The sequence below is a fragment of the Oryzomonas japonica genome (assembly GCF_008802365.1).
Lineage (GTDB): Bacteria > Desulfobacterota > Desulfuromonadia > Geobacterales > Pseudopelobacteraceae > Oryzomonas > Oryzomonas japonica.
In genome coordinates this window covers 1-115,343 of the sequence record NZ_VZQZ01000011.1, presented here as the reverse complement: position 1 = coordinate 115,343, position 115,343 = coordinate 1, and the positions used below count along the sequence as shown (strand labels likewise).

Below are 115,343 nucleotides of genomic sequence, written 5' to 3'. Positions count from 1 at the left end.
TTGGTGGAGATGTTCGGGGAAGAGGTGGCCAAGCTGGTGGATGGGGTCACCAAGATCAGCAAGATCCACTTCAAGACCAAGCAGGAGAGCCAGGCCGAGAATTTTCGCAAGATGCTTCTGGCCATGGCTAACGATATCCGCGTCATCCTGGTCAAACTGGCCGACCGCCTGCACAATATGCGCACGCTGGAGTTCCAGCCCGAAACCAAACAGCGCACCATCGCCCAGGAGACGATGGATATCTACGCCCCCATCGCCAATCGTCTGGGCATATCCTGGGTTAAGGTGGAGTTGGAGGACTTGGCGTTCCGCTATCTTAACCCGGATCTTTACTTCGACCTGGCCCGCAAGGTGTCCATGAAGAAGAAGGAACGAGAGGCATACGTCGAGGAAGCAAAATCGATCATCTCCGACAAGCTGGCCTTCCAGGGAATCCCCGGCGAGGTTTCCGGCCGCAGCAAACACCTCTACTCCATCTATCGCAAGATGGAGAAGCGCAACGTTGAATTCGAGGAGATCTACGACCTCCTGGCCATCCGCATTCTGGTGGAAGACGTGCGGGAGTGCTATGAGGTGCTTGGTTTGATCCATTCGGCCTGGAAGCCGATTCCAGGGCGTTTCAAGGACTACATCGCCATGCCCAAGGGGAACATGTACCAGTCGTTGCACACGACGGTCATCGGCCCCCACGGCGACAGGATGGAGGTGCAGATCCGTACCCACGAGATGCACCGCGTGGCCGATGCCGGCATTGCCGCCCACTGGAAGTACAAGGAGGGCAAGGGGTACGACGAGAAGGAGGTCAAGCGTTTTGCCTGGCTGCGGCAACTGCTGGAGTGGCAGCAGGAACTCCAGGATTCCAAGGAGTTCATGGATTCGGTCAAGGTGGATCTCTTTCCCGAGGAGGTCTACGTCTTTACCCCCAAGGGGGATGTGAAGGGTTTTCCCAAGGGTTCCACACCGATCGATTTTGCCTACAGCGTGCATAGCGACGTGGGGCATCGCTGTGTGGGGGCCAAGGTCAACGGCAAGCTGGTGCCGCTCAAGTACGAACTGAAGAACGGCGATATCGTCGAGGTCATTACCTCACCCCACCATACCCCGAGCAAGGACTGGCTCAAGATCGTCCACAGCTCCCGGGCCCGCAACCGGATACGAGCCTGGATCAAGATCGAGGAGCGCAAGCGGAGCATCGTTCTGGGGCGCGAAATCTGTGAAAAGGATTTCCGCAGATACTCCATAAATCTGCAGAAAATTCAGAAGGCCGGGGATTTTAAAAGGATTGCCGGGGAGTTCGGTTTTGCCGGAGACGACGACCTGCTGGCGGCGGTGGGCTACGGCAAGATCTCCAGCGGCCAGATCATCGGGAAGCTCGTGCCCGCGGAAAAGCTGCAGGAACGGACCGAACGCAAGGAGTCGCGGCTCTCGGCGGTCATCAACAAGCTCAAGGGCAAGTCGTCCAGTGCGGTGGAGATCAGCGGCGTCGACGATGTGCTGGTCCGCTTCGCCAAGTGCTGCAATCCGGTGTCGGGAGACGAGATCATCGGCTTTATCACCCGCGGCAAGGGGGTCACGATCCACACCGCGGACTGCAAATTCGCCCTGGAGAGTGATCCCGAACGACAGATCGATGTGGCCTGGAACAAGATCAAAACCACCTCCCTTCCGGTCAAGATCAAGGTCATCTGTCATGACGTCAAGGGTATTCTGGCAAACATCACCATGGCCATTACCAACAGCGAGGCCAATATCGCCAGTGCCCATATTCAGAGCACCATTGACCAGCGTGGCGAAAATACCTTCGAGGTGAACGTCAGCGACTTGGCGCACCTGCGGAAGGTGATGAACGCTATTATGAAGATCAAGGGTGTCATCAAAGTGGAGAGGCTAAAACAATGACATGCGAAACAATTGCGACAGACAAGGCCCCTGCTGCTATCGGGCCGTATGCACAGGCCATCAGGGCCAATGGGCTGCTTTTCTGCTCCGGGCAGATAGCGCTTGACCCGACAACGGGCGAGTTTGTAACGGGGGGCGTGGCAGCGGAGACCGAACGGGTGATGGCGAATATTGCCGCCGTGCTGGCTGCTGCCGGCGTGGGGTTATCGCAGGTGGTCAAGACCACCATTTTCCTTGCCGATATGGGGGATTTTGCTGTAGTGAACGAGATCTACGGCCGTAGTTTCGGCGATCACAAACCTGCCCGTTCGACTGTGGCGGTCAAAGGTTTGCCCCGCGGCGCGCTGGTTGAGATCGAGGTCGTCGCTCTGGCGTGATAGCGGTGGGAGGGAGGCGTCAGCCTCCAGTGGGAACGATAAAAAGCCGTGGACAGCAGATGTGCCACGGCTTCAAATCGCAGACCGTTCAAGCGGCTGATGTACCGCCGCGATTAAAGCGCTTTGGTGATGAGACCGGAACGGATGCAGCGGGTGCAGACCTTGATGGTTGCAACCGTGCCGTTTTTAACGGTTTTGACCTTCTGGATGTTCGGATGCCAGACGGTACGGGTCTTGTTGTTGGCATGGCTTACGTTATTGCCGAAGCTGGGGCCTTTTCCGCAGATTTCACATTTTCTTGACATATGGTGGTAACCTCCATTAATTGCTGAAAAAAGATTTTTAGCAGATTAATTGGCCGGTTGCAAGGGAAAAATTGGACAACACATGAATATCATCAAGGCCTTCATAACGCTCGTAATTATCCTGTTTATCGTTGTGGCGGTACTGTTCATCGACTTTACCTACAAGACCTTTTCCTACCGGCAACGGCCGGTTAAGGCCGATGCCATCGTGGTGCTGGCCGGCGGCAAGGGGCGGGTGGAGGAGGGGGTGCGGCTGTACCGGGAACAACGGGGCAGCCATCTTTTCCTGATCGGAGTCGATCCCTCCGTCCGCAAGGGTGACCTCTATCGCCCCCAGACCGGCGACCCCTCGTCCGAAGGGGTAATATTGGAAAAAGCCTCCCGCAACACCCTGGAGAACGCCATCTATGGCCGTGACGTCATCATGCGTGCCGACGTCCGCTCCATCGTGCTCATCACTTCGCGCTATCACATGAAGCGGGCCGCGATCCTCTTCCGCAACGCACTGCCCAAGGATGTCGCCATCTACCCCTATCCGGTTGACAGCAAAAATCTCAAAGAGGCCTGGTGGAACCATGGCGGCAGCTTTCACCTCCTGTTCAGCGAATTCTACAAATACTGCATGTTTCGTTTTTTCTTCCTGCTTGTGCCAGGCGAGTTGCGCGAGAGCATCCTGCCCGGAGCTTCCGGCGGCTGAGACTCTTCCCTAATCGACGAATTTCTGCTAAATTCTTTTTTTGCTTCAGCCAAAGCCCGAAAGGAATCACAACATGCGTTACCTCAGTACGCGCGGTGGCATTCAGCCAATCCCCTTCAAGGATGCCGTCATGATGGGACTGGCCACCGATGGCGGTCTGCTCCTGCCTGAATCCTACCCCAGGATTACCCTGGAGCAGCTCAACGCCTGGCGGCGGCTCTCCTACCCGGAGTTGGCCTTCGAGATCATCTCCCGTTTTGTGGATGATATCCCCCCCGCCGACCTGAAGGGGGTGATCGACCGCTCCTACGCGACCTTTACCCACCCTGCGGTGACCCCGGTGGTCAGGGAAAACGGCGTCTACATCCTTGAGCTGTTCCACGGCCTGACCCTGGCCTTCAAGGACGTTGCCCTGCAGTTCCTGGGCAATATGTTCGAATATATCCTGGCCGAACGGGGGCAAAACCTGAATATCGTCGGCGCAACCTCGGGCGATACCGGCAGCGCCGCCATTCACGGGGTGCGGGGCAAGAAGGGGATCAACATCTTTATTCTCCATCCCGACGGTAAGACCTCGCCGGTGCAGGCCCTGCAGATGACTACCGTCACCGATGCCAATGTCCACAACATCGCCATCCGCGGCACCTTTGACGACTGTCAGGATATGGTCAAGGCGCTCTTCAACGACCTGGAGTTCAAGGAAAAGTATGCCCTCGGCGCCGTCAATTCCATCAACTGGGCGCGGGTGCTGGCCCAGGTGGTCTACTATGTCTATGCATGGCTGCGGGTAACGGAGGACGGCAAGGCGCCGGTCTCTTTCTCGGTCCCCACCGGCAATTTCGGCGATATCTTTGCCGGCTACGTGGCCAAACGTATGGGGCTGCCCATTGAAAAACTCCTGCTGGCAACCAACGAGAACAACATCCTGACCCGTTTTGTCAACCAGGGCGATTACTCCCTGGCCGGCGTGGTCTCCACCCTGTCCCCCTCCATGGATATCCAGGTGGCCTCCAACTTCGAGCGCTACCTGTTCCATCTCTATGGTGAAGACCCGGCCCGGGTGCGGGCTGCCTTTGCCGAACTGAAGGCAAAGGGGAGGATCACCTTCAGCAGCGAAGAGATGGCCCAGGTGCGTCGCGATTTCTGCTCGGCCTCGGTGGATCAGGAGCAAACCCTGGATACCATCGGCAGTTTCTACAAGGAAACCGGCTATCTGCTCGACCCCCATACCGCGGTCGGGGTGCGCGCCGCTCTGGAGCAGTTGCCCGGCGACTCCCTTCGCGTCTGCCTTGCCACGGCCCATCCGGCCAAGTTCGGCGATGCGGTGGAAAAGGCCACCGGTACACCGGCGCCGGTCCCGCCCGCCATCGCCGCTTTGGAGGGGCTGCCGACCCGTTGCAAGGTGATGGATGCCGACTTGGCTGCAGTCCGTGAATTCATTGTGGCCACCATCGGGTAGGCGTATTTTCGAAAAGAGGGCAAGACCGCAATTAAATTGTTGACAAAATGCCCATCTCTTGGCATTTATACAAGTCCATCGCGGGAATAACTCAGTGGTAGAGTGTCAGCTTCCCAAGCTGAAGGTCGCGGGTTCGAATCCCGTTTCCCGCTCCAACAAAATTAGTGGGTTAGCTCAAAGGCTAGCTCTTTTGGAGTGTCCAAAATCCTTCCTCTGGGCTCGCTGGATTCGAATCCTGTTTCCCGTTCCAAAGGGTACGTGGGAGTCGTCAATAATATCCTGTTCTCAGAACAGTCATTATTGGGGTGCCAAACAAAGCAAGGGCTTACAGAGATGATCTGTAAGCCCTTTTTGTTTGTGCCGCACCAACGCCACCGCACATCCCCCGGCGCCTAAAGGCTGGGGAACAAGGTTTGCATTTTCGTCTTCATTTCGGCGCTCAATTGCACGAACAACTCGGCATTGTACGAACCTGTGGGCATCGGGCGAATGCTCGGGTCCGTGCCGATCACGCTCTGGTCGGCGGGATTTATCAGCGGCGCCGAGGTCTGGACGATGTCCGGGGCGTTGACTATCTGCATCGCCGCAACGGCGTATTTGCGTGCGGTCGCGGCGGGCGTGCCCGCTTTGACGGCGGGATCGACGTTGGTCGCAACGATCGAGATGGAGTAGTCGCTGTTGAGTTTGATCTCAAACATGCGCAATTGCTGGGGGAAGTCGTGCAGCGACGAGGTTTCGACCTGCCAGAAGCCTCTCTCCGGCTTGGCGGCGTCATCGCTGGCAAACGCTTTGACGGCATTGACGTGGCGATGACCGGCCATCCACATCAGGAGGTTCGGATGGCTGTGCAGTTCGGCCAAGAGCCCCGGCAGATCCACCGCATTCTGCATGCTGGAAGGGTTTGCCGAGTTATCGAACCACTCCATGAACGAGTTCTTTACCTCGACGCCTATGGGGATGTGGGCGGCGATGATCATCAACTGCCCGGCGGCGTCACCGGCGGCCAGTTCGGCCTTCAGCCATTTCCAGCGGGCGCTGTCGAGAAAGCCGCGGCCGTGGATGCCGGTGGAACCGTCGTCTTCCCGCTGGGTATCGTCAAGCACGATAACCTTGAGGGGAACTGTTGCTTTCGGCACGAAGCTGTAGCAGGCAAAGCCCTTTTCCTGCCCGGGAGGAACCAGGTTGAAGCCGTGGCCGACCGGCGCGGTGGACGTCTTGAAAAATTCATTTACCCATTCCGGCTTAGTCAGCGAGCGGCGATCCGGGTCCGGGACCACCGTGGGAGGGGTGGCGAAGTCTCCCACCTTTCCGGCTTTTACGACATCGCCGTTCGGGGTGGAACCGTCGATGACCCCCATATAGTAGAGTTGGTGATTTCCGGTGTTGTAGATGTCGTTAGGGTAGGCGAGGGTGTTCGCCATGGCGACGACTTCGCTGCTGGTATAGCTGTCGCGCAGGCCGCCGGCGTCCAGCGGGATGGAGCCGATGCAGAAATGATCGTGGTTGCCGATGGCCTGATACCAGGGGATCGCCGGGTTGAGCCCCGCCGCCTTGAACTGTTTTTGATAATCGATCTTGTTGGCCCCCGCGTGGGCGCCGGAGCTGGGGGTAATGACCTTGCCGTCGATGACGTCGATATACCACCTGAGCTCGTTGTACTGGGTGCTGTTGCTGGCGTCCCCAAGCGAGATCCCGAAGTCGATGGGGGTTTGTTTGTGCAGGGCGTTCACGGTCTGGATGGCGGCGTCCAGCACCTGGGTCGTGTACAGCATGGTTGGGGAATAGGTAGAGGTCTCCTTGCCCATGAGCATTTCCAGGTAAATTACCTGGGAGGGGGATTCCTTGTCGATGATGTGGATATCGGTGATGGCGAAGAACCTCACCAGCACCTTCGACGCGCTGCTGTCCGCCGGATAGGTGTATGCCGTGGCCATGAGATCGTTGCGTTTCTCGGAAACGAGAGCGGCACCGTAGCTCCAGGCGCCGTACCCGTACGTGTCATAGCTGGCAATATTTTTGAGATTCGTGGCGGCAATTTGCGCCGGCGATATGGTGGTGTACTTGATCGTCCGCTGGAGTGTCGTGGAAACAGTGGAGTCAATCGGGTAGCCCGCGGTCTGGGCCGCGCTGGTGGTGCCGCAGCTAAACGTCAATGAACCCAACGAAATGCAGGCCATGGTCCCGGCCGAGACCTTGATGAAGTCCCGCCGGGTCATGCTGCTGTCCATTGCCGCGTCAATACTCTGTTCCGGGTCTTTGCTCACGATGATGCTCCTCCTTTTTGTGTGTCCGGCTGCGTGCGAAAGCACCTGCTCGATGGGTAGCTCCACCTCGTTCGTTAGGGCGATTGCGGGTCGCAACGTGAACGGTCGAGGCGTGTTCAAAATCTGAAATTATCCGGGAAGAGGTCCGTTCGGCGGGTGCTGGTGCCCCGAAGAACGGACCGCCGCATCAAAGGTTCGAGGAGCCGGGGGTCAACGAACGGGCCAGGTGTAGTATACGTTGGTCGCGGGGAAGTTGCCCCCGGTGCCGTTGGTCATGTAGGCCTCCCAGATATTGCCGTCGCCGAAGCTGTAGGACGACCAGTAAAAATCGCTCTGGATGTTGGTAAAAAGTCTCGGCGTGCTGGCCAATACCGGCTCCGTGCCGGTGAGCAATGCCGAAAGATCACCTATCGTCGGCAATCGCCAGTCACGGGCGTAGGAGCCGTCGCTCAGGCCGCAACTGCCGCTCGCGAGATAACTGCTCCAGGTCAGGGCGTCTGCCCACGTGGTGCCCGCCCCGGATGTCACCCCGCCGAGGGTGGCCGCGCAGTTGGCGTTCTTCAGCCAGAGCAGGCCGGTGGTCATGTCCCGGACCGTGCCGTCGTTGTTGTCGCACCAGCGGCCGAGCGGGCTCAGGGTTCCGCTGCAACTGTAGGTCGCCGTGATGATGTCGGTGAAGTCCCGGCCGGTGACATTGGCGTTGCTGACAGTCACGGCGCGGGAGGACGGCTGGAAGCTGTACCCGGACCGTGATGGGGTCACGGTATAGCTGCCGTTCTGCAGCCCGGCAAAGCTGTAATTGCCGTTGGCGTCGGTCAACACGGCGGCTGAGGCGGCTCCCGTCAGAGCGACGGCCACATTCTGAAGCCCCGCGCCGTTCAGCGATATGGTGCCGGAAATGCCGTAGGTGGGCGCGGGAGTTGCCGTGATGGTCACTATCGCGCCGCCCGCGTGCAGGCCGTCCACCACGTAGATGTTGAACGTGCCGGGGGATGCGGAGTTGAAGGTCGTCGAGGCGGTGTTGCCGGCAATAGTCACGTTAGCCGGGGTCGTCAGCAGGTTGCCGCCCGTTGCCGTGAAGGTGGCGGTTTTACCGTTTTCCGTACTGGGGAACGTGGCGGTGACGGTAATGGCGGTGGAGACGGCGGCGGTCAGGGCGCTTGCGCTCATGGCTACCGGGGTGGCGACCATGGCGCTGATCTGCGCCTGGAGGGTCGATATGGTGCTGTTGAGGGAAACGATGGTCGCGTCCCGCGTTGCGATGGTGTCGTTGGCGTTGGCGAGTTGCGTCTGCAACGTGGCTATCTGATTGGTCAGGGTGGTCACCTGGGCGTTGGCGGCGGCCAGTTGGCCGGACAGGGTGCTGTTAGTGCTTTCGCTTGCCGCCAGTTGTGCCGTCAGGCTGGTTACCTGGGCGTTGGCGGCGTTCAGTTGTGTCGTCAGACTGGCGATGCTCGCCTGTGCGTTGGCGTACGCGGCTGACAGGGCGGAGGTATCCGACGAGAGGCTGGCAGCCAGGGACTGGAGCACAAGGACCTGATTAGCGGCGGTCGTCAGGGGCGTGGCGTTGGAGTTTGCGGGCTGCCCGGCAAGCGTGGCCAACGCGCTTTCCGTTTGCTTCAGCGAGTTGATCGCGGTGGTGATCCCGGCGTTGTACACCGAGCCGTCCGCCTTTGCGCTGGACAATTGCGTCTGCACGGCGGATAGCTGGTTCTGCAGGACCGTTATCTGCGCCTGTTGCGATTGCGTCTGCGAGGGGGTGTCTCCGCTGCAGCCGGAGAGCGAGATTCCTGCCAATAACATAAGAGCCAGCACCAGCATATGTTTCATGTTCCAAGCCTCCTGAGATGGATTTACACTGTCAATGACAGATGGCCGATGGGCCGATATACATGACGCACTCATGGGCAGCCGCCGGTCCGGCACAGCCCCGGGTTCAGCCGCTCGGCGAGTTCGGAGATACGCTGGAATTCCAGGCTGCCGGACAACAACCGCAGCTCTCCCGGAGACAGGCGATACCCCGCCTGAATGCTGGCCGCCTCAAGGGATTCGGTCGCCAGACGGCGGAACTGCCCGTCCGTGATCAAACGCCCCAGCACCTTTTCGACCGCTTCCTGTGACATTGCCGCCTCCCGTCGCACATCTGTCCCCTGCGGGACAATTGCGCCCCGAGCAGAACTGCTGCATGAGGTAGGTCGCGAAATCCGTGCCGGATCTATTGGTCGTTGTAATTCGAACTGTTAGCGGAATAGGGCGGGATGATTCTGTCCGGCTGGGGACATGTTGTCCCGTTTGGGGCAATTGGTGGGAGGTGGCGGTCGAAAGGTCGGCGGACGGGCGCTTCCGGGGTCAGTAGAACAGCTTGCGGGAGGCTTTCAACAGGCGTGCGGCGGAGGATTTGTTGTTGTTGCTCCTGGCCAGGGCCCACTCGATAACCCGGCGCGTGACGGCGTCGAGAGAAAATTCGTCGGGGGAGAAGGTGAGGTTGAGGGAGATCCGGTCGTCGGACGCCTCCCCGGTTTGCGCCTGAAAATGCTCCTGCAGGCGCAGGTGCTCGGGCCGGATCAGGTCCCCGCCGGTGACGATGGTGGCATATTCCAGTTGGTTGCGCAGTTCGCGCACATTGCCGGGCCAGTCGTAGGTCATCATCAGGTCGAGCGCCATCCGGGAAAGGCCGGGAAGCTGTTTGCCCTGATGCTGCCGGAATTTTTTGAGGTAATGTTCCGCCAGGTGCGGGATATCCTCGCGTCTCTCCCGCAGGGGCGGGATGGTGATCGGGAAGATGTTGAGCCGGTGGAAGAGGTCCTGGCGGAAGGTCCCCCGGCCGCAGCATTCCTCCAGGTTACGGTGGGTGGCGACGATAACCCGGAAATCGGCGTTGATCTGGCGGTCGGAGCCGACCTTCTCGTAGGTCCGTTCTTCCAGCAGGCGCAGCAGTTTCGGCTGGAGCGACAGCGGCATGTCACCGATCTCGTCCAGAAACAGGGTGCCGCCGTGCGCCCGGCTGCATTTCCCCTCGCGTTCACGGTCGGCGCCGGTAAAGGCCCCCTTGACGTGGCCGAACAACTCGCTCTCCAGCAGGGTTTCCGGGATGGCGGCGCAGTTGACGGCTATGAAGCTGGCCATGTTCTGCCCGGATGCCACGTGGATGGCTCGGGCCATGACCTCTTTTCCCGCCCCGCTCTCGCCGTAGATGGCGACGGTGGTGCGGGGAGAGGCGGCCACCTGCCGGGCCGCGGCGAGCGCTCTGCCCATGATCGGCGAATGGCTGGTCATGCTCTGGAAGCTGAACTTTTCCCGCTCGAAATCCAGCATCCGGTCATAACTGTGGCGCACCCTGGCGTTTTCGAGCAGCCGTTCCACCACCACCAGCAACTCCTCCCGGTTGAGCGGCTTCAGCAGGTAGTCGCCGGCCCCTTCTTTCATAGCCGCCACGGCGCTGTCGACACTGCCGTGGGCGGTGACCAGCACGAAAGGCAGCTCCGGGCGGACCGCGCGCACCCGCCGCAACAACGCCACCCCGTCCATCCCCGGCATGACCATGTCGGACAGCATCAGGTCGAAGCGCCCCTCTTCCAGCTTCGCCAGGGCCTCGGCCCCGTCGGCGGCGCAGGCCGTCCGGTATCCGGCATCGTCCAGGTATCCCTTGACCATGAAGCGAAAGCTCTGCTTGTCGTCAACCACCAGTATCCGTGCGCCACTGTTCATGGATAGCCACCCTTCATCCGTTTCATGAGTTTCTCGACCACCGGCTGCAGTTGTTCGGGCCGGGCGGACGGGGCATGCCGCTGCAACCAGGCCGCAAGTTCGGCCGGCTCCCGGTTTGCCAGGTGTCCGCACAGACCTTTCAGGGTGTGGGCGGCCCGGACGAGTCCGCTGCGGTCGTCGCGTTCCAGGGCGGTTTGCAGACTCCGCAGCTCGCCGTCGATATCCTGCAGCAGCATCTCCCGGTACTGCCGGGCGCGCTCCGGGTTGCTGGCCAGGTCGTTCCGGGTCTGCGCGTCCAACTGCGGTTCCCCGCCGGGCGGCGGGGCGGCGGTTTCTCCCCCGAACGCGGCCATGGCCTGGGCTAGCTGCTCGGGGACCACCGGTTTTGCCAGTACCCCATTGATCCCCGCGGCATGACAGGCGTCGCGGGTGGTCGCATCGGCATCGGCCGTAATAGCGATGACCGGCACGGGGGTTTCGTCCCGCTCTTCTTCCCGGCGCCTGATGCGGCGGGCAACCTCGATGCCGTCGATATCCGGCATGCGGATATCCAGCAGGACCAGGTCGAAACGCCGCTGCTCCATGAACTGCAACGCCTGCAAGCCGTCTTCCGCCAGCGTAACCTCCTGGCCCCAGGAGTCCAGGATATCTCCCAACAGTCTGCGGTTGAATCCGTTGTCCTCCACCACCAGGACCGCACGGGGCGCCGGGGCCACGGCCGGTGCGAGACGGCCATCCGGCGCCGGTTCCGTTTCCCAGAGCGGCAGTTCGACGGCGAAGCAGCTTCCCGCTCCTATCCGGCTGTCGACGGTGAGACTTCCCTTCATCATCTCCGTCAGGTTGCGGACGATGGCCAGGCCGAGGCCGGTGCCGCCGAATTTGCGGGAAATCGTCGGGTCGAGTTGACGAAAGGGCTGGAAGAGCAGGGTGCGGCCGTTCTCAGGGATGCCGATGCCGGTATCCCGCACCTCGAAGCGGACCAGGGGCCGGCCCCCCTCCGCCGGTCGTCCGGCCTGGCTGACCGTGCAGGATACCGCGCCGCTTTCGGTGAACTTGACGGCATTGGCCAGCAGGTTGGCGAGGATCTGGCGCAGGCGGAGCGGGTCGCCGAGGACCCAGGTGGGCACATCTTCGGCTACGCCGACCTGGAAGGCCAGCATTTTCCGGTCCGCCAGGGGGCGATACTGCTCCTCCAGACCGGCGACGAGCTGCCGCAGATTGAACGGCACGGTCTCGAACTCCATCCGCCCCGCCTCGATCTTGCTCATGTCCAGGATATCGTTCACGAGTTCCATCAGGGAACGCGACGATTGTTCGAGGATGGCTAGGTACTGATCGATCCGGGCGGGGTCGGTTGCCGTGCGGGCCATGCCGCTGAATCCGACCAACGCGTTGAGTGGGGTGCGGATCTCGTGGCTGACCATGGCGAGAAACTCCGATTTCGCCTGCGACTCCAGGGCGGCCCGCTGTGCCTCCTGTTGCAGCCTGCGGGAACGCGTGTTCAAGATCATGGCGAATATGCTGCCGATGATCAGGCCGTTGATGATCAGCACCTGCCTGCCGTAGCTGGTGTTTCCCCGCAAGCTGGCGGGGGTGCTGCGGTTGGCAATCCAGAACAGGGTGAAAATGAAAGCGACGGCAACGAAGAAGAATCGCAGCGAACGGCGGCTCGGGGTGCTTTCACTCCGCAGAGTAAAGGTCGTGGCGACAAAATACCACCATGTCACCCTGACCAGCACCAGATTGGAAACCATGGCCAAAAAGATATGGCCGGAGACGATCGCCGCAAGCTGGAGGGGAAAGACGCACAGCAGGAGATCGAGCCCGCGCATCACCAGTTGTGGGGGCTGATAGGGCTTGAACAGTTCTCGGCAGAACAGCACGGTTGCGAAATTCGACCCGCAGTAGGCAACGACGATAATCCAATCCATCACGCCCGGAGGAAGGCCGGCAGGGATAAAGGGAGCCAAATAGCCGGTAATGGCCACGCCATACAGGGTATACATGGCTTGATGCAGGGCAAACAGGCCGACTACCGGCAGCCGGTCCAGCAGATAGCTGTGGAGGGCCCAGGACAGCAACAGCAGCATGGCGGTCACGAAAAACACCGCCATCAGGTCAAACTGGTCGTCCACGCGCTCGGCCTCGGCCGGCTCCAGGGCTTCCACCGTCAACTGCGACGAACTCCTGGTCTTGAGGCGAAGATAGTAGGTCGCCCCGGAGGGCGCCACGCTGACGACAAACCCCAGGGAATTCCTGGCGCGATCGCGTGCGCCGAAAGCATAGTGATTGCCGGTCACCCGTGTCTTCCAGCCCGACGGAGCCCCCGCATCCGCCTCGTAAAGACGAACCTCGTTGAGAAAAGGCTGGCGAATGAACAGTACCACCTCATTCCCCTTGGCGGGCGCCCGGACCCTCAGCCGCAGCCAGTGTACGGAGTCGGTCAGCCCCCGGGAAAGCGTAGGACCGATCAGGGTAAACTCGCGCCCGGCCACATCGGCGATCGTCAGGGTGCCGGCCGGGTCTTCCAGCGCGGCCCGCGAAACGATCAGATCACTCGCAACGGCCGGGGGAGCAAGGATGAACCCGGCGATCAGGATGAACATGCCGAAAATGTAGTTCATAGAAGAGTACTCGGTTACCGGGAGATAGGGGGATTGCGGTGCGTCTATTGGGATCACGTCCGGGACATCCCGGTTTGCACGATATTCGGACCATGACAGTTGTTTACTATCAAAACTGAAACGGACGTGTCCAGAGTTTTGTGCAAATTTTGTGTAAATGGCTTGTCGATTATCAGGAAGCCGGCGATCTTTGTTCGGGCATGCTCCGGAACCGATGCAAGGCCGGTTTCCAGTTTTCTGCCGGCATGGCCGGGGCCGGGGAGCCCCCTCTGTCTGTCTGTGGTGCCCTGATGTTAACCGGCATCCAATTTTGACCCACCTTGCCTCTATAACCTGGCGTTATTACGACGTGGTGGGTCAAGATCTGCGCCGATCACGGGTCAAAGTCCAAAGCCGGTTCACAATGAGATAATTTTTACTAAGATATCATAGGTGTCTTAGTTACTCATAATGCTGATAAAATGTAGTGAAGCCGGTCCCAATGCCTACAGTTTTACGCCTTCGTCCTGTGGGTCGGCTTCGAAGTTTGCCCCTCTTAACCAGCAAACTGCGGGGAATTGGCCCCGCAACGTTTGAACTTGAACCAATCTCGCCAAATCGTGTGCAGTAAATAACCACCCGTTGCGATGCAAGAATATATGCATTGCAGTTTTTTGCGCGAGCGATAAAATGTAAACACTATATAGGCCGAACCGGAACGGATGACCTGTTCTTAACGGCAGATGAGAGGTATGAGGAGAAACATGACAGGCAGGGGAGATGTCAGCCCCGTGAACGGCTGGGAAAGGGACATGACATGAGAATGAGAATGGTGGGTTTGTTGTGCGGGCTGGCAGGGGTGCTTGCGGCGATCCCTGGCTGGGCCCAGGGGATTCCGAATGGCATGGTGGTCTGGCCCGACTCGTCCGTGGAGCGTGACCAGGATGTCGGCCACCGGTCGCATACCAACCATCTCCTGCTGATGTATCCGCTGTCGGGAGGGATTTCCCCGGCAGGGATGAGCCCTGCCGCCATTAGGACGGCCTATAATCTTCCATCCTACACGCTGGGCCAGACGCAAGGGGCGCAGACAATTGTCATCGTTGACGCGTACGATTACCCGACGGCAGTAGCCGACTTCAACGCCTTCTCGGCCTCCTACGGGCTTCCCCAGGAGACGGGTAGCGGCAATGTCCTGCAGGTCGTCTACGCGAATGGGACCAAGCCAGCCTACAACTCCGGCTGGTCACAAGAGGCTGCGCTCGATATCCAGTGGGCCCATGCGATGGCACCCACGGCTAAGATCGTCCTGGTGGAGGCGGCATCAAACAGCAACAGCAACCTGCTCGCTGCAGTAGACGTGGCCGGCACGATATCCGGGGTCCAGGAAGTGTCCATGAGTTGGGGGTCGGGCGAATTCTCTAGTGAGACTGCCTACGACAGCCACTTCACCGCCCCCGGCGTGGTCTACTTTGCTGCGAGTGGCGATTCCGGCGGGAAGGTCATCTGGCCAAGCGCCTCGGCGAAAGTCGTTTCTGCCGGCGGGACCACGCTCAACATGAGTTCAACTGGTGTCTTCCTCGGCGAGACGGCCTGGAGCGGTAGTGGCGGCGGCACGAGCAAGTTCGTGCCCCGGCCGACGTATCAGGACGCTGTCCAGGGGATCGTAGGGAGCAAGCGGGGGACGCCGGACGTGTCGTTCGATGCCAACCCGAACACGGGCGTCTCGGTCTACTGGCAGGGGGGCTGGTATGTGTTCGGCGGGACCAGCGTCGCCTCACCGTCGCTGGCCGGCATCTTCAACCTCGCGGCTTCGACCAACGGCTTTGCCATCAGTTCTACCTCTGAATTAACCACTGTCTACGCGAATATGAATACCAGCTCAGCTAATCCCGGTGCATCGAACGATTTCCGCGACATAATCTCCGGCTCGGCGGGGAAGAACCGCTGCAAGACGGGGTATGATCTCGTGACCGGCATCGGCAGTATCTGGGGGCTGTACGGCAAATAGCTTGGCCCCGAACGGACTCAGTGTAGGAACAGAAGAGGGATGCTGAACAAGGTATCCCTCTTCGTTTTTGCCACCTTCGCTTTCGGTAAAAGGAGATGTCCGGCCCAGCCCCGGCGAAAAGAGGGGATGAGAGTGTAATGGCTGAACACCGTCGAGCTATTTCTGGACCACCCTTTAAAAACACAATGGAATCTTGAAGTAAATTATTTACCGAGCGATATAACACTTCCTTCTGGCAACACACCTGACGGATGATCTTTCCGACTTCTCCGTGAAGCCGTCCATAAAACACCTTCTTACGATACTTTGGGACGATTGCCACATGGTATTTGCACTTCCATTTTACATGGGATAAACTCTACCACTCTCGCATAACATTTCCTCCTGTTGAATACCCTTCCGTGTTTTCCTCATGAGGAAGTGCTGCTGGAACGGCAGAGCCTTTTCAAGTCTCACCGGCAGAGCCGGTGGTTTACTGAACTACATCATTTATTTGAGAACCCAGTATGCTAGTCACACGAAACTTAATCTCGCTACCCGATAAAATATCCTGATACATCACTGAAATGCTCCACCAAGGACATTGGATGATCCATTCTAGGTCGAAACAATTAATAGCCCAGCTTTTAACACTGGCATCCTTCCTTGGAGTCATTTTAACATCGATTGTTTGCAATGCTGATGATGCACGCACCAAGCAGCCACCTCAGATAATTGATTTCCAACTCCGCTGGAAACATCAGTTCCAATTTGCTGGTTATTATGCCGCTATCGAGAAGGGCTACTACAAAGAAGAAGGACTGGATGTACGTTTACATGAAGGGGCACCCGGCAAAACTCCTGTTCAGGAAGTCCTTGCCGGCCGTGCTCAATACGCAGAAGCCAACGCCGAACTTTTGCATGAGAGATTGCATGGGCAACCTCTTGTCGCATTGGCTGCAATATTTCAGCATTCTGCATCGGTGTTGCTAGCGAGAACTGATACGGGCATAAGCTCTCCTCATGATTTGATTGGTAAAAAAGTCATGCTCATGGATAAGCAAAATGACGCTGACTTTTATGCCATGTTCTTCAATGAAGGTATAAATCCCGAAAAGGTAAATATCCAACCGAGCAGTTTTGACATTAACGACCTGGCCACCGGCAAAGTTACAGCTTTCAATTCATACCTGACCAACGAACCATTCTTCCTGAAGCAGAAAGGCGTGGATTTCGTGGTCATCAATCCCATCAATTACGGTATAGACTTCTACAGCGACATCCTCTTCACCAGCGAGCAGGAGCTAAAACAGCATCCCAAGCGTGTCAAAGCATTCCGTAGTGCCACACTCCGCGGCTGGCAGTACGCTATGTCTCATCGTGATGAACTTATAGATCTGCTCATAACCAAATACAACGTAAAAAAAACGAGAGAACATCTACAATTCGAAGCTGATACCATGCGGCAACTCATATTACCTGATCTTGTAGAGATGGGTCACATGAATCCTGGGCGCTGGCAGCATATGGCGGATATTTTTGTTAAAGTCGGTATGGCTGATAATACGAATTTTCTTGAAGGTTTTATATATGATCCTTACCTAGGGAGCGAAGCACCCAAATTACGGAGAATTGTCGTTGTAGTCGGCAGTATCAGTTCGGTTTCACTGGTAATTATGCTCATATTATTTACTATTCAGCGCCGTTTGAGAAAAGAGGTTGGGGAACGAAAGACGGCGGAAAACGCGTTACGCTACAGTGAAACGTTACTGAAGGCGTCCCAGCATGTGGCCCATGTCGGCCACTACACCTTCGATTTAACAACAGGTCTGTGGACGAGCTCAGAAGAATTGGACGCTATTTTCGGCATAGATGAAAACTATGCACGGGATGTCAGCGGTTGGTTGAATCTCATATGCGAAGACCAACGAGAGGAGATGTCTTCATATCTGCAAACACGTATCCTTCAAAATCGTGAATACTTCGATAAGAAATATCAGATTGAACGGCATAGCGACAAAGCCAAACGCTGGGTTCATGGCCTTGGGCGATTGGAGTCTGATAACGATGGTCGAATATTACGGCTATTTGGGATAATTCAGGATATTACCGAGCAGCAGAAGACCAAAGAGGCGCTGGAAGCTAGCGAGCGGTTTTTAAAGACAATAATTGATTCTGAGCCAGAGTGCATCAAAATGCTTGATAACAGGGGCAACCTGCTCATGATGAACCGGGCCGGTCTCGATATGGTTGAGGCTGATTCTTTTGAACAGGTAAAAGGAAAATGTGCCTACTCATTGATTACCGATTCATACAGAAATGCCTTCATGGCTCTTACAGAGCAGGTTTTTCATGGAATCCCCGGAATACTCGAATTTGAGATCACCGGTCTCAAAGGCAGGCACGTCTGGCTGGAAACCCACGCAGTTCCATTTCGCAACGAACAGGGGGATATTATCTCTCTACTGGGAATAACCCGAGACATTACCGAACGCAGACATGCGGAAGAAGTTATTCGCACTGGAGAGTCACATTATCGTACCCTCTTCAACAATACACTGATTGGAGTGGCTATTACGGACGTGAATTTAAAATTCACTGAAGTAAACGAAGCTTTCAGCAATTTGGTAGGATATTCAGCAGAAGAACTTGTCGGAAGAATGAGTATTACCGATGTGAGTTATCCAGACGATGCCGAAAAATGTATTGAGATGGTCAATAAAATAATGAATCATGAAATTGACCATTACTCCCTTGAAAAAAGGTATCTCTCAAAGACCGGTAAAATAATTTCAGCACTGATTTACATTAACGCAATGTACAACCTTGATGGCGAATATGTAGGTGCAACCGGCTCAGTACTTGATATCACCGAACTCAGACAGGCTGAAGAAAGTCGCATAAATCTTGAGAAACAGCTCCTTCATTCTCAAAAACTGGAGAGCCTCGGGGTGCTAGCTGGAGGCATAGCTCACGATTTCAATAATATTTTGATGACAATAATGGGCAATGCAGACCTCGCATTGCTGAGACTGAATCCAGAATCACCCTCCATTGAAAACCTGCACAAAATCGAACAGGCATCAGCACGTGCTGCCGACCTTGCCAAACAAATGCTGGCATATTCTGGCAAAGGGAAGTTTGTAATTGAAAACCTAGATATGAACCGACTATTGGAAGAGATGCTTCATATGTTAGAGGTGTCAATATCCAAAAAAGCAGTGCTCCGTCTCAACCTTAGCCCGCATCTCCCTACTGTAGAGGCCGACGCTACCCAAATGCGGCAAATTGTCATGAATCTGGTCATTAACGCATCCGAAGCAATTGGCGAAAAAAGCGGAGTCATCGCCATTACCACAGGATGCATGGACTGCGATGAGAGCTATCTGGAAAAGGTTTGGCTGGAGGAAAACATCACAGAAGGCCTATACGTCTATATGGAAATTGCCGATACCGGCTGTGGTATGGATGATAAAACCCAGGCAAAGCTTTTTGACCCATTTTTCACTACAAAGTTTACTGGTAGAGGATTGGGCATGGCCGCTGTGCTCGGCATTGTAAGAGGACATAAAGGGGCAATAAAAGTCTACAGTGAATTGGGTAAAGGCACGTCATTTAAGATTCTCTTGCCCGCATCAAACAAACCGTCAGAGATATTCAATAACGACAATTACAAAGACGACTGGAAAAGCAAAGGGAAAGTTCTGCTGGTAGATGACGAAGAGACTATCAGAGGCATCGGCAAAGAAATGTTGCAGGAATTTGGTTTTACCACGATCACAGCTAATGATGGCAGAGAGGCTGTTGAAATATTCAAGCAAAACTCCGATATCGCCTTTGTCATTTTAGATCTAACCATGCCGCACATGGACGGAGAGCAATGTTTCCGGGAACTGAGACAGATCAAACAAGATGTGAAGGTGATTATGTCAAGCGGCTTCAGCGAACATGAAGTTACACAAAAATTCGCTGGTAAAGGCTTGGCGGGATTCATCCAGAAACCGTATAAGCTGTCAGTATTGAAAGAGGCAATACAGAAGATTCATTAGAACTAAATAAACCATTCCCGCCGAAATGACGATTTCGAATCCCCTTTCCCGCTCCATAATATAGCCGACTATCTCAAGTAGTTATCAGGATGCAGCCCCTGACTTTGACTAAAGCTTTGACCAAAAAACGATGGCTATGGCAGGGGCTTCCGCAATTTGGTGCGGTATCGTAAGCTTCCCTGTCAAGTAGACAGATTTAAAGCAGAGTTTCTGGTGCCGTTTCCCATGTATTCGGCTGGCGTCATGTCTCCCAGAGAATCATGCGGCCGCAGCTCATTGTAATCGTTCCGCCACCAGTAAGTCTCTTCCCGTACCTCGCTGAGATTGTTGAAAAGATACATTGAAAGCAGTTCTTCTCGATACGTGCGGTTGAATCGCTCGATATAGGCGTTCTGGTTCGGTTCTCCTGGCTGAATGTACTGAATAGCCATCCCATTCGTTTCAGCCCAGGCAACAAAGTCGCCGCTTAGGAACTCAGGGCCATTGTCCGCTCGCAGGACATTGGGAAGGCCCCGCTCAGGGCGTAGCCGCCCAAACACACGGACCAGTCTTGTGCCGGTAAGAGATGTATCGATTTCCACGGCCAGGCATTCACGGTTGAAATCATCACTGACGTTGAATGTTCTGAACCGCCTTCCGGCATAGAGTGCATCGCTCACAAAGTCTGCCGACCATGTCTGGTTCGGTTGCTGTGGCACGAGCAGGGGCTGTTTGATGCGCTGTGGCAACCTCTTCTTGGTCCTGCGCTTCTGGTTAAGCTGAAGGGTGCAATAAACGCGGTACACCCGTTTATGATTCCATAGCTGGCCAAGCCGCCGCAAGGCTTTGAAACATTTCCAGAAGCCCCAGCGAGGGTGGCGTTCAACAAGGGCATTAAGAGCCTTGATGACGTCATGATCCGTTTCAGAGGCGTAAACCGGAACTCGGTAGTAAGCCGCACGAGAGAGTCCGATACAACGGCAACTACGCTGCACGGACAGCCTGTGTTCAGCGACGAGATAGATTGCAGCATCTCGCTTCTCGGGCGGCCTCAGAGCTTTTTTTCGATCAGGTCTTCCGAAGCGTGATTCTCAAGGGCCATGTCAGCATGCATGCGTTTGAGACGGCTCAGTTCGGCTTCCATCTCCTTCATCCGCTTGAGATCGGAAGCAGACATACCGCCATACTTTGATTTCCAATTGTAGTAGGTCGCGTCGCCGATGCCATGCTTACGGCAGACATCCTTAACAAGCATTCCGGCTTCAGTTTCTCTGAGAATCGAAATGATCTGGGTTCCGGTAAATCGTGATCCTTTCATTTGAACCTCCTGGCTTCAATAATGCCAGAAAGCTCTACTTTGGGAATGTCTCAATTCAGGGGGAGTTTACGGGAGCATGCAAATTGAAAGCATGATTTGATAGAGGACTTCCAATGTTTGACAATATTTAAAAAACGGTCTAATAACATATTTGAATAATTTGATTTAAGTATGATTAAGCGATACGTGGCAACGCATCCTGATTACGCTGTTTGTGTGAGGATACATGAAAATCAAAACCAAGCTTTTTCTGAATGTTGCGATTGTTGCCGGTATTTCAATTGTGATATCAGTAGCCTGCTACGTTAGTATGACCTTTATAAAGGGGAAGCTGGCTTATCTTACGGAAAAAAGCACACCATACCAACTCAGGACAGTGGAATATGAACGATCTATCCAGGCAGCTACCGCCGACCTGGTAAAAGTGAGCACATCAAGGGGCAAAAAGGAACTTGATGATGCCAGGACGGAAGCATCAAAATCACTTGAAACCGTAAAAAGCTCTCAAACGACAATTGAGTCGATGTCCGGTGAGAAGTTTGAAACGTATTCGGAGTTGGAAGGTATTTTCAATCGGCTTGTCGAAACGGTAACGGCTAGCATCACATCCCAGGAAGAAGCCAACAACGCAGCAAAGACAACAACACAGCACCTGAATGAAGCCATCGCCAAACTCAAGGAACTTGACGGCCTGGTAAAGTCCCTGCAAGTTTCGCGTTCAGCCACATACGTAACATTCGTTGAAGGCAGAAACTCCTTGGCCGACAAGCTCACTAGCCTCGAAATGGCCAAGACACAGCTTAAAGATACCATGGTTCTCTGCTTTCAATCGCAACGAGGCAACGCTAAGGGCTACAAAGGAGAAGTGAAAGGACATATCGACCGTCTGCTACAAAATGGCAATGTGCGCGGAAATCCAAAACTTAAGGCCGCAATAGCAAACCTGTCCACAAAGTTGGACGAATATTTTGTATTGCGATTGGCAGGGAATAATAAAGCTGACGTGTTAATCGACGGTATTCTGGACAAAATGGATGGAATAATCGGTTCCCTTGATAATGAAATAGACAATATCAGCGAGAAAGTAGGAGATATAACAGGCAAAAACGGAAATTCGTTTGTGCAATCAAACATTACGGTGAGTGCACTTGCCAGTAATTCCGAGCTGCTGGCGTATGGGGCATCGGTCGATGGGCTTGTAACAAGGCTGTTTACTGCTGCCACGGGAAAAGAAATAGATGTGACTTTGACGACCATAACAGCGCAGTACGCCAAAATCCATAAGGCGGAGGCAGAGCTTCAAAAAAATTTAAAGAAGCTTAACGCTGCGAAAGAGCTCGCGGTGCTGAATAGAACGACGTCTGCATTGGATGGCGTCTACGCGAGTCTCACCACCAAAGACGGTATCGTCCCGAAGTTGAAAAACAGGCTGGCAATGCAGGAAGTAGCGTCTCAGGAATCGGCGAAGCTCCGAAATATTGTCATGCAGCAAGCTCTGAAAAGTAGACAAACATCGAGCGTGGCGCAGGGGGAACAGGAAAAATCGATCGCCGCCGTTAACTCCATGATCCGCAAGAGCCTTGGTTTGATCCTTACCATAGGTGTGCTTGCGGTCTTTTCTGGCATCATTTTCGGAATATGGATGTACCGGGCAATCGCCCATCCTCTTTCCAGGCTTATTACCACTACCCGTGAAATAGCTTCCGGTAATCTGAACTGTACCATATCTGCGGAAAACAATGACGAGATCGGTCAGGTCCAGAAAGAAATGGCCACCATGGCAGGCAGTCTCCAGAATATTGCCAAAAAGATCGGGGTGGCGACAGATGCCCTGGCAGGTAGCTCGGAGGAACTCTCATCCACGGCGCGTACACTTGAGAATAGCACGGGAAAACAGACCGAGCGTATCGAACAGTCTGCTGTTGCCATGACCGAGATGTCCCAGACCATCAACGATGTGTCCAATAATGCCAACGAAACGGCAGACACTGCAGCATCAATGCGAGAAGCCGCCAACCGTGGCCGAGACAGGATGCATACCGCAGTCAGTTATCTCCAACGATTTGCCGAGACAACTAAATCCTCGGCAAAAGAGGTGGAGACACTCGGAACTCGGTCGGAAAAAATTACCGGCATTGTCGCGCTTATCAATGACATTGCGGACCAGACCAATCTGCTGGCGCTGAACGCTGCAATTGAGGCCGCCAGGGCCGGAGAGCAGGGCCGCGGTTTTGCCGTGGTTGCCGATGAAGTGCGTAAACTTGCAGCCAGGACCTCTGAAGCGACGGACGAGATCGTGGAAAACGTATCATCCATGAACGCCGGTGTCGACACGGCTGTCAAACTCATTCGGGAAGAGAGTTCTTCAGTGGACCAGGTTGTAAATATCGTCAATGAATCGGTACAGTCCATAGACGAGATTGTTGAAAACATGGATAAGATTACCGGCATGGTCGGCAGGATCGCCGTTGCTGCCCAGCAGCAGTCCGCAACATCAGATGATATTTCGAGGGTGATGAATACAATATCTGATACCGCCAGACAGATTAAAAGTACTTTTGTTGACGTCAAGCAGTCATCTGAAAATCTTGCCGCCACAGCCTCTGATCTAAATGACACCGCCAAATGGTTTCGGCTGTAATGGCCACTGCCACTTTACTGACTACTCGACATTACACCATGGCGTAGCGGTGCTCATTATGCCTGCGACGGGCGCAGTTGTTCCTTGAATCGGTCATAATGCAGAATTGCGCCCGGCAATCACCCCTCCCTTGGTCCTGACGATCACCTTGACAAGCCGGTGATAGTTCCATCCGTTTTAGCACCCCCAAAATTACGGTGGAGTCATCAACAATGTCCAGTTCTCAGAACAGCCATTATTGGGAAGCCAGCGCGGACTCGAAATCATAATAACGACTGGCACAAAGACTTTGACTAAACTTTGACAAAAAGCTTGGCTTTTAATGCATTTTGCTGAACGCCTGCATACTAAAATCAGCCGAGAAATAAGGTTTAAGTAATTTATATATTTGATATATTGGTATTTTATCACAGGAACTGCTTGGGGGACGTCTGTCAAAAAGTGGCTTCCAATCCCGTGTCCCGCTCCATCTGACATCAAGGAATCCTCCGGGATTCCTTTCTTTTTGCCCCGGCTTTCGCAGGTAGTCGGGGGTCATCCTATCACCCTCGTTTGCAGACCATAGACGTAACAGCTTTCCGCTGCTACCACGTTAGGGCCGCGCGTCATCCCCGTGTGCGACGGATTGCCAACACGGACTCTTTGCCATTGCTAATGACACCGGAATCCCGTGAATACCTGGGATACAACCTGGAATTTCAGAAAAACCGGATCAGGTATGGCGTTCAGAACCTGGCGTGACAAGATAGTTGAAAGTACGGTGCCGGGTGGCTGTCCAACTTTACGTGCTTGTCGAAAAAATCCCATGCGCGGTAGACCATGTATCCACCTTCAGCCTCAAGCGTCAGGGTAGGGAGGACCTTCCACGCAAAGCCGGGACCCAGGTGTACATCGGTGTAATCGACCGTGGCGTTGTTGAGCGCAGGAATGCCATGGTTATCCCCGAAATGTTCTCCGACCACGAACGTTCCGGCCTTGACGCCCGCCCCCAGGTATGCCTGAAGATCGTCGTTCACGTCATACTCCAGTCGAGGCTTCGGTAATTGGAAGTTCAAGGTCCAGACATCGGTGAATTTCCAGCGGACACCAAGCGCGGGAAACACGGGGTATTGGCTCCGGAGATCAATGCGCAGACCGAAGAACCATTGCAGATCGGCGTCTTTCAGATAGACCGCCCCCATAAAGAGGGGCGCGTCAACGTTTCGCCAACCGATTTGAGCCAAACTACCGTAAATACCAGGCTGTATTTCAGTGCGCATGAGCCATTGGTCGGCCAGTTGGTAGTCAAAACCCACGACCGCACTGGCATGCTGTAAAATATCAGGCAGCGCACCGGTTGGAGAAGTGTCGAAGGCAAATCGCTCCCATTCCGCTCCAACCCGCAAGAGCAGGTTATCGGTGATTTGCGGCGAGATGACATATTTAACGTCAGTAGCAAGTTCGTCGATGGAGCCGACATGCCGGCCATCCTGAAGGGTTACGGCTCTACCCGCATATCCCAGTTCAAGATCAAGTTCATGAGATACGGCCATCGATGCACCGGCCATGGACCTGGGGGGCGCGGCCAGCATCACTACCAGCAGCGCGGGCAGTATGAAGGTGCTGCCGAAGACGCGTTGCATGGCCACCCGAACGTTTCCGAATTTCCGACTCATGGCTTGGTCCTTACATCATCCTGAAAGCAACGGATCTCCTTCTTGATCTCCTGGATCATGATGGCGCCGTATGCGATCCGTTCGATACCTTTCGTGTATCTCAGTGTCGGGGCGGCAAGAAAGTCGCCACGCCAGACGAGGGCGCCGGTTTTCTTCCCATCGTGGAACGGCCAGATCTCATAGAGAGTGGCGGCTGCGTAATAGGTACTGCTGGCATAGTAACTGATGTCCAAAAGTTGATAATGGTCTCCGACGGCCAGTTGATAAACCGCTCCGAGATTGAGAGTGGCATGGTGGTTGGCTTCGAAAAAACTCCAGTTGTACAGGGGCAGGAGAGAGGACGTTTTGGCACCATCGTTCAATATTCCGGTTTTATGCAGAATCGGGGCGAATTCCTGGGTAATCTTGGCCTGCTCCTGAAGCATTGTGCGAATTTGTACGGTAGGGGACAGAAATTCACCCTCGGCCTCGTACGGCAGGACGCCGCCAAGCCCATTGAGCTGGAAGGCAGCGGTACGCGCAAACAACAGTTTGGCCCAACAGGAGCCGATGGAAGCGGGGGAGCGATCCATTTTGACGCAGGCGGCAAGTTCATGCGCTTCGGAACGGGTCAGGTTCAGTTCCAGCTTGCCGGAAGCGGTCGTCAGGGTCTTTTCCAACAGCCACTTGACCGGATAGTTACCGGGGTCGAGACGAAGTTTTTTGAATTCACTGGGTTTGCAGGGATTGCTCAGCCCGCCTGACGCATATACCTTCAGGGGCGCACAGCGGGTCGGGTCCCAGGTCTGTTGCCGTCTGAACACCTCCTCCGGAGACATGGGGAGAAAAAAACATATCTGCGTCGAAATGCCGTTGGGAAAATCCATCAGAGGGCCGCGCTGGCTGAGTATTTCGCCCCCCAGCAAGCGCTTTACATCAATTTTTTGGAAATTGCTGAACTTTTTCAAATTGTCCAACGGATCTGAGGTCTGCGCCGGAGCCGTTGCCGCCACGGCGCAGCATAACAAAATGATAAAGAAGGTAGATAACGGCTTCATGTAGGGCCCTCTAAAGATTTCCGTTAAAATCAACCCAACGGCGGTTCTTGCCTCTCTTTAAAAACGTACCTCAGAATGTCGGATCTGCAAATCGGGAGACTAAAGTATGAATGCCGATTGTTGCCGCTCCTGTAGTCGTCATCCCTCGGCTTGAGCCATATCCTGCACCACGAACCTGCCGCAGATGAAACAGAAGAGGCCGGCCAGCACCATGACGCCCGGGGTGATCAGGAGGGCGCTGCGCAACCCCCACTGGTCGGACAGCCAGCCGAGGACGGAGGGAGAAACCGCATCGCCCAGGGCGTGGATGAAGAAGATATTGACCGCAAAGGCCATGGCGCGGATAGCCGGGTTGGTGACGTTGATGGTGACGGTATTGAGCGGCCCGGTATTGAGAAAGAGAAAAAACTCGGCGATGAAGATTGCGGTCATGCAGCCGGTCAGGCCGGGAGCGAGGATGGCCCAGGCGGCGAATGGGGCGCCGATGAGGAATCCCCAGCCAGAGATGAGCAGATATCCCTTGCCGCTCCTTTTTTGCCAGAAATCGCCGAGCCAGCCGCCGGCCATGGTGCCCAGTATCCCGGCCAGCACCGTGGTTGCTCCGAACAGCGTATTTCCCCGTGCCACGTCGAGGGAATGGGTGCGGTACAGGAACGAGGGGATCCACTGGGCAAGCCCCCCGATGGCGAAGGTCATGGCCGCCATGGCGAGGGTGTTGCAGACGAACGAGCGGTTTTTGTACAGGGCGGCGTAGCCTCCGGAGACCTTTCCGTGCGCGGCCCGCAGGGATGCGTCGTCGCCGCCGCGGGGCGGGGTGCGCAACAGTGCGATGGGAATGGCCAACAGCAGGCCCGGTATACCAACCAGCAAAAATGCGGTATGCCAGCCGTACCGCTGTCCCAAGACCCCGCCGAGGAGATAGCCCAACGCGCTGCCGACCGGAATGGCGACATAGAACCACGCCAGGACCCGGCCGCGGCGTTCCTTGGAGAAAAAATCGGCGATAAGCCCGGGCGATACCGTACCGAAACTCGCCTCACCGATCCCGACGGTGGCGCGGGCGCCCAGCAGGGTCCGGTAGCCGGGGGCAAAACCGGCCAGGGCCGTGGCCATGCTCCAGACAACCAGGCCTCCGGCGGCAAGTCTGGTCCGGCTCCAATGGTCGCCGAGCCAGCCGAAGAGCGGAGCGAAGAGCAGGTAGCTGAGCATGAAGGCGCTCCCGAGAAACCCCAACGCCGTATCGGAGAGGCGCAGATCGATCTTGATCAGGGGGAAGACCGCGAAGAGCACCTGACGGTCGATGTAGTTAAGCAGGTTCACCGCCAAAAGGAGCCCCAAGGCGTAGCGGCGATAGGTGAGCGAGATCGGCTGGGCGTCCATACGGCGTATCCTCTGAGAGAGCTGGCAACCCGGTGATTGTAAGCGCAAAATCAAAAATATCAACCACGGAGGACGCGGAGGTTCGCGGAGGAAACCCAAAACCAATATTTTACAGATTCGGGGGGTAAACCTGAATCCATTCGTTTTGTTCTCTCCGCTTTTCCTCTGTGCCCTCCGTGGCGAGCGCTTTTCAGTTTCTGCTTCAGAGGTCCATCACCGCTTGGCGCGTCATTTTCACGATGTCTGCCGGCTCCTCGTAGCGAAACCGCAGCGGCTCACCGAAGGTTACCGTCACCGCGCCCCGTTTGGGGAAACGCGCCTCGTGGGGAAGGACCTGATCGGTCCCGCTGATCTTTATGGGCACGACCGGAATCCCCAACTCCTTGACCATGATACCCAGCCCCATTTGGAAGTCATGCAGTTTACCGTCCCTGGAATGCTCCCCTTCGGGGAAGATCAGGATGTTGATGCCGGCATCTGCGAGCTTCCCCATATATCCGAGGGAGCCGCTGAATCCCTGGGATTGGGACAGGGGGAAGAGGTTGAACAGCACGGTGGCGTACTCGTAGCTCAAGCGCCTCCAGATTCGATCAAACCCATGGTAATCTCCGAAAAAAAATTCCGCCCAGGCGGCGGTGGCGCATTTCGGACGGATCTTCGGGGGAAGCGCGAACATGACGGCAGGCTGGTCCAGGTAGCTAAGGTGGTTGGCCACGAAAAACACCGGGCCATCCAGTTTTTCCAGCTTATCCCCGCCCCGCACCTCAAGGGTTGCGAAGCTTCGGAATAGGGGGTAGTGGACCAGGGCGTCCCATACCCTCCGCACCCCCTGAAAGAAGCTGGTATTCGTCCAGAGCCGGAAGTGGTCGTGCCGGGTCGTTTTTTCCCGTTTTGTAATGATCTGGCGCAGGTCCGAGACGCGCGTCTGCGGCCCGATCTGGGAGTCATCGATATCGAGGCGGTATTCCTGCTCCAGAAAACTGACCAATTCCAGCCGGTCGATGGAGGTAAGCCCCAGGTCGGTCACGAGCAGCGATTCTTCGCGGATTTGCGCGGTGCCGGTGCCGGTCACCTTGGCGAGCAGGTTGAGCAGGCTGTCCCGGCTGGCGGTTGCTTCGCCCCCCTCCACGCCCTTTTTGAGCGCCTCCTTCACCGCAAATTTTTTGATCTTGAGCGTCGTGGTTTTAGGGAATTCCGGTTCGTTCCAGATGGTGTAGCCGGTGATCCTCTGTAGCGTGTCCAGGCTCTTGTTGGCCTGGCCGATGATTGCTTCAGGGGCTTTGCCGCTTCCGTCCAGGAGCAGTACGGCGTGCACCTCTTCCCCGCCGCCCCTCTCGACACCGATGACGCACGACTCCTTCACCCCAGGGACCTTGTTCAGCACCGCTTCCAGCTCGTCGGGGTAGACGTTGACCCCCGAACCGGTGACGATGAGTTCCTTCTCCCTCCCCTTGATGACCAGCCAACCGTCCGGGCCGATCTCCCCGAGGTCGCCGGTCCGAAACCAGCCGTCGCTCGTGAAGGCGTCCCGGCTGGCCTGCTCGTTCTCATAGTAGCCGGGAAAGATGTTGTCCCCGCGCGCCAGGACCTCCTTCCCCTCGATCTTCACCTGGACACCCGGCAGAGGCGGCCCGACCGCACCCGCCACCTGGCGCTCCATGGTGTTGACGCAGAGCACGGGCGAGGTCTCGGTGAGGCCATACCCCTCAAGGACCGTGAACCCCATGTTGCTCCAGAACGTGAAGACCTCCGGCTCAAGGGGGGCGCCGCCGGAGACGAAGACGGTGAAATTACGGCCGAACTTCTTCTGCACCGGGAAGAAAAGGGTCCGGCGGACCTCCTTCGGAAAGCTTGCCGCGAGCCGCGCCAGGGACCGGAACAGCCCCAAGAGGTGTTTTTCCTCCAGTTCCCGTTCTATGGTCGTTTTGAGCAGTTGCATGAGGCGGGGGACGGACATGATGACGTAGATGTCTTCCTCCCCCAGCGCATCCATGATCGCTGAGGGTTTGAGGGTGCGCAGGTACACGATGGCCGCTCCGTGGTAGAGTGGCGTGAAGAGGCCGCCCATCTGCTCGAACATGTGGGATAAGGGGAGCAGGGAGAGGAAGGTGAACCGGGAGGTGATGATCGGCACCTGCGTGTTTATCTGGGTCAGGTTGGCGATCAGGTTTTTATGGCTGAGGATGACGCCTTTGGGGGTGCCGGTCGTACCTGACGTATAGATGAGTTGCGCCGTATCATCCGGTGCGGCGGAAGCGATCTCCCCTATCGGCTGAACGTCTTCCAGCAGGTACGGAAGGTCTTCCAGCAGTAGAGATGCGGCAGTGGTCATTCGTTCGGCCTTGAACCGGCTCTGCAGAACGATCGTGGCGTTCGTGAGGTTGCGGATGGAATCCGCACGTGCCGAATCGGACATGAAGTCCACCGGGACGGCGATTGCGCCGCGCACGACGATCCCCCAGTAGGCGACCGCCCACCAGGAGGAGTTGGGGCCCCAGATGAGCACCCGGTCCCCCGGGACCACGCCCTTTTGTGCCAGGAGGTTGGCCATCCTCAGGGCGAGGTCGTGGAATTCCCGGTAGGAAACCACGAGCCGCCGCACACCGGTGCGGTTCACGAAGGCGGTCTTATCGCCCAGGGCCCCGAACGTCCCGAACAGGTCGATCAATGTCCGCATAGATACTCCTTCGATCAATGACGCACCATTGGTATCTATTCAGACCCAACGAGAGAGCCCAAATACGTACTGCCGCCTCCCATTACTCCGTGGCAAGCGGCTTGCCGGCCTCGATTTCCCGTTTCTCATGGTAGAAGAAGCGAACCATGTAGTACTCGAAGGGATAGCCGCTCTCATAGTAGCGAAAACTCTGCTGATGTCGCGCATCGATCTCGTCCAGAGCCACGATACCGTAATCATAGATGAACCCGTCGTTGACGTTGCCGAACGGATCGATCGCCGTGTAGATCCCGTACGTGATGCCGGTGTCCACGGCGAGCCCTCCCGCGTCGCGCACGGACGACGGGCCGAAGATCGGCAGCACCAGGTAGGGCCCGGAATCCACCCCCCAGTAGCCAAGGGTCTTGCCGAAATCCTCGTCGTGCCGCTCCAGGCCGAACGAGGTGGCCGGATCGAACAGGCCGCCAAGCCCCAGGGTACTGTTGGTCACGAACCGGCCCAGCGTTGTCGCGGACTCGACCCCCTTGAGCTGGAACAGGCTGTTGGTGAGACTCTTGACCTCTCCGATGTTGTTGTAGAAGCTGGAGATCCGTTTCTGGAGAAAGGTGGGGGTGATGAACTCGTAGCCGGTAACCACCGGGAGGAACAGATATTTGTCGAAGTAGAAGTTGAAGCGGTACATGCTCCGGTTGAACCCTTCCCAGGGGTCACCGACCTCGGCGAAACGCTGGTCCTTGACTGCGTCGATAGAATGCATCGGCGGCACCTCGGCCCGGGTATTCGCCCCGGTTGCAGCACACCCGGCAAGAGACAGCGCAAGCACCAGGCTGGTGATTGCCCGGCATATCTGATATCGGATGACAGTCATCACAGCATCCCCCTTATCATTTGAAAAATGCGGTCATATAGGCCAGGTTATCTTTATATTCCAGGTTGCCCAGATGCCCGCCGCGCGGGTAGATCTTGGCCCGCTCGCCGAAGAGTTGCCGCAGGTAGCCAAGTTCCGCCTTGGTCAGGATGAAGTCGTTCTCGTTGGTCATCACGCCGAACTTGGCGGACGACGTCAGGTATCCCTCGATGCTCTTAAGGCTCAGGGAGTCGATGAGCGCTTGTTTGGTGAGCCCCGGCCGCTGTTTTTGGAAGTGGGGAAAGAAGTATTCGTTGAAATAGTCGAAGAAACTCAGATGGGTAGAGACAAGGAAATAGTCGAAAATGGAATCCGTGGGAGTCAGCACCCGGTTCTTGGGCACGACGTAGCCGCTGTTGGTCATCACGTCGGAGGAAAAGATCATGCCGGCCATGCCGATGCGGTAGGAAAGCCCGATCAGCCCGGCGGTTTCCGAGGTGGAGAACAGCTTCTCCGCGTAGATCGAGTAGAGAAAGTCTTCGTTGATGGCGATGAAATTGCCATAGCGATAGAACTGGCTGGACTTGGTCAACATCCTGTTGAAAAAGTAGCCTTGTTTCTTGGGGCCTCCGGGGATCTGCTTCAGCATATCCTCGATCCTGGTCACCGAATTGTAGAGGCTTACCGGGGGATTGATCATGAGCACCTTACGGAAATTGAAGACCAGGCGCTCCTCGTCCAGCTTGGCCACGAAGGCGGACTCGCTGGCCCCCAGGCTATAGCCGCACAGATTGAAAGAGGTGACCTCGACGTCCCCTTTGACCCGTTTCCAGGCGGTCTCCATCACCCGGTACAGATCGACCGCATCCTCGGTCAGATCTCCGGGAACGCTATTTTGGGAGGCGGAGATGATAAAATTCGCAAGGGTCGGCGATGGCAGGGTGATGACGTGGAAGCCGGCCTGGTAGAAAGCCTTCGCCATGGTCAAAAGCCTGGGGGTCTGTTCGTTGGCTCCGGCGCCGCCGATCAGAAAGATCAGCGGAGCCTTCTGTTTCTGGTAGGCGAAGATGCAGCGCAGCCCCTTGTCGTAAAAAAAGATCGGCGGCTTCTTCCGATCCGGGAAGACATCGAGTACGAGTTGCCTCACGTTCATCTTTGCGGGAAACTCGGGAATGAGGTTTGCCGGGGTGCCGATGATAGACGCCTCATAGGAGCCGGTGATCGGGTAGCCGTAGCCGTCGTCCGCAGCAAGGCCCGACACGGGCAACAGGACGAGGCAGACGATGAACAGCAGTCTCAGGTGCGTCATGCGGATGCCTCCAGTGCATTTTCAGCGGGAACGATGATTACCGTGATTCCGATCACGTTCATTTATGGTCTCCATGATGATTTCCTCACCAATGGGTGAGATGAGCGTATCCAGACCAGCAGGTAAACGCAAGGAGCCTGCCAAGAACCAAAAGAATCACAGGACTGGACTTGTCCTTTAATAACGGAATATTAGCCCATGAGAAGCGGACCAGGGATGTGCGGAATGCTGAGGTCAACCGCAACATTTGGCGGAACCGCCACATATGAAGGAATTCGTTGTAGGGGAACTCGACCATCTGACAGAGCGGCGTAGCATCCGGTCGGGCTATCCCAAGGGAATTGGGGGACGCTATCGGTTTTTTCGTGATCACCCGGCTTTAGCCGCTCCGCACTGATTTGTTGTTCATCTACCTTGTTGGTGCATTTAATGAAATAGCTGATATACTCACATATTATGAAAAAACAACCCAGCCCGGCAAAAAGCGTTAAGAAAACGGCCGTAACCGCTCCAACAGCCACCCCTTCCCAACAGGAACGCCCCCTGTTCCCCATCGTGGGCATCGGCGCTTCGGCCGGCGGGCTGGAGGCTTTGGAACAGTTCCTGGGGCGTGTTCCGGCAAACAGCGCCATGGCCTTCGTCATCATCCAACACCTGGACCCGACCCACAAGGGGATCATGCCCGAACTACTCCAGCGTGCCACCGGGATGGCGGTGTTCCAGGTCAGGGACCGGATGCGGGTCAAACCGAACTGCGTCTACGTGATCCCCCCCAACAGGGATATGTCCATTATGCACGGCACACTGTACCTGTTCGAGCCGACGGCTCCCCGGGGCCTGCGCCTCCCCATCGATTTTTTCCTCCGATCCCTGGCCGAAGACCGGCAGGAACAGAGCATCGGCGTGATTCTCTCCGGCATGGGTTCCGACGGCACGATGGGGCTGCGGGCCATCAAGGAAAAGGCGGGACTGGCGCTGGTGCAGGAGCCCTCCTCGGCAAAATTCGACAGCATGCCCAGGAGCGCCATCGATGCCGGGCTGGCCGATCTGGTGGCCCCGGCCGAGGAATTGCCCGGAAAGATCGACGACTATCTTCGCCATGTCCTCCTCATCTCCAAGGCCGAACTCCCGCTGGAGGAGAAGGACCAAAGCGCCCTGGAGAAGGTCCTGATACTGCTGCGGACCAAGACCGGCCATGACTTCTCGATGTACAAGAGGAGCACCGTCTACCGCCGCATCGAACGGCGCATGGGCATTCACCAGATCGACAGGATCGCCGCCTACGTCCGCTACCTTCAGGAGAACCCCCAGGAGGTGGAACTGCTCTTCAAGGAACTTCTGATCGGCGTGACCAGTTTTTTCCGCGACCCGGCGGCCTGGGAGCAGTTGCAGGGCGCGGTCCTTCCGGCGCTCCTGGCGGCCCGCCCTGCCAACGGGACGCTGCGGGCCTGGTCGGCTGGCTGCTCGACCGGCGAAGAGGCGTATTCCCTGGCCATTGCCTTCAAGGAAACACTGGAGCTGGTCGGACCCGCAGAGAACTTCAAACTGCAGATCTTTGCCACCGACCTGGACCGGGATGCCATCGACAAGGCCCGCCAGGGGTTCTATCCCGACAACATCGCCGCCGATGTCTCCCCTGAACGGTTGCGCCGCTTTTTCATCAAGGAGGGAAACGGTTACCGGGTCGGCAAGGAGATCTGCGAGATGGTCACCTTCGCCACCCAGAACCTCATCATGGACCCTCCCTTTACCAAGCTGGACATCCTCATCTGCCGCAACCTTCTCATCTACCTGACGCCGGAGCTGCAAAAGAGAGTCCTGCCGCTCTTCCACTACAGCCTGAACCCGGACGGGGTCCTGTTTTTGGGGAGCGCGGAAAGCATCAGCACCTACACCGACCTCTTCGCAGCGCTGAACATCAAGTCGAGACTCTTCCGGCGGCGCGAATCCGTCCTGCGCACCGAACCGCTCGCGTTTCCCGCCACATTCACGCACCTGGAACCGGGAGCGCACAAGGAACTAATGATGCCGAAACCCGCCGCCAATCTCCAATCCCTTGCCGACCAACTGCTCCTTCAGCACTTTTCCCCGCCTGCCGTGCTGACCAACGACAAGGGCGATATCCTTTATATCAGCGGCCGGACCGGCAAATATCTGGAGCCGGCGGCCGGCAAGGCCAACTGGAATATCTTCGCCATGGCCCGCGAAGGGCTCCGCTTCGATCTGGGCACCGCCTTCCAGAAGGCGCTGCGCCAAAAAGAGGCGATCGTTGTCGCGGGGCTCAAGGTCGAGGTGGGCGGCGGCTCCCAGAACGTCGATATCACGGTCCGGGCGATCGAAGAGCCCGAGGCGCTGCGGGGTATGGTGATGATCGTTTTCAACGACGTGGCGCCACCTCAGGAGAAAAAAACGCCGGGACGCTCCAGGGCCGCGACCGCCGGCAGTTCCCGGGTTGCGGAGTTGGAACAGGAACTTCAGCAACTGCGCGAAGCGCTCCAGACGACCCGCGAGGAGATGCAATCCTCCCAGGAAGAACTCAAATCCACCAATGAGGAGTTGCAATCCACCAACGAGGAGCTGCAATCCACCAACGAAGAGTTGACCACCTCCCGGGAAGAGATGCAGTCCCTGAACGAGGAGTTGCAGACGGTCAATGCCGAACAGCAGTCCAAAATGGACGATCTTGCGCGGGTGAACGACGACATGAGGAACCTGCTCAACAGCACGGAGATCGTCACCGTGTTCCTGGACGGCAAACTCCATGTCCGACGCTTCACCAGCGGCGCGGACAAGCTCTTCAAACTCCTCCCGGGCGATGTGGGGCGGCCGCTCAGCGACATCGCCAGCGACCTGTGCTATCCCGGCATGATGGATGAGGCGCAGGAGGTGCTGCGGACGCTGGTCTTTTCGGAGAAGCAGATCGCCGCCACCGACGGGCGCTGGTTTTCGGTGCGCATCATGCCCTACCGCACCATGGCGGACGTGATCGGCGGCGTGGTGATCACCTTTGCGGACATAACCGCTTTCAAGCGGTCCGAGACCGAACTGCGCGCCGAGAATGCGCGGCTCGCGGCTCTGCTAAAGGCGGGAGGCTGACGATGGCAACCACTAAGGACAAAAAAACGTCGACTGCCGCCGAACTGCGTCGCCATGCCGAAGAGCGGTTGCAGGCGAAACCGGATGGAGTGCATTCGCCACGGAGCGAGGTGGAGATGCAGAGGCGCGACCATGAGCTGGAGGTCCACCAGATCGAACTGGAGATGCAGAATGCCGAGTTACGCGGGGCCCAGGACGAGCTTGAGCTGTCGCGGGACAAGTATGCCGAACTCTATGACTATGCTCCTGTCGGCTATTTCACTTTCGACGCCTACGGGGTGATTCGGGAGGTAAACCTCACCGGAGCCAGACTGCTGGGGATGGAGAAGCGACAACTGGTCAATAAGCCGTTTATCAGTTTTATTGCCGATGCGGACGGAAGGGCGATTTTTTCCAATCACCTCCAATTGGTCATGCAACGGCAGGTGATGCTGCGCTGCGAGATCGGCCTTACGGGAAAAGACGGTGCGGTGATCCAGGGGCAACTTCAGAGCGTCGCCGTCGCCATTGAAAACAAGGCCGGTTGCATCCTTACCTCCATCGTTGACGGCACGGTCCGCAAACAACTGGAAGCGGAGCTGAAAAAGGCGCACGACAACCTGGAGGTCATCATAGGTGAGCGAACCGGTGAGTTGGTCAGGGCCAATGAACAGCTCACGGAGGAGATAGACGAACGCAAGAAGTCGGAAGCGTCGCTCCAGGATGCCTATGCGGAAATAAAACAGCTGAAGGACCGGCTCCAGGCCGAGAACATCTACCTGCAGCAGGAGGCATCCCAGGGCAATAATTTTGGCGATATCATCGGCCAAAGCGACGCCATATCGTATGTCTTCTTCCGGGTCGAACAGGTTGCACCCATGGACGCGACGGTGCTTCTCCTTGGCGAGACCGGCACCGGCAAGGGGGTGGTCGCCCGCACCATCCACAGCCACAGCGCCCGCAAGGACCGGGCGATGATAACGGTCAACTGCACGTCGCTGCCGGCGAACCTCATCGAAAGCGAACTCTTCGGGCGGGAGAAGGGCGCCTTTACCGGAGCCCACGCCCGGCAGATGGGGCGCTTCGAGCTGGCCGACGGCGGCACCATTTTCCTCGACGAAATTGGCGAGATGCCGCTGGAGTTGCAAAGCAAGCTGCTCCGGGTCATTCAGGAGGGGGAATTCGAGCGGTTGGGCAGCCCCCGCACCATCAAGACCAATGTCCGGATCATCGCGGCCAGCAACCGGAATCTGGAAGAAGAGATCAAGAACGGCAGGTTTCGGGAAGACCTGTTCTACCGGCTCAATGTGTTCCCCATCACCATCCCGCCGCTCCGGCAGCGCACGGAAGACATCCCGCTGCTCGTCAATCATTTCATTGCCAAATTCAACAAGAAGATGGGCAAAAGGATAGAGGCCGTATCAAAGGAGACCATGGCCGCCCTCCAGGGATACCACTGGCCCGGCAACGTGCGGGAGCTGGAAAATGTCATCGAACGTGCGGTAATCACCAGCCAGGGGAACGCACTCCAGGTGGTGGACCGCTTCGATACGTTTCGGAAACAAGGTGAGATACAAGGGCAGGAGATCAAAGCCCTCGCCGATCTGGAACACGACCACATCCTCCAGGTGCTCCAGAAAACCGGTTGGCGCATCGAGGGAAAGAACGGGGCGGCGACGCTCCTCGGCCTCAACGCCAGCACGCTTCGCGCCCGGATGAGGAAATTCGGCATCCTCAGGCAATAACGTAAGACTGCGTACTACCTGCCCCGGTCAGCCGCTAACGTGGTCCATCATATATGGCAGTTATGCTAAATATGATGGATGGCTCCGGCGTTCATCCTCCCATCCATCAGCCATCTCTCCACCCTCTACCATTCGAAATCAAGTACTTGCATGTCCCGTATCCAAATGTTTTCTCCGGCACGTTAGTTGCGATGTTCCTTCTGAGTCGATTATGAGCAATTTGCCCGATTCGTCTGTGGGCACATGCATACGCTCAAAAGGAGGCAACTTATGCCACTGATCCAAGTAGTAATTGTTTTGGTTGTCGTTGGGGTGATCCTGTGGGTGATCAACAGCTACATTCCGATGCAGGCTACCATAAAGAAAATTTTGAATGCCATCGTCGTCATTTGCGTGATTATATGGCTCTTGAGTGTCTTCGGACTCATAGGAAACCTCGCGGCGATTCGCATCGGAAAATGACGTGTCTGAAGATTCCCGCCCAATCGGGGGCAGGCATCTGGGGCAGGGTGAAAATGGTTCTGGTTGGCATGAGCCAACCAATTAACGAATGAAAAGGAGAAGAAGAAATGATCAAGGCAAAATTGTTGTTGTTCATGGTTCTGGCCACTATCTTGACCGTCTCGGTCGGATTCGCCGCAGACAAGAGTTTCCACGCCAAACTCACGGGGAAAGACGAGGTGCCGAGCATCAAGACAAAGGCAAAGGGCGAGATCACGTTCAAGCTGAACAGCGCCGACAAGGAACTGAGCTACAAGCTGAAGGTGAAAAACATTGAAAATCCCAATGCTGCACACATCCATCTTGGCATAAAAGGTGAGAGCGGCCCGCCGGTGGCAAACCTTTTCACCGGGCCGAAAAAGGAAGGGAAGTTCAGCGGCAACCTGTCAGAGGGAACCATTACGGCTGAAAACCTGACCGGCGACCTCATGGGCAAATCGCTCGATGACTTGGTGCAGCTTATCAAGTCGGGAAAGATCTACGTCAATGTCCATACCGACGCTCACCCTAATGGTGAGATCCGGGGACAAATCAAGTAAAACCTTAACATCATCAGGCCCCGGGATGTTCAAGGCGATTTCCTGCAATGCTACATGCCTCGACATGACGGCAACTATGCTGTCCGCCCCCTGCCGGGACAGCATAGTTGCATGCCTCGTATTGCCGTATTGTCCGATCTATTATCGTGCACCACGAGACGAGACGAGAAGGGATCGTGTATGAAAATCAATATATCGGGCGCCGAGGCTCATCTGGAAGGCGACTGGATAATTTTCGAAGTGACGCAAGGCACTCTTGATTCTTTGGCCGTTGCCCTACAGCAATTGGAAGTTCGCAGCGTGAAAAGGCTTCAAGTGGATTGCCGGCAGGTAAACGCTATTGATGCAACCGGTCAGCAAATCCTCTCGGTTTGGCTGCACTGTTTGAGATTACGGGGAACGGAACCGGTGCTGGTCAATTGCCCCGAAAATTTGCATGAATATTTAAAATCCGTTCTGTTTCGGGACGGAACTCCAGAGGGGGCTGCCGACATGCCAGAGCAGAATACCCGGGCTTGAACTGCAACAAAAGGAGTTACCAAAATACAAGTCGGCCGTTTTTTCATTTTCTCAGCTTTACCCCAAGAAAGGCGAAAACATCATGGCCTACACGGCAAAAGACTATTCAAAACTTATCGGAATGCCGGGTTTCAGCGAGGCACTGCTGAAAAACCACTTCACCCTCTATCAGGGGTATGTGACCAATACCAACAAGGTACTGGAAATCCTGGAACAGATGCTGAAAGAGGACAAGACCACCACCCCCGAGTTTGCAGAGGTGAAACGCCGATTCGGTTGGGAATTTAACGGCATGCGGCTCCACGAATATTACTTTGATGCACTGGGCGGCAATGGGGTAGTCGACATCAAAAACAGTCGACTTGCACGCAAGAAGATCGATGATTTTGGCAGTATCGAGGCATGGCAAAAGGATTTCAGGGCTGTGGGAGCCATGCGCGGGATTGGCTGGGCGGTCCTGTACCAGGATACTGTCAGCGGCAGGCTCTTAAACCTCTGGATCAACGAGCATGATGCGGGGCATCCGACGGGCTGCATGCCGATACTGGTCATGGATGTTTTTGAACATGCTTTCATGCTTGATTTTGGCTTGAAACGGGCCGATTATATCGAGGCGTTTTTCAATAACATCAACTGGGAATCGGTTGAGAAACGGTTTAAATAGACAGTTTTGAAGGGCTACGAGCAAAATCTGCATTTTTTAGAAAAAATATGGAGTCTTGATTATTTGTCAAGTGCGGGGTGGTGGAGGAAGGGGTATGGATAACGTTCTCGCGGCACGGGCCCTGATGGGCATTTCGCTTGGCTTCCACATCATCTATGCGACCATCGGGGTCGGACTGCCGCTCATGCTGATGATTGCCGAAGGCCTGTCCCTTCGCACCGGAGACGACCTCTACCACCGGCTTGCCCGTCGCTGGGTCCGCCCGGCAGGCCTGCTGTTCGCCATCGGCGCAATCTCCGGTACCGTCCTCTCCTTTGAACTGGGACTGCTGTGGCCCCGTTTCATGGCGTTCAGCGGCCCCCTCATCGGACTGCCCTTCTCTATGGAAGGGTTTGCGTTCTTTACGGAAGCGATCTTCCTCGCCCTGTACATCTACGGCGAGAAACGGCTCTCCCGCCGGATGCTCTTTTTCTGCACCATCCCCATTACCGTTGCCGCCGCCGCTTCGGCGGTATTCGTCATCAGCGCCAACGCCTGGATGAACACCCCCGCGGGTTTCCGCATCGAAAACGGCGTCCTTGGCGACGTGCAGCCTTTCCTGGCCCTTGCCAACCCGGCATGGGCGCATGAGGCGGTGCACGGCACCTTGGCCGCCTATGTCGCCACCGGCTTTGCAATGGCCGGCATCTATGCGTGGACCTTGTTGCGCGGTCACGAAAGCGACTACAGCAAACGCGCCCTGACGTTGAGCCTGGCCGTTGCCACCGTATCCCTCCCTCTCATGCTGATTTCCGGGGATTGGGCGGCCATGGCCGTTGCCGTGCAGCAAAAGCCCAAGCTGGCGGCGATGGAAGCCCTTTTCCCCACGACCAGGGGGGCGCCGCTCTTCATTGGCGGTTGGCCGGACCCCGCTTCCGGCGAGGTCCGGTACGGCATAAAGATCCCCAAACTCCTGAGCGTCCTCGCCCATCGCGATCCCGATGCCCTTGTCGAGGGGCTCGACGCCTTTCCCCCCGGAACCGCCCCGGACCCGCGGTTCGTCCACCCCTTCTTCGACCTGATGGTAGGCTCTTCTTTCATCATGCTGGCGCCGGCCGTTTGGTTCTGGTGGCTGCGCTGGCGCCGAAGGGAAGTGCCGCTGGGTAAATGGCCGCTCCGAGCGCTCCTCTGTGCCTCCCCGTTCGGGATGATCGCCCTGGAAAGCGGCTGGCTCGTCACCGAATTCGGCCGCCAGCCCTGGATCGCCCGAGGGCAAATGCGCGTGGCGGATGGGGTGACGCAGCAGACCGGCATCGGTCTTGTACTCCTCACGTTTCTCATCATCTACCTGGCGTTGACTGCCGGGTTGCTGAAGCTGCTGCTGCGGCCGGCACCGATTGGAGCGGGTGGGGGAACGACACAAGGGGGACGGCATGTGGACTCTTGAGAACCTGGCGGCCGGGGCCGTCTATCTGGGGCTTGTCATGTACGCAGTCTTCGGCGGCGCGGATTTCGGCGGCGGCGTCTGGACGGCCTTCGCCTCCGGCCCCCGGGCGCGGGAGCAGCGGAATAGCCTTTTCCATGCCATCGGACCGGTCTGGGAGACGAATCACGTCTGGCTTATCTTCGTGGTGGTGGCTCTCTTCACCGGTTTCCCGAAGGGATTTGCCGCTATGTTCACCGTCTTGCTGTTCCCTCTCGTGATCGCCCTGATCGGCATCAACTTCCGCGGGGCGGCCTTTGCCTTCCGCCACTTCGGCAGGCAGACGGGGGAGCACATCCCCTTCATGGTCAGCACCTTCGCAGTGTCGAGCATTCTGGCCCCCTTTGCCCTGGGGATGGCGGTGACCGCCACCGCCACCGGGAAAATAGTCATCGCAGACGGCCGGGTACAGGCCGAGCCCTGGTTCTGGATCGACCCGTTCACTCTGGTGGGGGGACTGGCGGCAGTAGCAATCTGCGCCTACCTGGCCCCGATCTACATGACGGTGCGCACCGAGGGAGCGTTGCGGAAAGATTTCAGACGGCAGGGAATAATCGCCGGGCTGGTGCTCGGCATCCTGACCGCTGCGGAAATTCCGGTCGCCATGGCCCATGCCCCCCTCTTTGCCAGCCGTCTGCTGGCTCCACGGGGAATCACCTTTGTCGCCCTATCCGTGATCGGGGGGATCACGACCCAGATTCTGCTCTGGAGGTGCCGGTTTCCGTGGGCGCAGATAGCGGCCGTGGGGACCGTAACCCTGACGATTTCCGGTTTCGCGGCGGCCATGTATCCGGACCTCCTTATGGGGCAGCTTTCCATCGTCGCAGCAGCGGCGCCTTCCGCCACGCTCCGGGCCTTTTTCCTGGTGCTTGTTATCGGCATTGTCATCCTCGCGCCGTCACTTCTGCTCCTGTACTGGACGTTTCGCGGCGAACCGAATCCAGAACTCCCCCAGTGATGGTATGACCAAAACCGGTAACGGAGAGTTGGCACTGTCGGACGTGGTGACAGGCTTGCCACGGCACGTAATAAAAATGAAAGAGAATAGGCGGGGGCAGCAATATGTCGAAGAAAACAGTGGCCAATTTGTTCGTTGACACCCTGGTTGCGGCAGGGGTGAAGAGGATTTACGGATTAGCCGGAGACTCTCTCAACGGGATTACCGAAACGATCCGTGCGCGAAACGACATTCAATGGATTCCGGTGCGACACGAAGAAACCGCAGCATTCGCGGCGGGAGCGGAGGCGCATCTCACCGGGTATTTGACGGTGTGCGCGGGTAGTTGCGGACCGGGGAACTTGCATCTGATAAACGGGCTTTACGACTGCCATCGCAGCCGTGTTCCGGTACTGGCCATTGCGGCCCAGATTCCGAGCAATGAGATCGGGAGCGGCTATTTTCAGGAAACCCATCCGGAACATCTCTTTGCCCAGTGCAGTCATTACTGCGAACAGGTTTCCCATCCCGAGCAGATGCCCCGCATCCTGGAAATTGCCATGCAAACCGCGATCTCGCGACGCGGCGTTGCGGTGATTGCCCTGCCGGGAGATATCGGCTTGCGCGATGCCGTTGAACGACAACCGCGCCTGCATTTTCCTGAACCGAAACCGGGTATGAGTCCATCAGATAGCGAGTTGACAGAGTTGGCGAAGGTTCTCACGACGTCGAAGAAGATAACCATACTTGCCGGAGCCGGCTGCGCCGAGGCTCACGAGGAATTGATCGAACTCGCGGGCAGGCTGAAAGCTCCGGTTGTGCATACGATGCGAGGAAAGGAGTTCGTCGAGCACGATAATCCCTTTGACGTGGGCATGACCGGCCTGCTCGGAACCTCCTCCGGCTATCAGGCAATGATGACGTGCGAACTCTTGCTTATGATCGGAACGGACTTTCCCTACCAGCAGTTTTACCCCAGGGATGCGACGATCGTACAGATCGACAGGCGCGGAGAGCAGCTCGGCCGGCGCACGAAGGTCGATTACGGCTTTGTGGGGGACGCGAAAACGACCTTGCTCGCCCTCTTGCCGAAACTGTCGGATACGATCGACGATGGGCATTTGAAGGCGTCGGTCGAACAGTACCGGAAGGCGCAGAAGGGCCTTGACGAGCTCACGGCGGAGAAACCGGGAGAAAAGCATATCCACCCGCAGTATGTCGCCAAAGTGCTTGACGAACTTGCCGACCAGGATGCCATCTTCACGTGCGATGTGGGCACCCCGACGATCTGGGCGGCACGCTACCTGTCGATGAACGGCACCCGGCGGCTACTCGGTTCGTTTATACACGGGTCCATGGCGAATGCCCTCCCGCAGGCGATCGGTGCGCAGGCCAGTCATCCCGGTCGCCAGGTCATCTCCTTTTCCGGAGACGGTGGTCTCGCCATGCTCATGGGCGATTTGCTGTCGCTCCGTCAAGCACAGTTGCCGGTCAAGGTGATTGTTTTCAAAAATGACGCTCTAGCCTTCGTCGAACTGGAAATGAAAGCGGCGGGCATCCTGGAGTTTGCCACGGACCTGCATAATCCCGATTTTGCAAAGATCGCCGAGGCCTCGGGAATTCTGGGGTTGACTGCAAAAACACCGGATCAGGTTCGAACGATGATTACCCGGGCTCTCGAACATGACGGGCCCGCTCTGGTCGAAGTCCTCGTCCACCGGCAGGAACTCTCCATGCCTCCCACGGTCAGTCTTGAGCAGATGACCGGTTTCGGTCTCTTCATGCTCAAAGCGGTCCTCAGCGGGCACGGCGACGAAATCGTCGATTTGGCGAAGATCAATCTATTTCGTTAGAATACGGCCTCTGGTCTGTACCTGTTAGCCGTCAGCGTAGTCCGTCATATGAAACAAGAACGGTTCTTTGAGTCTGATTGCGAGTGGCAGGGACAAGTTGGGTTTCTTGAAGGCAACGGTGGATATGGCGCTGAAGCGGGATGAGTTCAACATCGAATTCAGAGTAGATCTCAAACAGCGCCCGGAAGAATGACATGGGTGGGAAGCCGGCTCCGGACGGCCATGTTCCCGGCCCGCCCTCACCGACCACAAAAACAGGAGGACTAGGCCCTCCCGTTTCGCTTCTGATCCTATTTTACCGCCGCTGGTTGTTCCATGCCCGCCGGCATCGTTTTCGGTTGATCGTCCAGGGGGAGCGGCTTCGGCTGTTTCATCCCCGCTGGCGTTCCTTTCGGCTGATCCCCCAGCGGCAGCGGCTTCGGTTGCTTCATACCGGCCGGCGTTTCTTTCGGTTGCTCGTCCGGCGGCAGCGATGCCGGCTGTTTCATGCTCGGCGGCGTGGGGTCCGTTTGATCGCCCCCCAGGTGCCCCTTGATTTCCTGTTGACGTCCCGGTGCCTGCTCGCTTTCGGCTGTCGTGACGACCCGGGGCAGCGTGCATTCATCCTGGTGCGGCTTTTCAACCTCTTCCCGCAATTCCTGCAGAACCTTGGGATCGCGGCTGGTGACATCCTCCTCCTGGCCGTCGACCCATGTGTAGGTCCCCCCATCGGCCGCAGCCGTGTTGCACAAGAACAGCAACGGGAGTATCAAGGCTCTTTTCATCGTATGCCTCCGCTCATTTGGCCGTTTCCATCCTGAAGCGATGTTACCTGGTGTCGCGATCAACGGCGGCCGCCTTCTTCGCCGCCGCGATGTCCTTCATGATAACCGCCTTCTCTTCCCCCGCCGCCACGGCCACGGCCGCCACCGTCATCATACGGCCACCAGATACACCCGGACAGCGTCGAGATGGTAATTAGCATGATTGCCACTCTGGCCCAGATACGTTTTTTCATCTGCCACACCTCATTTCCCTGTTCCTGATACCTCTTTCCATTAATTATACCCCTATTTACGTAAGGAGGCCTCCAGCATTGTTGGTGGAGGCCGCCTCGTTTCATATCCCCATGGTCCTGTTATTTATGATGTTCCGTGATGGGGGCGTGCTGCTTCTGCTGATCTGTGGAGCAGGGAGCCTTTTCTTTGCCGGTCCCTTTGCAGGGGTCATTAGCTGCAATGTTCTCTTTGCTGGAGGCAGTCACCTTGTTCTGGTCTTTTGCGTGGTCCATTTTGTTTGTTCTCCCTGTACGTCAAATTTAATCTTTTCATCTAATAAATCATGTAGCAACGAACGAGCCAGATGAAACCTACGGAGGTTACAAACGCAACACGATGATCTCACAAACATAATTTGCATGAAACTCTTACAGGGACAGGGAAAGCCGTCACCGAAATCCGCCACGTTTAACATAAACGCCATATATGGCGGATTATGGTTTGGCGGGTATTAACGTGCGCGGCGGCCAGATCACTTTTGAAAATACTTAAATATAACCATTTAAATAAACTACATATTTCAATGATCTATAGTGGTGGACCCATCATATTTAGTAGTTTTGCCAAATATGGCGGCCATGATCGGCAGTTTTGCTTCCTCGTGCGCCGTTTGTTTTTACTTGTTTCAATATAATCAGGGTCTTGAACGCTCAAAATATACAGATCTTCTTTGGCGCATTAGTTGCCTTGTAATTGCTGAAAGATCAGTGGCTGTTTTATGGAGAGTTGAAGCATGAAACCCATTACCGAATGGTTCCAGAAAGCTACCAACATCCCAGCTGAACTGATTGGCTGGTGAATGTGGCAGGGTGTTTTTTCATTCGCTGGCGCGGTAATTGCTGATGTTCTCTCATCATTTGAACCGGTCTAGGGGAGAATGCCAATGCCTACAACGGACCGTAAACTGTGTCGCGAAGCGATACGAAAAACGCTGGTGCTCCGCGCCGGAGACACTCCCGATGCAAGCGCGGTCGCCGAAGCCGCCCTCGGCACGTGGCGCCTCGTGGCCATCCGGCTCACACCGGTGATCGGTACACTGGGCGTCGATGTTCTCTTCAAGCGCTCACTGCACCTGACGAGCACCGCCTTCCCGTGGCTTTCGAGTGCATGGGATCACGAGGAGAATGCAACTGTGCTCGCAAGCCTCAAGGCCCGTCTTGAGGCTTGCGAGAAGGATGCCGCCGCAGAGGCGAGCTATACCCTGCTTGTGACCTTCACCGAATTATTGGCAACCTTGATTGGAGAATCCTTGACCGAGCGCCTGTTGGGACCGGTTTGGGCGTCTTCGTCACCGGTGCCTGAACAGGAGAGTATCTCATGAACAAAAAAGTGACCATCCGACGGCTCGCCACTGGCGTACCGGGGCTCGATGAGATCCTGGGCGGCGGGCTTCCGGAATTTTCTTTCAATCTCGTTGTCGGTGCTCCCGGCTCCGGCAAGACGACGTTGGCCCACCAGATTATGTTTAACTTGGCGACTCCTGAGAGGCCGGCGCTGTTCTTTACGGTACTCGGTGAACCACCGTTGAAGATGTTACGCTATCAGCAGCAGTTTACGTTTTTCGACTTCAAGAAGATCGATGAGTCTATCCGTTTTGTAAATTTGAGCGACGATATTGCAATGGGCAATTTCGACCACGTGCTGGCGCGCATTACCCAGGAGTGCGAGGATTTCTCACCGGGGCTGGTTTTTGTCGATTCTTTCCGCTCTGTGATGATGGAGGCCCAATGTCAACCGAAGGGCGCGATCAGCCTGCAACAGTTTATCCAGCGGCTCGGTATACAGCTGAGCGGTTGGCAGGCCACTACCTTTCTGGTCGGGGAATATTTATCGGAGCGCGGCGCCCATCCGGTCTTTACGGTGGCCGATGGCCTGCTCTCGATGGAGCAAAGCGTCCAGCGCAACTCGATGGTACGCAGGCTGCAAATTATGAAAATGCGCGGCCAGGAGATCCGACCGGGGATGCATACATTCCGCATCTCCGACGTCGGGATCGAAATCTTTCCGGCGGCACTCGTACGGGATGATACCGGAGACGCGTCGGAAAGCGCCGGGCCGAAGCGCAACAAATCGCGGTTGACCATGGGCGTAGCTGGCCTTGACGAGATGCTGGGCGGCGGTTTGCCGTCGGGTTATTCATTGCTGGTCGCGGGGCCGTCGGGATCGGGTAAGACCATTTTGGCCACGGCCTTCCTGAGTGAAGGCGTGCGCCGGGGCGAAGCGGGCGTAATCGTCGCGTTTGAGCAAACGCCGAGTCAGTCGCGGACCAGCACGATCGACGACATGGTCCGCGCCGGGCACATCGGTTTGATCAATACCCGCTCGCTGGATCTATCCATCGACGAGATTGTTCAGCATCTGATCGAACTCATTCATCGGATGAAAGCCACCCGGGTAGTGATCGACTCGCTGTCCGGGTTCGAACTGGCGGTGGCGCCGAGCTTTCGCGATGACTTTCGCGAGTCGTTGTTTCGGATGGTTGCGGTGTTGTCGAACATCGGCGTGACGGTGTTGATGACGTCGGAACTTGAAGACCGCTATACCGATCTGCGGTTTAGCCCCTATGGGTCGGCATTTCTCACCGACGCAATCATAGTCCAGCGCTACATTGAAGTTGCGAGCCGCCTGAAGCGGGTCATGGCGGTCGTCAAGGTGCGCGGTAGCGCCCACAGCAATGAACTTCGACTGTTTGAGATCATCGACGGCACTATCGTCATCGGCGATCCGGTGCTCGATTACGAGGGAATCCTCGGCGGACAACCTATGCGGAAGAGTACGGCCGGTCCGGTTGTTAAAGGTAAATCATAATGGGCAAAAAGAACCCCACGCGTCTGATAGATGCGGCCGGGCAACCGCTTGAACCCACCAAAAGCGCGCTGGCTTTGGCCCCGGCCGAAGTTGAAACCTTCGTAAAACGCGAAACCGAGGTACTTGCCGACGAAGGGACCGTCCTTAGTTGCGAAGAGGACGCGAGCCAGCGTGAAGGTGTTGTGGACTTGCGCGAAAAGATCGTCGACCAGCGTGAGGAGATGGCCGGTCAGCGTGAGGAGATGGCTGGTCAACGTGAGGAGATGGCCGGCCAACGTGAGGAGATGGCCGGCCAACGTGAGAAGGCCATGCGCAGTCAAGTGGGGAAAGCACGGTTAAAGGCTGCTCTCATCAAGTCTACCGCGGCGCAATTGCGCGAAGCTAACGAACGACTGGTCGTCGCGACGGTTCGCGCCCAGACGATGGCCGATGCCGCCGAGCAGACCACTGTGCAGATGGCCTATATGGCCGAGCACGACTTTCTCACCGGTTTGCCGAACCGCGCATTGTTGTCCGACCGCTTGGCGCAGTCGATCACGCTCGCACGGCGTTATGGCAAGAAGGTCGCCCTGATGTATCTGGATATCGATCACTTCAAGCACATCAACGATTCGCTCGGACATGCGGTCGGCGATCGGCTACTTCAATCGGTCGCAAAGCGTTTGCAAGCGTGCATCCGCCTCTCGGACACCGTCAGCCGCCAGGGGGGGGACGAATTCGTGGTGTTACTGACAGAAGTCGAGGATGCCCAAAGCGCGATCCTCTCCGCCGAAAAGCTAATCGAAGCCATGGCCCATCCGTGTCTCGTCAATGGACATCGGCTTCACGCCACCCTGAGTATCGGTATCAGCCTCTACCCCGACGACGGCAAGGATGCCGAGGCGATAATCAGGAATGCCGATACCGCGATGTATCAGGCCAAGAAAAGCGGACGCAACAAATACATGATGTTCACACCGACTATGAATGACCGCGCGGTCACGCGGCAATCCATCGAACAGGCGCTGCACCGCGCGCTGGAAAAACAGGAGTTTGTATTGCATTACCAGCCGAAGGTTAGTCTCGATACCGGCACCATTACCGGTGCCGAGGCCCTAATCCGCTGGCAGCGGCCCCGTCATCGGCTCGTCTCTCCGAAGCAGTTCGTAAGTATCGCCGAAGAGTGCGGCCTCATTCTGCCGATTGGTAAATGGGTGCTGCATGAAGCCTGCCGACAGGCCCAAGATTGGTTGCAAGCTGGCCTCGACCTCGGTCAGATTGCGGTCAATGTCTCTCCGATGGAGTTCCATGGTAAAAATTTTCTCTCAGGCGTCCGCGAAATCCTCAATGACACCGGCCTGGACCCGCGCCACCTTGAGTTGGAGTTGACCGAAAGCGGGCTGATGCAGGACTCGGAACAGACGGCAGCGACCTTGCTCGCGCTCAAGCATCTTGGCGTGCAGATTGCCGTCGATGACTTCGGCACCGGCTATTCCAGCCTTAGCTATCTGCGGAATTTTCGCATCGACACGCTCAAGATCGACAAGTCGTTCGTGCAGGATATCGATGGCGATGCCGGGGAGGCCATTGTCCGTGCCATTATTGCAATGGGCATGAGTCTCAAACAACGGGTCGTGGCCGAGGGCATAGAAACGCAGCACCAACTTGCCTTCCTGCAATCCCATAATTGCAAAGAGGGCCAAGGGTATTATTGGGGCCGCCCCGTACCTGCCGAGGAATTTGCCACATTACTGGCAGGTAAGACGTTCAAATGTTAGTTTCTCTGTGGTCCATCATATTTGGCGGTTATGCCAAATATGATGGTTGCCGCTGACGGTTTTCCCCACTCCCGGCACGCCTCCTCTCTGTTTTGTGTCGCATAATCAGATGTTTGAGTCCTTTGCGCCTGCTGGTTTTCTCCGGCCCGTTAGTTGCTCTGTACCTAGCACATGGTCGCGACCGCTGAATATTACCTTGCCCCATGGCTGGAACGGGGAAAAACAGGATGAAGACGATGAAAACCGGTTCCTGTCGGTTGCGGGGCGCAGTGAAAAGGCTCTCACGCCATAACAATGATCCACAAACCGAAAGGAGAAAACATCATGGCAAAATCGCATCGCATGTTGAAATTGTTGGTCTGCTCCGTGCTGGTGGCCGCACCGCTGGCCCCACTCGCGGGGTATGCAGCCGAGGATAGGCACGAAACCACCGGCCAGTATGTGGATGACTCCGTCATCACCACCAAGGTAAAGGCCGCGATCTTTGGCGATAAAACGCTGAAAACGCTGCAGGTCACTGTCAAGACGTTCAAAGGGGTCGTCCAGTTGAGCGGCTTTGTCGATTCGGCCCAGAGTGCTGCAAGGGCTGGAGAGGTTGCCGGCAGCGTCGCAGGTGTCAAAGAGGTGAAAAACGACCTGGTTGTAAAATAACGGTATTCTATCAAGGGGGTTTGAAACCCGCTCCGGCGGGTTTTATTTATGGAATATGGGGGCGTCTCTTCGGTTAGCATGGCGAACCCTTTGGCTTCCAACCGCTTGGCGGCGACCAATACGAAAGAGAACTTATAAGGAGACAGATCATGAACAGAAAGATATATCAGGCAGCTTTCCCGGCCGCACTCATCGTTGCGATGGCGGCGTTTCTATCCGCTATTTTCTTCGCCGATGCAACCCCTTCTTTTGCCGCCTCCGGCAAAAAGAAACCAGCGGTGACGGCCAGGACCTCTGCTGTCGATTATACCGAAGCCAAAATAAAAGAGCTTCAGGGCGCTCTGAAGATTACCGGCGCCCAGGAGGGGTTGTGGAATAACCTCACCCTTGTGATGCGGGAAAATGCCAAGGACATGGACGCCATTACCAAGGACTATGGTGAAAAGACCAAAACCATGAATGCTGTCGAACGCATGAAATTCCACAGCCAGATCACCGAAGCCCATCTCAATCAGCAGAAGAAGCTGATCCCGCCCTTTGAGGCGCTCTATGCCAGCTTGTCCGATGACCAGAAAAAGACCACCGATACGATATTCCGAACCGGGAAACATGGAAAGCAGAGAATAAAATAATCGGGGCTGTTGATATCCAACGATTGACGCCAGTGTGGCGATTGGAATCGATCCAAACATGGAGCGACATTATGAAAATACCAGGTATAAGGAATTTCAGGTCCGTGGCGGGCAAGGTCATGATGGGGGTTGTTTTGGCCGTCATGGTCGGCAGTGTGAGCGTGACGCCGGCCAGGGGCGACGGTAATCGTGGCCGTGGGGAAAGGCATGACGACCGTCGTTACGAGAACAGAGGGCGGGGCTACGGCCGCGACCGCCACTATGTGCGAGGCGGGCGCGGGTATTATCGCCCCTATTATGGCTACCGGGAACGTGTCTATGTCGAGCCGCCGGTTGTCTATGCGCCGCCTCCGCCGCCGGGCATCCGCATTTTCCTCCCCCCCATCATCATTCGATAACCGTTAGGGGGCTCCAAGCCCGGTGCAACGCGGGAGAGCAGGACTATATGAAACGTATTGCCGTGCTGACCAGCGGGGGCGATGCCCCCGGCATGAACGCTGCCATACGGGCTGTCGTACGGACCGGACTCGCCAAAGGTTGGTGTATGTTTGGCGTCCGGCACGGGTACGCCGGCCTGATCGCCGGCGAGATCTTCACCTTGGGAGCACGGGATGTGGGCGGTATCATCCAACAGGGCGGCACCATGCTCGGCAGCGCTCGCTGCCCGGAATTCGAGACCGTTGAAGGGCGCATGAAAGCCCTGTCCCAACTGTGCCGGCATGAGATCGAAGCGTTGGTCGTTATCGGCGGCAATGGCTCCCAGGCAGGGGCGCACGCATTGTCCCTGCTCGGCTTCCCGGTGGTCGGGGTGGCTTCGACCATCGATAACGACCTCTATGGATCCGATGTCACCATCGGTGTGGATACGGCCCTGAACGTTTCGCTGGAGGCGATCGACCGGCTCAAGGTCACCGCTTCCTCCCACCACCGCGCATTCCTTGTCGAGGTGATGGGCCGCACCTGCGGCTACCTGGCCCTTATGGCCGCCATCGCCGGCGGGGCCGATGCGGTCATGATCCCCGAGAAAGAGACCGATCCGGAGGTCGTGGCCACTGAATTGCGTGTTGCTTACGACAACGGCAAGGCACACGCCATCGTGGTGGTTGCCGAAGGCGCCCGTTACAATGCCGAAGGAATGGCGCTCTACTTCCAGACTCACCGGGAGCGTTTGGGCTTCGAGTTGCGGATGACCCGGCTGGGACATGTGCAGCGGGGCGGCGCACCCGGTTCGTTTGACCGGCTGCTGGGCACCCTCCTCGGTGCGGCGGCAACGGAACGACTGGCCGACGGCAAACATGGGGAGTTGGTGGGACTGCTCAAGGGTGAAATCGCGGCCACCCCGCTTGCCGAAGTCGTCACCAACAGGAAAACGCTGGACCTGGGCCTGCTGAAACTTGCGCGGACATTGGCGCAATAGGGTGATAGAATAGAACAGTCTGTCGCTCTGGCGGAGATTCTTCCCTGACGCTGCAACGGACGAGAATCGCAGGACCCAAGGGGGAATAGAATGAAAATTGGCATTGTCGGAAGCGGTTTTGTCGGGGCGACGGCGGCGTACGCCATGGTGATGGAGGGCATCGGCCGGGAGATCGTGCTGGTGGACAAAAATGAAACCCGCAGCCGCGCCGAGGCCAACGATATCTACCACGCCGTCCCCTTTGCCCGGCCGCTGAAGGTGACCAGCGGCGCTTATGCCGACCTGAAGGGGAGCCGCGCCGTCATCATCGCTGCCGGCGTCAACCAGAAACCGGGGGAGAGCCGCTTGGAACTCCTGCAACGGAATTCCGCCGTGTTTCGTGCCGTTGTGCCGGAGGTCCTCGCCCATGCACCCGATGCCGTGCTGGTGATCGCCACCAACCCGGTGGATGTCATGACCCATCTGGCGGCGCGTTATGCGAAGGAGCACGGCGTTCCGTCAGGCAGGGTGCTCGGCTCCGGCACCATGCTCGATACCGCCCGCTTTCGCACCCTTTTGGGGAGTCACCTGGGGGTGGACCCGCACCATGTCCACGGCTACGTGCTGGGTGAGCATGGCGATTCCGAGGTTTTGACCTGGTCTCTCGTGACGGTTGGTGGGATACCGCTGGAAGAGTTTTGCCGCCTGCGGGGCGTCCGGTTTGATGCCGATCAGCGGCAGAGGATCGACCACGACGTGCGCAAGGCCGCCTACGCCATCATCGAAGGCAAGGGGGCCACCTATTACGGGATCGGCAGCGCCCTGGCGCGCATCGTCGATGCGATCCTCAGCGATCAACGGGCCATCCTCACCGTCTGCACCCCCCTGGCAGCGTCGTGGGGGGGAGGCGACGTGACCGTCTCGCTGCCGCATCTGGTGGGAGAGGCGGGCGTGCTGGCGACCTTTCCGCCGGTCCTGACACCTGGGGAGGAAGCTGCGCTCCAAGCCAGCGCCGGAGTGGTCCGCGGGGCAATCGAAGGGCTGGGTATGTCGCCCGCGGCATAGACGTCGCTATCATCAACGGGATACATCAACCTGAGGTAAGGAGCCGCGCCATGGGTAAACAGATCGAGATCAAATGGCTGCCGGAACCCGAGGAAAAAAACTACCCGGCGGCGGAGTCATACCTCACGCTCATCTATGACAAAATGACCGTTGAGGCGATCGTGAGCAAGCTGAAGTCAACCCCGGTCTCCCCGTTCAAGGCCAAGGACATATTCAGGGCGTCGGGGTTGTCGTTGCTGGGGATCAGCAATTCCCAGGTAGAGAAAGACCGCGGTAAAATCGAAGACGGAAAGTCGTTGTCGCCAATTCTGCTGGTAAGAGACGGTCGCAACGGCAAAGTCATTATTGCGGATGGTTACCACCGCATGTGTGCAGTCTATTCGTTCAACGAGGATGAATTGATCCCGTGCAAGATCGTCTGAATCGAGGCAGGCATGTCGAAGAGATACCGGGCAAACAATGAACGTATTGACGCCATCAATTCCTTCGGCAGATCCATCGGTAAACGGTCCGGGTTCAAGTGCGAATGGTGCGGGAGTACGGAAGATCTACGGGTATGGGATTACCAGCCCGGCCTGTCACCCAACATGGATACGCTCGCGATGCTCTGCCGCCATTGCCGGGAGCTAACCGGCGAGGCAAACAACGACCCCAACGAACTACGGTCGATCCGTAACGCTCTCTGGAGCAATATTCCGGCGGTGGCGGAAGGGGCCGCAACGGTATTGGCCCGGTGCAATGAAGCCTGGGCTCGGGATGCCATCAATCAGAGTTACCTGAAAAACGATATAATAGAAATGCTTTTGGGCAAATTCCACATAAGGAATAAGTGATGAAATCAAGACGCAAAGAGAAGGTGCTGCACGTTTTGCCAAGATGATGCCTTGAATCGTAATATGATATGCATCCAAAAGCCATCAGCGTGGTCCGCCATATAGTGCAGTTATGCCAAAGTTGAAGGGCTTTGTTGACGGTTTATTCTTTTACCTGCACGCCCTCTCTCAATTTATCCCTGTTCATTCAGCCTGTTGCATCCATGATGCCCTCTGGCCCACTTTGGCGTACTCGTTGCGATATACCTTTTAAGCCCGTGTGAGGGAGTACCGTTAAAAGGAGAATGTAATTATGAAAAAAATAACAGAACTACTGGCAGGGGGAGCGTTGATACTGGGGCTCAACACGGTGGCAAGCGCATATACTATCGATTACTCGCAGGCCGTACCCGAGCCCGGTACCATGGTACTACTCGGCATAGGCATGTTCGCGCTTGTCGTCTACAGTAAACGCCGCATGAACAATCTTGAAGCCTGACCCATACCGGCTGCAGTTTGGCGAATGAAGGCGCTGCGGATGCAACGCCTTCATTCGTTTTGGGCAGATATTACACTCATCGCACCGTCGGCCCGCAAGACTTACCCTGAACAGCCGTCAGCGTGGTCCGCCATATATGGCAATTATGCCAAATATGATGGATTTAGCTGTGGTTTTACCTCCAGCCCCACCCCGGTATTCCAAATTTATCCTTCATAATCAGCCTCTTGAACTCTCAAAACCCGCCGGAGGCCACTGGCATAGTAGTTGCGATTTCTCTTTTTGACAGCGCAAAAATACGATCGCGTCTTCCGTGAAAGCCTGGGCGAAAAGTTGCCTTCCAAAGGGCCGCCGCCGGACGATTGGTTAGCTTATACAAGGAGAAACACTATGCTAGGAACAGTTTTGATCGTCGTCGTGATTTTGATGGTGCTCGGTGCGCTGCCCACCTGGCCTCACAGCCGGCAGTGGGGGTACTACCCGAGCGGCGGGCTCGGCTTGATCCTTTTGATCTTGATCATTCTGTTGGTGCTTGGCCGGCTTTAGGCGTTCGAAACGTGCAGAAATTCGCAAAAGCGGTGTGGCGGGCATGGACCTGCCATTCTGCTAACCCAAAGACAGGAGGAACAACATGAAGAAGCTCATTTTTATGACAATGGCGATGGTTTCGGGGTTGGCGTTGTTTTCGGGCTGCGCCACCATGCACACATGGCCCGATTCGGAAAGAAATGCCGAGAACAAGATGGTTGTAATCCAGGAAAAGATTGGAGATGGTCTGAAAACCGGCGCGCTTTCCCCCGATCAATCCCAGATGTTTCTGAAGACGCTGAAGGGGATCCGGACAGATTACACGGAGTTGAGAGACAAAAAGGTCCCCGCGACCGAATGGAACAACCTCAATACAAGGCTTGATGTGCTTGGAGAAGAGATAAACAGGGCCTTTTCCCGTCCTGTGAAGATTGAGGAACCGATGAATGCGGACAGGATCGTCACACTCCAGAGGGGAATTGACGATGGAAGAACCAGCGGACGCTTGCCTCCGACAGAGGGAAGAGAGTATCAGGCCAGACTGGACTCCATTCGAAGAGAATATTTGCGGATGACGGAAGACGGCAGATTCGCTGCGTCCGGAGAGAGAGCAGACATTTCCCGGCGGCTTGATTCCCTGGAAAAGGATCTGAACAGGTACCGGTAGGTTCTCCCGAAACAAAGGCATATCAGAGAATGAAGGCAGGAATTAATGATATGCCGATAGCAATGTAAAGCTGTTATGGCTGTTGTGTTGTAAGCTTTCGTGGACCGTTGCTTACTCTTCATGCGATGTTTGGCAGCGAGTAAGCAACGGTTTTTAGAGGAGAGTTCTTGTTGTCTCGGAGGAGCTATGAAAAATGTACTCTCTATGACTGTTGTCGCGTCGTTCGCGGTTTTCATGCTTGCCGCGTGCATGCTGTCGCCAGGACCGGGGGGCTACGGCGTGGCCGTAACGCCCCTGGTGCCGCCTCTTCCGGCAATCGTCGAGTTGGATGCGGAACCGTACTACTACCAGAGCGGCTATCATTATTTCTACCAGAACAACCGCTGGCAGTATGCCACATCGCGGAACGGCCCCTGGACGGAGTTGCCCAGGTCCCACTGGCCACGAGAGATCCGATACCGGGGCAGAGGTGAACAGGGCGGGGAATTCAGACATGATCATGAGGGAAGATGACGCCCTGCGGGGGCATTGTCCTTGAATCGCAGAGACTTTCTGAAAACAGCGGCCCTTTCCGCAACAGGGCTGGCGACGGGCGGATGCGCAGCCAGCCTTCCGCTCAGATTGGACTCGGGCCTCGTCGCCAGCCTGAATCGCCTTCCCTACCACGGCCTGGCAGAGTCGCTTCCGATCAAACAGGACTACGAGGCCCGCATCGTCGGAAGAATACCTGACGATCTACGGGGGGCTCTCTACCGCAACGGCCCCGGTCTGTTCGAGCGAGCAGGTCTGCGCAAACGGACCATCCTTGACGGTGACGGTCTGATCCAGCACTTCCGCTTCCACGAGAACGGCGTCCACTACCGTTCGCGCTTCGTACAGACCGACAAATACAAGGCAGAGGCTGCGGCAGGGCGTTTTATCCACCCTTCCTGGAGCACCCAGGCGCCCGGTGGCTGGCCGGCCAATTTCTGGGTGACCGAGGGGCTCAAGAGCCAGGCAGGAATCACGATCTATCTGGTCAATGGAAAGCTCTACGCCTTTGACGAATCGTCGTACCCCTATGCGCTCGACCCGGCTACCCTTGAGACCATCGGTGAAACCTCCCTCGGCGTCCCTCCTGAGGACACCATCTATTCGGCCCATTCCAAGATCGATCCCCTGACCGGAGAATGGATGCATTTCGGTGTCCGGTACGGGGCCACCCCCGTGCTGCACATCACCGTATTCCTGCGCGACGGCCGGCTCAACTACCACCGCGCACTGGCAATGCCGCGCTTTGTCTATATCCACGACTGGTTCGCCTCCTCCCGTTATCTGATCATCAGCCTGCAGCCGGTGGAGATCGACTTCTGGCCGGCCCTGCTCGGTTTTCGCAGTATCTCCGACTCGCTGCGCTGGAGGCCTGAGAAGGGCAACCTGATCCTGGTGATCCCCCGCGACCCGGCACAGGCCCCCTTTCAGCTCGAAGCTCCAGCCTGCTTCATGTGGCACTCGATCAATGCCAGTGACGACAGGGTCGGGATCATCGCCGACTTCATCGGCTACGACAACCCGGACCATTTTGTCGGCAAAGACCCGGTCATCAGCGCCGTCATGCAGGGGCGCGAAGGGGAACACCGCTACCCGGGCCTCCTGCGGCGATATCGTATCGATATCGCTCGAAAACGGCTGACGATGGAACCCCTCTCCCCAGGGAGTTTCGAGTGGCCACGCATAGACCCGCGCCGCCTCTGCCATACCTACGGCCATGCCTGGATGGCCGAGGCCAGCACGGGCGCTTTTTTCTGGACCGGACTGGCCCGGCTCAGCATCCTGACCGGTCGCATTGACCGCATTGATTTCGGAGCAGGTACCTTTTGCAGCGAACCAATGTTTGTACCTCGACCGGGGGCGCTTCCCGAGGAAGGTTGGGTCCTGTCCGAATGTTACGACGGCGGAACCGGCAGAAGTTTTCTGGCGTTGCTGGATGCGGAACATATCCAGGACGGTCCGCTGGCATGCATCCATCTCCGGCACCACGTGCCGTTCAGCTATCACGGCTGGTGGCAGGCCGCCTGACCGGCGCCGGCACGCCCCCTGGATTGTGGATGCGAAAGGCTCTTCCCTCAACGGTATCCGTCATATATGGCAGCCATGTAAAATATGGCGGATTCCGCTGGCGGTTTCCCCATAGCCCAGTATGCGTTTTTCCTTTTAAAATAGGCCCATTAGGCTCGATGCTCCTGCAATTACTCTCTGGCTCGATTGTTGCGCTGTATCGTTCACAGAACACAATTTGATTGCAGGATCATTCGTGAAAATCAGACTTCACGTCAGTCTATAAATGAATAACGACGAAAGGTGTATTGCCATGGCTTACGGGAGTTCAGGCTGAGGCCGCAAGGTTTCCCTCGTCACTTCACATCATGCCACAAGGAAAAAATCCATGATCGATGCGACCATCACGATAACCGTGCCACCGGAAAAATGGAAAGAGGTCCTGCAAACCTTTACAGCGATACTCGGTCCGATTCGGCATGAGCAGGGGTGTATCAGCTGCAATTGCTACAGGGATGTCGAGGCTGAAAACGTTCTTTTCTTCAAGGAGGAGTGGAAGAGCAGCGAGGACCTGGGCACCCATCTGAGGTCCGCCCATTTCGGTGTTTTGATCGGTGCCATGAAGCTGCTCGACAAGGAGCCGGAGATCAGATTCAACACCATTTCCTCCTCGGCGGGGTTAGAGGCGATACAAACGGCACGGGCGTGTTGATAAGCGGCCAGTGGAGCCCATCGCACACCAGGGAAGAGATGTTGGAACGGTACGGTAAACTCCGTGCCGCCTTTTTTTGACAGATTCTAACAATCCGAACTTTTCCGATCCTTGGCATCGAATGGTAATTAGCCAGTTATCATGGACAGTGCCTCGTCAACGCAGACGAACCTTTTTCTTGCTTACCTGCTATCCCGGCACCGTCCGTCATATATGGCAGTTATGTTAAATATGATGGATGGCACTGACGGTTTCATCCGCCCCCAAAACCATCCCTTACCATTTACCACTGTACAATCGAATACTTGAATCCCCATAGCTCGCCGTTTTCCTCTGGCATGTTCGTTGCGATGTACCTTTCTTTGCAGAACATGAACAGGGTCGTACTTTCTGCAAGAGTTTGGTTGTTGTTATTCTAGGAGGTAGGCCATGAAAAAGCAGCACAGAGAACTTTACGAGTGGGAACTATTTGGCAGCGAAGAAACTTATCATCATGTCAGGGAGGCGCTAATGAAAACGACAAGTATTCTGTAACTGATTCTTGCCGTTGCCCGGATCGGCATCGCATCACCGACATCGGCGGCGGAGAAACCCGCAAACCACGTGGCGCTCAAGGTGGGAATTTATTCCCCCGGCCACTCTTTCGATCTTTGATAATTTCAACGGCGGCATCCAGAGGCGACCAGAAGCAACGCTCAAGCGCCTGCGGAAAGCAGGGCTTCGGCTAACGGATCAAGCGTCAAATCAAAAATAAGTGGGGAGGCATATCATGAAATCCAGCACGAAGGACAAAGCGCAAGGCGTGTTTCACCAAGTGGAAGGCAAGGTTAAGGAGATCGCCGGGAAAGTAAGCGATAATCCAAAGCTGGAAGCTGAAGGCACCAGCGAAAGGATAGCTGGCAAGGTCCAGGAAAAAATAGGACAAGTCAAGAAGGTTGTGGGGAAGTAGTGAGAACTGCATGCCCTGATGCCCGGACGGCACCTGCATAATACGCCACAAAACTCCGAAGGTCGTGAGCCTTCGGAGTAAAAGAGTTTAGAAATCGACCTGACACCAATGAAAAGGGGAACATACCATGAAAACACTCTATTCCATGTCTCTCGCGGCGGCAGTTGCAGCTTTGCTGGCACTCGGCGTTCCGGCACCGGCCTTTTCACAGATGATGGCTATGACCGCGAACGAGCATACTGCGATGCATGGACAGACGATGGAAATGGGCACTATGGACAAGATGGGCGACATGGTGGGCATGTGCGCCGAGCATGCCGACAAGATGGGACTTTCCGAAGATCAGACCATGAAGATGAAACCTCTCCATCGGGAAATGCAAAAGAAACAGGCAAGATTTAAGGCTGACCTGAAGATCGCAGAGATCGAGCTTATGGAAATCATGGACGTGAAGGATTTTGACCTGGAAAAGGCCGGCGCGGCGGTTAAAAAAATTGCCGACATAAAAACGGCCCATCATTTGGAAATGCTGAAAGGCATGAAAGAGATGAGGAGTATCCTGACGGACGAACAGTTTAAAAAAATGAATAAGATGATGTCCATGAAGATGGATGATAAAAAATCACCAAAGAAGAGAATGTTGAAGAAGTAACAATGAATCATTAAAGGAGGACTTGCCATGAATACACGCCATTCCATGTGTTAATGGTGAGGTGACACCATGAAAAAATTACTTTTGGGAACACTCATTTTTACGTTGGTTCAGGTAGTAACTCTTCCCGTGATGGCCGGGGTAGAGGTGGGCATCAGCATTTCCCTGCCCCCGCCCATAGTATTCGTCTCACCACCAGAGATGATAGTGATACCTGAAACCTATGTCTATGTCGTGCCTGACATAGATGCGGACATCTTTTTCTACAACGGCTGGTGGTGGCGTCCCTGGGACGGACGCTGGTATCGGTCACGGTTCTATGACTCGGGTTGGTCCTACTATCAGAGGACGCCATCCTTCTATACCGAAATACCGTCAGGTTGGAGGAATGACTACCGGAATCATCGCTGGGAAGGCCATCAATGGAACTACCGGCGCATACCCCACCAACAGGTCCAACGGAACTGGCGCAGCTGGGAAAAGAACAAGCATTGGGAGAAACAACAGACGTGGGGCGTCCAGGGTTTGAAACCCCGAGCGCGATCACAACAACCGTCTCAGACGGTCCAACCGAGATCCCAGGCACAACCGCAATCGCGAGAGGTCACCAGGCCTCAACAACAGCGGCCACAATCCCGGGAGGTCAGGCCGCAGCAATCCCGGCCGCAGTCCCAACCGGTAAAGCAGCAACCACGGGAGACGGCAAAACCGCAACAACAGAGACCGCAACCCCGAGCGGCGCAGCCGCAACAATTCCGGCCGCAATCTCAACCCGCAAGGCCACAATCACGGGAGGTGCAGCAGCCGCAACAACAGCGGCCGCAATCCCGGGAAGCTCAACCACAACACGTACAGCCGCAACGCCAGGAGACGCCACAACAATCCAGACCCCAGCAGGGAAAACCTGAAAGGGGCGGGGAAGAAAAACAGGACCGAAGGTAGGCAGATACCCTCTGAAAAGGAGAAAACAATGGACATGACAAAAGCATGGAGAATTTCTTCCTTCCTGATCGCGGCAACCTCCGCAGGCATGCTCTTCGGGTGTGCCAATTACGAGGTAAATACAAAGCGCGGCGATATACCTGGCCATTATATCCGTTACGAAATGCAGGAAGCGGATCGGGCGGTTGAGGCGGCGCGTCTGGCAGGAAAGGACAAGACCTGCCCTGCCGAATTCAAGGCCGCCGAGGATGCCAAGAACCACGCCTACGATGTATTCAGGGCATGCCACACCGAGGAGGGCGCCGCACTGGCAAAACAGGCTACCGCACTGGCTAATGCCCTCTGCCCTCCGCAAACAACCAGGGAAGTGACGCCCCAACCGGAGGAAGCCGCTATTCTCGCGGTCCCGGCCGCTGAACCGACCCCGGAGCGGATGAAATACTGCGTTTCCCTGGATATCGAGTTCGACATCAACAGGGCCGACATCCGTCCCCAGTATCACGATGAAGTCGCCAAGGTCGGCGAATTCATGAAAAGAAACCCGACGACCACCGCCACCATCGAGGGATATGCCGACGAAGTCGGCAGCGCCGATTACAACATGCAGCTTTCCCAGCGGCGCGCCGAGAGCGTGGTGAAGTCCCTGACGAATGATTTCGGCATCGATCCCTCCCGCCTCTCCGCCAAGGGGTACGGCAAAGCAAAACCGATCGCCGACAACGCGACCGACGCCGGGAAACAGAAAAATCGGCGTATCGAAGCCATCATCGACTGTGCTCTCGATGTCAAGGATCTCGCCCAGCCCGCCGAGAGGCTCTGCATGACCTTGAAGATGGAATTTGCTACGGATAGCGCAGAGATCAAACCCGGCTATTACGGCGAGATCGACGGGGTGGGCGAGTACATGAAGAAGTACCCGACGACCACCGCCGTGATCGAGGGGCATACCGACAACGTCGGAGCTCAGGATTACAACATGCAGCTCTCCCGGCAGCGGGCCGAAAACGTGGTGAACTACCTGGCGGATAAACATGGCATCGAACGCTCACGGCTTTCCGCCAAGGGATATGGCTCCACCCGTGCCATCGCCTATAACACCTCTCCCGAGGGGAGGCAGAAAAACCGTAGGATCAACGCCATCATCGACTGCGTGATCAAGAAGTAGTGCGAAGAGGCATCCGAAAAGGGCGTGCCGCGATACGCCCTTTCTCGCTTTTTGCCGCAAAGCGGTGCGGCATGGTAGTGGGTCGGAACTGCTTGGCAAGGTTACCGCTCAACAGAAAAGGAGAACATCATGGCTCAACTGCATCGCATCATGAAATTACTGGTTTGCATGGGGTTCATAACCGCTTTCCTGGGGTGCGCCGCCACGCAAAAGCATGAAAGCACCGGCCAGTATGTGGATGACTCGGTCATCACAACCAAGGTAAAGGCCGCCATATTTGACGAAGCAACGCTGAAAACGTTGCAGATCAATGTCAAGACATTCAAAGGGGTAGTACAGCTCAGCGGCTTTGTCGATTCGCAACAGAGCGTTACCAGGGCCGGTGAGGTCGCCGGCAAGGTTACTGGCGTCGAATCGGTGAAAAACGACCTGGTTGTGAAATAGCGGCACGATCCCAGATTTACGACCCGCTCCGGCGGGTTTTTTTCTGCACTGCCGGACGCCAAACAGGGGTAGTCAAAAACACCAAGAAACGGGGAGGATGCTATGCTGTGGACAATCTGTGTGATCCTGATCGTGTTATGGGTGCTGGGGATGGTTACGTCATATACCATGGGCGGCCTGATCCATATCCTGCTCGTAATTGCCATTGTCGTGGTGCTGGTGCGCATTATTCAAGGGCGAAAGGTCCTGTAGACCTCGAAAACCCAGGAACAAGGGAGCTTCTCAATGGCAATCGCCTCTGGCAAGAGCCTGACAACAACAGACGAGCTGCGCCGCCAGGCGGAAGAACGGTTGCGTGCGAAAGCGGCTGGAGTGGAGCCACCCCTGAGCGGGGAAGAGATGCAGAGGCTCGTTCACGAGCTTGAGGTCCACCAGATCGAGTTGGAGATGCAAAATGCGGAGTTGCGCCAGGCAAGGGACGAGATTGAAAAGGCCCTGGAACGGTATACCGACCTCTACGATTTTGCCCCGATCGGCTACTTCAACCTCGACGGCGCCGGGGTTATCCGCGCCGCGAACCTGGGCGGTGCCAGCCTTCTCGGGATAGAGCGCTCGCTGCTCATGGGCAGACGCTTCGACCAGTTCGTCGCCGGCGAAGCCCGTCCGCACTTTGCCGCATTCCTCCGCAAGGTGTTTGCGAGCCGGGTCAGGGAGTCCTGTGAGACGACGCTCGCGGCGGGGGATAATCCTCCAATCTTCGTGCAGATCGAGGCCGATGCCTTCGGGGTGGGGAGGGGGTGCCGCGCTGCGGTCATCGACATTACCGGGCGCAGACGTGCCGAAGAGGCGCTCGCCGAAAAACGACGGGAACTTGAAGAACTCAATCGCTCCCTGGAGATGCGCATCTCCGGGGCCGTGGACGATCTGCGCCAAAAGGACCAGATGCTGATCCTGCAGGACCGCCGGGCCGTTATGGGCGAGATGATCAACAATATCGCCCATCAATGGCGACAGCCGTTGAATACGCTCGGCCTCTACCTACAGGAGCTGCCGATCGTCTACGACACAGGCACATTCAGCAAGGAGTTTCTGGAAGAAAATGTTGCAAAGAGCATGGATGTAATCCTGCATATGTCCCGGACCATCGACGACTTCAGGAATTTTTTCAGGTCCGACAAGGAACCGTCCACCTTTGACGTTAATCAGGTGATCGTGCGCACGCTCTCCCTCATCGAAAAGAGCTTTCAGGATCAGCGGATAACTGTCGATTTTCAGGCGGGAGAAAATCCAATGGTCAGCGGCTATCCCAACGAATACGCCCAAGTGCTCCTGAATATCCTGATGAACGCTCGGGATGCGCTGGTCGGGCACAAGGTCAGCGACGCCCTGATTTCGATCCGCTCCCTTGCGGAAGGGGACGCATCGGTGGTCACCATAACTGATAACGGCGGCGGCATCGCCGACGAGATCATAAGCAGATTGTTTGAACCCTACTTTACCACCAAGTCGTCTGACAATGGAATCGGGATCGGCCTTTTCATGTCCAAGGCCATCATCGAGAAAAGTATGGGAGGACAGCTTACGGTACGCAATACCGGGAGCGGCGCGGAGTTCAGAATCCAGATTTGACGTGGCTGCCGTCCCATGGCTGACACGAATTTACGAGGTTGTGGCTATGCCGGAAAAAGGGAACGAACACCAGATCCTCCTCGCCAACGCCGAACTGAAGCGGCAAGTCGCCCTGCTGGAAAAAACGCTATTGGAAAAGGATAGTGCCCTGGCGACGCTGCAGGATTCCGAGAAGCGCTACCGGCGGCTCTTTGAATCAGCCAAGGATGGTATCCTGATCCTCGATGCCGATTCGGGCAAGGTGGTTGACGTCAATCCATTCCTGATACGGCTGCTCGGTTACTCGTACGAGGAAATATGCGGGAAATATATCTGGGAGGTCGGCAAATTCAAAGACATCGCTGCCTCTCGCGAGGCTTTCCGGGTACTACAGGACAACGAATACATCCGTTACGAGGATCTGCCCCTGAAAGCCTGCGATGGTAAGCCCATTTCCGTGGAGTTTGTCAGCAATGTTTACCTGGTGGACGGCGGCAAGGTGATTCAGTGCAACATCCGCGACATTACCGCGCGCAAGCGGGTCGAAAAGGCCTTGGCGGAGAGCGAGGCCAAGACGCGCAGCATCCTCGACAATATCGCCATCGGCGTAGCCCTCATCAATCCAGAGATGGAGCTCCTTGAGTTGAACCGCCAGATGCGCGAATGGTTCCCTGCCATCGACCTGGGGCAGCGCAGCATCTGCTACCATGCGTTCAACGAACCGCCCCTCGATGCCGTGTGTGACGACTGTCCAACCCAGAAGACACTACGGGACGGCCTGGTCCACGAGGGTACAACGAAAAAGCATCAAACACACAGAGGCGGCGTGCGTAACTATCGCATCGTTTCATCACCGATCCTCAGTTCGTCCGGCGAGGTGGAGGCGGTGATCGAACTGGTTGAGGACATCACCGAGAAACTTTCCCTGGAGTCCCAGTTCCGCCAGTCTCAGAAGATGGAGGCGGTCGGCCTTCTGGCTGGCGGCGTGGCCCACGATTACAACAATATGCTCAGCGTGATCCTCGGCCAGACGGAACTGGCCATGAACAAGGTGGACCCGGACCAACCGCTGCATGCCAACCTTGAGGAAATTTTCAAGGCGGCACAACGCTCCACGGATATCACCCGGCAATTGTTGGCGTTCGCCCGCAAGCAGACCATCATGCCCGTGGTGTTCGACCTGAACCAGAACGTGGAGAGCATGATCACCATGCTCAGGCGGCTCATGGGCGAGGACATCGACCTGGCCTGGCTGCCCGAGAAGGGGCTCTGCCCGGTCATGATGGACCCGGTGCAGGTCAACCAGATCCTGGCCAATCTTTGCGTCAATGCCCGGGATGCCATTGACGATGTCGGCAAGGTCACTATCGAAACGGAATACGCCTATTTTGACGAGGCATACTGCGCTCAACACGCCGGGTTCCTCGTAGGAGACTACGTGCTGCTAGCCGTCAGCGACGATGGGTACGGCATGGACAAGGAAACTCTCGGCCAAATCTTCGAACCGTTTTTCACGAGCAAGGAGTTGGGCCATGGGACCGGCCTGGGGCTATCGACGGTGTATGGTATCGTCAAGCAGAACAACGGATTCATCAATGTCTACAGCGAACCGGGCAAAGGAACGACCTTTAGAATCTACCTGCCCCGCTACGCCGACCAAGCTGTTGTTTCCCCTCGGGGGAAGAAGGCACAAATTCCCAGGGGCCATGGCGAGACGGTGCTGGTGGTGGAGGACGAACCGGCAATTTTGACGGTGGAAAAAATGATGCTGGAAGAATTGGGGTACCGGGTGTTGGTTGCGGGCGCGCCGGGAGAGGCCGTTGCGCTGTTTGAGGAACATGCTTGCGAGATACATCTCGTCATCACCGATGTCGTCATGCCGGATATGAATGGCCGGGACTTGGCGAAACGGCTGTTATCCCTGTACCCCGGCGTGAAGATCCTGTTCATGTCCGGCTATACGGCCGACGTGATCGCCCACCGGGGGGTGCTGGACGAGGGGGTAAACTTCATCCAGAAGCCTTTTTCCATGAAGGACCTGGCCGTCAAGGTGCAAGAGGCACTACTGGACAGGTGAGGGGAACAGGTCGCTGTCAGCGGTTAGTGGCGCGGAGTTGCGGATCTGATGTTTGGCCGGCTGGAGTCCCGCAACGGTTGCTGTGGTGGATCGAACCGAATCATGAACAGACGACGCGATGCATATCGGGCCATGGCCCGCCTCTTCGATTTCCTGCAACGGGTGACGCGCGGATTCATACATAACCAGGGCCTTTTGCTGTCCGGCGCTATCGCCTACTATACCCTGCTGTCGATCATCCCCCTGTCAATCCTTGCCCTTACCGTCCTGACCCATTTTATCGAAGAGCAGCAGTTGATCCATACCCTGTCGACGTATCTGGAAATGGTGATCCCCGGCTATGCGACAACATTGACCGAGCAGGTGCGGGCATTCCTTGAGCACCGCACGGTGGTCGGTATCATAGGTGGTATCGGCATGTTGTTTTTCGGTTCTACCGCCTTTTCCATGCTGGAAAATGCCATGATGGTAATTTTTTCCCAGCGGGCTAAGACCCAACGCCGTAACTTTTTTGTCTCCGCAATCATACCCTATGTGTACATCTTTTTGATCGGCCTGGGGGTCGTGCTGGTATCGTTTGTCGTGGGGGCAATCGAGACGCTGGAAAACAGGCCCGTGGCCATGTTCGGGGGGAGTCTGAACCTTGGGGGCGCCACCGGGGCGGCGCTCTATATCCTGGGGATAGGCGGCGAGGTGCTGATGCTCAGTTCCATCTATCTGGTGATGCCGGCTGAGCGGGTCAGGTTTCGTCACGCGCTCATCGGTGGAATAACCGCAACACTCCTCTGGGAGATTACCCGCCGGGTGCTGATCTGGTATTACTCTGTAGTGACCATGGTTAACGTTATTTACGGCACCATCGCCATCACGGTGGTTGCCCTTATCAGTATGCAGGCTGTAGCAATAATCGTGCTGTTGGGAGCCCAGGTTATTGCGGAACTGGAGAGCAGACCTGGAACATCGGCCGACGGCTAGTAATCGGGATTTCAGGAGGGTATCTTCATGAGCGACGAAACGAAGACCAGGGGCATGGGGGCGATACCTCATACAGGCGGGGTCGGATTCCGCGTGTGGGCGCCCCATGCACAATACGTATCCGTCATAGGGACGTTCAACGGGTGGGACGGTGACAAACATCCCCTGCAAGCCGAAGAAAACGGCTATTGGTACGCCGATGTGACCGAGGCCAATGTGGGCGATCAGTACAAGTTCCTGCTGACCACCGCAGCGGGCACGCTCAAACGCATCGACCCGTATGCCCGCGAGGTGACCAATTCGGTCGGCAACGCCATCGTTCACGACCCGAACTTCGATTGGCAGGGTGACGACTTCCGGGCTGCACCGTGGAACGAGCTCGTCATCTACGAACTGCATGTCGGCACGTTCAACGATCAGGAGGATAACGACCATCCGGGTAAGTTCGCATCGGTAACGGCGCGGCTGGAGCATTTGAAGAAGCTCGGCGTCAATGCGATCCAGATCATGCCGGTGAGCGAGTTTGCGGGAGAACGGTCATGGGGCTACAACCCCGCCCATATCTTTTCCGTTGAGCTCGCCTATGGAGGCCCCCTGGCATTTAAGCGGTTCATCAAACATGCCCACGAACAGGGCATCGCGGTGATCCTCGACGTCGTCTATAACCACCTGGGGCCGAGCGACCTCGATCTTTGGCAGTTCGACGGCTGGTCCGAGAACAACCTCGGCGGGATCTACTTCTTCAACGACGTCCGGGCGCACACACCGTGGGGGGATACCCGGCCCGACTACGGGCGTGACGAGGTGCGTGAATTCATCCGCGACAACGTCTTCATGTGGCTCGAAGAGTATCATGTCGACGGCATACGCTTCGACTGCACCCAGTTCATCCGCACCGTCGACGGTTCCTGCGACCATGACCTGCCCGAAGGGTGGAGCCTGCTCCAGTGGCTCAACGACCAGATCGATCAAAAATTCGCCGGCCTGATCACGATCGCGGAGGACTTGCAGAACAACAAATGGCTTACCAAGGATGTCGGGGCCGGGGGGGCCGGGTTCGCCGCCCAGTGGGATTCCAACTTCGTCCACCCGATCCGTCTGGCAGTAATCACTTCCCAGGACGAGCAACGCTCGCTCGACGCCATCCGCGACGCCATCTGTTTCCACTACAACGAGGATAGCTTTGACCGTGTCATCTACAGCGAATCCCACGACGAGGTAGCGAATGGCAAGGAGCGCATACCCCAAGAAATCAACCCGAACGACCCCAAGGGGTGGTACGCGCGGAAGCGTTCGACATTGGCGGCTGCCATGGTTTTTACGGCTCCCGGCATCCCCATGCTCTTCCAAGGGCAGGAGTTTCTCGAAGGAGAATGGTTCCGAGACACGGTCCCCCTGGACTGGGATCAGCGGGACGAGTTCCATGGCATCGTTCGGCTGTACCGCGACCTCATCCGACTGCGTCTCAATTGCGGCGGTTTTACCCGCGGCCTCTGCGGGCAGTTCACCCAGGTCTATCACCTGCACGACGAGCGCAAGGTCATCGCCTTTCACCGGTGGGACAAGGGGGGACCGGCGGACGACGTGGTGGTCGTTGCCAACTTTTTCCGCGAGCCGCAGGATGGCTACGTTATCGGCTTTCCGGCCGCAGGCACGTGGAAGCTCCGTTTCAACAGCGATTGGCAAGGCTACAGCGATGACTTTCAAAGTCATCCGAGTACCGATGTGGTTGCCGACCCGGGTGAGTGCGACGGGTTACCCTGCCATGCCGCTTTTTCTATTGGCCCTTATAGCGTGCTGATCTTTTCGCAATGAACAAAGGAGTAAACATATGAAGGTATGGATATTTTTAGTGACTGTTCTCCTGACGGCGACAACCGCCTTTGGCACCGGGCAGAGCGACATCCTCGGCACCTGGAAAACCGATGGGGGCGATTCGCTGCTGGAATTTTTCAAATGCGGGGATAAAATCTGCGGGAAAATTGTCTGGCTGAAAGCGCCGAGCTACATCGACAGGAAGGATGGGCCGGTCGGGACGATAAAGGTCGACAGGAAAAATCCCAACCCGGCGTTGAGGACGCGCCCTGTTCTCGGCTTGGAGGTAATGAAAGGGCTCACCCCCAAGGGCGCCAACCGGTGGGGAAACGGGGCCTGCTATGATCCTGAAACCGGTAAGAGCTACAAGTGCAAAATGTATCTGAAATCGCCGAAACGGATGGAACTGCGCGGCTATATCGGGATTTCCCTCATTGGCCGCACCTTTGCCCTGACCCGTTAGGAAATTTCGTATCCATTGCATTAACAGGTTTTGTGCGGGATACTCTCTTTGGATATTTTCCCACGCCAGAGAGGTGGCAATTAATGGACAAGAAGATATACTTGAGCATCATGGCCGCCTTTGTCACGGCAGCGGCAATCTGGCTGTTCGCCCTGCTGGCGGCCCCAATCGCCAAACCGCTGACATGGGCGCTGATCATCGGTATCGCGACCCTTCCCCATCACGACCGGCTGGTCAGGAGCTTTCCCGGCCACCCCGGACGCTCTGCCGGGTTGATGGTTCTCGCAATAACCGTTTGTTTTATCCTGCCGGTTGCGGGTCTGATCGTCTTGGTCGTGCAAAACGCCGCCGACTGGTATTCGGAAGGCGAGCGGCTCGTTCTGGCATTTTCGACGACCGGGGCGGGCGCACTCAGCCATTTTCCGTTCGCAAACGAGATAACGGCCATAGGAGAGCGGTTCGGCATCGATTTCTCCGGTTTCGCCGCAAAACTGGCTGCCGGCGCTTCGGGGTATCTCCTTGATGTGGCGACCAACACCGCAAAGAACATCGGAGAACTCCTCTTCACCCTGGCGGTGGCGCTGTTCATGCTCTTCTTCATCTACCGTGACGGCGACAGGATCGTGTCGGTTGCCATCGCCCGGTTGGCAACAAATCAGGACAATGTGCGCCGCTATTGTTCCGAAATTCGCGCCACCGTTACCGCCGTGACCGTCGGAACGATCTTTACCTGCCTGGTGCAGGGTGTAACCGCCGGCCTCGGGTATGTTGTCGCCGGGATTCCGGCCCCGGTTCTCTGCGGTGCGCTGACGGCCCTGGCGGCGCTCGTGCCGGTTGTCGGCACCGGCATTGTCTGGGTGCCGCTCGTTGCCCTTGCCGCCATCAACGGCGCTTATCTCAAGGCGGGACTCCTGGCGCTCTGGTGCGTGTTTTTCGTGGGTCTTGCCGATAATGCGATACGTCCCCTTGCCATTGGGGCAAAGAGCACAGTTCATATACCTATCCCGGCGGTTGTGCTCGGAGCGATCTGCGGGGTGTTTGCCCTGGGGATTCTCGGCCTTATCGTGGGTCCTGTCCTCTTTGCGATCCTCATCACCGTTTGGCGGGATGTCATGGGTATCGGATCGTTGCATGAGCAGGCTTGAATTCAACCATCTGGTTCCGAAGACCGCTACGTATGCCTGACTTCACATCACGATACGCACATAATTATGCTGTATTGCATCTCGGCGCGGCCCAGACAGTCCTTGCTTTCCTGGTACTCTGGCTCTGCCTCGCGCTGCCTCTGCATGCCGCCGAACCGGTGGAGATCGTCGTTACCGGCGTTGAAGGCGCAGCGCTGAAAAACGTGCAGGAAACGCTCGCTCTCCCGGCCGGACTGGTGCGCGAAGGAACGGTGGACCGCATCTGGCTCGACCGTTTTGCCCGGCAGGCGGGCGATAAGACCAGGACCGCGCTGGAGCCGTTCGGCTATTACCATGCGCTGGTCACGGTTACAGTCGAACCGGATGGAGGAGAACGCTATCGCCTGCTGGTCACGGTAGCGCCGGGAGAACCGGTGCGCCTGACCGGGGTAACCGTGACGATGGTCGGGCCGGGCAAGGAGGAAAAACGCTTGGCAAGGCTGGTTACGGCGTTCCCCCTGCACAAGGGAGATGTGCTGCTGCACCAGAAGTACGAGGAGGCCAAGACAGCGCTCACATCGCGGGCCCGGGATCTGGGCTACCTGGATGCCGAATTTTCCCGGCACGAGATCCGCGTTGCGCCGTCAGCCACAACCGCCACTATCGAGCTGGTCCTGGATACGGGCGAGAAATACTATTTTGGCGAAACGCGTATCCAAGGGGCGCCCGACTATCCGGACCGTTTTCTGCGCCGCCATCTGACCTATGCACCCGGCGAGGTCTTTTCCTATCCCCATCTCGGCGAAACCCAACGTAACTTTACCAACTCCGAGCGTTTCAAAGAGGTCGTCATCACGCCGGAAAAGCAGGATGCCGAGGCACACAGGGTGCCGATAGCCGTGCAGTTGACACCCGGGCCGCGCATAAGCGTGCGGCCGGGCATCGGCTACGGTACGGACACGGGAGCGCGGTTCACCGTCCGTTACCGCGACCTGAACATGTTTCACCAAGGGCATGAACTGTATTCGCAACTGTATGTTGCCGAGCGGCTCCAGGGGGTGGTGACGGGCTATGTCCTGCCCAGCCCTAAGGATGTCAGAAGCTCAACGACGTTGCAGCTGAACCTGCAACAGGAGAATATTACGACCTATTTCAGCCGCATAGCGGCCCTGGAGCTGGACCGCAACCGGAGTTTCGGCACAGGCAAGCTGGGCACCGCCTACATAAAGGCCCAGTACGAAGACTATACCGTAGGCGCCCAGAAATCCTTCGCGCGACTCCTGCTGCCCGGTCTGCGTTTTTCCGATGATCGATATGACAATCCCGTACGTCCCCGCCGCGGTTTTCGCTACACCCTTGACCTGCACGGCACCCATCAACTTCTCGGTTCGGACACGAAACTGGTCCAGATCCTGGCCGCGGGGAGTTATCTTCTGCCGCTCCCCTGGCGTCTTTCGCTGCATATGCGGGCCAATGCCGGGGCAACCTTGCTGAACGATCCCTTGACCGATATTCCACCTTCGCTGCGCTTCTTTACCGGCGGTGACCAGAGCGTGCGCGGCTATTCCTACAAATCCCTCGGCCCGCGCGACGCCACAGGCAAGGTCGTGGGGGGCAAACAGCTCCTGACCTCAAGCATTGAACTGGAACGGGCGCTCTTCAAGGATTGGGGCGTTTCCCTGTTTTACGATGCAGGCAACGCCTTTAATAACTTCTCCGCCATCAAGCTGTTCCAAGGGGCGGGCGTCGGCCTGCACTACTACACCTCGATAGGGGCCTTGAACCTTTCCGTGGCCCAGCCGCTGGGGGTGGACAAACAAGCGCTCCATTTCCACTTCACCGTGGGGTTCGAACTATGAAGCGGCCGTCTCGAAAAAGCCTCGTGGCGGCGGTGGCGATTGTCCTGGCTGGGGCCGCGCTTGCGGCCCTTGTCTGGATCGTTGCCACAACCCAGGGCGCCCGCTGGCTCTTGGGGGCGATCGACTCTCTGAGCAGGGGTAGCTTTTCCGTGCAAAAGGTCGAGGGAAGGGTTGCCGACCATCTGCTCCTCACCGGGCTGCGGCTCGGCCTGTCACAGCAAAAACTGGAATTTGGCAGCCTTGAACTTCGCTGGAAACCGCTCCTTCTCCTGTCGGGCACCATCGCAATCCAGGAGTTGATCGCCAACGGGGTGCGGATTCAGGACAATACCCCTCCCGACAACAAACCGCCGATTCTGGCCTGGCCGAGGGCGCCCCAGGTGGCGCAGCAGTTCGATGGGATCATCACACGATTGCAGGTGACCGATCTCAGCTATCGCCGTCGGCAGGAACAACCCGTACCGGTAACGTCGATCGCCGCTTCCGTCACCTGGCGCGACAGCCTCCTTGCCATCAGCGATCTCACTGCGGCAACACCTTCCGGCCGGATAAGCGGCGTTGTCTCGGCAGGCCTCAGACGGCCATCCCTCACGGCAGACCTGGCTATTGCCCCGGCGCACCCCCTGGCGGAGATGGACCGGTTTCTGTTGAAGATCGGGCGCAGCAACGGCACGGGCCCTGAGCCGTTTACCGGGACGGTCGCCATCACCGGCACGGCGGGCGCCCGGAAATTGCTGGAACTATCCGGCGATGTGGGTATGGCGCACAATGCCTTCAATCTGCGCCGGCTTCGCTTGACCAGATCGGGGCAAAAGGGGCTACTCACCGCCGATGGGTCGCTGACGTTCACAGCCCGTGAATCGACCTTGTCGTTGCAGATTGCGGCGGCCGGCCTCGATCTCGCCCCCCAACTGAAGGTGCCGACGAACCTCTCCGGCACCCTGCGGTTCGCGGGGACACTGGACAGGTATCGGGGCGATGTGACCCTGACCAACCGGGCGCACGGCTGGCGGGCGGCGTCCGTTTCGGCGACCTATCGCGGCACGCGTGACGGCATAAAACTGGCCCCGCTGAACGCCAGGTTTCTCGATGGTTCCCTGGCGGGCAACCTGGATATGAACTGGCGTGAGGGCTTTGCCATGCAAGGGGCGATCAACGGCCGGAATCTGAACCCTGCCAGGATTGCGCCTGACTGGAAGGGGGTAGCTAATTTCAACGCCACCGGCACACTGGCCTGGTCCAGGAAGGCGCCCCTCTTGGGGAATGTCAGCGGCGTCCTCCTGGAAAGCCGCCTGCACGGGCAGGCGCTGACCGGCAGGGCACAAGCTGATTTTGCCGAGAACAATCTTAACCTCTCCCGGCTGGCGCTACAGGGCAAAGGTTTTGACCTGCACGCCTCGGGGGAACTGAACCGGCGGCTGGCCGTAGCCGCACGGATCACCGACCTTTCCCGGCTGGTTCCGGGGGCGGCCGGGACGCTCCGGGCCGATGGGTGGGTGCGCTGGCGCGAGAGGCATCTCAGCGGCGCCGTCGCCGGTACGGGGAGTAAACTTGCCTGGCATGGAGCGCGGGCAGCAGCCGCCAATCTGACCGCCCGGCTTGAAGAAGGCGCGGGGTCTCCCCTGCATGGCGCCGCATCTCTGCGGGATGTGCTCTATGATGGTTATGCGCTGAGTGCGGTTACCCTGGCGGCAGACGGAACGCTGCCCCAGCACACGGTGAGCGCGACAGTGCATTCAAGGGGCAGCGAGGCGCGACTTAATCTGGCGGCAGGGTACAAGGCCGGTGTCTGGAAGGGAGAAATCACCCGCCTCGCGGGCAGGGACCGCTCCGGCCCGTGGAACCTGACGGCTCCTACCGCATTTGCCGTCAGCGCAGATAAATTCGCCCTGTCTCCCTTGTCCCTCACGGCCGGGACAGCTGAGCGTCTCGAAGTCGCTGCCGATCTGGCCTTTCATCCCCTAAACGGTCACGTCCTGGCCAAATGGGCCGGTCTGAACCTGTCCAGGGTCAATCCCTATCTGAAGGATATGCAGTTCACGGGAAGCAGCAGCGGCACGGTCCGGTTAGGCTTCCTGCCTGGGAAACGGCTCACCCTGGCAGGGAGCGCCTCCGGCAACGGGACCTTCGCCGGGCGGGGAACAAGCGCGACCATCCTGCGAAGCCAGGTTGCCTTTGACGGCAGCGAACAGGGCATGCGCGGTAGCATGGATCTCACTACGGCAAGCGGTGGCAGGTTGCAAGGGACATTCTTGTCATCCGCCCCGCTCCGTCTGGCCATGCCCGAGAAAGGGGACCTGACGGCGGAATTGAGCGGGATCGACCTGGCGCTGCTCAAACCATGGCTCCCCCGCGACACCGGACTTGAAGGGCGCATCACCGGACGGGCAAAGGGGAGCTTGCTGCCGGGACAACGGTTTGAGCTGGCCGGCACTGCCGCGCTTTCCGGGGGGGCGTTACATCAGACACGGCCCGACGGGGAGCTGAATCTCATATTCAAATCCGCAGAGGCTTCATGGAACTGGCGAGGGGCAACACTTGGCGGCACCCTTTTCCTCACCATGGCTGACCACGGCCAGGCCCGGGCAGACTTCCAACTGCCGGTTCCGGCGCGTTTCCCGGTGGCCGTCGATCCTAAGGGGCCTCTCCGGGCATTGCTCACCGGGCAATTCCAGGAAAAAGGCATTATCACCGCCCTGTTTCCGGGGCTGGTCCAGGAAAGTTCCGGTGAGCTTGCCGCCGAACTTGCCATCAACGGGACTTGGGCAACACCGCAGATAGGAGGCACGTTGAAGCTGGCCAAGGCTGGCGCGTACCTCCCTACCGCCGGCGTTCACCTCAAGGACGTCCAATTCGAGGCGCGCCTGGAGAAAAATCTCATCCGGATCGGCTCCTTCCGGGCTGTCTCCGGCTCCGGTCACTTGGAGGGGACGGCGCTTCTCACCCTGGCCGGTTGGCGGGTTGTCGGCTACCAGGGCACCATAACGGGTGAAAATTTTCAAACGGTCTACTTCCCCGAACTCCAGATCCTGAGCACGCCGAAGCTCACCTTTACCGGAACTCCGCAAAAAATCACGCTGCGTGGCGAACTGCGCCTGCCTGAACTGCGCATCGTCGGGGCGCCGTCCCGCACGGCCATCGCGCCGAGCAGCGATGTCATCATGGAGGGAAGGGCCATGCCGGTCACCAAGGCCTCGCCCCTGGTTTTGGACGTCCAGGTCCGGGTGCTGCTTGGGGATAAGGTTTTCGTCAAGGTCGCGGGCATCGACGCCCAGCTGGGCGGAGCCCTGGACCTGTCATTGACCCGCCTCGACAGCATTACCAGCAGAGGCGAGATCAAAGTGGTCAAAGGGCGGTACCGGACCTACGGCGTGAACCTGGAAATCGTCCGCGGGCGTCTGTTCTTTGCCGGCGGCCCGATTAATCGCCCCTCCCTTGATTTTCTGGCCCTGCGCACCATTGGGGACGTGCGGGCCGGCGTGACGGTTGCCGGCACCCTCCAGAAACCGGTCACCAAGCTCTACTCCGAGCCCGCCATGCCGGATGTGGATGTCCTGGCGTATATCGTCCTCGGCCACCCGCTCGGCAGCAACAGCCAACAGGCCAGTCTCGTGGCCCAGGCTGCCGGCGCCTTGCTCACGTCCAGCCAGGCAGGGACCCTCCAGGAGCAGATAAAGAATCACCTCGGCTTGAGCACCCTGGAGATACAGGGGGGTGTCGGGGGAACCGCCAGCCCCATGGGGTACAAGCCGCTCCAGGTGACCCCGCCCGGAGCCATACCGGCGACGCAGCAGCCCGGTGTCACCGAGACGATGCTCACCGTGGGCAAGTATCTGACCCCGCAAATCTACATCAGTTACGGCAAGTCGCTGTTTACCGGCAGCAACCTGTTCCTGCTACGGTACGATATTTTCAAGCAGTGGCAGATTGAAACCCAGACCGGCACTGAGAGCGGCGCCGACCTCTTCTACAAACTGGAGTTCAAATAGGGACGGCCTTTCCGGGAAATCCGGGCGATGGTCGTGGGTGCTTTACAGGGGAGGGGGGGCACTCATCCGTCCCTCATTTGATCTTCATGACGGCGTCGCGCAAGGTAGCACTAACCTCGCCCCACACGCGATCCACCCCGGTTTTGAGTTCTGTCCATTCATCACCATTGGCGGTCGATATCCCTTGCAGTTTTACCGCGGCCTCATCCCGTTTGCGTTGCAAGAGCTCGATTGCCTTGGAATAGTCGGCCCCCGACCCGGCTATGACGCTTTTTGCCTTGTCTTTGAGCAGGTCTATCTGCGCATCCCATTCGACCATCTGTGCAGAAAGTTTTTCAACGTACTCCGTTCGTTCGTCCATGATGGTAACCTCCACTCCGTATCACTATGGTCGGCAACGCAATTTGGTGCCCCCTGGTTTGTTCGGGCACTCTGTCGAGGACCATTTTTCATACTTAAAATTATACATCTTTTGAAGTTTATTTCCATTACAACAATAATTTATCTACTTGCCATAGCTTGAATATATAAATAATTTACAAATATAAATATTAACGCTCAATTTTTCGACTAAGAGAGATATATTCTCAGCAAAATATATTTTTATTGATAAAATATACGTATGACTATCATCAAACCTTACATTGCATTTTTTCTGCTCGCATCCATCCTCAGTATTGGCAATGGTTGTGCAACCTTGCCAGACGTCTCGGAAATCATGGATGAGACCCAAACAGCACAAAACGAAACTCAAATTGTTTCATCCAAGGGGCTGTTATCCCCGCAAAAAAGCAAGGCGATCATGGAACGGCTGAAGCGGTCCGTCCCCCCGACGGACATCCTGGAGCGCCACGCCGCCGTGACGGAATCGGTTACCGAAAGTCCGCTGACGAAGGGGAATAAAGTCACCCTGTTGGCCGATGGTCAGGTCGTCTATGCCGCCATGTTCAAAGCGATGCAGAAGGCCAAAGACCATATCAACCTTGAAAGCTATATCATTGAAAACGATGAAACAGGCCGCAAGTTTGGCGACCTTTTGCTGCAAAAACATGCGGAAGGCGTCCAGGTAAATATCATTTATGACAGCATGGGCAGCATGAATACCCCCGCTTCCTTTTTCCAGCGCTTGCGCGACAACGGGATTCAGGTCGTCGGGTTCAACCCCATAAATCCGCTGGATGCAGGAGAACAATGGAAACTGATACACCGGGACCACCGCAAGATTTTGATAGTCGACGGCAGTGTCGCCATTATCGGGGGCGTCAATATCAGCAAGGTCTATTCGAGTAATCCGTTCAAACGAAAAAAGAGCGAAAAGCCCCCCATTCACTGGCGTGACACGGATATTCAAGTTGAAGGACCGGCCGTGGCTGAATTCCAAAAGCTCTTCTTTGACAGCTGGTCGAAACAGAAAGGACCGAAACTCCCCGAACGGAACTTTTTCCCTGAGCAGAAAGAAAAGGGCAATGCCCTGGTGCGAGTGGTCGGCAGCACCCCGGGAGAGACCAACAGGATTCCCTTCATTGTGTATGTGTCGGCCATCACCTTTGCCGAGCATTCCATCCACATGACGAATTCCTATTTCATCCCCGACAAACAGATACTAAAGGCCCTTACCGACGCTGCCAAGCGTGGTGTCGATGTAAAGATCATTCTCCCGGGGATCACCGACTCCCAACTGACACTGCATGCGCAGCGACATCATTACGCCGAGCTTTTGAAAGCGGGAGTGAAGCTGTATGAGTGCAGCACGGTCCTTTTGCACGCTAAAAGTGCGGTGATAGACACAGTCTGGTCGACAGTCGGTTCCACCAACATGGACACATTGAGCATGTTAAACAATGACGAGGTGAATGCAATTGTCCTGAACCACGACTTTGCCGTCGAGATGGAGAAGATGTTTGTCAGGGATCTTGCCAATTCCAGGCAGATTCAATGGAGTGAGTGGCAAAAGAGACCGTTGTTGCCCAGGGTACGGGAATGGTTCGTGAATCTATTTGACCGATGGTTATAACGGATTTCAATGCTCGGTGAGGGTGGTTCGCGTGAATACGATGTCCCATTTCACAAAGTTTCTCGCATTTTTACTGTTCATGATCGCGGTTGCGCTTCTTTTTTCCGTCGTATTCGCTTCGGCCGGTGTAACCCCTCGGCAGGACGAAGGCCTCCTGCTCGACACCTATCAGAGGACCAAGGCCAAATTGGAGGCAAGCAGCTTCGGCTTTCCTCTTGTTGTGGAGTCTTCCGAGCGAGATGATCGCGTGCATGTGGATGTCTACGGAATCTTCGAGCACCCATTCACCAGCATCGTCAACATGCTTACGGTTCCGGCAAGCTGGTGCGATATCGTGTCCCTCCATCCCAATGTCAAGGGGTGCACCTACAGCAAACAGCTTTCTGATTGGCTCCTGACCTTTTACCTCGGCAGTAAAGCCTATCAACCTCTTGAAGACACGCGCAGCGTCATTTCCCATTACCGGAGCGTTGATCGGCAGGGGTATCTGGATATCGTCCTCAATGCAGCTGAAGGTCCTTACGGCACAAAGGAGCACAGGATGCGCTTCGAGGCCCTGCCCATTACTGGGGACAGGACGTTTGTCCACGTCAGTTATGCCTATAGCGACAGCGTTGCGCTTCGCCTCGTGGCAAAGATCTATTTTGCGACACTTGGCCGGAGCAAGGTCGGATTCACGGTCACAGGAATCGATGGAAGCGGCAAACCCATCTATATCGGCGGACCGCGCGGCGCGGTCGAGCGCAGTGCGGTCCGCTACTTTTTTGCGATCCAATCCTTTATGAATACGTTGCGCTACCCCGAAGAAAGCCGTTTCAGCATGAGGATCAACGAATGGTACGACCTCACTGTCCGCTACAGGAAACAACTCTTCGATCTGGACAGGAAGGAGTATCTGGCAGCAAAGACCAAAGAGCATGAGAACCAAGTGATACTCCAGCGGCGGATCGCGAGCGGCAATCGGTGAGTTCGAAATAAATCTGGGGCGACATTCCGCGGAAGCAGCTACTAAACACCCAACGGAGCCACCATGCTTACCAATCCGTTACTGCTTGTCTGTCTTGCCATCGGTTGCGGGGCGCTGCTTGGCCGTATTTCCATCAGGAAGGTGTCGCTGGGCATTGCCGGGGTGCTGTTCGCCGGCATCGTGTGGGGCTATATCGAGCCTGCGGTCAAGCCACCGGACGTCCTGGCGACCTTTGGTCTGGCGCTGTTCGTGTACGCGATCGGTCTGTCTTCGAGTGATTTTCTGTTCGAAGCATGGGCGCATGGCGGCTGGCGTTTTTTACTGATACCGCCCGTTGCCATTGGCGCTGCCTGCTGTGTCGACGTATTCGCTTCCCGGCTTCTGAATGTTCCGTCAAGCATCGCCTCGGGGGTATTTGCGGGCGCCCTGACCAATACCCCCGCCCTGGCCGCCGCAACGACCGTGCTCGGGCAAAGGGGGGCCGAGGCAACACTCGGCTATGCAATCGCCTATCCGCTGGGTGTTTTGATCCCCATCCTCATGCTTTCGTGGCCGTTCAGGCGCGAGACGCACGCTACGGGCGATAAACTGGTGAATGCCGCAATCATGATATGTCATGTTACGGAATCTGGCGAGGCCGTTGCCGGGCTGCTGGAGCGCTATTCCTTGTCGGTGCGTTTCGCGCGTTGTGTGCGTGGCGACGCGCAGTTCGCCCTTTCAGGATCTTCGGTCGTTAAAAACGGCGATATCGTGACGGTCATCGGATTGCCGGATGACGTGCGCGTCGCAACACAACTCCTTGGCGTTGACTACGATGGAGAGGTCTTACATGACAGAAGCCAACTCGATTACCGGCGGATATTCGTGTCAAATCCGGCCGTGTGCGGCAAAACACTGCGAGAGGTAGGGCTTTTTGGCAAATTCGAAGGGATCGTGACAAGAATCAGGCGTGGTGATCTTGATTTTATTCCCACAGCAGAAACCACCATCATGCCGGGCGACCGCCTACGGGTGATTGCACCGTGGAAAAATCTTTCGGCAATCTCGGAATTCATCGGCGACTCCTATCACGAGGTTAGCGAATTCAATATCCTCACCTTTGGACTGGGGCTCGCAATGGGTATTGCCCTCGGAACATTCGTCATCAGGCTGCCTCTGGGCATTGGAACGTTCGAGATCGGTCCGGTGGCGGGCTGTTTGATTGTAGCGATGATACTGGGAGCGCTCGGCAGAACCGGCCCATTGACCTGGTATCTGCCGTACGGCGCATCGATGTCGCTGCGGCAAATCGGCCTGGTCGTCTTTCTGGCATGTGCGGGAATTAAGGCCGGTGGCCTGTTGCACACGGCGCCGCTCAATATCTCCGCCATTGTGTTGGGAGTCTGCATCACAACCGCAACCTGCCTGGTGACAATGGCCATGGCCCGTATCATTGCCGGAAAATCGTGGCCATTTATCGGAGGTATCCTGGCGGGGATTCAGACGCAACCGGCTGTTCTCGGTTTCGCCGTGGATCGTTGCGGCAATGAACGGGTAGAAGCCGGTTACGCCGAGGCCTACCCGCTCAGCATGCTGTTGAAGATTGTTTTTATACAAATTTTTCTGCTGATTATGAAGCCGTGACCGCCGTGTGCCCGTCCTTCATTTCCTTCGTTTCCGGGATCGAATGCGCAATTCGTACAATTTCACGAGCAATCTCCTCCGGTGCAAGGACAAAATCGATGCACCCGCTTGCTATTGCGCTCTCGGGCATATCCGGTTGCCCGGCCGTGTCGAGTTTCTGCGCGATGGTAATGCCGCCCGCTTCTTTTATGCCGCACAACGCCGCTGCCCCATCGCCATCATAACCAGAGACAATCACCGCAACAAGTTTGCCGTCCCAGTGTTTAGTCAGGGAACGCAGAAAAACCGTGATAACGTCGGGCCACCCCCTTGGTTTTGATATTGGTTTCAAGCGAAACTCTCCTTAGTGACGATTACAACGGATAGATTCTTTTTCATGTGGAATAACCTCCATAATATTCTGCGTTCGCTATGTAGAGAACGCATAAAGTCTGCCAAAACCGGCGATGTTGGCACTATAGTCGTATTAAGCGTCGTCGCAGCCAACGAAGAAGACTTCTTGGTTTAGTATTGGAATAGCGCCTTAAACCACGTACATATTGTTAGCCGTCATATATGGTAGTAATATTAAACCTGACAGATTCCGCTGACGGTTCTTTCTGCCCACCGCATCCCCCTTTCCCTTTTCTTGCATACAATCATCCCCTTACGCCCTCAGAATCTTGTGGTATTCCCTGGCACGCTAGTTGCGATCTGGCTTTTTAGTAGAACATGCATACGGCTGTGGGTTCTGCAAAAGTTGTGCTGTTTTTCACAAGCAAACGAAAGTTGTCTCCCCGATTACCCAAAAGGGGGATACATGAATGAAAAAAATGATCTTGGTGGTGATGGCAGTGGGGTTGCTCGGCGCAATGCCGGTTCTGGCCGCCGATAATGGCGACACGACGATGAACAGCGAAGAAGGGCTACGGCAATGCGCCCTCCAAGCCGAATCGGAAAACCGTTTAAGGATGCCTACCTCAACGTTAACCGTCATATATGGCAGTTACGCGAAATATGGCGGTTACCGCTGTAGGCTTTGACTGCACTCATGTAGGCTTGTTATATTTTACCTTGTATAATCAACTTGTTACAGTTATTTCTCCGACAGACTCTCTCTGGCGCGTTAGTTGCGATGTGCCTCTCATGGCAGGAGACAGGCGTTGTCATGCTTGCTGCGTAAGGCGAGCCGGGAGGTATCCTACATGCGATATATTATTTGTGCGGTTATGCTTTTCATGCTCACTCTTCAGGCGCACCCGGCCCCTGCCGGGGAACTCAGCTTGCTCGGCGGTTATGGGGTGACAAATAACCCCACCGAGAAGGCCTTTGCCTGGCAAGTCCAGTACATGGAGGGGCTTGGCAATTATTTTGCGTACTCCCTGTCGTACCTGAACCAGGGACACTTCATCTCCCACCACCGTGACGGCAATGCCGCCAATCTCTGGGTCAGAACAAATCTGCTCGACCGGCAGCTTTCGTTAGGGGCCGGCGTCGGCGCCGTGTTCTATTACGACACCAAACTCTCTGCCAACGCCCCACCACGGGACTTGCACGGCTGGGGGGGCATGGCCAATGTGGCGGCAACCTGGTATACCAAGAGCCGTTGGTTTTACCAAATTCAGGGCTACTGGATCAAGGGCGACAAAAGCTTCGATTCCCTGTCGGCGCTCGCAGGCATCGGTTACCAACTCGATGCCCCACCAACAGAGGGTCCTGACGTAAAAGGTACCCATCTGTCCGAAAGAACCACGGATAACGAATTGACTGCGTTTGGCGGCGAAACGGTTGTGAACATCCCCGGCGACGGCCATTCACGCGCCATTGCTCTCGAATACCGGCGCGGCCTCTGGCGCTTTATTGAGTGGACGGCCGGGGCTCTTTACGAGGGGAGAAGTTCCTTGATCGACCGGTACGGTCTGACCACACAACTCTGGCTGGCAAAGCCCTTCTTGCATGACCGTATCGCCCTGGGCATCGGTCTCGGCCCCTATTTCGCCATTGACCGACGTGTCGATGCCAAGCAGGTGCGAGTCCCCTTTATCTTTTCAACAACGGGAAGCTACCGCATCAGCCAGGACTGGCTCATACGGGCGACCTGGGACCGGGTTATTACCAGGTACGACCGCGACACGGACATCTTCCTCGGCGGCATCGGTTACCGGTTTTGACGAGGGCCGTTACGGCGCATAAGCTTTGGCCGGGGGGATTCGCCTCCTTAATCCCCCGGTCTTTTTTTGATTTAGCCATAGATTTAGCAGGTTGTTTTTACGCGGCCAGTAAAGCGTGCTTTGGATTGGCAAACGAATTTCTTTAAAAATTTGGGTAATTGCAAAGTGCGATTATTGCAAAAGTTGAGCTTACATCTTTGCGTGCTCACAACAGCCAGCCAGTTCCAAACATGCGTTGGAGAGAATCCATCATGCCGGCACCATCCCTTACAAAGGATTCCCCCTTTTGGCAACTTCCCGCCACAGCGCTCTTGGAACAGTTGGCTGCAAGCCGTGACGGGCTGAGCAGCTCGGAGGCGGCTCTCCGGTTGGCCCGATTCGGCCCCAACCTGATCCATGAAGAGCATAAAAAGGCGTTGATCCTGCAATTCCTCGCCAAATTCAAGAACCCCCTGGTCATCATTCTCCTTACCGCAAGCGCCCTCTCCGCTTTCACCGGCGACGCCACCAGTTTCTTCATCATCGGCGCCATTGTACTCATCAGCGTAACCCTCGATTTCATTCAGGAATATCGGGCCGGGGAGGCGGCGGAACGTCTGCGCCAGTCGGTGGCGGTGCGTGGGCAGGTGCTAAGGGACGGCAAGCCCTTGGAGATAGTACTCGCAGAGATGGTGCCGGGTGATGTGGCACTCCTTGCCGCCGGCGACCTGATTCCTTGTGACGGTCGGGTGCTTGAAGCGAAGGACTTTTTCGTCAATCAGGCCCTCCTGACCGGAGAAGCCTTTCCGGTGGAAAAATCACCGGTCGAATTACCCGAAGAGTCCGACATTCTGTCTGCCGGCAACACCGTACTCCTGGGGACATCGGTTATCAGCGGCACGGCCAGGGTATTGATGTGTCGCACCGGACAGGATACTGAACTGGGCGAGATTGCCGACACCCTTCTTGCCAAGGCACCGCCAACCGCTTTTGAAGAGGGTACCCACCATTTCGGGCTTCTCATCATGCGCATGACGGTCCTCCTCGTCCTGTTCGTTCTGCTGGTCAATGCCTTCTTCCACCGCCCCTGGCTCGAATCGTTCCTGTTTGCCGTGGCCCTGGCCGTCGGACTAACCCCCGAACTCCTCCCCATGGTGGTCTCCGTGACCCTGTCGCGGGGCGCGCTCCGGATGGCGGCCAAGAAGGTGATCGTAAAAAGGCTCGCCGCGATCCACAACCTGGGGAGCATGGATGTCTTCTGCACCGACAAGACCGGCACCCTGACCGAGGCCCGCATCCATCTGGAACGCCACCTGGATCCCTTGGGGAGGGATAGCCAGCGGGTCTTGGAGTTGGCCTATTACAACAGTTTTTTTGAAACGGGTCTGAAGAGCACCCTGGATGGCGCCATCCTGGAGCACACGGAGATCGATGCAAGCGCCTGGAAGAAGATCGATGAAGTGCCGTTCGACTTCGAGCGGCGCCGGATTTCGGTGCTCCTTGACAACGGTGCGAGCAGGCTGCTGGTGGTCAAAGGGGCTCCCGAAGATATTCTGCGGCTGTCTGCCAGTTACGAGGCGGATGGGGAGACGGAGTTGCGCCCCCTGGATGAAACGGCGCGCGGGAGTATCAACGGGCAATTTGAGGCCCTGAGTCGCGAAGGTTTCCGGGTACTGGGGATAGCTTCGCGACCGGTGGGGATGGACCATCCCCATGCCGTGGTCGGCGACGAATCGGAACTGGTCTTTACGGGTTTTGCCGCTTTCCTCGATCCCCCCAAGGAGAGCGCCAAGACGGCCTTGGCCGGGCTCGCCGCCGACCGGGTCGTGGTCAAGATCATCACCGGCGACAACGAACTGGTAACCCAGCACGTCTTCGCGCAACTCGGCCTTCCCGTTACCGGCGTGCTGACCGGCGCCGAGATTCAACAACTGGACGATTCGGCGCTCGCCGCGCGGGCAGAGCAGGTCAACCTCTTCTGTCGCGTGGCGCCTGCCCAGAAAAACCGCGTCATTCTCGCCCTCAAACGGCGTGGTCATGTGGTGGGGTATCTTGGCGACGGCATCAATGACGCGCCATCGCTCCATTCGGCCGATGTGGGTATTTCGGTGGACAGCGCCGTGGACGTGGCGAAAGCTGCGGCGGACATGATCATGATGGAGCAGGACCTGGGAGTTCTCCATGCCGGGGTCCTGGAAGGGCGGCGCACCTTCGGCAATATCATGAAATACATCATGATGGGCACCAGCTCCAACTTCGGCAACATGTTCAGCATGGCCGGGGCCTCGCTCTTTCTCCCCTTTCTCCCCATGCTGCCGGTGCAGATCCTGCTCAACAACCTCCTCTACGACGTATCCGAACTGCCCATTCCTCTGGACCGTGTGGATGACGATTACCTGAGCCACCCCCGGCACTGGGATATGAAATTCATCCGCAACTTCATGCTGGTTATCGGCCCGGTCAGTTCGGTCTTCGATTTCCTCACCTTTTACATCATGCTGGCGGTCTTCCATGCCGGGGAGGCGCTGTTTCATACCGGTTGGTTCATAGAGTCCATGGCCACGCAAGTACTGGTCATCTTCATCATCCGCACCCGTGGAAACCCCTTTAAGAGCCGCCCCAATCCGTGGCTCATCGCCTGCTCGCTGACGGTAGTGGTGGTGGCCGTGTTGCTGCCATTCACGCCTGCCGGTGTGCATCTCGGTTTTGTGGCGCCGCCGGCGTTCTTTTTTCTGATCCTGGCCACCATGCTGCTCGCCTACCTGCTGGCGGTGGAAGGGATGAAGAGGTGGTTTTTCCGCCGCTTTGCCGCGGAGTGAAGGGATTCATCTCCTGTGGCACGGTTTCAGGGGGGAGCTAAATCCACATGCTCTTTCACCCTCTCAAACCACAGAGGTAAATAGCACATGAAGACGGCAAACCTTTTCATAGTGGTGGCGTTAACACCGTTCATGCTGTACGGCTGCACCGCTTTTCTCCCCACCTCGAAGGAAATCGTCCGGGTTCCCTGGGATAGTTATCAGGACGTCCAGGCGGCCTATGAAAAAGTCGCCCGTAACCAAACCACTGTTCATCAGCTCAAGAAGGTCGGCTTCGATATCTATTCCACCCCCAACGTAAAGATTCTTAACTATATCGATATCGCCGCAACCATACAGAACATAAAATATGAGGACTTAAGCGGTGGATTGGCGCAGTGCATCAAGGTAAGGGAAAACTGCCGTGGTTACCAAATTGAGCCTAAGGTCATGGTCAACGAGCGTCATGGAAACTTCTGGCTCGACATTTTCAACTTCAAGAGAAAAACCAAGGGGACCGGGTGGCGGTTCAAGGCAATATTCCTCGTTATCAACGACGTTATCGTCGATAAGTTTTGGGACGGCGATCCGAAGATCATCGAGGACCGAGAAACGAAAAACCCGTTGGGCCCCCTCCAGGAAGCCGGGGGGTTGATATTGCGACTCGTCCCGTAAGGCGGTTGCCCATCGCCCCCATGATCGCTCACCTATAGCCGCAGATATAGTTCTAGAGCATAAAAGCTCTTTCCTGCATAAAACGCATTATCGGAGCATTCATATGAAGATTCTCCTCGTTTACCCCCACTATCCCGACACCTTTTGGAGCTTCCGACACGCCTTGAAATTTATCGGCAGAAAGGCGAGTTTCCCGCCACTGGGGCTTCTGACGGTGGCCGCCATGTTACCCGGCGAGTGGGAAAAGAGGCTCGTGGATATGAACGTCCGCCCACTCGCCGATGCAGACCTGGAGTGGGCGGATTACGTCTTCATCAGCGCCATGACCATTCAGAGGGAATCGGCGCAGGAGGTCATCGAGCGTTGCGGGCAGCAAGGGGTGAAAACCGTTGCCGGCGGTCCCCTCTTTACCGCCTGTTACGTGGATTTCCCCGGGGTGGACCACCTGGTGCTGGGGGAAGCGGAACTCACTCTCCCTCCGTTCCTGGCTGACCTGGACGCAGGCAGGGCAGGGCATATCTATACCGACGACCGTTGGGCAGACCTGACGACTACCCCAACCCCGCTCTGGGATCTGATAGAGGTCAGGAACTATGCCGCCATGAATATCCAGTATTGCCGGGGATGCCCCTTCGACTGCGAGTTCTGCGACATCACCGCGCTGTTCGGGAGAAGACCGAGGAGCAAGACGCGGGAGCAGTTGATCGCTGAACTGGACAGTCTGTATCTTCGGGGGTGGCGCGGGGCGGTCTTCTTTGTCGACGACAACTTCATTGGCGACAAGGGCAAGCTGAAAAAGGAGATCCTTCCCGCCATGATCGCCTGGATGGAGCGTAAGGAATACCCCTTCTATTTCTATACCGAGGCGTCCATCGATCTGTCCGACGATCCCCAACTCATGAAGCTCATGGTCAGGGCCGGGTTCGAGGAGGTCTTTATTGGCATCGAAACCCCTTGTGAGGAGAGCAACGCCGAGAGCGGCAAGGTGCAAAACAGGAACCGCGACCTGCTGGGATCGGTCAAGTGCATCCAGCGGGCCGGCCTCCAGGTGCACGGAGGGTTTATCGTCGGCTTTGACAGCGATCCGCCCTCGATCTTCGACAAACAGATACTTTTTATCCAGGAAAGCGGCATCGTCACCGCCATGGTTGGTCTGCTTTCCGCCATCCGCGGAACCAAGCTTCACCGGCGCATGTCACGGGAGGGGAGACTTCTGGGAGAAGGTACCGGCAGCAATACCGTCATCGACCTCAATTTTATCCCGCGGATGAATACCGATACGCTCATAGGCGGGTATCAAACCATCCTTGACACGATCTACTCACCCCAAAACTACTATCCGCGGGTGATCAGGCTCCTGAGGGAGTACCGCCCCCTGCATCTGGGGAAGTTCCATCTCCAGCGGGGGTATGTCGGGGCACTGTTCAAATCGATCCTGTTCCTCGGGATTATCGGTAGGGAGCGACACCACTTCTGGAAACTCTTCTTCTGGTGCCTCATCAGAAAGCCGCGGCTCTTCCCGCTGGCCATAACCTATGCCATTTACGGGTTTCATTTCAGAAAGGTCGCAGAAGCGACCAGGGAGAACGGGATGTTCGCCGGTAAAGGCGCATTACGTAAAGATGACGGCTGTGCTTGAATATGCGGCACTTTTGCGAGAACATATTGCAAAAAAAAATGATATACTGATCCGCTGGCGGAAAGAGTTATTCCCGGAATCATACCTTCGGAAATAATAAGGGAATGGCAACAAACAGAAATGCCGTCTAACGTCGACTTTAACGTGTACTATCAGAGCCTGGTCGAAACATACGAAGAGGGGGATATGCCTACTCGTGAGGTTACCCCTGTCAACTACAGTAATTGAGGGGATGGAACGCATGACTACAACCGGCTCCGAATACCGCCTTGACGGCATTTATAAACAACGTCAGGAAGGTTTTTACCTGCAACGTGTCAAGCTTCCGGCCGGGGTCATCTCCTCCAGTCAGGCCCGGGCCGTCGCGGCAGTTTCCTCACGCTTCGGCCAGGGCGCCATCCACCTCACCACCCGCGGCAGCATGGAGATCCACTGGCTGAAGGAAAGCGATCTGCCCATTGTCAAGCGTGACCTGGCCAAAGTCGGTCTGACCGCGCGCGGTGCCTGCGGTGGTGCCGTTCGCGGCATTACCTGCGGCAGCCAGGCTGCCCAGGAATTTCCGGCGCTGGAATCCATTGCCCGTCGTCTCCATCGACAATTTACCGGTAACCCCCGCTTCGAACGTTTACCCAAAAAGTTCAAGATCGGCATCGAAGCCAGTGTGGTCAGCGGCCGGCACCTGATCCAGGACGTTGGCTTGGTGCTGGCGGGGAACGAAGATGGTCGCGACCTCTACGACGTATGGATCGCCGGCGGCTTGGGGCGCGAACCCCGCCCCGGCTTCCTGTTTAAACACCGGCTCCCCGAAGAACGCATCATTCCGGTTATAGAGGCGATCGTCAAGGTCTACGCTACTCATGCGCCGCCCCCCAAGCGTCTCAAGTTCCTGGCCAGGGAGTTCGGCGAAGCGAAATTATGCCGACTGATTGAGGAAGAAGTCGTGTATCGTGAGGAGATCCCCCGTACCAGCGGGCTACCGGAACAGTTGGTGCCGTCCTCCGACGGGCGCCAGCGTCTGGAGCTGCAATTGTTCGCCGGCAAGCTGACCGCTGGACAGCTCGAGCAGATCGCCGATACCGCCGACAGGTACGCCGATGGCGTGCTGATGATTACCGCCAACCAGGATATCGCTCTGCTCTTGTCACACGGGGGCGAAGCTGCCCCAATTCTGGATGCATTGCAGCAATCGACCAGCTTAGACTTTGCCGTAACTGCACCAGCCATGCGAATCTGCCCCGGCAGCCACGAGTGCCTTATGGGCCTGGCGTCAACCCGTGACGTGGCCCGTGAACTGTTGAAACTCATCGGAGAACAGGGCCGAACCCAAAGTTGGGCCATTTCCGGTTGCCCCAACTCCTGCACTCAGCCGCAGTTGGCCGATGTGGGTATTGTGTGCTCTGCACTGCACAAGGATGAAAACGGCAAGCGCACTCCGCGCTTCGACATCTATCGGCGTACTGATGCCGGGCTCGGCGCGCTCTCGGCCAATGATCTCACTGCGGATGAACTGTTCGGCAAGGTGAAAGATATCGGCTGATGAATGTCGGAATAGGCATGGTTTGCTCTGCCTGTGCGCCCCCCAAAAAAGATGACACCACGGCTGACTCCTGGTGAGCCGTGACGGCTGCACCCCACCACACCTGGCTTGTGTGGTTCACTACCTTCTCACCCACTTCATCTGATAACCCCTCCACTATTTCATCGCTCAATTACCCGTGATTTATAAATCGGAAAAGTGCGTTTTATGTATCATGCCCTCGCTGCAGGGCGCGAACTTGCTCTGAATGCTTTTTGTGATAGGTTTAAGTGAGCGTCCCCTTGCATATGAGGTTTAAATTACCGCCATGGTGCGAGTTGAGGGGCTTTGCATAATGTACTTCGCTCCAGATGCAGGGATCTGCATGAGCCTTTTTCACTAGACGGCACCAGAAACGGAGAGGAAATCAACGAATATCACTAACTAATTTCTGCTGAACCTCTAGGGAGGCCATTCATGACCAAAAAAATTGCTTTTTGGATTTTTCTGCTGGGCACACTCTCCTCTGCTGTTCTGTTTCTCGGCTTGACGGTGGACACCCATAGACAGGTGGCAGCCCTGTCCCACGCTGACAAGCTGTCGGAGAACGTGGTCGCCGGAAAACGGGCTTTTGAAAAATACAACTGCAACGACTGCCACACCATCCTCGGTTTTGGCGGCTACTACGCGCCCGACCTGACCAAGGTGGTGCAAAGAGTCGGCGAGGATGGCATCCGCTACCGGGTCAAACATCCGGAGTTGGCCTTCGCCAATTCAGTCCGGAAAATGCCGCAGCAGCATGTGTCCGAAGTGGAAATCGAAAGTCTTGTCGCATTCTTCAACTGGGTCGGCGAGATCGATAATGGCGACTGGCCACCACAAGACAGCAAAAAACGCCTGTCCCGCAGTGAACAGCGCCTGTCGCTGGGGGCAACGGTTTCTCCGGGAGCCGCGGTTTTCCAGACAAAAGGGTGCATGAACTGCCATTCGCTGCATGGTGTTGGCGGCACGTTCGGCCCGGTATTGGATACCATCGGTCGCACGCTGACATCCGAGCAGATCGAACAGTACATCCTCAATCCCAAAAGCGTGAACCCCAATGCCAAGATGCCGCCGCAGAATGGGCTCTCCGACCGTGAACGGGACGAGGTGGCAAAATTCCTGGGAAACCTGAAATAGGAGGCCATCATGGTGTATACATCGCAGAAAATTGCTAATTGGTATTTCTCTATCGCCCTGTTCCTCTTTGTCCTTCAGGTGATCATGGGGCTTTGGCTGATATCCAACTACGTCTTCACCATACCGCAAGAGGTCGTCAACGTATTTCCGTTCGCCACCGCGCGGGCCATGCATACCAACCTCCTGGTACTCTGGATGCTGCTTGCTTTCATGGGGGGGACCTATTTCATCGTCCCGATGGAAACCGAGAGCGAAATCTGGTCACCAAATCTCGCATGGTTTCAGTTGATCGCCCTCGTTGTAACTGGTGTTGTTGCACTGGTCGGCTTTGCTTTTGGCTGGACCAAGGGCAGGCCACTCCTGGAGATTCCTCCACCTCTTAACTACATGGTGGTGGTCGGTGCACTGGTCTTTCTCTTTAATGTCGGGATGACCATGTTCAAGGCCAGACGCTGGACCGTCATCCAGGGTACTTTGCTTGGCGGCCTGGTTTTTCTGGCACTCCTCTATCTGGCAGGCATCCCTTTTTATCGCAATGAGGTGATTGACTGGTACTACTGGTGGTGGGTCATCCATCTCTGGGTTGAAGGGGCGTGGGAACTGGTCACCGGCGCCATCATGGCCTTCATCCTGATGCGGCTGACAGGCGTGGACCGGCAGGTGGTGGAAAAGTGGCTCTACGTTGAGATCGGCCTGTTCATGTTTACCGGCATCGCCGGAACCGGACATCATTACTACTGGATTGGCGCTCCGAAATACTGGCTCTGGGTCGGAGGTATCTTCTCGGCCCTGGAACCGCTTCCCATCCTGCTGATGGTCATTGATACCATGAACCACGTCCGTCATCGGCATGCCCAAATCGTCAATCCCCACACCTGGACCATTGCCATGGGGTGCGCCGTGTTCCACATGATCGGAGCCGGTGTCTGGGGTTTCGCCCATACCCTGCCACAGGTCAACTATTATACCCATGGTTCCCAGGTCACCGTCTCCCATGGCCATCTTGCCTTCTTCGGCGCCTATGCACTCCTAAACCTGTTGGTTTTCTATTTTGCCATGCCCCAGCTGAAAGGGATCGAGATCTACAAGCCGACCCGTGCCAAACTGGGTTTTTGGACCATGTGCAGTGCCATGATGCTGATGGGGCTCACCTTCGGCATTGCGGGTGTCCTGCAAAGCTACTTGGAAAGAGTCCTCGGCATGGGGTACATGACCGCCCAATCCTACATGCGGCTATGGATGGGAGTCACGCTGGTACTGGGGGTGTTTTTCCTGGGTGGCGTGCTGATTACCGTGTGTGATCTGTTGTCGCCAAAAGCTGCAACAGAGAGGCTGGATTGACAATAGTTCAATATCGATGCGGGCGGTGAATGGCTTTTATTACATCCCCACTCACCACAAAACAGGAGAAGACCATGCAAAAATCAAAATCGGGGAACAAAACCATCGGCGAGATTGTCGCAACCGATTACCGGACTGCCACAGTCTTTGAAAGCCACGGCATCGATTTCTGCTGTGGCGGCAAGGTCGCTCTCGCGGCAACCTGCACAGAGAAAGGACTCGATCTTGCCACGATTACAAGCGAACTTGAGGCGGTGCAGCATGAACCGCTCGAACGGAACCAGAATTATTCGTCCTGGCCGCTGCCGTTTCTTGCCGACTATATCGTCAATACCCACCACGTTTATCTCAAGGAGAATGATGAGCAGATTGCCACCTATGCACGGAAGATCGCCGGTGTCCATGGGGCTCACCACCCCGAAGTTATCCGGATCGCCGCCATCTTTGAAAAGATCGCAACCGACATGGCTGGGCACCTGAAGGAGGAGGAAGAGGTGTTCTTCCCGGCTCTCAAGCGGGCCGATACGGCCAGAACAGCCGCCAGTGCGCCTGATGCCAAGGACCGGGAAACTATTCGTGTATCCCTCCTCAGGCTCCAGCGCGAGCACGAAGAAATCGGCGATGCAATCCACGAAATCCGCCACATCTCGAAGGAGTATTCAATCCCTGACGATGTCTGCAGCACCTTCATGCTCACTTACCAGAAGCTCAGAGAGTTCGAGGATGATCTCCACAAACATGTTCACCTTGAGAACAACATCCTTTTCCCGAAGGCGGCACAGCTCTAGCTTGGGGTAGGGGACAAATATTATTATATTTCGAATAAAATAATCAATCTACTGAATACAATTGCCGGTATTTACCTTAAAAATAGATATATGTTAAAATTATTTGGTATATATACTGGTAGTTCGTTTAATAAATAGCAAAAAATATAAACAACAACTTGATCAACCGGTTGCTAACTGCCGTAGGTTCGTAATATCCCGTAATGGTGGGGCGCCAAACAACCGGTTGTATTCACGGCTGAACTGGGAAGGGCTCTCGTAGCCTACCTGAAATGCTGCAGTCGCGGCATCCAGGTGTTCTGCCAGCATTAAACGCCTGGCTTCCTGTAAGCGTAACTGTTTCTGGTACTGTAAAGGGCTTAAGGCGGTCATCGACCTGAAGTGGTGATGGAACGTTGAAATGCTCATGCGGACTTGGGCTGCGAGGTCATTGATACTCAGCGGCTGTGTGAAATTAGCCTTCAACCAATCGATTGCCCGCGCTATCTGATGGCTCTGGCTCCCCGCCGATGCTATCTGGCGCAGGCGCTCGCCTTGATCGCCCACAAGTAAACGGTAGATGATTTCCCGCTGGATGATCGGCGCAAGGATCGGTATGTCCTGCTCCTCGGCAAGCAAGTCGATCAACCGTTGAAAGGCGGTGAGCAGTGGCAACGTCACCTCGCCGGTCGCCATGCCGCGGCTTGATTGCTGCGCACGGGGTGCGGGAAGATTGCTGTCCACCATTAGTTGTGAGATTTCACGCTGATCAAGTTTCAGTCTGAGCCCCAGGTATGGCTTCTCCGGGCTCGCTTCGATAATCTGCACGACCGTGGGGAGATGTATGGACGTGATCAGATAATGATGCGCGTCATACACATACGCGTCATCGCCGAGCAGCACGCGCTTTGCTCCTTGCGTGACCAGGCAAATGCTCGGTTCGTACATGCCGGTGACCGGCTCGGTCGGCTCGGTCCGCCGGAAAAGCGACAGGCCCGGGACTGCGGTTGTGTGTTGTTCGCCTTTTTCGGTCCATTGAGCAAGGCTGGCTCTCAAAGCTTCGAGCGAAATTTCCAAGTTGTTATTCTCGATCTCCCGCATAACTGCCTCGTTTCGAATGAATTTATCCTTACTGAATAGTACTTAACCCCACATTGCGTTACAACCATTATCCAGCATTTCGTACCATTAGGCAATAATTGAACAGGATTGGTCTATCTGTCGTTGCTGCTCCTGGAGTACGGTATAATCATCAATAGGGTCGTCTTGAATAGGTGAAAGGAGAGCACAATGCAAAAACGCAGATTAGGAAATAGCGGCCTGGAAGTCTCGGCCCTCGGGCTGGGGTGCATGAGCATGAGTTTCGGCTACGGTCCGGCCGGAGATAAACAGGATATGATCGCGCTGATTCGCTCGGCCGTGGAACAGGGTGTCACGTTCTTCGACACTGCCGAGATCTATGGCCCGTTCACGAACGAGGAACTCGTGGGCGAAGCCCTCGCACCGTTCCGCGATCAGGTAGCCATCGCCACCAAGTTCGGCTTCGATTGTGACAGCGGCAAGCCGGGCGACCTGAACAGTCGGCCGGAGCACATCAAACAGGTCGTCGAGGCATCACTTAAACGGCTCAAGACGGACACGATTGACTTGCTCTATCAGCATCGAGTTGACCCGAACGTGCCAATCGAAGATGTGGCCGGGACAGTGAAAGAGCTGATTCTGCAAGGCAAGGTCAAGCACTTCGGACTGTCGGAAGCCGGGGCACAAACCATCCGTCGCGCGCACGCCGTCCAGCCGGTCACTGCGCTCCAAAGCGAATACTCGCTCTGGTGGAGAGAGCCGGAAGCAGAAGTGTTGCCGACCCTGGAAGAACTCGGAATCGGATTCGTTCCTTTCAGTCCCTTGGGTAAAGGCTTTCTCACGGGACAGATCAACGAGGAAACGAAATTTGACAGCACCGATTTCCGCAATCAGGTTCCCCGTTTTAGCGAGGAGAATCGAAAGGCAAATCAGGTGCTGGTCGATCTGATCGGTCGATTTGCGGAACAGAAAAAAATAACCCCCGCCCAGGTCGCGCTGGCCTGGCTCCTGGCCCAAAAGCCATGGATTGTTCCGATTCCCGGCACCACGAAGCCGCATCGCTTGCGCGAGAACATCGGAGGCGCTTCAGTTCAACTTGCGCCGGAAGACCTGCGCGAGCTCGAAAGCGCCGCATCAAAAATAACGGTGCAAGGTGCACGCTACCCGGAAAACCTACAGAAACGGGTTGGACGCTGAAGCCGGAGAACGGTGCAAACAAACAGCCATTACGGCAAAATGAAACTGGCAGAGAACTAAAAAAATAACGGGAGTGATTATGAGCACAAACGATCTGAGCAAGAGTGTGATTTTTCCCATCGGAGAAAAACTTGAGAGCAGTAATTTTGACGGAACGGTCTGGCTCAACATGCTGACGCCTTTCGGCTCAGCCCTTCCCATCGGGAATGTGACCTTTGAGCCGGGATGCCGCAACAGTTGGCACACGCACGCGGGGGGACAGATTCTGCTGGTGACGGGCGGCAGGGGCTATTATCAGGAATGGGGCAAGCCGGCGCAGGAACTTCACCCCGGCGATGTCGTCAATATCCCTGCCGATGTGAAGCACTGGCATGGCGCTGCCAAGGATAGCTGGTTTGTCCACCTTGCCATCGAGGTCCATCCCGAAAAGGGTCCGGCAACCTGGCTGGAGCCGGTGTCGGAAGACGATTACAACACATTGAAATAACAGGGCCGTAGACCGTGACCGAGAAAATAACAAAAAAACAGCCTGAAGATGTCGGGCATCAATGGGATTCTGATGCGTCCGGCACATCAGGGGCTTCAATGCCTACTCCGCATCATCCAAAAGCCCAAAAGGGTGGCGGCGCTTCGGCGTCGGCCACCCCAGGGTGGCGCGTACTCGCTGTCCTCAGCATGTTGATGGGCTTTGCGTCGATTTCGACCGATCTTTATCTGCCCGCCATGCCCATGATGAGCCATTCTCTTCACGCAAATGAGGGGTTGGTCGACCTGACGATCTCCGCCTATCTCATCGGCTTCAGTTTGGGGCAGCTTCTGTGGGGACCGATCAGCGACCGGTATGGGCGCCGGTCCTCGGTGGCGATCGGACTGGTTCTGTTCGTGATCGGCTCGGCCGGTTGCGCTCTTTCGGGAAGCGCGCTGGCTATGATCGGCTGGCGTGTGGTACAGGCCCTTGGCGCCTGCGCCAGTGTGGCATTGTCACGGGCCATGGTGAGAGATCTCTATGAAGGTGCCCGTGCGGCGCAGATGTTGTCGATACTGATAACGGTGATGGGGATTGCTCCTCTCGTCGGGCCGCTGGTGGGTGGACAGATCGTCGCCCTTGCCGGATGGCGCGCCATTTTCTGGACGCTGGTCGGCATTGGTATTGCGACACTCGCGGCGTTGTTCACTATTCCCGAAACGTTGCCCGTTACGCGGCGCAACGAGGAATCGCTTGGCCGCGCAATGGCCCGTTACGGCCAGCTTTTGCGTGACCGCCGGCTTCTGGGTTATGCGGGCACAGGTGGTTTCTTCTACGCCGGCATGTTCGCTTATATCGCGGGTACGCCGTTTGCCTACATCACCTACTATCATGTGCCGGAACAGCTTTACGGCCTGCTGTTCGGTCTTGGCATCATCGGCATCATGGGCTCTAACCTTTTGAATTCCTACCTGGTTTCACGGTTCGGCTATGACCGGATGCTTCTGGCCGGCACCATCATCGCCGCGTTCTCCGCTATCATGGTGGCGCTGCTTGCCCGCACCGGCTGGGGCGGACTTTGGGGGTTGGTCGTTCCTCTGCTCGTGTTTGTCTCCGCGACCGGTTTCATTGTCGCTAACTCGATCACCGGTGCATTGGACAACTTCCCGGAACGCGCCGGTGCCGTGTCCGCGCTGATCGGTGCGATTCAGTACGGCAGCGGCATCATTGGTTCCGGTTTGGTCGGCATCTTCGCCAACGGCACGCCGTGGCCAATGGGGTGGGTGATTGCGCTTTGCGGGATCGGAAGCTTGCTTTCCATGCGGCTGCTCTTCCCGGTGTCCGGGCTTTCCGGAGTAAGGTACATGCCGGCGCGCCTTATCTGCAATGAAGAAGGCAAAACAGAGGCGTGTGGATCACTTTAAAAGAACAAAGTCAGGAAGGATATTCGGTGTGCCTGAATGAGTGTAGCTGATAACGCGGGCAAGCAGCGGCTTTGGCCGCCACATCACCGAGCAACATCTGGCTGCAGAGATCGCCATCAAACCAAGGCTGCTTAAAACTAAAATCAAAACAAGGAGAAAACCTATGTTCAAAGCAAAAGCATATTCCGCCGCCAGTGCCACATCGCCGCTGGTTTCCAGCACAATCCCGCGACGCGATACGACGGAACGCGACGTGCAGATTGAAATCCTCTTCTGCGGCGTCTGCCACTCCGATCTTCACCATGCCCGCGACGAGTGGCACAGCATCATGCCCACGGTCTACCCCTGCGTGCCGGGGCACGAGATCGTCGGCCGGGTCACCAAGGTCGGTTCCGCGGTCACGAAATTCAAGCCGGGCGACCTTGCGGGCGTCGGCTGCCTGGTCGATTCAGACCACACCTGCCCCAATTGCCAGGATGGCCTGGAACAACTGTGCCCGAACCAGACCCTCACCTACGGTTCCCCGGACAAACACCTGGGCGGGGTTACCTATGGCGGCTACTCCGACAGCATCGTTGTCGATGAACGCTTCGTTCTGCGCGTTCCCGCCAACCTCGACCTTGCCGGGGTCGCACCGCTGCTCTGCGCCGGGATCACGACGTACTCGCCCATGCGCCGCTGGGGCGACCTCGCGGGCAAGAAGGTCGGCGTGGTCGGCCTTGGCGGGCTGGGTCACATGGGTGTCAAGTTTGCCCATGCCTTCGGAGCCCACGTCGTGGTCTTCACCACCTCACCCAACAAAAAAGAGGATGCGCTCCGTTTGGGCGCGGATGAGGTCATCATCTCCACCAGTGCCGAAGACATGAAGAAACACGCAGGTACGTTCAACTTTATCCTCGACACCATTGCCGCCGATCACGACATCAACGCCTATATCACCATGCTCGGCCGTGACGGCAACATCACCCTCGTCGGCGCGCCGGAGAAACCGCTCTCCGTCTCCGCCTTTGCGCTGCTGTTCGGACGCCGCAGCCTCTCCGGGTCCATCATCGGCGGCATCGCCGAGACTCAGGAGATGCTCGACTTCTGTGGCTCGCACAACATCGTCTCTGATGTGGAAGTCATCCCCATCCAGAGGATCAACGAAGCGTACGAAAGGCTGCTCAAGTCCGATGTGAAATACCGCTTCTCCATCGATATGGCTTCTTTGAAATCGGAATGACCGCCGGACGATGCGGGAGCGCCATCCGGCTGGCGCCGCAGCCGGATCACGGCAGAAGGGAAGGTGGGAGCATATGACGAAGAAACTTGGTTTTGGCTGCATGAGGTTACCGCTTCTGGACAGTGATGATCAGGCGTCCGTGGACAGGGAGACATTCAACAGGCTCGTGGATACCTTTCTGGAAAAGGGGTTCAATTATTTCGATACGGCGCTGTCCTATCACGGCTTCAAGAGCGAAGAATTCGTCAGAGAGGCGCTGGTCAAGCGGCACCGGAGGGATGAATTCCTCCTGGCCACGAAGCTGCCGCCCAGAATGTTGCAGGAAAAGGAGGATCACGAGCGGATTTTCAGCGAGCAACTGGCAAAATGCGGCGTCGAATTCTTCGACTACTACCTGCTGCACAACATCGGCGTCAGCGCCTACCAACTGGCCTGCCGGTACGACTCCTTCGGTTTTGTCCAGAGGAAAAAAGAGGAGGGGCGCATCGGGAAGGTGGGCATCTCCTTCCATGACACGCCTGAACTGCTTGATGAAATACTGACGGCACACCCGGAACTGGATTTCGTCCAACTGCAGATCAACTACATTGACTGGGAGAACCCCGGCATCCAGTCCCGCAGGTGCTATGAGGTCGCCCGCAAGCACCGTATGCCGATCATCGTCATGGAGCCCTGCAAGGGAGGGAACCTCGCCGTGGTTCCCGCACCGGCGGAAGAGCTGATGAAATCGTACAACCCGGACGCCTCCCTCCCGTCATGGGCCATTCGGTTTGCGGCAAGCCTGGAAGGCGTGATTATGGTGCTCAGCGGCATGGGCACCATGGAGCAGTTGCTCGACAATACGTCGTACATGACAGACTTCAAGCCGCTTTGCGCAGACGAGTACCGGATCATTGACCAGGTGACCGGCATCATCAACGCAGACACGGCCGTTCCCTGTACAACCTGCCAGTACTGCGTCGACAAATGCCCGAAAAACATACCGATCCCGAGTTACTTCGCGCTCTACAACAGCTCGAAACGCGCCGTGACCGACAACATTTCAAGCCAGTTCGTCTATTACCTGAATCTGGCATCGAACCACGGCAGGGCCGGCGACTGCACCGGCTGCCGGAAATGCGAAGAGACCTGTCCGCAGCATATCGAGATTTCAAAACTCATGAAGGCAGTGTCGGAGACATTCGACAACGGGCCGGGGCTGCCGACCAAGTGATCGTGCCGGCACCCCCGGATATAAACATACATTAAGAAGGATTGCACATGCCAGAGGATAAGAAATACCGGAGCCTGCTCCGGGATCTACAACAGATGGGCAAAGCCGTTGTGGCCTTCTCGGGCGGCGTTGACAGCACCTTCCTGCTTCATGCCGCCCGCGAGGCTTTGGGAGCGAATGTTTTGGCCGTGACCCTGGCAACCCCGTACATCCCCCAGAGCGAGCTTGCAGAAGCCAAGGCCCTGGCGGATTCCCTCGGGGTTCGCCACCGGGTGGTCGTCGAACCGTTCCCGGAGGCGATCCGGAACAATCCGCCGGATCACTGCTATCTCTGCAAGCGCCACCTCTTTTCGACTCTGCTGGCGATGGCGGCCGAGGAGAGGATCGACCATGTCCTGGAGGGGACCAATTCCGACGACCTGCAGGACTTTCGACCCGGTCTCCGGGCTCTTCGGGAGCTCGGGGTCGAGAGCCCGCTCTTGAAGGCCGGCCTGGCCAAGGACGATATCCGCCGGCTGTCCAGAAGTCTCGGACTTTCGGTATGGGACAAACCGGCCAAGGCCTGCCTCCTGTCGAGGATTCCCGTGGGCACATGGGTGGAGGAGGCGGAGTTGCGCCGCATCGAGGAAGGGGAAGAGTTCCTGGCCCGGATCGGGTTCCCCGCGGTCCGGCTCCGGAGTCATGGCGAGATCGCCCGGATCGAAGTGCCCTTGGAGGAAATCCCCGCCCTGATTGCCGCCGCCCGGCAGCACGGCGTCGACGACAGGCTGAAAGGTCTGGGATACCGCCATGTGACCGTCGATCTGGCCGGTTATCGCAGGGGAAGCCTGAACCGGAATCAGGACGCGGCAAGCTGACAAGCCCATGCCCGGTTGTCTGCGACCTTCTCCTGCAAAACCGGACGATCGGGCAAGAAATCGATAGAGTTAGGCTATCAGCCTTCGCTCTTTCAAGAGTAGTATCGGCTACGGTTAGTGTCGTGTCACATCCGACATATGTCGGCAGCGCAAATTGAAAACCGGGTATCAAGAAAGCATTCAATCCCCAAGGAGGCGTTACATGGCAAACAACATTTCACGTCGAAATTTCCTGCAGACAGGCGCCGTTGCACTGGGAACCGTAGCCGTAAGCCGATTTGGCGGCATAAGCAACGTTTTTGCCGCGCAGCAGGAAAAGTCCCAGGTCTTTTTCACAACAGACATCAGTGCCGCCGGGCTGCTGCAGATCTATTCCAAGATCAATCAGGGCATAACCGGCAAAGTCGGGATCAAGGTACATACCGGCGAGCCGCACGGCCCCAACATACTGCCGCGGGACATGGTGAAGGCCCTGCAGCAACGTATTGCCAACAGTAACCTGGTGGAGACAAATACCCTGTACAAGGGCAAAAGGCAGACTACGGCGGATCATCGCGAAACCATCAGGATCAATGGCTGGGATTTCTGCCCGGTGGACATCATGGACGAGGACGGGGCAGTGATGATCCCCGTTAAAGGCGGGAAGCATTTCAAGGAGATGTCGGTCGGCAAACACATGCTTGCCTACGACTCGATGGTCGTGCTGACCCATTTCAAAGGGCACGCCATGGGCGGCTTCGGCGGTTCGTTGAAGAATATCGCCATAGGCTGCGCCGACGGGCCCATCGGCAAGAAAATGGTCCACGCCGCCCCGGATAATGAAAATTACGCGGCCTGGCTTCAGGGAGAACCCTTCCAGGAAAACATGGTGGAGTCGGCCAAAGCCACCATAGACCACTTCGGGAAGAGGATCGTCTACATAAATGTGCTGCGCAATATGTCCGTGGACTGCGACTGCGCCGGCACCAAGGCAGCTCCGGTCAAGGCGCGCAATCTGGGCATCCTGGCTTCCACCGATCTTTTGGCCGTAGACCAGGCTTCCATCGACATGGTGTATAAGCTGCCCGAAGCGGAACTTCACGACCTTAAGGAACGCATTGAATCCCGCAAGGGCCTGCGCCAGCTGTCGTACATGAAAGAGATGAAAATGGGCAATGATCGGTACGAATTGATTACGCTGTAAGGACAAGAGGCGATATGGACCACGGTATTCTTTTTGACCATTCCCGCACCGCGCGAATCGGTCTGCCGGAAACGGTTTTCTGCGAAGGAAAGCCTTTTGCGGCGTTAGTAGAACTGCTTTCCCGCTTCGGCAACGGCTCCGGGCATCCGATCCTGTTCACGCGGCTTGCCCCGGAGGTCTTCGCTCAAGCGCCCGAAGCGATCCGTACGGGCTATGACTATCATCCTCTATCCCGCACGGCGTTCGGGGACACGCTTCCGCCAAAGGCCACGGGGAGGGTTGCCGTAGTCTCCGCAGGAACGGCGGACAGCTTTGTGGCCTGGGAAGCGGCACGCACGTTGGCCTATCTGGGCATTGAATACAAAATTTTCGAGGATTGCGGCGTCGCCGGACTATGGCGGCTTGCGGAGCGTTTGGAAGAAATCAATACCTTTGATGCGCTCATTGTGGTGGCCGGGCTGGACGCCGCCCTGACGAGCGTCATGGGTGGCCTCACACCCAAGCCGATTTTCGGCGTCCCGACCTCCGTGGGGTACGGCGTGGCCCACGGAGGCAAGGCCGCGCTGGCGAGCATGCTCTCCAGTTGCGCTCCCGGCGTCGCAATCATGAATATCGACAATGGCTATGGTGCCGCTTGCGCCGCAGCGAGGGTGGTCAACGGATTATGAACGGCACGAAAGAAGAAAGCATACCTGAAAGGCACGACCATCATCATGGTCACGCACACCCCCATGAGCACGTGCCGTGCGAAAACGTAAAACAGAATGATCTGGTTCTGACCATACGGGCCCATTCGGGCCTGTCTGGAGATATCTTGCTCGCCGGACTATTGCGTATGACGGAAACCGGCGCGGCGGAAACGGACCGGCTGCTCTCCGCCATACTTCCCGAACTGTCCGGGACCGTGCGTCTGACCAAGCGGCAGGTGAACCACATCGGCAGCTGGTTCGCGGAGGTCACGCTGCCGCATCAGCACGAACACCGGACACTTGCAGACATCGCCGCACTCATTGCCGCGAGTGGCATGGGCGACGCGGCGAAACGCCTCGCCACGGATACCTTCACCCTGCTTGCAACGGCTGAGGCTGCCGTGCATGAGAAAAAACCGGAAGATATCCATTTCCACGAGGTCGGCGCCTTGGACAGCATTTTGGATATCTGCATGTCGTGCGAACTGTTTACCCGTCTTGCCCCTGCGCGCTTCGTGGTCAGTCCGCTGCCGCTGGCGGACGGAGGCGTCACCTGCGCTCATGGCATCATCCCCGTTCCGGCTCCTGCCGTACTGGAACTCCTCGAAGGCATCCCCGTGCGTCCCTTTCCGGATGTTGGCGAGACAATAACGCCGACGGCCGTGGCGCTGCTCCGCTGCCTCGGTGCGACCTTCGGGCCGTGGCCCGCCATGCGGGTGGAGAGGCGGGCTCTGGTCTATGGCACGCGGGTTTTTGCCAACGCGCCCAATGGGGCAATCTTCGCCTGTGGTCCGAGGGACGATGGTTGACGCTCGTCACCTGCGTTTTCGGAACGTGGAAATGGAAAACCACGAGACAAAACAGTTGAATTTATCGACATATGAAAAGGTGACTTACAAAATGAATAAAAAAATATTAGTGTTGTCCTCCAGTCCGCGGAGAGGCGGAAATTCGGATCTGTTGTGTGACCAGTTCACCAGGGGAGCACAGGAGGCTGGGCATCACGCCGAAAAGATTTTTGTAAAAGATAAAAAAATCAATTACTGCACGGGATGTGGCACCTGTCTCAACGGGAAAAAAGCATGTCCACAGAAAGATGACATGGCTGAAGTCCTGGAGAAAATGATTGCAGCCGATGTGATCGTGATGGCAACCCCTGTTTACTTCTATACGATGTGTGGACAAATGAAAACCCTGATTGACAGGACCTGTTCCCGTTATACCGAGATCAACAACAAAAATTTTTATTTCATCGTCGCAGCTGCCGACGACAGCACGCAGGCAATGGAAAGAACCCTGGAAGGATTCAGAGGATTTACCTCGTGCCTTAACGGAGCAAAAGAAAAGGGCATCATCTACGGCGTTGGCGCCTGGAATATTGGAGACATTACAGAAAGCCCGGCTATGAAACAGGCCTATGAAATGGGGAAAAACGGGTAAATAGGATCGCCGTATTGTCTGGCTTACCTTTGCCATCTCCATCTACGGCGCCGTGGGCATGAGCTCCACAAGTAGCCCGCGCTTTTTTCACGCAGATTCTGCCTCTGAGCATAGCCCGGGATGTGCCGCCGTTTTTTTCGCAAAATCAAAATTTTCTTCATGGCGTGCCTCCAATACCATCGTTATCCACATCCCAGGGATGGAGCATCTGCAGCGGTTGCCCTAGCTGTACGTTACGCGGACAACGGTCTTGACATTTAAACCGCCTTGTGCCAAGCCTAGCAAGGCAGTAGAGCCATAAACGTCTGCTCGTATCTGCTACATCAAAAGCAAAACGGTCAAAAGGAAACGTCGAACCATGAAAATTGCGGTTGTCGGGGCCGGGGCGGTCGGTCTCTATTACGGAAGTCTCTTGCAACGTGCCGGGCATGAGGTGCGTTTTTTACTGCGGCGGGATTATGACGCCATTACCAGGTCCGGCCTGACCGTCACGTCCCCGCGCGGTGATTTTCACCTTGAAGGGGTCCAGGGATTTCGCGATTCCTGCGACATGGGAACCGTCGATCTGGTCCTGATTGCGCTCAAGGCCTTTGCCAACCAGCATCTGGTGGAGATGGTGCGGCCATTGCTGGGGAGCGCCACTGCGCTGCTCACCGTTCAGAACGGCCTCGGCAACGAAGAACTGCTGGCAGACGCTTTTGGCGGCGATCGCGTGCTGGGCGGGGTGGCAATGATCGGCGTTACCCGCGGCGAACCGGGGGTGGTGAACCACATGGCGCTCGGCTCCATCCGGCTGGGGGAATTCAGCGGCGGACGTTCGGTGCGGAGTGAACAAGTAGCAGCCATGTTCGGCGCTGCCGGCGTTACCTGCGAGGCGGTAGCCGACCTCCGGAAGATCCGCTGGGAAAAACTGGTGTGGAATATCCCTTTCAACGGCCTGTGCGCCTTGACCAACCAGACCCCCGGCACGTTGTTGGCCAATCCTGCCACCCGTTGTCTGGTCGCGGAGATCATGGACGAGGTCATCGCCGGAGGCAACGCCCAGGGGTTGTCCGAACCGATCTCCCGGGAGTACCGGGAGGAGATGTTGACCAGCACGGTCCAGCATACCAGCGACTACCGGCCCAGTATGATGGTCGACCGGCTTGAGGGGCGCCCCCTGGAACTGGAGGCGATCTACCGGATTCCCCTGCGTTATGCGGCGCAGCAGGGGGTGCCGATGGTCCGGGTCGGGATGCTCAATGCTTTGCTGGACCTTGGCGAGCCGGTTCACCCCTGACGCTTCGATCTTTTCCTTGACAGCGACGACCAGTAAGGATAGAAATCTATATAGTTAGTAGTTAAATTCGGGAGCCTGCACGGGAACCGGCCGGAAAACCGAGGCCAGGGGTGGCGGCCCCCGGCTTTTTTTTACCCTATGACATGGCAAAGAGGTAGCAATATGATCAGGAAAACAGCCCGATGAAACAGACCATTACATCATTATTTCCCGCTGAAGAGCAAATTCCTGAACCATACCGCATCGAAACGCCGATCCGGCAGGACTATTACCTGATCGACGGCGAATTGCGCCGTTGGGATGGCCCCTTGCAGGAGGTCCTTTCGCCGGTCCGGGTTGCGGCAGAGGGAGGGCTTGTCCCGAAGCGGGTAGGGGAGTCTCCCCTGCTTAGTGAAGGGGCGGTCCTGGAGATTCTTCAGGTGGCGGTGCGGGCCTATGACAACGGGCGGGGAACCTGGCCGACCATGTCGGTGGGGGAGCGTATTCTGTGTGTGCAGCGTTTTACGGACACCATGCTGGGGAAACGGGAGGAGATCGTCAAGCTCCTCATGTGGGAGATCGGAAAGTCCCTGCAAGAGGCGAAGCGCGAGTTCGAACGGGCCGTCGCCTATATCCACGACACCATTGAGGCGCTGAAGGAGTTAGACAGGGTTTCGTCCCGTTTTATCATCCAGCAGGGGATCATCGGTCAGATTCGCCGCGCCCCCCTGGGGGTCGTGCTCTGCATGGGGCCATACAATTTTCCGCTCTATGAGACCTTTACGACCCTCATCCCCGCATTGATCATGGGAAATACCATCCTGCTCAAACCGCCCCGCTTCGGCATCCTGCTTTTTCAGCCGCTGCTGGAGGCCATTCGCGATTCGTTTCCGCCGGGGGTCGTCAACACGGTCTACGGTGACGGCGAGGTGGTCGTGCCCCCTCTGCTTGCTTCGGGCAAGGTGGATGTGCTCGGTTTCATCGGAACCCACCGGGTTGCCGACGCGCTCCGCGCGATCCATCCCCGTCCCCATCGGCTGCGCTGCGTGCTCGGGCTGGACGCAAAGAACCCGGCGATCATCCTGCCGGATGCCGATCTGGATCTTACGGTGGCCGAGTGCCTGCGGGGAAGTCTCACCTATAATGGCCAGCGCTGCACCGCACTGAAGATCATGTTTGTGCACCGTTCCATTGCCGATGCCTTTGTGAAGCGCATGTCCGCAGGGATTGACGCCCTGAAGTGCGGCATGCCGTGGGATGAAGGGGTGACTATCACGCCGCTTCCGGAGCCGGAAAAACCGGGCTACCTGGAAGGGCTGGTGCGGGACGCTCAAGGCTTCGGCGCACGGGTAGTGAACAGGGATGGCGGCATCAACGACGCTTCGTTCTTCTATCCTGCGCTGCTCTACCCGGTTGGCCCGGCCATGCGGGTCTATGACGAGGAACAGTTCGGCCCGGTCATCCCGGTCGTCCCCTACGACGATATCCGGGAACCGATCGACTATGTGGTCGCTTCGGATTACGGCCAGCAGGCCAGTATCTTCGGGCGTGATAGCGACCTGCTGGCCCAACTGGTGGACGCTCTGGTCAACCAGGTCTGCCGCATCAACATCAACAGCCAATGCCAGCGGAGCCCCGACTGCTTCCCCTTCAACGGCCGGAAAAACTCCGCCGAGGGAACCCAATCCGTGGCCGACGCCCTGCGCATATTTTCCATCAGGATCGTGGTCGCGGCACGGGAGTCCGAGGACAACCGGGAGATCATCTCCGACATCGTCAAGGGGCGAAAATCCCACTTTCTCTCCACGGACTTCATGCTGTAAGGGGGCGATTGGGTAGTGATGGGGGAGGGGTAATCAGGGAATGCTCGTGGCCCCTTGCCCGGAAGGGGCACGCAAACACCTCTGTGAATCGTTTTACTACGTCACGCTGTCGATCTTCAACAGTACGGTTTCATTTATCTTTTCGGTTGATATCAATAGCCCGATTCGCGTCGGCTGCCCCGAACGCTCGCACTTGAGGTAGGCCGGCATCTCCCGGTGGCTGCTGCCGGAGTGAAAGGTGTCCCTGACCGCGATCCTGATGGCGCACCCGCTGCAATGTATCGTCTTGCCACACCCTTCCGGCGTCGCCGCATAGATGCATTCGAAAACGTCTCCACCGTGGCTGTCCTCGATTTCGGGCAGTTCCTTTTGGACAAAGGAGAGCGCCAGGGCATTCGCGCCGATCACCCTGACATCGTTATCGACCAGCAAAACGGGGATGTTCAGTGCGTCAAGGAAGGCCGTCAGATGTACTCCCTGGTCTGCAAGAAAAAGGTTGGCGCATTCCGGGCATATGCCGTAGCTGACCGTAGGGCGCCGCTCATCGAAAGGGGCCGTTAGTCCAATCTCGCCATAACACCATGCGCATATCTTTTTCATGCCCTCAAGTGTACCAGATAGTGCAAAAATATCATGAGTCAAAATTCAATTTTTCCAACAAACGACACGGCATCGTTGCTCCTGAAAACCAGCCGTGCGGTAGTGAGGGATGTCGATTTCAAGCGTACTGCGTTCAGGCGCGGTTTAAAGTTACATCCACAGAGAGGACTGGGTCACACATGATTTCGAAAAAATGGATCGTATCACCGGTTGTGCTGTTACTGCTCGCACTATCCCTGAGCTCCTGCGCGGGCGTAAAGACGCTCACGGCCGAACGGCCGCGCGATGAAGCCTTTCGCACGGTGCTGAGAAGGGATGTTTCCACGCTCAACGTACCGGTAGAGGCGACAGCGGAGGAACTCGCCCGAGTTTTGAACCAGACGGTTCATAAAGAGCTGTACAAGGGGGCAACCGGGACGAGTGGGCTGACTGCAGATGTGAGGCGCAACGGTCTGATCTCTGTCAGCGCAGCCAATAACTACCTGTACGTCACCCTGCCGGTCGCCATGTCGCTCAACTACGGTATGTTCGGAACCCCTGCCATTCCCGTCACTTTGAAATTCAAGGCCACTGCCGGCATTACCCCCGACTGGCGACTGCATGCGGAGATCTACTACCAGGGGCTGAGCGATTTGGTGACCGAGGAGGTCGGCATCGGCCCCCTCTCGTTCAAGCCGCGCAGCATCGTGGAGGGGATTACCCAACCACTGCAGCGGGTAGTATCCGATCTGGTCAACAAAAAGATCAATGACCTGATTCCTGTGAAAGCCCTGGTTGCCAAGGTCTGGAACAGCGCCCGGCAGCCGGTTCTGCTGGATAAAAGCCGCAGTGTCTGGCTGAAACTGACCCCCCGCGAGATCGTTCTGTGCCCGTTGTCTGCCCGGAACAATAAGGTCAGATTGAGTGTGGGCATCAGCACGTTTGCCGAACTGGTGGTGGGTCCCGAACCGGCGACGCAGCCCCTGCCGCCCCTGCCCAACCTCAAGCTGGTCAACACGTTCGACAGGACGTTCCGCATCGCCCTGAATACCGATCTCTTCTACAAGGACCTGCGTGCCATCGCCGTGCCCCTGCTGCGCAACAAGCAATTCGATTCCGACGGCAAAAGTATCGTCATCAAGGATTTCGACCTGTATGGCAACGGGGACAAACTCGTCATCAAGCTGGAGACCCAGGGATCGCTGGACGGGGTCTTCTATCTGACCGCCAAGCCGGTCTATGATCCAAAGACCAACGTATTCTCCGTGGAGGATGTGGACTTTGACATGCAGACCCAAAGCCTGCTGCTCCAGTCGGCCGACTGGTTCCTGCACGGCACCATCAGGGGTGTGATTCAGGATAAGCTCAATATGAATCTGAACCGGCAGTTGGAACAATCACGCCAAATGGCCGTAAAAGCGCTTGCTCGGGTGCCGTTGATGGATCACGTATTTTTGACGGGTGACGTAAAGGATCTGAAGTTTGGCGATGTGATTATGCAAAAGGACAGAATATCTCTCCAGGTGTACACCGAGGGAGAATCTGCCATTCTTTTTCAATAGCCCATCGCCAGGGACGACGGTTCGATAGCCTCCGCATCCCTCAGGAGAGCAGACGCGTCAGTGCATCCGGATGAAGGTGAAGCCCCAAGAGTCCGGCCAGCCCCATGACACCTCCGAACCCGGCGAAGAGCAGCGACATGAAGAGCAACTTGCGCTTTCCGGTCAAGGCGGTAATGGCCAACATGGCCAGGGAGATGGAGAGGGCCGCATCGGACAGGTCGAACTGGTCGTCCTTGAAGTTCAGGTCATCGTACTCCTTCTCGAACGCTTTCGATTTCTTCATCAGGGCATCTTCCTCGGCCTGGTAGCGTGCAATCGACTCCTGATAGTGCCTCTGCTGTGTCATCAACACCACGTTTCCCTTCCCCGCCGCCATGGCCTGAAGCGCGATGGTCTGGCTCAACCCAAGCTCGGCCACGTGATGCTTGATCTTCTTCGATTGGTACTCGTTCCAGCTATCCACGGCATTTGATTTGGCCTGGAGCATGGCCTGGACGATGTTGTCGTCTTTAACCTTGGTGATGCCCATGAAGACGGAGACCAGGGCCACGCTCACCGCCACCCAATTGTTGAGCCGATTCTTTGTCTCTGCCGCATCGAGGCTTTGCCGCATGTTATTCAATTCGGTCACGGGATCTTCCTCCTGACAAGATATAGGGTCATGCCGTAACAGTATCCATTCCTGCCATCGGCTGTCAATTACGATATCATCGGGGGAACACCTAAGGGCGGATTGTAAGCTGAACGACGGAAAAATGCCCCATACGGTGGAATCTTTGGCACCGATGCCGCCAATGCCGTCAGAAAGGGGTAATTGACAACGGGCGTATATAAACTACAGTTTTTATAGCAAGCCATTCCATGCCTTTAAGCAGAGGAGCCGCGTCATGATGGTTGTTATCATGACTCTCTCGGTTGCGTTTCAGTTCCTGGCGGCGTTCCTGGCGCTCCGGCTGATACGGGTCAGCGGAGAAAAGGCCGCCTGGATGCTTGTCGCGAGCGGACTGATCATCATGGGTGTTCGCCGTGCGGTCATGTTTGCCCATATCCTTGCCGGCTCTTCACGGTGGGATGTGACCGTAGAGATGCTGGGACTTGTCATCTCCATCCTGATGACCTGCGGGATCATCCTCATCAAGCCGCTGTTCCTGCGCTATAACCAGGTGCAGGGGGAATTGCAGCAGCAACGGATGGAACTGGAACGTATGAACAAAAACCAGGAGGAGCGCATTGCCGCTACGATTGCCGAATTGCGCAGGAAGGACGAGGTGCTCATCCGGCAGAACCGTTTTGCCGCCATGGGAGAAATGATTACCAATATCGCCCATCAATGGCGCCAACCGCTCAACAATATCGGGCTCATTGTCCAGAACCTCAATCTTGGTTATCTGTCCGGCACATTGTCCCCGGGACAGTTTCAGGAAGATGTGGACAATGCCATGGCCACGATTGAGCGCATGTCGCTGAAGATAGACGACCTGCGCAATTTTTTCCTCAAAGACACGGTGAAACGGGAATTTCATGTGGATAAGGTGATTGCCCAGACCACAGGACTCCTGGACGCCTCGCTCCAGCATGCCCACATCCGTGTGGATGTACAGGCTGAAGCGGGTGTGACGCTTGTAGGCTATAAGAACGAATATGCCCGCGCCGTGCTGAATATTATCAATAATGCCAGAGATGTCTTACAGGAGCGTGAGGTGGAGGCGCCGTGCATTACCATCCGGATCTTCCGGGAAAGTGATCGGTGTGTGGTTACCGTGCATGACAATGGGGGCGGCATCGACGAAGCGATCATCCCCAGGATATTCGACCCGTATTTCACCACCAAGGAACCCCATAAAGGTACCGGCATCGGATTGTACATGTCGAAGGTGATCATCGAAAACAGCATGGGGGGGAGCATCTCCGCCCGAAACATCGACGGCGGCGCCGAGTTCAGGATAGCTGTCTAGTTTTCCCCCATGCGACGTCTACCTCAACGGTGCAGCAGCGCCATCTCCATCCGTCTGAGGGCTTCGCGCAGAAGTTCTCGCTGGCAGCCGAAGTTGAGCCGGATAAACCCCGGGGCGCCAAAATCGCTGCCGTCCGAAAGTCCTACCCCCGCCTCCTCAAAAAAATACCCCGGTTGGTCGATGCCGGTCCCGCGGGCATCGATCCAGGCCAGATACGTGGCCTCGACCGGGGTCATGGCCAGGCCCGGCATGCGGGAGATCTCTCTGGTCAGCAGGTCGCGGTTGCCGCGCAGATAGGCAATCAACTCCCGCCGCCACGGCTCTCCGTCGCGATAGGCTGCCAAGGCTGCGGTGTAACCAAGGAGGTTGACGTGCGGTACGATACGCCCCATTGCCTTTTGGAAATTTCTGCGCAACCCAATATCGGAGATGACGGCAAATGAGCAGCCCAGGCCGGGGATGTTGTAGGTCTTGCTGGGGGCCAGCAGGGTGATGGTGCGGCTGGCTATTTCCGGGGAAAGGGCCGCAATGGGGATATGGCGCTTCTCCGCATCGAGTACGAGCCCGGCATGGATTTCGTCGGAGCCGATCACCAGATCGTGGCGTTCGGCAAGTTCGGCAAATTGTAATAATTCTTCCCGCGACCAGGAACGGCCCACCGGATTATGGGGACTACACAGCAGCAGGAGTTTGGTCCGCGGGGTGATGGCGCGTTCCAGCGCCGCCATGTCTGCCACCCAACGCCCCTCCTGCAACTGCAGCGGTGCCGTGATCAGGGTGCGCTGGGACAGGGGTGGGGCAGACAGAAAAGGGGGATAGACCGGCAGGAAGGTTGCAACCGCGTCACCTGCGTTGCCCACGGCCCGACAGAGCACGTTCAGCCCGCACACCAAGCCGGGCAGCCAGACGATCCAGTCCGGTTCCGCCCGCCAGCAGAAATCCCGCTCAAGATGGTCCAGAACCGCTGCCGCCAACTCATGCGACGGGTGGGTATAACCGAAAACACCGTGGCTGACCCGCTCGTGGAGCGCTTCGATGATAGCCGGGGGGGAGCGGAAGTCCATGTCCGCGACCCACAGGGGGATGATGTCACGTTCCCCGTACCGGTCCCATTTTTCGCTGCCGCTGTTCCTGCGGTCGATGGGGGCATCAAAGTCGAATCGAGCGCCGGCGGTCATGGGGTGGCTCCCTGAGGTGGGCAGAGTCCATTGGTAACTTCCAGCACGGCGTCCGCCCGATTGAGGGTGTACAGGTGCACGCCCGGAGCACCGCCTGCCAGCAACTCCTCCGTCTGTCTGCGGGCATGGGCCACCCCCAGCTTCTGCACCTCGGCCGCGCCGCCGCGCCGGTCCGCCTCTTCAAGCTGCGCCATAAAATCCGGCGGCATAACAGTGCCGCACAACGACACGATACGTTTGATCACCTTCAGGCTGACTACCGGCAGGATGCCGGGAATGATCGGCTTGGTGATGCCGTGATCGCGGGCGTTGCGAACAAAATCGAAGTAGATGCGGTTGTCGAAGAAGAGTTGGGTGATGGCAAAATCGGCGCCATGGTCCAGCTTGAGCTTGAGGTAGGCCAGGTCTGCCGCGGTGCTCGCGGCCTCGGGGTGAACCTCCGGGTAGGCGGCCACTCCCAGGCCTACGTGGGGGTGGGAATCGCGGATGAGAGCTACCAGGTCCGAGGCGTGCGCCAAGGGGCGGTGGGGCGATGATTTGGGCGTGCTGTCCTGGGGCAGGTCGCCGCGCAGTGCCAGAACATTATCCCCCCCGGCCCGTGTCAGTTGGTCCAGAAACGTGCGTACATCGTCCTCATGGGCCCCGACGCAGGTCAGGTGGGCCATGGTTTCCAGACCATGCTCCTGCTTGAGGCGGCCGACGATCTCCAGGCTGTCTCCATGAGTGCTCCCCCCTGCACCGTAGGTTACCGAGCAAAAGAGCGGATTTACCTCCTTCAGACGGTCGACGGTGTGGAAAAAGGCAGGCCATTCAGAGCGTTCTTTTGGGGGGAAGAATTCCAGGGAGAGAAACGGTTTGTCCGGTATTATGATATCGATGATCTTCATGTGTAAGTATGTGTTCCTGTCGTAATGTGGTTACAGAGTCGTTTAATCAACGGCGCAACTGTTGCGCCGGGGTGAAATAGCGGCGGTATCCCTGCATCAGAAGCAGGAAGGCGGTGGCCGCCACCCCCCCGGATACGGCGCACATGATGGCGATCTGGTAGCGGACCGCAACCGCCGGTTCCGTACCGGACAGAATCTGGCCGGTCATCATGCCGGGCAGAGAAACGATCCCCATGGCCGCCATGGTGTTGAGGGTCGGGATAAGGGCGGCGGAAAAGGCATTGCGCAGGGCCGTCTCAACCGCTTGGCGGGGAGTCGCTCCCAGGCAGAGCGCCGTCTCGATCTCCTCGCGACGTTCCCCGATCTCGGCCTCCAGCCGCTCGGCCGCCAAGCTGGCTCCCTGCATGGAGTTACCGAGGATCATGCCGAACAGGGGGATCAGGTAGCGGGGTTCATACCAAGGAGAGTATCCCACCACCAAGGCGCAGAAGAAAAAGGTCACCCCTCCGCACCCGGCCAGGATCGAACTCCCCATCACCCGGTAGAATCCGGGCATCTTCCGTTTGGCCTGGGAGCCGGCCACCTGCAGGGAAAAGCCGGCCATGACGACCAGGATGGACGTCACCAAGAGTGGGGTCTTGACTGAGAATACCAGGTGGAGGAGATAGCCGATAGCCAGAAGCTGTACGACCATCCTCAGGGCGGCCCAGCCGATTTTCCGCGCCTGTCCCAGCCGCTGGAAACGGGACAGGGCCATGGCGAACAGGATCAGGGCGAATGCCAACAGGAGGTTGGAAAGCTCCAGGTTCACGAGTCCGCGGTTATCCATGTTTCCCCCCCTTTTCCGGCTCTGCCAAAAACCGTATCAATTCGGCGCTTGCAGGCTCTGCCAGGACGTGCGCCGCCGGACCCGCCTCCCTGATCCGCCCCGCCTCCAGATAGATCAGATCGTCGGCGATCTTACCGGCCAACCGCAGGTCGTGGGTCACCAGGATGACCGCCATGCCCTGGTGCCGGCAGATATCCTGGAGGGCCGCGGCCAACTGGTCGCCAGTCGGCCGGTCCAGGGCGCTGGTCGGTTCGTCCAGCAACAGGACCGGAGGGGAGGTTATCACGGCCCGGGCCAGGCTGGCCCGCTGCTGTTGGCCGATGGAGAGGCTTCGGGCATCCCGTTCCAGCAGGTCGGGAGCCAGACGGGCCAGTTCCAGGGTGCGTCTGACCTCCACGCTGCCGGCATCCGGCATGGCTTCTCTACGGTAGGCCAGGGGGCGTTGCAGATTGTGGAGCAGCGTGCCGGGAAACATGAACGGCCGTTGCAGCACCATGGCGACCCTTCGTCGCAGCAGCAGCGGGTCCATGCCGGCAATATCCTCGCCACCCAGCAGGATGCAACCTGTGGTCGGGTCGTCAAGGCGGTTGATCAACCGGATCAGGGAGCTTTTGCCTCCCCCGGAAGGCCCCACGATGGCGGTTATCCGCCCCTTGGCGGCCGAGAACGTTACTTCGCTCAGGATAACGGCTTCCCGCCCCTGCCCGTCGGCCCGCGTCAGGCCGACCCCTTCCACCTGCACCATTGGCTGGCCGTTAGGCGGTACAATTTCTGCCATCCCCGTCACTGTGTCTTTCCTCGTCTCCTGCCTGAGGCGTCTCCGGCAGTTCCCACGTATTCCTGCTCCTCATGTCGAGGCTGCCACTGAAACCTGCCCAGCGGGATCCGGCCGTGCCCGTCAAAGCTCACCCCTTCGCTTTCAAGGCGAAGCCGTTGCACCACATCCGCCGGGCTGCCGCCGGAACGCGGGCTGATCTGCCCCCTGGCATTCACGACCCGGTGCCACGGGACGGGAACCTGGTCGTGGAGGGAACTCAGGGCGTAGCCCACGAGCCGTGCGTGGCCGGGCATACCTGCCAGACGGGCGACTTGCCCGTAGGTCGCCACACGCCCCTCGGGGATGAGCGACACAACAGAATAAATCTTTTGGTATGCGGTTATGGGGGTCGGCATGAGAGTGCCCCGTTTGCGCCGGCCGCAGACGGGCCAGCTAAAACATCATTCAACTACAAAACCGTTATGGCAAGCAACTCAAAAAAATATCAATTTCTTTTCTCACATCTTCACGCAAAACACAAACACCTGACGCCGTCCCGGCTGTTTCCCTCAAGTAAAAACCCTCTTTCAAGATGCCCGGCAATCATGGCATTTTAAACCACATTTCACCGTCGTACCTTGTGCCGTCTGTCCCGACGCGAATAGCTCCGGCCGAACGCGTTGGAATAGGGGCGCTTTTTATTTTGTTTTTTTGTGCGTTTGTGGCTATATTTGCTGCAGTAGAGACAAAACCTCGATATAGAGTTCACTTTGAAATGATAGGCGACGGAAGGGGAGGTGTCTTTTGAAAAAAGTGTGCGCATGTGCGGCCGTATCCCTGGTATTGGCATTCTCCGGAACGGTGTTCGGGGCTGTATCGGAGGGGCAGTTCTCGGTTTCCCCCATGATCGGCGGCTATACCTATGATGGGGGGCAGCATCTCAG

95 protein-coding genes, 1 tRNA gene and 2 pseudogenes (1 of these 98 running past the window's edge) are annotated in these 115,343 nt (G+C 56.8%); 73 read left to right on the top strand and 25 right to left on the bottom strand.

All coding sequences use genetic code 11. The annotated features are described in order from the left end of the window. Together F6V25_RS15540 and F6V25_RS15535 are read left to right on the top strand one after the other, a co-directional pair. On the top strand, positions 1-1,899 hold the 3' portion of the coding sequence (locus F6V25_RS15540) for a RelA/SpoT family protein (protein ID WP_151129532.1). Its footprint begins 252 nt before the window's first position; the window shows 1,899 of its 2,151 coding nt (coding positions 253-2,151); its start codon lies off the left edge, out of view; the stop codon is at positions 1,897-1,899. Beyond that, positions 1,896-2,276: a Rid family detoxifying hydrolase gene (locus F6V25_RS15535; RefSeq protein ID WP_151129531.1), complete on the top strand. Its 381-nt coding sequence runs from the start codon at positions 1,896-1,898 to the stop codon at positions 2,274-2,276. Before F6V25_RS15540 ends, F6V25_RS15535 begins: the two co-directional genes overlap by 4 nt. A 113-nt stretch (positions 2,277-2,389) precedes the next feature. Here F6V25_RS15535 and rpmB read toward each other — a convergent pair whose 3' ends face one another. After that, positions 2,390-2,581 (bottom strand): 50S ribosomal protein L28, encoded by a 192-nt coding sequence (gene rpmB / locus F6V25_RS15530; protein WP_149309415.1) that lies wholly within the window; start codon positions 2,579-2,581, stop codon positions 2,390-2,392. Between the two features lie 82 nt (positions 2,582-2,663). Between rpmB and F6V25_RS15525 the strand changes: the two genes are divergently transcribed. From F6V25_RS15525 to F6V25_RS15515, 3 genes are all read left to right on the top strand, one after another. Beyond that, on the top strand, positions 2,664-3,278 hold the full coding sequence (locus tag F6V25_RS15525) for a YdcF family protein (RefSeq protein ID WP_149309417.1): 615 nt from the start codon (positions 2,664-2,666) through the stop codon (positions 3,276-3,278). A 73-nt stretch (positions 3,279-3,351) separates the two neighbouring features. Beyond that, entirely contained in the window at positions 3,352-4,737 is a 1,386-nt protein-coding gene (thrC, locus tag F6V25_RS15520; protein WP_151129530.1) for a threonine synthase, read from the top strand. Positions 4,738-4,817: 80 nt separating this feature from the next. Next, a tRNA-Gly gene (locus F6V25_RS15515) sits at positions 4,818-4,892 on the top strand. Positions 4,893-5,129: 237 nt separating this feature from the next. Here F6V25_RS15515 and F6V25_RS15510 read toward each other — a convergent pair. The 5 genes from F6V25_RS15510 to F6V25_RS15490 form a co-directional block, all read right to left on the bottom strand. Next, positions 5,130-7,001 (bottom strand): TIGR03768 family metallophosphoesterase, encoded by a 1,872-nt coding sequence (locus tag F6V25_RS15510; protein WP_218043562.1) that lies wholly within the window; start codon positions 6,999-7,001, stop codon positions 5,130-5,132. 210 nt (positions 7,002-7,211) lie between these two features. Further along, positions 7,212-8,831: an Lcl domain-containing protein gene (locus F6V25_RS15505; RefSeq protein WP_191966229.1), complete on the bottom strand. Its 1,620-nt coding sequence runs from the start codon at positions 8,829-8,831 to the stop codon at positions 7,212-7,214. A 71-nt stretch (positions 8,832-8,902) separates the two neighbouring features. Then, positions 8,903-9,124 (bottom strand): Os1348 family NHLP clan protein, encoded by a 222-nt coding sequence (locus tag F6V25_RS15500; RefSeq protein WP_151129528.1) that lies wholly within the window; start codon positions 9,122-9,124, stop codon positions 8,903-8,905. Positions 9,125-9,350: 226 nt separating this feature from the next. Beyond that, on the bottom strand, positions 9,351-10,709 hold the full coding sequence (locus F6V25_RS15495) for a sigma-54-dependent transcriptional regulator (protein WP_151129527.1): 1,359 nt from the start codon (positions 10,707-10,709) through the stop codon (positions 9,351-9,353). Then, the gene (locus tag F6V25_RS15490) at positions 10,706-13,333 is read right to left on the bottom strand and encodes a response regulator (RefSeq protein WP_151129526.1); all 2,628 of its coding nucleotides are present in this window, start codon (positions 13,331-13,333) and stop codon (positions 10,706-10,708) included. Before F6V25_RS15490 ends, F6V25_RS15495 begins: the two co-directional genes overlap by 4 nt. 796 nt (positions 13,334-14,129) lie before the next feature. Here F6V25_RS15490 and F6V25_RS17335 point away from each other — a divergent pair. Beyond that, entirely contained in the window at positions 14,130-15,323 is a 1,194-nt protein-coding gene (locus tag F6V25_RS17335) for a S53 family peptidase (RefSeq protein WP_246167070.1), read from the top strand. Between the two features lie 235 nt (positions 15,324-15,558). Here F6V25_RS17335 and F6V25_RS17330 read toward each other — a convergent pair. Further along, a pseudogene (locus F6V25_RS17330) lies at positions 15,559-15,654 on the bottom strand (transposase); the annotation flags it as partial. Between the two features lie 256 nt (positions 15,655-15,910). Between F6V25_RS17330 and F6V25_RS17190 the strand changes: the two are divergent. Further along, a complete protein-coding gene (locus tag F6V25_RS17190; RefSeq protein WP_151129524.1) occupies positions 15,911-19,351 on the top strand; it encodes an ABC transporter substrate-binding protein in 3,441 nt (1,146 codons plus the stop codon). Between the two features lie 182 nt (positions 19,352-19,533). Here the strand turns inward: F6V25_RS17190 and F6V25_RS15475 are convergent. Continuing rightward, a protein-coding gene (locus F6V25_RS15475; protein ID WP_151129523.1) for an IS3 family transposase occupies positions 19,534-20,648 on the bottom strand; the annotation gives its coding sequence in 2 pieces (ribosomal slippage) (positions 19,534-20,387 and positions 20,387-20,648; 1,116 coding nt in all). 226 nt (positions 20,649-20,874) lie between these two features. On the opposite strand from F6V25_RS15475, the gene F6V25_RS15470 reads away from it, so the two are divergent. Then, positions 20,875-23,289 (top strand): methyl-accepting chemotaxis protein, encoded by a 2,415-nt coding sequence (locus tag F6V25_RS15470; RefSeq protein ID WP_151129522.1) that lies wholly within the window; start codon positions 20,875-20,877, stop codon positions 23,287-23,289. 725 nt (positions 23,290-24,014) lie between these two features. On the opposite strand, the gene F6V25_RS15465 is transcribed toward F6V25_RS15470, so the two are convergent. From F6V25_RS15465 to F6V25_RS15440, 6 genes are all read right to left on the bottom strand, one after another. Further along, positions 24,015-24,944, bottom strand: a complete 930-nt coding sequence (locus F6V25_RS15465) for a DUF6268 family outer membrane beta-barrel protein (protein WP_151129521.1) — start codon at positions 24,942-24,944, stop codon at positions 24,015-24,017. Further along, on the bottom strand, positions 24,941-25,981 hold the full coding sequence (locus F6V25_RS15460) for a hypothetical protein (RefSeq protein WP_151129520.1): 1,041 nt from the start codon (positions 25,979-25,981) through the stop codon (positions 24,941-24,943). The genes F6V25_RS15465 and F6V25_RS15460 overlap by 4 nt, the downstream gene beginning before the upstream one ends. A gap of 138 nt (positions 25,982-26,119) precedes the next feature. Then, positions 26,120-27,361, bottom strand: coding sequence for a spinster family MFS transporter (locus tag F6V25_RS15455; protein WP_151129519.1), 1,242 nt, complete (start codon positions 27,359-27,361; stop codon positions 26,120-26,122). A 202-nt stretch (positions 27,362-27,563) separates the two neighbouring features. Continuing rightward, the gene (locus F6V25_RS15450; protein WP_151129518.1) at positions 27,564-30,038 is read right to left on the bottom strand and encodes an AMP-binding protein; all 2,475 of its coding nucleotides are present in this window, start codon (positions 30,036-30,038) and stop codon (positions 27,564-27,566) included. 82 nt (positions 30,039-30,120) lie between these two features. Next, the gene (locus F6V25_RS15445; protein WP_151129517.1) at positions 30,121-30,906 is read right to left on the bottom strand and encodes an MlaA family lipoprotein; all 786 of its coding nucleotides are present in this window, start codon (positions 30,904-30,906) and stop codon (positions 30,121-30,123) included. Between the two features lie 16 nt (positions 30,907-30,922). Further along, complete coding sequence (locus tag F6V25_RS15440) at positions 30,923-32,194, bottom strand: alpha/beta hydrolase (RefSeq protein ID WP_218043561.1); 1,272 nt, start codon at positions 32,192-32,194, stop codon at positions 30,923-30,925. A 456-nt stretch (positions 32,195-32,650) separates the two neighbouring features. On the opposite strand from F6V25_RS15440, the gene F6V25_RS15435 reads away from it, so the two are divergent. The 10 genes and pseudogenes from F6V25_RS15435 to F6V25_RS17465 form a co-directional block, all read left to right on the top strand. Continuing rightward, complete coding sequence (locus tag F6V25_RS15435) at positions 32,651-35,290, top strand: chemotaxis protein CheB (protein ID WP_151129516.1); 2,640 nt, start codon at positions 32,651-32,653, stop codon at positions 35,288-35,290. A gap of 2 nt (positions 35,291-35,292) precedes the next feature. Beyond that, positions 35,293-37,014, top strand: coding sequence for a sigma-54 interaction domain-containing protein (locus tag F6V25_RS15430; protein WP_151129515.1), 1,722 nt, complete (start codon positions 35,293-35,295; stop codon positions 37,012-37,014). A 270-nt stretch (positions 37,015-37,284) separates the two neighbouring features. Then, on the top strand, positions 37,285-37,476 hold the full coding sequence (locus F6V25_RS15425; protein WP_151129514.1) for a Thivi_2564 family membrane protein: 192 nt from the start codon (positions 37,285-37,287) through the stop codon (positions 37,474-37,476). A gap of 107 nt (positions 37,477-37,583) precedes the next feature. Further along, a complete protein-coding gene (locus tag F6V25_RS15420) occupies positions 37,584-38,054 on the top strand; it encodes a CHRD domain-containing protein (protein ID WP_151129513.1) in 471 nt (156 codons plus the stop codon). Between the two features lie 180 nt (positions 38,055-38,234). After that, on the top strand, positions 38,235-38,573 hold the full coding sequence (locus F6V25_RS15415) for an STAS domain-containing protein (RefSeq protein ID WP_191966228.1): 339 nt from the start codon (positions 38,235-38,237) through the stop codon (positions 38,571-38,573). A gap of 82 nt (positions 38,574-38,655) precedes the next feature. Beyond that, the gene (locus F6V25_RS15410) at positions 38,656-39,237 is read left to right on the top strand and encodes a superoxide dismutase (RefSeq protein ID WP_151129511.1); all 582 of its coding nucleotides are present in this window, start codon (positions 38,656-38,658) and stop codon (positions 39,235-39,237) included. Positions 39,238-39,331: 94 nt separating this feature from the next. Beyond that, complete coding sequence (locus F6V25_RS15405; RefSeq protein ID WP_151129510.1) at positions 39,332-40,663, top strand: cytochrome ubiquinol oxidase subunit I; 1,332 nt, start codon at positions 39,332-39,334, stop codon at positions 40,661-40,663. Next, positions 40,650-41,657, top strand: a complete 1,008-nt coding sequence (locus tag F6V25_RS15400; protein ID WP_151129509.1) for a cytochrome d ubiquinol oxidase subunit II — start codon at positions 40,650-40,652, stop codon at positions 41,655-41,657. The genes F6V25_RS15405 and F6V25_RS15400 overlap by 14 nt, the downstream gene beginning before the upstream one ends. Positions 41,658-41,761: 104 nt before the next feature. Continuing rightward, on the top strand, positions 41,762-43,489 hold the full coding sequence (gene poxB, locus F6V25_RS15395; RefSeq protein ID WP_151129508.1) for a ubiquinone-dependent pyruvate dehydrogenase: 1,728 nt from the start codon (positions 41,762-41,764) through the stop codon (positions 43,487-43,489). A 91-nt stretch (positions 43,490-43,580) separates the two neighbouring features. Then, positions 43,581-43,682 (top strand): annotated as a pseudogene (locus tag F6V25_RS17465) (UTP--glucose-1-phosphate uridylyltransferase); the annotation flags it as partial. 97 nt (positions 43,683-43,779) lie between these two features. On the opposite strand, the gene F6V25_RS15385 reads toward F6V25_RS17465, so the two are convergent. Further along, positions 43,780-44,253, bottom strand: coding sequence for a hypothetical protein (locus F6V25_RS15385; protein WP_151129507.1), 474 nt, complete (start codon positions 44,251-44,253; stop codon positions 43,780-43,782). Positions 44,254-45,409: 1,156 nt separating this feature from the next. Here F6V25_RS15385 and F6V25_RS15380 point away from each other — a divergent pair. The 29 genes from F6V25_RS15380 (at position 45,410) to F6V25_RS15240 (ending at position 76,152) form a co-directional block, all read left to right on the top strand. Next, positions 45,410-45,847: a hypothetical protein gene (locus F6V25_RS15380; RefSeq protein WP_151129506.1), complete on the top strand. Its 438-nt coding sequence runs from the start codon at positions 45,410-45,412 to the stop codon at positions 45,845-45,847. Continuing rightward, a complete protein-coding gene (locus F6V25_RS15375) occupies positions 45,844-47,334 on the top strand; it encodes an ATPase domain-containing protein (RefSeq protein ID WP_151129505.1) in 1,491 nt (496 codons plus the stop codon). Before F6V25_RS15380 ends, F6V25_RS15375 begins: the two co-directional genes overlap by 4 nt. Next, entirely contained in the window at positions 47,334-49,091 is a 1,758-nt protein-coding gene (locus F6V25_RS15370) for a putative bifunctional diguanylate cyclase/phosphodiesterase (RefSeq protein ID WP_246167069.1), read from the top strand. Before F6V25_RS15375 ends, F6V25_RS15370 begins: the two co-directional genes overlap by 1 nt. Before the next feature lie 324 nt (positions 49,092-49,415). After that, the gene (locus F6V25_RS15365) at positions 49,416-49,742 is read left to right on the top strand and encodes a BON domain-containing protein (RefSeq protein WP_151129504.1); all 327 of its coding nucleotides are present in this window, start codon (positions 49,416-49,418) and stop codon (positions 49,740-49,742) included. Positions 49,743-49,891: 149 nt separating this feature from the next. Beyond that, entirely contained in the window at positions 49,892-50,374 is a 483-nt protein-coding gene (locus F6V25_RS15360; protein WP_151129503.1) for a Spy/CpxP family protein refolding chaperone, read from the top strand. A 71-nt stretch (positions 50,375-50,445) separates the two neighbouring features. Further along, entirely contained in the window at positions 50,446-50,772 is a 327-nt protein-coding gene (locus tag F6V25_RS15355; RefSeq protein WP_151129502.1) for a hypothetical protein, read from the top strand. A 47-nt stretch (positions 50,773-50,819) separates the two neighbouring features. Next, positions 50,820-51,791: an ATP-dependent 6-phosphofructokinase gene (locus F6V25_RS15350; RefSeq protein ID WP_151129501.1), complete on the top strand. Its 972-nt coding sequence runs from the start codon at positions 50,820-50,822 to the stop codon at positions 51,789-51,791. 90 nt (positions 51,792-51,881) lie between these two features. Next, positions 51,882-52,835, top strand: coding sequence for an L-lactate dehydrogenase (locus F6V25_RS15345; RefSeq protein WP_151129500.1), 954 nt, complete (start codon positions 51,882-51,884; stop codon positions 52,833-52,835). Positions 52,836-52,885: 50 nt separating this feature from the next. Further along, positions 52,886-53,257: a hypothetical protein gene (locus F6V25_RS15340; protein ID WP_151129499.1), complete on the top strand. Its 372-nt coding sequence runs from the start codon at positions 52,886-52,888 to the stop codon at positions 53,255-53,257. Between the two features lie 12 nt (positions 53,258-53,269). Then, positions 53,270-53,668: a hypothetical protein gene (locus tag F6V25_RS15335; protein ID WP_151129498.1), complete on the top strand. Its 399-nt coding sequence runs from the start codon at positions 53,270-53,272 to the stop codon at positions 53,666-53,668. 292 nt (positions 53,669-53,960) lie between these two features. After that, a complete protein-coding gene (locus F6V25_RS15330) occupies positions 53,961-54,146 on the top strand; it encodes a PEP-CTERM sorting domain-containing protein (RefSeq protein WP_151129497.1) in 186 nt (61 codons plus the stop codon). 390 nt (positions 54,147-54,536) lie between these two features. After that, complete coding sequence (locus tag F6V25_RS15325; protein ID WP_151129496.1) at positions 54,537-54,692, top strand: DUF3309 family protein; 156 nt, start codon at positions 54,537-54,539, stop codon at positions 54,690-54,692. A gap of 85 nt (positions 54,693-54,777) precedes the next feature. Continuing rightward, positions 54,778-55,341: a hypothetical protein gene (locus F6V25_RS15320; protein WP_151129495.1), complete on the top strand. Its 564-nt coding sequence runs from the start codon at positions 54,778-54,780 to the stop codon at positions 55,339-55,341. 186 nt (positions 55,342-55,527) lie between these two features. Then, positions 55,528-55,854 carry a hypothetical protein gene (locus F6V25_RS15315; protein ID WP_151129494.1) on the top strand — a complete coding sequence of 109 codons (327 nt, stop codon included), beginning with the start codon at positions 55,528-55,530 and terminating at the stop codon, positions 55,852-55,854. A gap of 21 nt (positions 55,855-55,875) precedes the next feature. Next, positions 55,876-57,399, top strand: coding sequence for a carotenoid oxygenase family protein (locus F6V25_RS15310; RefSeq protein ID WP_151129493.1), 1,524 nt, complete (start codon positions 55,876-55,878; stop codon positions 57,397-57,399). Positions 57,400-57,766: 367 nt separating this feature from the next. After that, a complete protein-coding gene (locus F6V25_RS15305; RefSeq protein ID WP_151129492.1) occupies positions 57,767-58,090 on the top strand; it encodes a putative quinol monooxygenase in 324 nt (107 codons plus the stop codon). Between the two features lie 769 nt (positions 58,091-58,859). Continuing rightward, complete coding sequence (locus tag F6V25_RS15300) at positions 58,860-59,039, top strand: CsbD family protein (protein ID WP_151129491.1); 180 nt, start codon at positions 58,860-58,862, stop codon at positions 59,037-59,039. A gap of 127 nt (positions 59,040-59,166) precedes the next feature. Then, entirely contained in the window at positions 59,167-59,691 is a 525-nt protein-coding gene (locus tag F6V25_RS15295; RefSeq protein ID WP_151129490.1) for a Spy/CpxP family protein refolding chaperone, read from the top strand. 976 nt (positions 59,692-60,667) lie between these two features. After that, complete coding sequence (locus F6V25_RS15290; protein ID WP_246167068.1) at positions 60,668-61,798, top strand: OmpA family protein; 1,131 nt, start codon at positions 60,668-60,670, stop codon at positions 61,796-61,798. A gap of 129 nt (positions 61,799-61,927) precedes the next feature. After that, on the top strand, positions 61,928-62,242 hold the full coding sequence (locus tag F6V25_RS15285; protein WP_151129488.1) for a BON domain-containing protein: 315 nt from the start codon (positions 61,928-61,930) through the stop codon (positions 62,240-62,242). A gap of 102 nt (positions 62,243-62,344) precedes the next feature. Beyond that, on the top strand, positions 62,345-62,494 hold the full coding sequence (locus F6V25_RS15280) for a lmo0937 family membrane protein (protein ID WP_151129487.1): 150 nt from the start codon (positions 62,345-62,347) through the stop codon (positions 62,492-62,494). A 33-nt stretch (positions 62,495-62,527) separates the two neighbouring features. Next, positions 62,528-63,871 carry a sensor histidine kinase gene (locus F6V25_RS15275; protein ID WP_151129486.1) on the top strand — a complete coding sequence of 448 codons (1,344 nt, stop codon included), beginning with the start codon at positions 62,528-62,530 and terminating at the stop codon, positions 63,869-63,871. 46 nt (positions 63,872-63,917) lie between these two features. Next, the gene (locus tag F6V25_RS15270) at positions 63,918-65,927 is read left to right on the top strand and encodes a hybrid sensor histidine kinase/response regulator (RefSeq protein ID WP_191966227.1); all 2,010 of its coding nucleotides are present in this window, start codon (positions 63,918-63,920) and stop codon (positions 65,925-65,927) included. Positions 65,928-66,029: 102 nt separating this feature from the next. Beyond that, positions 66,030-66,902, top strand: a complete 873-nt coding sequence (locus tag F6V25_RS15265; protein ID WP_151129484.1) for a YihY/virulence factor BrkB family protein — start codon at positions 66,030-66,032, stop codon at positions 66,900-66,902. A gap of 27 nt (positions 66,903-66,929) precedes the next feature. Next, positions 66,930-68,717 carry an alpha-amylase family glycosyl hydrolase gene (locus F6V25_RS15260; RefSeq protein ID WP_218043560.1) on the top strand — a complete coding sequence of 596 codons (1,788 nt, stop codon included), beginning with the start codon at positions 66,930-66,932 and terminating at the stop codon, positions 68,715-68,717. Positions 68,718-68,733: 16 nt separating this feature from the next. Next, on the top strand, positions 68,734-69,180 hold the full coding sequence (locus F6V25_RS15255) for a DUF2147 domain-containing protein (RefSeq protein WP_151129483.1): 447 nt from the start codon (positions 68,734-68,736) through the stop codon (positions 69,178-69,180). A gap of 83 nt (positions 69,181-69,263) precedes the next feature. Then, complete coding sequence (locus tag F6V25_RS15250; RefSeq protein ID WP_151129482.1) at positions 69,264-70,325, top strand: AI-2E family transporter; 1,062 nt, start codon at positions 69,264-69,266, stop codon at positions 70,323-70,325. A gap of 32 nt (positions 70,326-70,357) precedes the next feature. Continuing rightward, positions 70,358-72,163, top strand: coding sequence for an autotransporter assembly complex protein TamA (locus tag F6V25_RS15245; protein WP_151129481.1), 1,806 nt, complete (start codon positions 70,358-70,360; stop codon positions 72,161-72,163). Further along, positions 72,160-76,152 (top strand): translocation/assembly module TamB domain-containing protein, encoded by a 3,993-nt coding sequence (locus tag F6V25_RS15240; protein WP_151129480.1) that lies wholly within the window; start codon positions 72,160-72,162, stop codon positions 76,150-76,152. Before F6V25_RS15245 ends, F6V25_RS15240 begins: the two co-directional genes overlap by 4 nt. Positions 76,153-76,225: 73 nt before the next feature. Here F6V25_RS15240 and F6V25_RS15235 read toward each other — a convergent pair whose 3' ends face one another. Then, positions 76,226-76,513, bottom strand: coding sequence for a sll1863 family stress response protein (locus F6V25_RS15235; RefSeq protein WP_151129479.1), 288 nt, complete (start codon positions 76,511-76,513; stop codon positions 76,226-76,228). Between the two features lie 261 nt (positions 76,514-76,774). On the opposite strand from F6V25_RS15235, the gene cls reads away from it, so the two are divergent. The 3 genes from cls (at position 76,775) to F6V25_RS15220 (ending at position 80,756) form a co-directional block, all read left to right on the top strand. Next, complete coding sequence (gene cls, locus F6V25_RS15230; RefSeq protein ID WP_151129478.1) at positions 76,775-78,166, top strand: cardiolipin synthase; 1,392 nt, start codon at positions 76,775-76,777, stop codon at positions 78,164-78,166. A gap of 31 nt (positions 78,167-78,197) precedes the next feature. Then, positions 78,198-79,133: a hypothetical protein gene (locus F6V25_RS15225; protein ID WP_191966225.1), complete on the top strand. Its 936-nt coding sequence runs from the start codon at positions 78,198-78,200 to the stop codon at positions 79,131-79,133. A gap of 63 nt (positions 79,134-79,196) precedes the next feature. Continuing rightward, a complete protein-coding gene (locus tag F6V25_RS15220) occupies positions 79,197-80,756 on the top strand; it encodes an aspartate:alanine exchanger family transporter (protein WP_151129476.1) in 1,560 nt (519 codons plus the stop codon). On the opposite strand, the gene F6V25_RS15215 is transcribed toward F6V25_RS15220, so the two are convergent. Then, entirely contained in the window at positions 80,743-81,087 is a 345-nt protein-coding gene (locus F6V25_RS15215) for a chemotaxis protein CheB (RefSeq protein WP_218043559.1), read from the bottom strand. The two genes, F6V25_RS15220 and F6V25_RS15215, sit on opposite strands and share 14 nt — an antisense overlap. Before the next feature lie 472 nt (positions 81,088-81,559). On the opposite strand from F6V25_RS15215, the gene F6V25_RS15210 reads away from it, so the two are divergent. The 9 genes from F6V25_RS15210 to ric all read left to right on the top strand — a co-directional run bounded on the left by F6V25_RS15210 (position 81,560) and on the right by ric (position 92,821). Further along, positions 81,560-81,778, top strand: a complete 219-nt coding sequence (locus tag F6V25_RS15210) for a hypothetical protein (RefSeq protein WP_151129475.1) — start codon at positions 81,560-81,562, stop codon at positions 81,776-81,778. A gap of 162 nt (positions 81,779-81,940) precedes the next feature. Next, positions 81,941-82,906, top strand: coding sequence for a hypothetical protein (locus tag F6V25_RS15205; RefSeq protein WP_151129474.1), 966 nt, complete (start codon positions 81,941-81,943; stop codon positions 82,904-82,906). A gap of 251 nt (positions 82,907-83,157) precedes the next feature. Next, positions 83,158-85,704 carry a magnesium-translocating P-type ATPase gene (mgtA, locus tag F6V25_RS15200; protein WP_151129473.1) on the top strand — a complete coding sequence of 849 codons (2,547 nt, stop codon included), beginning with the start codon at positions 83,158-83,160 and terminating at the stop codon, positions 85,702-85,704. 87 nt (positions 85,705-85,791) lie between these two features. Continuing rightward, entirely contained in the window at positions 85,792-86,358 is a 567-nt protein-coding gene (locus tag F6V25_RS15195; RefSeq protein ID WP_151129472.1) for a hypothetical protein, read from the top strand. 103 nt (positions 86,359-86,461) lie between these two features. After that, entirely contained in the window at positions 86,462-87,997 is a 1,536-nt protein-coding gene (locus F6V25_RS15190) for a B12-binding domain-containing radical SAM protein (protein ID WP_151129471.1), read from the top strand. A 241-nt stretch (positions 87,998-88,238) separates the two neighbouring features. After that, entirely contained in the window at positions 88,239-89,534 is a 1,296-nt protein-coding gene (locus tag F6V25_RS15185) for a nitrite/sulfite reductase (RefSeq protein ID WP_191966224.1), read from the top strand. A gap of 456 nt (positions 89,535-89,990) precedes the next feature. Next, positions 89,991-90,692, top strand: a complete 702-nt coding sequence (locus tag F6V25_RS15180) for a c-type cytochrome (RefSeq protein ID WP_151129469.1) — start codon at positions 89,991-89,993, stop codon at positions 90,690-90,692. A gap of 9 nt (positions 90,693-90,701) precedes the next feature. Further along, complete coding sequence (locus F6V25_RS15175; protein ID WP_151129468.1) at positions 90,702-92,033, top strand: cbb3-type cytochrome c oxidase subunit I; 1,332 nt, start codon at positions 90,702-90,704, stop codon at positions 92,031-92,033. A gap of 74 nt (positions 92,034-92,107) precedes the next feature. Then, positions 92,108-92,821, top strand: coding sequence for an iron-sulfur cluster repair di-iron protein (ric, locus tag F6V25_RS15170; protein WP_151129467.1), 714 nt, complete (start codon positions 92,108-92,110; stop codon positions 92,819-92,821). A gap of 162 nt (positions 92,822-92,983) precedes the next feature. Here the strand turns inward: ric and F6V25_RS15165 are convergent, their stop codons facing one another. Then, on the bottom strand, positions 92,984-93,901 hold the full coding sequence (locus F6V25_RS15165; RefSeq protein WP_151129466.1) for an AraC family transcriptional regulator: 918 nt from the start codon (positions 93,899-93,901) through the stop codon (positions 92,984-92,986). Positions 93,902-94,090: 189 nt separating this feature from the next. On the opposite strand from F6V25_RS15165, the gene F6V25_RS15160 reads away from it, so the two are divergent. From F6V25_RS15160 to F6V25_RS15105, 12 genes are all read left to right on the top strand, one after another. Beyond that, a complete protein-coding gene (locus F6V25_RS15160; protein WP_151129465.1) occupies positions 94,091-95,077 on the top strand; it encodes an aldo/keto reductase in 987 nt (328 codons plus the stop codon). A 79-nt stretch (positions 95,078-95,156) separates the two neighbouring features. Beyond that, entirely contained in the window at positions 95,157-95,564 is a 408-nt protein-coding gene (locus tag F6V25_RS15155; RefSeq protein WP_151129464.1) for a cupin domain-containing protein, read from the top strand. Positions 95,565-95,578: 14 nt separating this feature from the next. Further along, positions 95,579-96,967 (top strand): multidrug effflux MFS transporter, encoded by a 1,389-nt coding sequence (locus tag F6V25_RS15150; RefSeq protein WP_246167067.1) that lies wholly within the window; start codon positions 95,579-95,581, stop codon positions 96,965-96,967. Positions 96,968-97,130: 163 nt separating this feature from the next. Then, on the top strand, positions 97,131-98,189 hold the full coding sequence (locus tag F6V25_RS15145; RefSeq protein ID WP_151129463.1) for an NAD(P)-dependent alcohol dehydrogenase: 1,059 nt from the start codon (positions 97,131-97,133) through the stop codon (positions 98,187-98,189). A gap of 73 nt (positions 98,190-98,262) precedes the next feature. Further along, on the top strand, positions 98,263-99,402 hold the full coding sequence (locus F6V25_RS15140) for an aldo/keto reductase (RefSeq protein ID WP_151129462.1): 1,140 nt from the start codon (positions 98,263-98,265) through the stop codon (positions 99,400-99,402). Between the two features lie 47 nt (positions 99,403-99,449). Continuing rightward, a complete protein-coding gene (gene larE / locus F6V25_RS15135; RefSeq protein ID WP_151129461.1) occupies positions 99,450-100,259 on the top strand; it encodes an ATP-dependent sacrificial sulfur transferase LarE in 810 nt (269 codons plus the stop codon). Positions 100,260-100,461: 202 nt separating this feature from the next. After that, positions 100,462-101,442, top strand: coding sequence for a DUF362 domain-containing protein (locus tag F6V25_RS15130; RefSeq protein ID WP_151129460.1), 981 nt, complete (start codon positions 100,462-100,464; stop codon positions 101,440-101,442). A gap of 14 nt (positions 101,443-101,456) precedes the next feature. Further along, positions 101,457-102,110 (top strand): nickel pincer cofactor biosynthesis protein LarB, encoded by a 654-nt coding sequence (gene larB, locus F6V25_RS15125; RefSeq protein WP_151129459.1) that lies wholly within the window; start codon positions 101,457-101,459, stop codon positions 102,108-102,110. Continuing rightward, a complete protein-coding gene (larC, locus tag F6V25_RS15120; RefSeq protein WP_151129458.1) occupies positions 102,107-102,940 on the top strand; it encodes a nickel pincer cofactor biosynthesis protein LarC in 834 nt (277 codons plus the stop codon). The genes larB and larC overlap by 4 nt, the downstream gene beginning before the upstream one ends. 31 nt (positions 102,941-102,971) lie before the next feature. Then, positions 102,972-103,571 (top strand): flavodoxin family protein, encoded by a 600-nt coding sequence (locus F6V25_RS15115; RefSeq protein ID WP_246167066.1) that lies wholly within the window; start codon positions 102,972-102,974, stop codon positions 103,569-103,571. 358 nt (positions 103,572-103,929) lie between these two features. Continuing rightward, on the top strand, positions 103,930-104,850 hold the full coding sequence (locus F6V25_RS15110) for a 2-dehydropantoate 2-reductase (RefSeq protein ID WP_151129457.1): 921 nt from the start codon (positions 103,930-103,932) through the stop codon (positions 104,848-104,850). 182 nt (positions 104,851-105,032) lie between these two features. Beyond that, the gene (locus F6V25_RS15105) at positions 105,033-106,652 is read left to right on the top strand and encodes an NADP-dependent glyceraldehyde-3-phosphate dehydrogenase (protein WP_151129456.1); all 1,620 of its coding nucleotides are present in this window, start codon (positions 105,033-105,035) and stop codon (positions 106,650-106,652) included. 96 nt (positions 106,653-106,748) lie between these two features. Here F6V25_RS15105 and F6V25_RS15100 read toward each other — a convergent pair whose 3' ends face one another. After that, a complete protein-coding gene (locus F6V25_RS15100) occupies positions 106,749-107,252 on the bottom strand; it encodes a hypothetical protein (protein WP_151129455.1) in 504 nt (167 codons plus the stop codon). Between the two features lie 179 nt (positions 107,253-107,431). Here F6V25_RS15100 and F6V25_RS15095 point away from each other — a divergent pair, with 179 nt between their 5' ends. Further along, a complete protein-coding gene (locus F6V25_RS15095; protein ID WP_151129454.1) occupies positions 107,432-108,793 on the top strand; it encodes a DUF4403 family protein in 1,362 nt (453 codons plus the stop codon). A 40-nt stretch (positions 108,794-108,833) separates the two neighbouring features. Here the strand turns inward: F6V25_RS15095 and F6V25_RS15090 are convergent, their stop codons facing one another. Next, a complete protein-coding gene (locus tag F6V25_RS15090; protein ID WP_151129453.1) occupies positions 108,834-109,424 on the bottom strand; it encodes a DUF4337 domain-containing protein in 591 nt (196 codons plus the stop codon). A gap of 256 nt (positions 109,425-109,680) precedes the next feature. Here F6V25_RS15090 and F6V25_RS15085 point away from each other — a divergent pair, with 256 nt between their 5' ends. Continuing rightward, on the top strand, positions 109,681-110,748 hold the full coding sequence (locus F6V25_RS15085; RefSeq protein ID WP_151129452.1) for a sensor histidine kinase: 1,068 nt from the start codon (positions 109,681-109,683) through the stop codon (positions 110,746-110,748). A gap of 23 nt (positions 110,749-110,771) precedes the next feature. On the opposite strand, the gene F6V25_RS15080 is transcribed toward F6V25_RS15085, so the two are convergent. The 5 genes from F6V25_RS15080 to F6V25_RS15060 are packed head-to-tail and all read right to left on the bottom strand — an operon-like array spanning position 110,772 to position 114,815. After that, positions 110,772-111,926, bottom strand: coding sequence for a MalY/PatB family protein (locus F6V25_RS15080; RefSeq protein WP_151129451.1), 1,155 nt, complete (start codon positions 111,924-111,926; stop codon positions 110,772-110,774). Then, positions 111,923-112,813, bottom strand: a complete 891-nt coding sequence (locus tag F6V25_RS15075) for a methylenetetrahydrofolate reductase (RefSeq protein ID WP_151129450.1) — start codon at positions 112,811-112,813, stop codon at positions 111,923-111,925. Before F6V25_RS15075 ends, F6V25_RS15080 begins: the two co-directional genes overlap by 4 nt. Before the next feature lie 46 nt (positions 112,814-112,859). Beyond that, positions 112,860-113,642, bottom strand: coding sequence for an ABC transporter permease (locus tag F6V25_RS15070; protein WP_151129449.1), 783 nt, complete (start codon positions 113,640-113,642; stop codon positions 112,860-112,862). Then, positions 113,635-114,420 (bottom strand): ABC transporter ATP-binding protein, encoded by a 786-nt coding sequence (locus tag F6V25_RS15065; protein WP_151129448.1) that lies wholly within the window; start codon positions 114,418-114,420, stop codon positions 113,635-113,637. Before F6V25_RS15065 ends, F6V25_RS15070 begins: the two co-directional genes overlap by 8 nt. Before the next feature lie 5 nt (positions 114,421-114,425). Continuing rightward, a complete protein-coding gene (locus F6V25_RS15060) occupies positions 114,426-114,815 on the bottom strand; it encodes an MGMT family protein (RefSeq protein ID WP_151129447.1) in 390 nt (129 codons plus the stop codon). Positions 114,816-115,343 lie beyond the last annotated feature (528 nt).

Coding starts and splice junctions, on each gene's coding strand:
- F6V25_RS15535 (WP_151129531.1), top strand. CDS start 1,896: ATGACATGCGAAACAATTGCGACAGACAAGGCCCCTGCTGCTATCGGG.
- rpmB (WP_149309415.1), bottom strand. CDS start 2,581: ATGTCAAGAAAATGTGAAATCTGCGGAAAAGGCCCCAGCTTCGGCAAT.
- F6V25_RS15525 (WP_149309417.1), top strand. CDS start 2,664: ATGAATATCATCAAGGCCTTCATAACGCTCGTAATTATCCTGTTTATC.
- thrC (WP_151129530.1), top strand. CDS start 3,352: ATGCGTTACCTCAGTACGCGCGGTGGCATTCAGCCAATCCCCTTCAAG.
- F6V25_RS15505 (WP_191966229.1), bottom strand. CDS start 8,831: ATGAAACATATGCTGGTGCTGGCTCTTATGTTATTGGCAGGAATCTCG.
- F6V25_RS15500 (WP_151129528.1), bottom strand. CDS start 9,124: ATGTCACAGGAAGCGGTCGAAAAGGTGCTGGGGCGTTTGATCACGGAC.
- F6V25_RS15495 (WP_151129527.1), bottom strand. CDS start 10,709: ATGAACAGTGGCGCACGGATACTGGTGGTTGACGACAAGCAGAGCTTT.
- F6V25_RS15490 (WP_151129526.1), bottom strand. CDS start 13,333: ATGAACTACATTTTCGGCATGTTCATCCTGATCGCCGGGTTCATCCTT.
- F6V25_RS17335 (WP_246167070.1), top strand. CDS start 14,130: ATGAGAATGAGAATGGTGGGTTTGTTGTGCGGGCTGGCAGGGGTGCTT.
- F6V25_RS17190 (WP_151129524.1), top strand. CDS start 15,911: ATGATCCATTCTAGGTCGAAACAATTAATAGCCCAGCTTTTAACACTG.
- F6V25_RS15470 (WP_151129522.1), top strand. CDS start 20,875: ATGAAAATCAAAACCAAGCTTTTTCTGAATGTTGCGATTGTTGCCGGT.
- F6V25_RS15465 (WP_151129521.1), bottom strand. CDS start 24,944: ATGAGTCGGAAATTCGGAAACGTTCGGGTGGCCATGCAACGCGTCTTC.
- F6V25_RS15460 (WP_151129520.1), bottom strand. CDS start 25,981: ATGAAGCCGTTATCTACCTTCTTTATCATTTTGTTATGCTGCGCCGTG.
- F6V25_RS15455 (WP_151129519.1), bottom strand. CDS start 27,361: ATGGACGCCCAGCCGATCTCGCTCACCTATCGCCGCTACGCCTTGGGG.
- F6V25_RS15450 (WP_151129518.1), bottom strand. CDS start 30,038: ATGCGGACATTGATCGACCTGTTCGGGACGTTCGGGGCCCTGGGCGAT.
- F6V25_RS15445 (WP_151129517.1), bottom strand. CDS start 30,906: ATGACTGTCATCCGATATCAGATATGCCGGGCAATCACCAGCCTGGTG.
- F6V25_RS15440 (WP_218043561.1), bottom strand. CDS start 32,194: ATGACGCACCTGAGACTGCTGTTCATCGTCTGCCTCGTCCTGTTGCCC.
- F6V25_RS15435 (WP_151129516.1), top strand. CDS start 32,651: ATGAAAAAACAACCCAGCCCGGCAAAAAGCGTTAAGAAAACGGCCGTA.
- F6V25_RS15430 (WP_151129515.1), top strand. CDS start 35,293: ATGGCAACCACTAAGGACAAAAAAACGTCGACTGCCGCCGAACTGCGT.
- F6V25_RS15425 (WP_151129514.1), top strand. CDS start 37,285: ATGCCACTGATCCAAGTAGTAATTGTTTTGGTTGTCGTTGGGGTGATC.
- F6V25_RS15420 (WP_151129513.1), top strand. CDS start 37,584: ATGATCAAGGCAAAATTGTTGTTGTTCATGGTTCTGGCCACTATCTTG.
- F6V25_RS15415 (WP_191966228.1), top strand. CDS start 38,235: ATGAAAATCAATATATCGGGCGCCGAGGCTCATCTGGAAGGCGACTGG.
- F6V25_RS15410 (WP_151129511.1), top strand. CDS start 38,656: ATGGCCTACACGGCAAAAGACTATTCAAAACTTATCGGAATGCCGGGT.
- F6V25_RS15405 (WP_151129510.1), top strand. CDS start 39,332: ATGGATAACGTTCTCGCGGCACGGGCCCTGATGGGCATTTCGCTTGGC.
- F6V25_RS15400 (WP_151129509.1), top strand. CDS start 40,650: ATGTGGACTCTTGAGAACCTGGCGGCCGGGGCCGTCTATCTGGGGCTT.
- poxB (WP_151129508.1), top strand. CDS start 41,762: ATGTCGAAGAAAACAGTGGCCAATTTGTTCGTTGACACCCTGGTTGCG.
- F6V25_RS15385 (WP_151129507.1), bottom strand. CDS start 44,253: ATGAAAAGAGCCTTGATACTCCCGTTGCTGTTCTTGTGCAACACGGCT.
- F6V25_RS15380 (WP_151129506.1), top strand. CDS start 45,410: ATGCCTACAACGGACCGTAAACTGTGTCGCGAAGCGATACGAAAAACG.
- F6V25_RS15375 (WP_151129505.1), top strand. CDS start 45,844: ATGAACAAAAAAGTGACCATCCGACGGCTCGCCACTGGCGTACCGGGG.
- F6V25_RS15370 (WP_246167069.1), top strand. CDS start 47,334: ATGGGCAAAAAGAACCCCACGCGTCTGATAGATGCGGCCGGGCAACCG.
- F6V25_RS15365 (WP_151129504.1), top strand. CDS start 49,416: ATGGCAAAATCGCATCGCATGTTGAAATTGTTGGTCTGCTCCGTGCTG.
- F6V25_RS15360 (WP_151129503.1), top strand. CDS start 49,892: ATGAACAGAAAGATATATCAGGCAGCTTTCCCGGCCGCACTCATCGTT.
- F6V25_RS15355 (WP_151129502.1), top strand. CDS start 50,446: ATGAAAATACCAGGTATAAGGAATTTCAGGTCCGTGGCGGGCAAGGTC.
- F6V25_RS15350 (WP_151129501.1), top strand. CDS start 50,820: ATGAAACGTATTGCCGTGCTGACCAGCGGGGGCGATGCCCCCGGCATG.
- F6V25_RS15345 (WP_151129500.1), top strand. CDS start 51,882: ATGAAAATTGGCATTGTCGGAAGCGGTTTTGTCGGGGCGACGGCGGCG.
- F6V25_RS15340 (WP_151129499.1), top strand. CDS start 52,886: ATGGGTAAACAGATCGAGATCAAATGGCTGCCGGAACCCGAGGAAAAA.
- F6V25_RS15335 (WP_151129498.1), top strand. CDS start 53,270: ATGTCGAAGAGATACCGGGCAAACAATGAACGTATTGACGCCATCAAT.
- F6V25_RS15330 (WP_151129497.1), top strand. CDS start 53,961: ATGAAAAAAATAACAGAACTACTGGCAGGGGGAGCGTTGATACTGGGG.
- F6V25_RS15325 (WP_151129496.1), top strand. CDS start 54,537: ATGCTAGGAACAGTTTTGATCGTCGTCGTGATTTTGATGGTGCTCGGT.
- F6V25_RS15320 (WP_151129495.1), top strand. CDS start 54,778: ATGAAGAAGCTCATTTTTATGACAATGGCGATGGTTTCGGGGTTGGCG.
- F6V25_RS15315 (WP_151129494.1), top strand. CDS start 55,528: ATGAAAAATGTACTCTCTATGACTGTTGTCGCGTCGTTCGCGGTTTTC.
- F6V25_RS15305 (WP_151129492.1), top strand. CDS start 57,767: ATGATCGATGCGACCATCACGATAACCGTGCCACCGGAAAAATGGAAA.
- F6V25_RS15300 (WP_151129491.1), top strand. CDS start 58,860: ATGAAATCCAGCACGAAGGACAAAGCGCAAGGCGTGTTTCACCAAGTG.
- F6V25_RS15295 (WP_151129490.1), top strand. CDS start 59,167: ATGAAAACACTCTATTCCATGTCTCTCGCGGCGGCAGTTGCAGCTTTG.
- F6V25_RS15290 (WP_246167068.1), top strand. CDS start 60,668: ATGACAAAAGCATGGAGAATTTCTTCCTTCCTGATCGCGGCAACCTCC.
- F6V25_RS15285 (WP_151129488.1), top strand. CDS start 61,928: ATGGCTCAACTGCATCGCATCATGAAATTACTGGTTTGCATGGGGTTC.
- F6V25_RS15280 (WP_151129487.1), top strand. CDS start 62,345: ATGCTGTGGACAATCTGTGTGATCCTGATCGTGTTATGGGTGCTGGGG.
- F6V25_RS15275 (WP_151129486.1), top strand. CDS start 62,528: ATGGCAATCGCCTCTGGCAAGAGCCTGACAACAACAGACGAGCTGCGC.
- F6V25_RS15270 (WP_191966227.1), top strand. CDS start 63,918: ATGCCGGAAAAAGGGAACGAACACCAGATCCTCCTCGCCAACGCCGAA.
- F6V25_RS15265 (WP_151129484.1), top strand. CDS start 66,030: ATGAACAGACGACGCGATGCATATCGGGCCATGGCCCGCCTCTTCGAT.
- F6V25_RS15260 (WP_218043560.1), top strand. CDS start 66,930: ATGAGCGACGAAACGAAGACCAGGGGCATGGGGGCGATACCTCATACA.
- F6V25_RS15255 (WP_151129483.1), top strand. CDS start 68,734: ATGAAGGTATGGATATTTTTAGTGACTGTTCTCCTGACGGCGACAACC.
- F6V25_RS15250 (WP_151129482.1), top strand. CDS start 69,264: ATGGACAAGAAGATATACTTGAGCATCATGGCCGCCTTTGTCACGGCA.
- F6V25_RS15245 (WP_151129481.1), top strand. CDS start 70,358: ATGCCTGACTTCACATCACGATACGCACATAATTATGCTGTATTGCAT.
- F6V25_RS15240 (WP_151129480.1), top strand. CDS start 72,160: ATGAAGCGGCCGTCTCGAAAAAGCCTCGTGGCGGCGGTGGCGATTGTC.
- F6V25_RS15235 (WP_151129479.1), bottom strand. CDS start 76,513: ATGGACGAACGAACGGAGTACGTTGAAAAACTTTCTGCACAGATGGTC.
- cls (WP_151129478.1), top strand. CDS start 76,775: ATGACTATCATCAAACCTTACATTGCATTTTTTCTGCTCGCATCCATC.
- F6V25_RS15220 (WP_151129476.1), top strand. CDS start 79,197: ATGCTTACCAATCCGTTACTGCTTGTCTGTCTTGCCATCGGTTGCGGG.
- F6V25_RS15210 (WP_151129475.1), top strand. CDS start 81,560: ATGAAAAAAATGATCTTGGTGGTGATGGCAGTGGGGTTGCTCGGCGCA.
- F6V25_RS15205 (WP_151129474.1), top strand. CDS start 81,941: ATGCGATATATTATTTGTGCGGTTATGCTTTTCATGCTCACTCTTCAG.
- mgtA (WP_151129473.1), top strand. CDS start 83,158: ATGCCGGCACCATCCCTTACAAAGGATTCCCCCTTTTGGCAACTTCCC.
- F6V25_RS15195 (WP_151129472.1), top strand. CDS start 85,792: ATGAAGACGGCAAACCTTTTCATAGTGGTGGCGTTAACACCGTTCATG.
- F6V25_RS15190 (WP_151129471.1), top strand. CDS start 86,462: ATGAAGATTCTCCTCGTTTACCCCCACTATCCCGACACCTTTTGGAGC.
- F6V25_RS15185 (WP_191966224.1), top strand. CDS start 88,239: ATGACTACAACCGGCTCCGAATACCGCCTTGACGGCATTTATAAACAA.
- F6V25_RS15180 (WP_151129469.1), top strand. CDS start 89,991: ATGACCAAAAAAATTGCTTTTTGGATTTTTCTGCTGGGCACACTCTCC.
- F6V25_RS15175 (WP_151129468.1), top strand. CDS start 90,702: ATGGTGTATACATCGCAGAAAATTGCTAATTGGTATTTCTCTATCGCC.
- ric (WP_151129467.1), top strand. CDS start 92,108: ATGCAAAAATCAAAATCGGGGAACAAAACCATCGGCGAGATTGTCGCA.
- F6V25_RS15165 (WP_151129466.1), bottom strand. CDS start 93,901: ATGCGGGAGATCGAGAATAACAACTTGGAAATTTCGCTCGAAGCTTTG.
- F6V25_RS15160 (WP_151129465.1), top strand. CDS start 94,091: ATGCAAAAACGCAGATTAGGAAATAGCGGCCTGGAAGTCTCGGCCCTC.
- F6V25_RS15155 (WP_151129464.1), top strand. CDS start 95,157: ATGAGCACAAACGATCTGAGCAAGAGTGTGATTTTTCCCATCGGAGAA.
- F6V25_RS15145 (WP_151129463.1), top strand. CDS start 97,131: ATGTTCAAAGCAAAAGCATATTCCGCCGCCAGTGCCACATCGCCGCTG.
- F6V25_RS15140 (WP_151129462.1), top strand. CDS start 98,263: ATGACGAAGAAACTTGGTTTTGGCTGCATGAGGTTACCGCTTCTGGAC.
- larE (WP_151129461.1), top strand. CDS start 99,450: ATGCCAGAGGATAAGAAATACCGGAGCCTGCTCCGGGATCTACAACAG.
- F6V25_RS15130 (WP_151129460.1), top strand. CDS start 100,462: ATGGCAAACAACATTTCACGTCGAAATTTCCTGCAGACAGGCGCCGTT.
- larB (WP_151129459.1), top strand. CDS start 101,457: ATGGACCACGGTATTCTTTTTGACCATTCCCGCACCGCGCGAATCGGT.
- larC (WP_151129458.1), top strand. CDS start 102,107: ATGAACGGCACGAAAGAAGAAAGCATACCTGAAAGGCACGACCATCAT.
- F6V25_RS15115 (WP_246167066.1), top strand. CDS start 102,972: ATGGAAAACCACGAGACAAAACAGTTGAATTTATCGACATATGAAAAG.
- F6V25_RS15110 (WP_151129457.1), top strand. CDS start 103,930: ATGAAAATTGCGGTTGTCGGGGCCGGGGCGGTCGGTCTCTATTACGGA.
- F6V25_RS15105 (WP_151129456.1), top strand. CDS start 105,033: ATGAAACAGACCATTACATCATTATTTCCCGCTGAAGAGCAAATTCCT.
- F6V25_RS15100 (WP_151129455.1), bottom strand. CDS start 107,252: ATGAAAAAGATATGCGCATGGTGTTATGGCGAGATTGGACTAACGGCC.
- F6V25_RS15095 (WP_151129454.1), top strand. CDS start 107,432: ATGATTTCGAAAAAATGGATCGTATCACCGGTTGTGCTGTTACTGCTC.
- F6V25_RS15085 (WP_151129452.1), top strand. CDS start 109,681: ATGATGGTTGTTATCATGACTCTCTCGGTTGCGTTTCAGTTCCTGGCG.
- F6V25_RS15080 (WP_151129451.1), bottom strand. CDS start 111,926: ATGACCGCCGGCGCTCGATTCGACTTTGATGCCCCCATCGACCGCAGG.
- F6V25_RS15075 (WP_151129450.1), bottom strand. CDS start 112,813: ATGAAGATCATCGATATCATAATACCGGACAAACCGTTTCTCTCCCTG.
- F6V25_RS15070 (WP_151129449.1), bottom strand. CDS start 113,642: ATGGATAACCGCGGACTCGTGAACCTGGAGCTTTCCAACCTCCTGTTG.
- F6V25_RS15065 (WP_151129448.1), bottom strand. CDS start 114,420: ATGGCAGAAATTGTACCGCCTAACGGCCAGCCAATGGTGCAGGTGGAA.
- F6V25_RS15060 (WP_151129447.1), bottom strand. CDS start 114,815: ATGCCGACCCCCATAACCGCATACCAAAAGATTTATTCTGTTGTGTCG.